Raw genomic sequence first — 115,343 nt, 5'->3', positions numbered from 1 at the left:
AAAGTGTATAGTGGAAACGGTCGTGTACAATATGATGTACGGAACCCTTATAACGGGGATTTAGTAGGGAAGGTTGACTTTGCGACAGAGGAGGATTTACGTTTAGCGATAGAAACAGCCGAGATCGTTTTTAATGAGACCATGAATAAAATGCCTGCGCATCAACGATCTCTGATTTTGCGGAAATCTGCAGACTTGCTTGAAAGCCGTGGAGAAGAATTTGCCCAGCTTCTTTGTATGGAAGCAGGAAAACCGATTTGTGATGCTCGAGGAGAAGTGGACCGAGCGGTTCAGGTTCTTCGTTTTGCCAGTGAGGAAGCGAAGCGGAATGATGGAGAATTAATTAAGATGGATTCCGCGGTTGGAGGAGAAGGACGGATCGGGTTTGCTAAACGCGTCCCGGTTGGCGTGATTGCTGCGATTACCCCGTTTAACTTCCCCCTCAACCTTGTATTGCATAAGTTAGCTCCCGCAATTGCTGCCGGATGTACTGTTGTCCTTAAACCGGCTGAAAAAACCCCTTTATCGGCGATGAAGCTGGTTACACTTATGGAGGAAGCCGGCCTTCCTGCTGGAGCGGTGAATGTGGTAAATGGTTTAGGTTTGGATCTCGTGCCTCTGTTGGTTACTCATCCTTTTGTTAAAAAAGTTACCTTTACCGGAAGTGGTTCGGTAGGCTATAAAATTAAGGAGATGGCTGGAAATCGGAAAGTAACACTTGAGTTAGGATCTAATTCTCCGAATATCGTTTTCCCGGATGGCGATTTGGATGCGGCTGTTGCAGGTATGGTCAAAGGGGGATTTGCTTTTGCAGGTCAAGCTTGTATATCGGTTCAGAGAATTTATGTTCATCGTGAAGTCTTTGGTTCATTTTTGGATAAATTCATTCCGTTGGTTGAAAAGTTGCAAGTAGGAGATCCAGTTTTAGAAACAACGGATGTTGGACCGATGATTACTGAAGATGCTGCCATACGTGCTGAGGCGTGGATACAGGAAGCGGTCAGCCAAGGGGCAAAGGTGTTGGCAGGTGGTCAGCGACAGGGAACGTTACTCCAACCAACGGTTTTGGTGGATGTGACCCCTTCTATGAAGGTAGTCTGCCAGGAGGTCTTTGCTCCTTTAGTTACGGTAATTCCATTTGATACAGAAGAAGAGGTAATTGCTGCTGTCAATGATTCTGATTATGGACTACAGGCAGGCGTGTTTACCTCTGATATCAACCGGGCTTTTCGTTTTTTTGAAGGCATAGAGACAGGCGGAGTTTGGATTAACGAAATCTCGACAGTTCGCCAAGACAATTACCCATATGGAGGTGTAAAGTTAAGCGGCATCGGCCGCGAAGGAGTTGCCTCAGCAGTAAAAGAAATGACAGAAGTGAAGTTTATGGGGATTAAATTGGGATAGATTTTGTTAATCCATATTAAAAGATATCCAGCCCGCAATCAATCGCGGGCTGGTTTACCATCAACCTAACAGCATCTCGACACTTTCCCGTCTTTTCCGTTGTAGCGGGCTTCTTGGGCTTCGCAGAAAAATTCTCTCCGTGTTTTAACCGGTTCGTTCGGATGATGGGACTGCATATGTTCCACGTATTTTTCGTAGCTTGGAACCCCAACAAGCAAACTAAGGAATTGCTTGCGATACTTCATGGCCTCTTTTAGCTTATCCAGCATACGTCTTTACATCTCCTTTGTTGCGGGGTACATATGGTGATTCGTGCAAAGGCAGTTTGTGATTGGTTAAAACTTTATACCAAATAGTGAGTGCTGAAATAAAGACGACAATCACAACCAGCATAAAAATTGCCGTTAATGCTGCATCGACATAGTCATTGACGAGCACTTGCTTCATCTGGGCAAGATTTTTTGCCGGTGCCAGTATCTTACCCTCAGCATATGCAGCATTGAAAACTTTGCCATGTGCCAAAAAGCCAACTTTTGGATTAGCATCGAACAATTTTTGCCAACCGGCCGCCATTGTAACGATCAATAGCCAGGTTGTCGGGATGAGCGTCACCCATGTGTATGCTTTTTTGCCCATTTTGAACAAAATCGTTGTACCGAGCAGCAAGGCAATGCCGGCGAGCATCTGGTTGGCAATTCCAAATAGCGGCCACAATGTGTTAATACCGCCAAGCGGGTCGACAACCCCTTGGTATAAAAAGTAGCCCCAGCCGAGAACACATAAAGCGGTTGCAATAATATTCGGAATGAGCGATTCCGTTTTGGCAAATGGTTTGTAGGCGACCCCAATTAGGTCTTGGATCATGAATCGGCCAACACGTGTTCCCGCATCAATCGTTGTCAAAATAAACAATGCTTCAAAAAGAATGGCAAAATGGTACCAGAATGCCATTAGCGCTTTTCCGCCAATGACATTTGAGAAAATCGTCGCCATTCCGATCGCGAGCGTCGGCGCCCCGCCTGTACGGGAAAGTATCGATTGCTCGCCAACATGTGTGGCAATCGTTTTCAATTCATCCGGTGTTACCGTAAAGCCCCAGCTTGAAACCGTTTGGGCAACTTGGGCAACATCTGTGCCAATGACCGCAGGTGGGCTGTTGATCGCAAAATAAACGCCTGGCGTCAGAACAGCGGCCGCGATCATCGCCATCACTGCTACGAAAGATTCCGTTAACATTGCTCCATAACCGATTGGACGGGCATGGGATTCGATCTCGATCATCTTTGGTGTCGTACCGGAAGAAACAAGGGCATGGAATCCGGACACAGAGCCGCAGGCAATCGTAATAAATAAGAATGGGAATAAATTTCCGGCAAACACAGGTCCAGTGCCATCAATGAATTTTGTAATCCCAGGCATTTGCAAATCAGGGGCAACAATGACAATCCCCAAAGCGAGTGCCAAAATGGTTCCCACTTTTAAAAATGTACTTAAATAATCGCGTGGTGCAAGCAACAGCCAAACAGGTAAAACAGAGGCAATAAAACCGTAAAAAATCATCATAATAGCAATGGTTTCACCTTTAAACGTAAACATGCTGGCCAATGTCGGATCCTGTGCAACATGTTGTCCATAAAATAGTGAAGCAAGCAATAACACAATTCCAATGATAGAGGCTTCACCGACACGTCCCGGCCGGATAAACCGCATATACACACCCATTAAAATGGCAATCGGAATCGTTGCTGCAATCGTAAACATTCCCCAAGGGCTTCCTGCGAGCGCCTTGACAACAACTAACGCTAAAACCGCTAATAAAATAATCATAATTCCTAAAATACCAACCATCGAAATAAAGCCGGTAACAGGCCCCATTTCTTCTTTAATCATTTCGCCAAGCGATTTCCCATTGCGGCGCATGGATCCGAATAAAATAATAAAGTCCTGGACAGCACCTGCCAAAACAACCCCAATGACAATCCAAAGCGTTCCCGGCAAGTATCCCATTTGCGCTGCAAGGATGGGGCCTACAAGCGGACCTGCTCCGGCAATTGCGGCAAAATGGTGCCCAAACAATACCCATTTGTTTGTTGGGACATAATCCTTCCCGTCATTGTTAATTTCTGCGGGCGTCTTACGTGTGTCATCCAACTGAAACACTTTGTTGGCAATAAATTTACTGTAAAACCGATAGGCAATGGCGTAAACACTGACAGCAGCCGTTAACAGCCAAATGGCGTTGATCGTTTCGCCGTTGTTTAACGCCATCACGGCAAAACCAGCAGCACCAAGAGCAGAGATGACTCCCCAGATGACGATGGATTTTAGCGCTTTCAAAATAGTCCCCCACCTTTCTTATATCTTCACCTTATTATATTTTATAATTTAGAATTTTTAAATAAATATTTTAAAAATTATTTTGCGAAAATATAAACTTTTGTGTATTTGCGTTTAAGTTTTTGTATGTTCATTGCTTCAAGCCTTTGTTTTGGATACACTTGTGAGGAGAAAATTGTTTGTGGAGAGAGATTATGGAGAATGCAACTGTTGAAACTTATAAAATACTGGAGGTCTGCCTGCTTGCCGGGAAAATCATGCTTCAATCGGGGGCTGAAACGTATCGGGTTGAGGATACAATGGTGCGAATGGCTGCCTCTTTCGGAATACTAGAAACGCATAGCTATGTAACCCCGACAGGGATTATTTTTTCAGCAGATGGGGAAGAACCGACGAAAACAAAATTGATCCGAATTTCAGAGCGTTCGACTGATTTAAAGAAAGTTGCCATGGTCAATAGTATTTCAAGGCAGATTTCTAGCGGGGATGTCCAACTACATGATGCGCTTGTGGAGTTGAAACAAATCGATTCGGCGAACATTACGTTTCCGAACTGGAGCCAGATTGCGGCTGCTTCACTGGCAAGCGGCTGTTTTTTAATCATGTACCGCGGCGGTTGGAACGACTTTCTTCCAGCGATGGCCGCTGGTGGGCTTGGCTATCTTGGTTTCGTGAAATTTCATCGCTTTGTTTCGATAAAGTTTTTTTCAGAATTCCTTGCTTCCTTTATTATCGGACTGCTCTCCTTGCTGTTTGTAAAAATCGGCTGGGGGCATGAGTTGGATAAAATCATTATTGGCTCCTTGATGACCTTAGTACCCGGGCTGCTGATTACCAATGCGGTTCGCGATTTAATGGCTGGCCACCTGGTTTCCGGTCTGTCAAAAGGAGCAGAAGCCTTTTTGACTGCCTTTGCAATCGGCCTTGGAATTGCTGTCGTCATTACTTTTTTTAAAGTGGGAATATAAGTTTGGAGGGAAGAGTATGGCGATTTTGGCACAGCTTGTTACCAGTTTTTTTGCAACAGGAGCGTTTGGCATTCTTTTCAACGCGCCGAAGCAGTCTTTGATCAAATGCGGATTAATCGGCATGGGCGGCTGGCTCATCTACTATGTTTTGGAGGATCATTACCATGATGCTGTGATGGCAACCTTGGCAGCCGCGCTGTTTGTTGGTGCCGTCAGCCATATCCTGGCAAAAATTTACAAAACACCTGTTATTATCTTTAGTGTATCAGGGATCATTCCCCTTGTACCCGGCGGGCTCGCCTATGACGCCATGCGGAATTTTGTCGAAAATGATTACAGTCTCGCGCTTAGTATGGCGGCAAAAGCGTTCATGCTATCAGGATCAATCGCTTTCGGCCTTGTGTTATCCGAGGTCATCAACCAAGTGATTCGCAAACTGACGGTGGAAAGAAGACGGGCGTAGACAAAAATTTGAACATCCTCCCATTTATTTGGAGGGTGTTTTTTGCCTTTTTTAAGGAAAATTTAAGCGGTATTTGATAGACTATTAAAAGATAGACTAATAATTTCATAGGGAGGTTGGGAACAATCCAATATGTAAAGAAACGAGTAATCTTGTTGGCCGCTTTGTTGTTCCTTTATTGGGGAACGGAGAAAATTTTTGCTGATACGAGCTTTTTTGATAAAACTGCACCGAAGAAGTTACCCTCTGCTACTTTCATTCCGCGTCAGACCGCACTGCAAGAAAAACAACCAATCCTTGCAAGCAGTCGAATTTTGGATGTGCCCCTTTTGAATCAACTATCAGCTCCCCGGTTGTATAATGGCTGTGAGGTTACGAGCTTGGCAATGCTGTTAAACTATTACGGCCACGGTGTAACCAAAAATGAGTTAGCAAATAAAATTAAGAGAGTTCCTTTAGATTTGCCGGGCAATAAAAAGGGAAACCCCAATGTTGGTTTTGTTGGGGATATGGAAGACGGTCCAGGACTGGCTGTATACAATGGCCCTATTTTTGACCTTGCACAGCAATATGCTGGCGATCAAGTAGTCAATCTAACGGGTTCGACTTTCGATGATCTTTTGAAAAAAGTAAATCAAGGTGAACCGGTATGGATTATAACAACGACTACTTTTGCACCGGTGTCTGTTTTTGAAAAGTGGGACACACCACAGGGGACGATTGAAGTCACGTTCAATGAACACAGCGTCGTGATTACAGGGTATGATGACGATTCTATTTACATAAATGATCCATATGGTTACAAAAATAGAAAAGTGGATCGCGAGCCTTTTGTCAAAGCATGGGAACAGATGGGTAGTCAGGCTGTAACAATCGATGCCTGATCTGAAAGAAGCAGGATTTCGAATAGAGGGAATTTTTGGAGAGGCCGTTTTGGAAAGCTCGAAATAGGATTTGAGAGAGGAAAACGGTCAATAAGGAAGGTTCTTATTACCCGAAATGGCTAAAGATCCGGCAGAACGGTCACTATGAAGGGTTCATAAAGCCCGTAAAGGGGCAACAGGCGCAAAATCGGTCAGTTTGCAAGCTTTCTAAAGCCCAAAAATACGAAATAGGAATAAAAACGGTCACTATGAACGGCGGCAGTTGTCAACTGCGATAAAATCTCCATCTTTCCTTTTTTGCTAATAGCTTTCTCTTGAATTTCACGATAGGTGAGTAATTTTTTCAAGATAGGGTATATAAAAACTAAGCTTGATCTTTTTACTACCAAAAGGAGGAAGATAGAATGGACAAGCGAGTTGTAGGAGTGTATGACAATGGTGATGCTGCGTTAGCTGCAATTGAGGATTTAATTAGGCAGGGATATGACCGAAATGATATCTCTGTTGTGTCAAAAAATCACGACGATGTAGATGAAATCATCCGTGAAACGGATACAAAAACGGAAGAAGGGCTTGCAACTGGAGCGGCTGCAGGCGGGATCATTGGCGGCTTGGCAGGATTCCTGGCAGGGGCGAGTGCCCTTGCGATTCCAGGGATTGGTCCACTGATCGCAGCAGGTCCGCTGGTTGGAGCGTTATCGGGCGCTGCCCTCGGAGCTGGTACAGGCGGGTTAGCCGGAGCCCTTGTAGGAATGGGGATTCCCGAATTGGAAGCGGAACAGTATGAGCGGGAAGTGAAGAGTGGAAAAATTCTCGTTTTATTGAACTCTGATGCCAAACGTCATTCCCAAGACAATGACACTTTGGCTGACCCCATAAGAACCGATATGGGGCTGGAAAATAACACTTTGACAAATGACACGATCGGGATTAACGGTTCCACACTTGGAATCCCTGAGGAACATCGAACCGATATAGCTCCGAACAGCAACAATAAACCGTATTAAAATAGTCGAAGGCAGGAGAACATACAGTTCTTCTGCCTTCATTTTATTCGCCTCATTCTTAAGAACGCGGGTAACTTGTGTTTCGTTGTATTTTCATTTGCATCGCAAGGTAAAAAGTAGTTTGTAATGGTTGTTGATGACAACCAAATTGCCGCGGTCGTTATTCCACTTGATGGTTAGTAACCTAAACGACGCAAGCCCTACCTCTCTTACGTCCTTACGGCTCCGAAGCCGATCCAGTGTGAATAAGTGTCATCTTGTACTTTCAAGTAGAATGCCAGAACATTTCTACTTTGCGCTTTTCTTTTTCCAAGTTACATTCATTTGAAGCACAATAATTAACTATACACTACTTCTGGTTATTTGTCAAATACTAGAGGATTTCCGATTTTGGGCTAGAATGTTGCCTCAAATTCCCCCGAGAAATAGTTTACACATAGCGGTTTTCTTAGTTGTTTTGTTGCTTACTTCTTTAAGTAGTTCCCGGTAGGGTATACTACCGAAAGAAATAGTAAAAAGCGATTCTTTACTTTTAATTTTTTACTGCTTTTCATTTATTGATGTATTTTCATTTGTTAACTTTCAATCTCTTTGATGCAGTATCGACAAACAGCAAATGATTTAAAAAAATGTTTAACTGCAGAAATAGCTTCATAAACAAAATAACCTGAAAAACTAATTAATACTATACCAGCAATAATTGAACTTACTTTTATCATTGAACGGTTCATTACCTTCCTCGAAGTCGAAACACATGTCAATAATCCAATATCATGTAGCAAAATTCCAGTTAATATCCCAACTCCAATAATAATAAATCTAATCGGATTTGAGATATCATAAGAGCCTGTGAGAACCGACCCGAAAACACTCAGCCAAAATACTATGTTTCCTGGAGATATAGCAACAAGAAAACCGTTTCCGTATGAAGAAAACCAAGATTTTGTAGGTCTTTCATCGGGCAATGTGATGTCATGATCTGCATTTTTAATAGAATCATAACCAATTATCATCAAAAATACTGCACCAATTATCCACATTGGAATTTGAATAAAAGGTTGCTTCAAAATGGAGGCTAATCCGAGATAAAATGCTACGATCAAAATGATGTCAATTGTCATGCCTCCCAAACCAACAGCCCAACCATGTAAAAAGCCATTTTTGAGACCTTGCTTGATCATTTCTACGGAAATCGATCCAATTGGAACGGCAATAGAAATACCTACGATAACATAAGTAAGATACAGCGCCATAAAACCATATACACCTTTACTAACATAGTAAGTAAAACTTCTATGATGTACAAATTAGTAATTCTTACTCTTGAAATTTAGAATGAAATGGACATATCCCTTTTCTTGGATTATTGCCATCAGTTATTATATACTGTTTCCATTCTCTGTTACTTTCGTCTCCATATTTTCCTAGATCCGGATGAATTGGGAGATTTTCTATCAACTCTACTTTTGATCGAATTAAATCAGTAGCCTTTTGAGTAATATCAGAAAATATTCTTCTAGGTTGAAAGATTAGTATAAGGCTTTTTCCCATGTTTCTAGTAATTCTATGCATATATGCTGGCATATTAACTGATACAAAAATAGGTTCTCCATCAAAACAAAATTCCCATAGTGGATCATCTGGATCAGTTGGAATGTTTGCATTCCATTCTTTTTCATCATTCTGATGTAGGTATTTTAAAATGTTCCAAAAGTATTTTTCAAAGTAATCGAATGGCTGTTCCAGAACTTCCGGTTGCACAAAAAGAACCAAAGCATGTTTATTATACTCATTTTCTCTTGATAATTCCATAAATTCTCTTACTACTTTTGGTAAAGGGCTTAAATCATGATTTTCTAAAAAAAAATATCTTAAATCACTTTTTTTCTCAGCAGCAGTTCCAAAATGTCAAGGAAAATTCTTATCAGAAACGACTTTTTCCCAATGGGAATATTCGTTTTTTAGCCATTCTGGTAAATGATCCCCATCGTGTAGATCTAATTTGGTTAACATCGAAACAGTTCGTGCAACACTTTTCCACTCAACTTTTACTCAATTCCTTATCAATATTTTTCATTTATTTTACATTTCAACCAATGAAAGTATTATTTTTGATGATCATTTTTTTCTGCTTTTTGGTTTTTCAGCGGCAGGCCTGTTTTTTCATCAAGAAGCAGCTTCTCGTTGCGTGGACCATTTTTAAAGTCAAACATCGTTTCAATGCTGCCGGCTTGAGCATCAAGTGATGTACCGCCAATGCGTCCCAAATTCCAGTTATCTTCAATAAATTTAAGGATGGAAGATTGGTCTGTTAATGTATGGTCAACAAAATTCTTTTTGGCATATGGTGAGATGACAAGAAGCGGAAGTCTCGGTCCATAGCCAGCTTTGCCTGATTCAACAGTTTGTCCGTTGCTAGGAGCGTAGGCATGATCATACCAGCCATCGGAATCATCATAGGAAATGATCACGGCTGTATCTTTCCATTCAGGTGATTTTTGCAGCCGGTTAATGGTATTCACAATGAACTGCTGCTCATCCAACGGATCCGAATATCCGGCATGTCCATCCTGATACATTGGTGCTTTTAGATAACTTACACTCGGCATATTTCCGTTATCAACAGCCGTCCAGAAATCCTTCATATCGTATTGATGGTTGGCTTGATCCGACTTGCCGATCATGGCTGGGGAACTTGGTGCTTTATGTTCAGGATTTGCTGTTGACTTATAATATTGGAACGGTTCATGGTGCGGGCTGTAGTCAGGAATGGCTGCACCGCCGATATTTTTGTGCTTGACTGTTGGGTCGCTAAAGCCGCCCTGGAACCAGCCCCATGTGATTTTTTTGGCATTCAGCAAATCGCCGACGTTTTTATTCGTATCGTCCATTGCAACGGTTGCGCCAGTTGATGCTTTATCAAAGTAAGGATTTGGGTCACCGGTAACCGTTCTGTTTTCGTACTCGTTTAGGATGTCCCCTGTTTGTTTTTGGCCATTTTTGTCATACAATGTAGCTCCGTGGGTTTCACCGGAAATTAGGTTTAATGCTCCAGGGGTAGAAGGCCCGTAAGTCGTCCCGAAGGAATTGTCACTCATGGCAAAATTTTGGGCGTAATTCCATAATGCTGTGACCGTGTTGCCATCGTAGTAATCCATTACGATTTTCGGATTTGCGCCTTTTCCGGTTGTTTCAATCACCTTGTCCATTTTTCCGCCATTTGTAGCAGCGATTTCATTATGATAGCTGTGATCCATATCGGCAGTCATGGCTTGGGAACGGTCCAAACGAACAGGGTTAGCGGAATTCGGATTATCGGTAATAAGGTTGGTTTTGCCAATATCCGGCTGAGTTTTGTTGTAGTCCTTTGGCGTTAACAGATTGTTAACCTCAGGGGTATTCGGTTTTGGGAAAAATTGCGGTTCTCCTTTTACATTTAAGGCATAAGGGTATGTTCCGAAATAGTGGTCAAAGGAAATATTTTCTCCAAAAATAACAACCACGTGTTTAATCGGTGTCTTTGTTTGGATTTTTGTATTCTTTTCCTCGGCATGTGCGGCAGGAGATACAGCCAATAATGTACCTAGAGCAGCTGCGCTCAAAACGTTAATGACTTTCGTTAGTGTTTTCCCTTTCATATCATCGCCTCCAATTGATCTTTTCGTTAGTTAACTCTACTCTTGTATTGTTAATGTAGTGTTACTTGAAGATTAAGAAATTTTAAAGTCCTGTAGAAAAGAATCACGAGAAAATGGTTTATCAAAGAAACGGAGTAAGTGGATGAATTTCTTGTAATTTGAACCGTTGGAAAATAAATAAATGGGTTACTGGAATACGGATAAAAGGAAAAAGTCCGCGGATAAAAGGGAAATTCCTGCGGATAAAAAGGGAAAGTCCGCGGATAAATGACCAAAATCCGCGGATACGAGTCCGCGTGAAATCGAAATACGGATAAAAGGAAAAAATCCGCGGATAAACGGAGAATTCCCGCGGATAAAAAGGGAAAATCCGCGGACAAAAAGAAAAAACCCGCGGATAAATGACCAAAATCCGCGGATACGAGTCCGCGTGAAATCGAAATACGGATAAAAGGAAAAAATCCGCGGATAAACGGAGAATTCCCGCGGATAAAAGGAAATAATCCACGGATAAATGACCAAAATCCGCGGATACGAGTCCGTGTGAAAACGAAATACGGATAAAAGGAAAAAGTCCGCGGATAAACGGAGAATTCCCGCGGATAAAAAGGGAAAATCCGCGGACAAAAAGAAAAAACCCGCGGATAAATGGCCAAAATCCACGGATACGAGTCCGCGTGAAATCGAAATACGGATAAAAGGAAAAAGTCCGCGGATAAACGGAGAATTCCCGCGGATAAAAAGGGAAAATCCGCGGACAAAAAGAAAAAACCCGCGGATAAATGGCCAAAATCCACGGATACGAGTCCGCGTGAAATCGAAATACGGATAAAAGGAAAAAGTCCGCGGATAAACGGAGAATTCCCGCGGATAAAAGGAAATAATCCGCGGATAAATGACCAAAATCCGCGGATAAATGACCAAAACCCGCGGATAAATGACCAAAATCCGCGGATACGAGTTCGCGTGAAAACGAAATACGGATAAACAAAGCAGGTCCGCGGATAAACCATTTCAAGATAAGAAAATAGTTAGTCGATTTAGCGATTTTCCCGCAATCTTCCTGTTCCTCCTGACAGCAAGTGGGATTTAAAGATTATCCAGTAACTGAGGAAAATCATTCCGATGAAAGCGAGACTAATGAGTACACCCATTCTTTGGGTCGCATGCAGCAAACCGCCCGAAACAGCTACGAGGATAAATCCGATTCCCAAATAGGATGTAAGAGGATAGCCAATCATTTTAAACGTAGCTTTTTGCTGATAGTGCGGACGCAATTTGATTTGCGAAGAAAGAATGATTGTCCAATTGAGAATCAGCATCACCCCTGCAGCTGTTGTGATCGATTCATAAATGGAACCTGGCAAAATAAAGGCAAACACAAGGAAAACGGCTAATGCGATTCCTGTCAAAAAGAGTGATTTGACCGGCACCCCTTTGCTATTTTTACCTGCTAGCGTTTTTGGAGCAGCCCCATCTTCAGCCAAGGAAATCAGGATATTGGTAACAGAGAAGAGGGCGCCAACCATGGTGGAGAAAGCAGCACTGATAATAATGATGTTAAAAATTGAATCGAGATAAGGGATATTGAACGTTCTTAACGCAGTGACAAAGGGACTTTTCGAAACATCAATTTGTCGCCAGGAAACCATGTACAAAGCAAAGAAAATCGAAAGGATATAGACCGATGTGAGGGCGATTAGCATGCCAATGCCTGCTTTTGGAACTTCTTGCTTATTTTTTAATTCAGAAGAGGCAATTCCGACAACCTCGATCCCTCCGTAGGAAAAAAAGACAAAAATTAAGGCAGCCCACATTCCTGTTAAACCAGTGGGGATAAAATTACTGAAAACATTTTTTTCATTTAACGAAACAGCATGCGGCGAAATGACATGGGTAAAGAGAAGAACGCCGAATACAATAAAGACAATTAACGTGGAAAGCTTGACAACGGCAAACAGGGATTCAATTTTACCGAAGTTTTTCACACCCAATAAATTGATTCCAAAAGCAATGACGGTATAGATGACCGTGAAAATCCACAATGGAACGTGGGGAAACCAAAAACGGGTGAAGGTTGCCAAAGCAACAACCTCGCTTGACATAATTAACACGCCTGCGAGCCAATACATCCAGCCGGAGGCAAATCCCATTGCATTTCCAAATGCCATTTTCGCATAAGTACGAAAGGAACCGGATGCAGGTTGCGTAACCGTCATTTCCGCTAATGCACTAAAGACAAAAAATGCAGTAATTCCGCCAATTAAATAATTCACCAATATGGCAGGGCCGGCAATTTGAATCGAAAGGCTTGTTCCGAGGAAGAATCCGGCTCCGATAATCGAACCGATTCCGATCAGGGAGAGCTGCCACCAGTACAGCCCTGCTGCCTTTCCTCTTTGTTCGTTCTCCATTTTTTTATGTTGTACCTTTTGTTTCACGACATGATCGTTTTTCATATGGAAAATCTCCCTTCAAAAAATGCATTTTCTCTTATAGCATTCTCCGTTTTCCTTGTTGCCATGAAAATTTTTAGGCCAATCATTTGAATCCTTATTTTAAGAAAAATAAAATAGAGACGATGCACATGATTGGAGGGATTTAAGATGATCGGTTTTATTGGTTTAGGAATTATGGGAGGCAGCATGGCTGAAAACTTGGTAGAAAAAGGGTTCGAGCTTGTTGTCCACAATCGGACAAAAGACAAGGCGGAAGCGCTAATGAAAAAGGGTGCAAAGTGGGCTGATTCACCGAAAAATGTGGCTGAACAAGCAGAAGTCGTTTTTACAATGCTAGCGAATCCGCAAGTTGTTGAAGAGGTGGCTTTGGGTGAAAACGGATTTTTAAACCATTTAGCAGAAGGGAATTTATGGGTGGATTGCAGTACCGTTGATCCAAGTTTTTCTCGGAAAATGGCAGCGGAAGCAGCGAAAAGGGGTGTTCGCTTTATCGATGCTCCGGTAACCGGTTCAAGAGTGCCGGCGAAGCAAGCTGAACTTGTCTTCTTAGTGGGTGGCGACCTAGAGGATTTAAGTGAAGTGAAGCCAATGCTTCAGGCAATGGGAAAAGAGATTTCGTACCAGGGGGAAGTTGGTAAAGGAACGACGATGAAAGTGATTATCAATTTGATGCTAGCCCAATCGATGGCTGCATTTGCGGAGGCCGTCAGCTTAGGGGAGGCGCTTGGACTAGAGAAAGAAACAGTTGTCAATACGTTGTTGAACGGGCCGACAACCGCGCCCTTTTTAAAAGGAAAGAAAGACAAGGTGATGACCGGAGACTTTTCTGCCGACTTCCCGCTTGAACATATGCAAAAAGACCTCCAGCTTGTTGCACAGGCTGCGTTTGAGCACAACATCGCTTTACCGATTGCCAATGTAACAAAAGAAGCCTACATGCAAGCGAAGCAAAAAGGATTGGGCAAACAAGATTTTTCTTCTATTTACAAATTGTTTTCTGAAAAAAATAATTGAGATAGCAGCCCATAAATTAAGTAGTTCGCTTTTGGAAGACAAATATTAGAAAAACATATTGAAAGGTATGCCAATTCGTAAGATTTTGGGATACCTTTTTTGTTGGTATAGCAGGGTTTATAATCGTTTTTTTCTCAATTCGTATAGTGAATCGGATAAAATTAGCAAGACTGAAATTTTGAATAGATGTAAATATTCGAACTGATTTGTGATGCGATATTTGGAGCCAAAAGGAATAAGTGCCAAAAAGGTTAACTGAGAAATCTCTGAGCGAACAAGGGAAATTACAAAGCAACACGCTAAATATGCCGAAAAAAATACTGACTGATATGCAATTGCAATTTATTGTTTACTAAGTTCCCAATGAAACACTGTCTCTGTTTCATCAACTTTTTGTAAATGTAACTTTTCTAATACACGGATAGAACCGTAATTTTCTTTTAGCGTTTCTGCTTTAACTTTTTCTATTTTAGATTCGCTAAAAGCCCATTGTATTAGTGCACCTACTGCTTCAGTTGCATAACCATTATTCCAATAATCTTCAAGAAACCCATAGCCAATTTCAACTGTTTTATTTACATCAGGCTTTCCTTTAAAGCCCAAATCCCCAATGATAACACCATCGGATTTACGCATTACAATCCAACTACCCCAATAAAACAAAGACGGGTCTTCCATTAGGTGCTTTAAATGATTGTATATTTCTGGTCCATTATCATAGTTTTGATTTATAGCAATCTGAACAGTTTCCTTCGTACAAGGTATAATTTTTAATCTACTGCTTTCCAATTCCATTATTATTACTCCTCGTATAAAAAATCACCCCAAATTATTTGATGCGATTTACAAAACATAGAACTATCCTCTTCTAAATCTGCCGTATTGAATAACTTTCTTTATTGAGTATACCACGATTATCAAAACAATCTTTTAATTAACAAATACCTCAATAGAATCTTACGAATTAACGTGCAATTTTTACTGCGAAAATATAATAAAAAAGTAGCTCAATTTAGGAGAACGTTTTTACATTTTGTACTCCTAAACTGATCTACTTACCCACTAATAGGGCTACTTTTATCTTTCAGTAAATCATCATAATGATTAGTCTGTAAATGGCACGGGAGAACTAGATATAGAGTTTTTATTCGAGCGTTTTCCCCACCATGTAGCTAAAATCGGGCCAGAAATATTGTGCCAAACGCTAAAGATCGCACTTGGAACAGCTGCTAAAGGTGAGAAGTGGGCCAGAGCCAAAGCCGCGCCTAGACCTGAATTTTGCATACCAACTTCGATTGAAATCGCTTTTTGCGAACTAAAATCAAGTTTCAGTAATTTTGCAGCAAGAAAGCCGAAAAGCAATCCTAAAACATTATGTAATGCAACCACACCAAGAATCAATAGACCGGTTTCAGCAATTTTGCCAGCGTTTACCGCGACGACAGCAGAAGCGACTGCAACAATCCCAACAACAGATATTAACGGAAGGGCAGAGACGCTTTTTGCAACCTGATTTTTAAATAAAAGCTTAACGATAATTCCAAGTACTATAGGAACTAAAACGATTTGTGCAATTGAGACAAACATAGAGCTAGCAGAAACCGGAAGCCATTTGCTGGCTAATAATAAGGTTAATGTAGGGGTTAAAATAGGTGCTAGCAATGTTGAAATGGATGTAACGGCGACGGATAGTGCAGTATTTCCTTTTGCCAAAAAGGTCATTACGTTGGACGCTGTACCCCCTGGGCAACATCCTACCAATATAACACCTACTGCAATTTCTGGTTCAAGTTGAAACAGATTGGCCAATCCAAATGCCAGAAGCGGCATAATAATGAATTGAGCTAAAACTCCTATTAAAACACTTCTTGGTGCTTTAAAAACCGCTTTGAAGTCACTCGGTGAAAGGGTCAAGCCCATGCCGAACATAATGATACCAAGCAGCAGAGTAATATGTGGGGCAATCCATGTAAAGCCACTGGGATAGAAAAAACTTAATGCCCCAAAGAAAATTACCCAAAGTGCAAAGGTGTCTCCTGTAAATTTACTTATTCTTTCAATTGTTTTCACTTTACTTCCCCCTTTACCACTTAATTATAGGGAATATTTTAAATATTTCAATATAATTTAAATATTCGTTACCAGATGTTTGCGGGATAAGATTTTTGTAAATTAACACAATAGACATAAACAAGCTTTTTAAACAAGAAATTAATTGTTTTATTTTTCAAAAAACGTTGCAATCTTAAAAAATTTGTTATATTATGTCGATATGTTTCGAATTTGATCATATTTGTCAGAATGTTTGGAATAAATGTTTTGCAATTTAGGAGGCACATCATGAATTTATTTAGAAAAAAATCCATTACGGATCTTATAAAAGAGACCGGGCAAAAGAATGCGGCTCTAAAGAAAGAATTAGGGGCATTTGATTTATCCATGCTTGGTATCGGGGCAATTATCGGTACTGGGATATTCGTTTTGACGGGGGTAGCAGCTGCAGAACATGCGGGACCTGCGTTGATTCTGTCCTTTATTTTATCTGGGCTGGCCTGTGTGTTTGCGGCCCTTTGTTACGCGGAGTTTGCGTCGACTGTTCCAGTATCAGGGAGTGCGTATACGTATAGTTATGCAACCTTTGGCGAACTGATTGCCTGGATTTTAGGATGGGACTTAATTTTGGAATATGGGCTGGCTTCTTCTGCTGTTGCCAGCGGTTGGTCAGGTTATTTTCAAGGCTTGCTTGCAGGATTTGGTATTCATTTTCCAAAAGCGTTAACGAGCGCGTATGATCCGGCCAATGGTACATTTGTGGATGTTCCGGCGATTTTAATTGTGCTGCTCATTACCTTTTTACTAACTCAAGGTGTTAAAAAATCAGCAAAATTTAATTCGATCATTGTTATTGTAAAATTAGCGGTTATCTTGCTTTTTATTGCAGTTGGAGCATGGTATGTGAAACCGACAAACTGGACACCGTTTATGCCGTTTGGTTTCTCAGGGGTTGCCACCGGGGCGGCGACAGTATTTTTTGCCTATATTGGATTTGATGCCGTTTCAACTGCTGCCGAAGAAGTGCGAAACCCGCAGCGGAATATGCCAATTGGAATTATTGCTTCATTATTAGTTAGTACGATTTTGTACATTATTGTCTCAGGAATTCTGACCGGAATAGTTCCTTACCAAAATCTTGATGTGAAAAATCCGGTCGCTTTTGCGTTGAATTATATCCACCAAGATTGGGTGGCGGGATTTATTTCCGTTGGAGCGATTGCCGGAATTACAACGGTGCTGCTTGTGATGATTTATGGTCAAACGCGCCTATTCTATGCAATCAGCCGTGATGGCCTGTTGCCGAAGATTTTCTCTAAAATTGACAAAAAGAAACAGACACCAATTGTTAATTCGTGGATTACAGCATTCCTTGTTTCCATTTTTGCCGGATTTGTTCCATTAAGTAAGTTGGCTGAACTAACCAATATTGGCACACTGTTTGCATTCATGACGGTGTCTGTTGGAATTTTGTACTTGCGGAAAACAAAGGATGCGCCCAAAACAGGTTTCAAGGTCCCATTTGTTCCGTGGATTCCAATTCTCTCGTTTTTATTCAGCGGTTACCTGGTCTTGCAACTGCCAGCCTTAACATGGATTAGCTTCTTTACTTGGCTTGTCATTGGTTTGTTTGTCTACTTTGGCTATGGACGCAAGCATTCCACCTTGAATCAGCCGCTCCAGCAAATACGCAAAATCGGATAATAGAAAAAGCTTGGCCATGAATGCCAAGCTTGAACATTGAAAAACCAGGCACTGGCTGCCTGGTTTTTTAGCTACACCAGAATTTATATGGATAAATTCTGAACGGACGATGGACAGGACGTCTTAGTCAGGCGAGTGCCACAGGATGTGGCAGGTATACGAGCGTGGTCAATTCAACTACGACTCTGTCTTCGTCCAAAGAACTCGCCAGTCGGCGAGTTTTCATTTACAATTTAAAGGAGCTTTTTAAGGAAACGATTCGATTGAAAACAAGTTGGTCGGCTGTTGTGTCTTTCGGATCGACGTTGAAATAGCCGTGACGGAAAAATTGGAATTTGTCCTGAGGCTCGACATCCTTCATATTTGGTTCCACGAATCCATTTAATACCTCGAGGGAGTTTGGATTGACCCGTTCGAGGAACGATTTATCTTCGCCCTCTTCATTTTCTTCCTGTTCATCCAAAATAAGCGGTTCGTATAAGCGGAATTCTGCCGGGATGGCGTTTGTCGCTTCCACCCAGTGGATCGTTCCTTTTACTTTACGGCCAGTGAAACCGGTGCCGCTTTTCGTTTCTGGATCGTACGTACAGCGAAGCTCGACAATTTCTCCATTTTCATCTTGAATAAATTCCTCGCATTTGATGAAGTAAGCATGTTTGAGGCGTACTTCATTGCCTGGGAACAAACGGAAATATTTCTTAGGCGGATTTTCCATGAAATCGTCTTGTTCAATATAAATTTCACGCGAGAATGGAATTTTCCGCATCCCCATTTCCGGATTTTCCGGATTGTTTTCCGCATCAAGCCATTCGACTTGTCCTTCAGGATAATTCGTAATCACTACTTTAAGCGGCTTGAGTACACCCATGGTTCGTGGAGCTTTCAACTTTAAATCTTCACGGACAAAATGCTCAAGCATTTGCGAATCGACTGCACCGGAGCCTTTCGATACCCCTGTTTCACGGACGAAAGCGCGGATTGCTTCAGGTGTATAGCCTCTGCGGCGCATTCCGGAAATAGTCGGCATCCTAGGGTCATCCCAGCCGTCTACATAGCCTTCTTCAACTAGTTGCTTTAATTTGCGCTTGCTCATCACCGTGTTGGTTACGTTCAAACGGCCGAATTCAATTTGCTGTGGCTTGTTTTCCATTTCACATTGTTCGACAACCCAGTTGTAAAGAGGTCGCTGATCCTCAAACTCAATTGTACAGATCGAATGGGTAACCCCTTCAATGGCATCCTCAATTGGGTGGGCAAAAGCATACATTGGATAGATGCACCATTTATCGCCGGTGTTGTGATGGGTTGCGTGAGAAATGCGATACAGTACAGGGTCGCGCAAGTTAATATTGGGCGAACTCATATCAATTTTGGCGCGAAGCACCTTTTCGCCATTGCCGAATTCCCCTTTGCGCATCCTTTCAAACAGGTCAAGATTTTCCTCAATAGAGCGGTTGCGGTACGGGCTTTCTTTTCCAGGCTCGGTTAATGTGCCGCGGTACTGGCGAATTTCGTCGGCGGATAAGTCATCGACATAGGCAAGTCCTTTTTTGATTAAAAGCACGGCACGGTTGTACATTTCTTCAAAATAATCCGAAGCAAAAAATAACCCGTCCCATTCAAATCCCAGCCAGTTCACATCTTCTTTAATCGAATTGACAAATTCAATATCTTCTTTTAATGGGTTGGTGTCATCGAAGCGCAAATTCGTTTTGCCGTTAAAATCATCTGCAAGACCGAAATTGAGAATAATCGATTTAGCATGTCCGATATGTAAATACCCGTTCGGCTCCGGAGGAAAGCGGGTCACAACGGATTTGCGTTTTCCGGATTCCAGGTCGCTAATCATAATATCCTTAATAAAATTAGACGAAGTATTGTCCACTTTTTTTCAACCTCTTTCATTATATGTACTACTTATATAACATAAATAATGATATTTTTCCATTCTTCGCAAGATTTCTTGCAGTGAAAAATGTTCATTTTCATGCGAAAAAGGTAAAATAAAGTGAAAAGCAAGAACAGGAAGGAGAAGTATAAATGATAAACTTCGGAACAGTTGGTACGGGGTGGATTACCTCCTCTTTTATTGAAGCGGCACAGCTTAGCCATGAATTTACATTAACGGCAGTCTACTCCCGCAATGAAGAGAATGCGAAAATCCTCGCCGATACATATGGCGCATCGATGATTTTTACCGATCTTGAAGAAATGGCAAAAAGTGATGTGATCGAAGCGGTCTATATTGCTTCACCCAATTCACTTCATTTTGAGCAAGCGATGATATTTCTAAAAAATAAGAAGCATGTCATTTGTGAAAAACCGATTTTTTCAAACACAAAGGAATTGCTGACAGCCTATCAAGCAGCGGAGGAAAATGGTGTTTACCTGTTTGAAGCCATCCGCAATCTTCATACGCCTAATTTTAAAATTTTAAAGGAAAACGTGCACTTAGCTGGAAAGGTTCGAAGTGCAATTTTGCCGTATATTCAATATTCGTCGCGTTATGACTTGTTTTTACAGGGAGAAGTGCCGAATATTTTCAATGCTAAATTTTCTGGAGGGGCACTTGTGGATCTTGGCGTTTATCCGCTTTATTTGGCAGTTGGACTTTTCGGAGCGCCAAAAAAGTCAACGTATCATCCGGTTGTTTTGCGTAGCGGGGTAGACGGCAGCGGAACACTTGTGTTGGAGTATGATGAGTTTATTTGTACGATTCTTTGTTCAAAAGTATCGCATTCCACCATTGTTTGTGAAATCCATGGCGAGATGGGGACGTTTGTTATGGAAGACGCCGCCCCGATTTCACAAATCGAGTTTGTCGACAGCCACTCAAAGGAGAGCCGGTTGTTAAGTGTGCCGCAGGAAGAAAAAGACATGGTGTACGAATGCCGCGAAATTGCCGCTATCCTGAAGACCGGTGATCAAACGAAATATGAAGAACTGAAGGAACTAAGCAAAATCGTTTTGGGGATCACAGAAGAAGCAAGAAGGCAAAACAAGATTGTTTTCGATTCGGAGAAATAAGGTTGATAAAAAGCAGGACGAATAAAAAAGGGGCTCCAAAAAATTCGTTTTTGGACAGCCCCTTCTCAATTACGATGCTTCTTTCATATCAGCGGTTTCCGCAGCAGGCTGTTTGCGCAGCCAGTCAAGCGCAAGCCCGGCCACACCGCCGACAAGAGCCGGAACGACCCACCCAAGGCCAACGGAAGCGAAGGGAAGGGCATCCATCAGCGGCTGAACGGCTTGTAATTTTAATCCGAACATTTTTAAGCCGTCGTTTAAGCTGACAAGACCGGTCAACAACATCGCACCTGCATACACTTTGCTTGAACCGCGATAAAAACGGTGGAAAAACGAAGATGTGACGAGTACGATCGTTAACGGGTAGGCCATGACAAGGAATGGAACCGAGATATTGATAATTTGGTTTAGGCCAAGATTGGCGATTAAAAAGCTCACGACTGTGATCATTGTGACAACAAACTTATAGCTGACTTTTGGGGCGATTTTGGCAAAATATTGTCCGCACGCAATCGTCAATCCGACACAAGTAGTAAACGTTGCAAGAGTGAAAATGAAGCCGAGAAGAATTTTTCCTCCTGTTCCCAGCAACATAGTGGAAGCCGCTGACAACAGTTCCGATCCGTTTGCATACGTGCCATATGGGCTCATTTTTGCCCCAAGCAGGCCGATCGCAACATAAACGAGAGCAAGGGCGGTGCCAGCAATCAAACCGGCTTTTACTGTATAGGCTGTTAATTGATTTTTCTCTTTGATCCCTTTTTGCTTCAGCGTTGTTAACACGACAATGCCAAATGCCAGAGCGGCAAGAGCGTCCATTGTCGAATAACCATCAATAAACCCTTTAACCAATGAGGCGCTTTGGTAATTTTCCGTTGGCGCTTTGAATGGCTGATTTAATTTGACAAAACCTGTCACCGATAGAACAACAATCGAGAGCAGCAATGTCGGGGTAATCAATCGGCCCATATAGTCGACAACTTTTGATGGATTCAAACTTAAGAGATAGACGAGCAAAAAGAATACAGCGGTAAATCCAAATAAAAACAGGGTGGTGCTGGATGACGCTGCTCCGAAAAACGGTTTAAACCCCATTTCAAACGCAACGTTCGCATTTCTCGGAATCCCGAAAAATGGACCGATTGATAAGTAAACGACAATCGTAAAAATAAGTCCAAACCATGGATGCACCCGGCTGCCGAGGGTGTTGACGCCGTCTTTTACAAGTGCAATTGCGATCAGAACAAGCAAAGGCAAGCCAACTGCAGTTAAAATAAACCCAATAATTGCCGGCCAAAAGGCAGTTCCGGCGCCCATTCCGAGAAATGGCGGGAAAATCAAGTTTCCGGCACCGAAAAACATTGAAAATAGCATTAATCCAACGAATAAAGTCTCTTTCTTCTTCATGTGTGATCTCTCCCTTTTTACCAAAATAAAAAGCCCGCCCCTAATCTAGGGACGAGCGTGCTCGCGTTACCACCCTACTTCCGCAATATAAAATCTGCGGCTCTCGATCAACGTACCATCATACGCGGCCCATTGTAACGGCGGACAGTTCCGGCGAAGGCTTACTGGATGTTCGGCCTTGCATCTCAGAGATGATGTTCACAGGCAGCTTGATTCCGGCTTGCACCAACCGCCGGCTCTCTATTGATCAAGTGAATGCTTGCTACTGTTCTCGTCATCGATTTTAAAACAACTTTTTCAAAAAAATCAGAATCAATATATTGATAGTATGATTATATAATTTTTTGAACATTTTGCAAGAAGTTTTTTTAAAAAAATAATTTGAAAAAGGAACCAGCTCGTTTGGCTATAGGCACCTATCCCGCTTTTTTTCATATACATATCAAAAAGCGATATGGGGGACTTACGAATGTTTAAAAGAAAGCGAAAAATGGATCCTTCCCCCGGACACGATCAGAAACCAGCAGTGGAACAACCTATGGAACAGGATGCAGGAACAAACGGGAGAGCACGGTCCGTTTATCTCTATCCTGCCGCCATCAAAGCGATTGGCGGGGATAAGTGGGGCTATATCAACTCAAAAGGGAAGTGGATCCTTTCTCCGCTCTATGAACATGCAGGAGATTTCCAAGACAATGAACTGGCGATCGTCCGCTACCTGGATCTTGCCGGAATCATTGATTTGAATGGATATTTAATCGTAAAGCCAAAGTATGAGACGATCAATCCTTTTTCCGAAGGCCGGGCAACGGTGATTGACCATGAAGGCTTTAAAGTGATTGACGAAAGCGGCAAGGTAATTACGGAACGGGCTTATTCCTTTATCGGTGATTATAAAGGCGGTAGAGCCCTGATTGCAGGAACAGCAACTGGCCGTTATTTGTATGGGTACTTGAATAAATGGGGCAAAGAAGTCCTTCCGCTTTCCTATGAAACAGCTTCCGATTTTGTTGAAAAAAAAGCGGTTGTGAAGATCACGAGTGGCCGATTTGCGTTGATCGGATTGACAGGGAAAGTCCTCCATGAATATTCCTATCCCTATGTTGGGGAGTATGGCGATGGTTTGCTCGTCTTCAAAAACCGGGAAAACGGCAAATTCGGCTATCTGGATGAGGCAGGGAATGTTAGGATCCAGCCGCAATTTACAGGGGCGGAGGCATTCCGGAATGGGCGTGCAATTGTTCAACTAGGAAATGGTGGGAAAACTCTCTACGGACTCATCAACCAAAACGGCCAGTTTATTTTTAAACCGCAATATAGTGATCTTCAAGACCTTGGGGAAGGGAGAGTTGCGCTTGGCAAAGCGATTGATTCGGAAAAGCCATATATTGGATCGACCTTTGCTGTTGGCGATTATGATGGTCACATGTTGACAGGGTTTATTTACAACCGGATTTCGAAATACGAAAATGGCTTTGCGTCTGCAAGTGATGGGCAAACGATTTTTTTTATCGATAAAAATGGCAAAAAAGTAAAGCATCTCCCTATTGTTAGCGGCAGCGGCGAGCTGAGGTTTGACCAATCGCTGATTAAAGGGGAAATTGATTACCGGCTTATGTATTTTGATAAAAAAGGTGAGCGCGTCTGGGAGCAAAATCGGATCATTGAGCTTGGAAGCGGTTTAAGCGTTCAGGAGGAGAAGTACAAACCGAATAAAGACTTTCTTGTCTATTACCCTCGCATTCGCGGTCTTGGAGCAAAGGAGACCATCGTGAATCAAACCATAAAGGACTTATCGGGAATTAAAGAAACGCCGCCGCACTTGCAGCTTGAATCAAATTATTTTGGGGATTACGAGCTGCCTTTTTACAAAGGGCATTTGCTGGAAATTGAAATTACGGGTTACGATTACCCATTTGGAGCAGCCCATGGCATGCCTGTTAAAAAATATGCGCATTTGGATCTTCGAAGCGGGGTCTTTTATCAGCTGAAAGATTTATTCAAGCCCGGAAGCCAGTATGTAAAAGTAATCAGTGCCATCATTGGCAAACAAATCATCAATGACCCCGAGTATTCGTACGTCTTTCCCGGAAGTTTTAAAGGAATTCAGGCCGAGCAGCCGTTTTTTATTAAAAGCGACTCGATTTCGATTTACTTTCTGCCCTATGAAATCGCCCCGTACGCAGCAGGCTTCCCGACGTTTACAATTCCATTTGCCGACATCGACGAAATCCTCGATAAAAAAGGCGCATTCTGGCGAGCATTTCATTAAAGTGGAAAAAGAAGCGATCCCGATTCACAGGTTTCTCAAGGTTTGACGGTCATTAGGGGCATTCCAAATGCCCGATTCTCGGGTTTAACAGGACCGAACGGTCATTAGAGGCATTCCTAATACCCTCCATTTATCAGCCAAACTAAAAAGGACCGGGCGGTTTTTGCCCGGTTTTACTTATAAATGGCGTTTTCGAAAGACAAACCAGTATCCGGTGAAAACGACAAGAAAGAAGAAGATGACGCCCCCGGGCAAAATGTAGGCAGATATGGCAGGGTAAACTGTTTTTTTCAGTTGCTTTGGGGTTTCTTGTGATGCAAGATCTATTTTATGGAAGAGACCCGAAATTGTTTCTCTTGATTGAAATGAGGTAATACCGGCATTGGACTGGGCAAACGCTTGGGCACCCGCAAGAAGAACCAAAAGAGCTGCGAGAAGCGAGATCTTCTTAAACATTGTATTCAACTCCGATATGTTGTTATCTTTGCTTCATTTTATCATTGAAAGCATAACAATATCGCAGTTGAGCGATAATGTTCACAATACTTTCACAATCTTACACCATATGCAAAAATTTCATTGACCCTCATAGCGTATCTTGATGCAGATCAATTTTTTTAGAAAAAGAAAAAGGTAGAATAAATCCAAAAGATCCTGAAGGGAGAAACAGCTATGGGCAATGCGATACAAGCAGATGGAAAAATTGCGATCTTGGATATGCGTGAAAGAATTCTTAAAGGAGAGCACCCAAGGAAGGAAATTATCGATTTTGTCAAAACCGTGCCGATCGGAACCATTATTGAAATCCATATTCCCCATTATGGACAGCCGCTGATCGCGGGACTGGAATCCTTGGGGATGAACGTTATTGTGAATGAAATCGAGCCTGGGCATTTTCGCCTGATGACTGTAAAATTGAATCCTTTGTAAGCTTCTCGTGGCGATCCGCGTTGCCGGAAGCGAATTAGCTGTCTTCGCCCCCGGCAACTTGCTTTAACCGCACCAATTCAAGGATTTTAATCAATCGCTGTCCGTGAAGTTCAATTATCTTTTGCGATGCAAACGATAAGAGCTTGCGGCTGACGGTTTCGGGAGACGTTCCAATAAAACTCGCCAGATCTTTTTTGGAAATGGGCAACGAAAACGCGTTAGAACCCGCATTCATTTTTTTATGAAAAAGCAGCAGCGCCCGGGCAAGCCGTTTTTCTACATCCATTAGGCTTAAATATCCAACTGATTCATCCGCTTCGTACAAGCGGTCATTCAAGGCAACAACAAACCGGAAGGACATTTCTGCATTCTTTGTCATCGTTTGTAAAAAATCATTCTTACTTGATATAGGTCAATTTTATTTGCACCTACTTTTAGTAAAATGGAGAAAAACAAGAGGTGAATCCAATGTCTGCAACTTGCTTAATTGTCTTTTCAAGTATGACGGGCAACACAAAAGAAATCGCCGAGGAAATTGGGAAAGGAATGGTGGAAGCGGGAGCCGCTGTGGAGATAAAAGATATTTTGCTGGCGGATGTCGCAGACTGTTTCGCCTATGATGGCATTTTACTTGGCGCGCATACATGGGGAGATGGAGAATTGCCGGATGAATTCCTTGATTTTTATGAAGAAATGGACGGGATCCGATTAGATGGGAAGGCTGCCGCTGCCTTTGGTTCTTGTGATTCTTCGTATGACCAACGTGGCAGGGCGGTTGACCTATTAGAAGCCAAATTGGCAGAAAGAGGAGCCAAAATCATTGCAAAAGGTTTGAAAATTGAGCTTGCGCCAACCAAGGCGGAAAAACAGCAATGCATCCAATTTGGCAAAGAGTTTGTAAAAAAACTAATCGAAAAGGCAGGGAAACAAAATGACGAAAATTCAATTACCTGTAAATGATATGGCGTGTTCAGGATGCATTCGAAAAATCAAAAAAAGGATCAAGCAGATTCCTGGTGTTGAGGGTGTCCAAATCATTGCAGGTCAGGGACACTTACATGTACTGTTTAATAAGCAAATGGTCCAACAGGATGAAATTGTCCGTTCTTTAAACCATTTTACGCTTCGCGCTTTTGATTGAGTTTTTTTATAAAATTTCTTCCCTGCTTCATACTAAGAAAAAAGGGGAGGAATTTTTTTGCTTATTCAAGATAATCATTTTGAGGAATCCTTTCTGCCGGTCACTTCGATTGCCAGCGGCACCGGTGTGGCTGTGCTGCCAGATGTCTATTGCTATACTGATCAGATTGTCAATCTTTGCTTGATCGGAAGCCCTGAAGAAACAAAGGAGTTCGTCTTAATTGACGCTGGAATGCCAAAGTCGGCAGAAGAAATAAAGAAACTGGTTACTGAGCGATTTGGGGAAGGAATCCGGCCAAGTGGAATCCTTCTTACGCACGGACATTTCGATCATGTGGGGTCATTGGCAGATCTTTTAGAAGAGTGGACTGTTCCCGTCTATGCCCATGAACTTGAAATTCCGTATTTAACTGGCAAACAAGATTATCCGGCGGGAGATCCGACCGTTGATGGCGGGCTTGTTTCTGAGATGTCGCCACTGTTTCCGAATCATGGGATTGATCTTTCCACACAGATCCAACCTTTGCCTGCCAATGGTACAGTCCCGGTTCTTGCGGACTGGAAGTGGATTCATACGCCAGGCCATACGCCCGGACACGTCTCCTTTTTTCGCGAATGTGACCGTATGCTGATTGCCGGTGACGCATTTGTTACCGTCAGACAGGAATCGCTCTACAATGTCATTACTCAGCATAAGGAAATAAGCGGGCCGCCGAAATACTTTACAACCGATTGGAACGCTGCCCATGCTTCTGTCAAAAAACTTGAAGCGCTAAAGCCGGCGATGGCTATTACCGGCCACGGTCAGCCCATGTCCGGAGAGGAAGGGTAACTCCGGATCAAAACGAGATCGAGCAGGCAACAATGAAAGACAAGAACGGACGTGAAATACCTGTTGTTCATATGAATCTGGTGATGGAACAGCCGATTGATTATAGGCTTTACCAATATCTCCAAACAAGGTGAGAGGAATCAATCTACAGTAAACAAAACCAGTCTCTTCAGCGGAAGGGGACTGGTTTTTCACGTATTAATCGCTCAACGGCTGGAATATCTGCTGGAGCCCATTTTAGGGAGGCTAGATTTTCTCTTTTAAGCCAAATAAGTTTGGAATGTTCCTTTGCTGCGGGTGTTCCCTCAGTAATCCTGCACTTAATGGTAATTAAATTAATCGTGAAGGTATCATATTCATGAGTGTGTTCATTGCAGATACTCTCCGCTTTAATCTTGCAGCCAAGCTCTTCAACTATTTCTCTTTCCAAGGCAGAGAAAAGACTTTCGTTCTTCTCCACTTTTCCGCCAGGGAATTCCCACATATTCGGGATTGTCATTTGTGGAGATCTTAAGGCGCAAAGTATTTCTTCCTTGTTATTTTCAATAATTGCCGCCACAACTTTTACTGTTTTTTTCATTAGACCCTCCTGTGAAACTTGTTTGTTGATTAATGATAACATGAGGACAGAAAAAAAGTTAAGGGCATGCACTAGGGATTTTAATCGCTTGATTTCCTGTATATACACTTAAACGAACCTTCGAATATCCATCTTGTTTAAGATGTTCGATACCAGTTTCTATCAATTGTTTTGAAATTCCATTTCCCCTAAATTCCTCTAACACAAACAATTCATAAATAAATGCATATATCTTTTCGGTAAATTGTTCTTTACTTTTTCCTATAAGAATTGAACCCATTAGATTATTACCTTCAGTTGCTATCAAATGATAGCTACCTTTCTGCAATAATGGTTCAATTAGTTGTTTGACTTTCTCATCTGACGGTTTTGCAGCGTCTAATGTACCATCGAATAATGCTTGTGGTGAAAGTGATAAAACCTTTTTATGCTCCAAATCGTTTGGTTTTCTAATTTCCATAAATCGAGTTCTCCTCTCCCAATATTTTTAAACCAATTGCCCGTTAATGACCTTTTAAGCGCTGAACCTAGATAGACGGAAACTATCATAAGTTTCTGCCATTTCAAATACAAATGATGTAGGCAGAAGCTCTTTTATAGTATGGAGAACTTGTCGATGTATTTTAAAGGTTACTTGAACGCTGTCCATCATTAACGATACGGAACATTTGTTCTAATTGCAATTATAGCAAGAACTGGGTTGGGTTTCAAATATTAACATTGTTCATTAACAGAGCTATTTTAATAAAAAAATATGCAATTCTTTGGAATGGTGAAATCTATCTTTTAAAAAGATGGCTAAGTGTAATTTATTGGAAAAAGCTTACGAAGACAAGAGGGCTGTCTGATTTGACTGGACACCCACCCGCAATTCGGTTAGTATCAGTACGAATGGAAAATCGTTAAGCTACGAATGATAACGAGAGAGACTGAAAAACAAGGAGATTTCAATGTACCCTACGTTCAAACCTTTTTTACAAAAAGCTTGGGAAAAATCAGGCTTTCAAACGCCCACGTCAATTCAAACGAGTGCTGTTCCGGTTATTTTGGAAGGCAGGGATTTGATGGCTGAATCCCCAACTGGAACGGGAAAAACACTGGCCTATTTGCTGCCGGTTCTTGATAAAATCAACCCGGAAAGCGGGAATGTCCAGGCGGTTGTTTTGGCATCGTCTCAGGAGCTCGTGATGCAAGTATATGGGGAATTCCAAAAATGGTCGGAAGCAAGTGGCATTCGCGGCGCTTCTTTTATCGGCGGAGCCAATCTGAAACGGCAATTGGAAAAAATCAAAAAACGTCCGCAGGTGATTTTCGGAACTCCGGGGCGGCTATTGGAACTGGTCAAACAAAAAAAGCTGAAGATGCATGAAGTGAAAACGATTGTTCTCGATGAAGCCGATCAGCTGCTCACCCGCGAACATGGCGGTTCAGTTCGCGAGATTATCAAGTCTACCCTCCGTGACAGGCAAGTTATTTTATTTTCCGCAACCCTTAAACCGGAAATTGAAGCGGCAGCAAAGGAATTTATGAAAGATCCTGAAGTGATTCGGATCAAAAAAGATGAAACGGTTGCCGCAGGAACGGTGGAACATCTTTATTTTGTCAGTGAAAAAAGGGACAAAATGAAACTGCTCGAAAAAATTGCCCGTCTCGAAGGGATTAAAGCGCTTGCTTTTATCAATGATATTGCCGAAGTTTCAGTCGCCGCCGCAAAGTTAAACTACAAAGAACTTTCAGTTGGACTGCTGCACAGCGAATTACCGAAAATGGAGCGCGAGAAAGCATTAAAAGCATTCCGAGATGGAAAAATCAAAATGCTGATCACAACAGATGTTGCTGCACGCGGCCTTGATATTCAAGGGGTTACCCATGTGGTTCATTTGGATTTTCCAAAAGACATCACCCAGTATGTCCACCGTTCCGGCCGAACAGGGAGGATGGGGGCAAACGGAATCGTTATTTCCCTCGTAACCGATCGCGAAGAACGAGAATTGAAGCGCTTTGCCCGCGAGTTGAATAGTTCCGTAAGCAAACGAATTTTTTACAAAGGGCAAATGACCGATCCGAACGAAAGATAGCTAGTCGTGCTGACTGGCTATTTCGTTTTTAGAGGATTCTTTTGCCTGGTTATCGAATGAGTAATAGAGTCTTTGTTAGGGGGAAATGAAAAATGGAAAGTCCAAAGCTGAAAAAATGGGGTGAACAGTGGCTTGAAGAAGCTACTATTGCGCAAATGCAACAAGCGATGGAGAGCGGGAAACTGACATCGAAGGATCTCGTCTTGATGTACCTAAACCGCATCGCTTTGTACGATCATCAAGTAAAATCGGTCTTGGAAATCAATCCCGATGCTTTACATAGTGCTGCTGCCCTTGATGCGGAGCGTCAGGCTTCCGGCTCGCGGGGCCCGCTTCATGGTATACCGGTATTGATCAAAGACAATATCGACACGTCTGATAAAATGCATACAAGTGCCGGGTCGCTTGCTTTAAAGGATTCTTTTGCGCAAAAGGATTCGTTTGTCGCTGAAAAATTGCGGGCTGCCGGAGCGGTGATTCTTGGGAAAACCAATATGACGGAGTGGGCCAATTTTATGACCGAAGGAATGCCAAGCGGCTACAGTTCAAGAGGCGGACAAACATTAAATCCGTATGGGCCGGGGAAATTTGATGTCGGCGGTTCAAGTGCGGGTTCAGGAGCGGCTGTTGCGGCCAATTTTGCTGCTGCAGCCGTTGGGACGGAAACATCTGGTTCGATTTTAAATCCGTCCGTCCAAAATTCGCTCGTCGGTATCAAGCCGACAGTCGGGTTGATCAGCCGCAGGGGGATCATTCCGATTGCCCACACCCAGGATACGGCCGGTCCGATGGCACGCACCGTAGCAGATGCGGCCAGTCTTTTAACCGCGTTAACAGGCAAGGATGCCAGCGACCCGGTCACCTTAACCAACCCGTTAAGCGAAACCGATTTTACGGTTTTTTTAAAAAAAGAAGGTTTGGAAGGAAAACGAATCGGTCTCGCCTGGGATGGCTTTTTTGAAAAAGTGGACAAAGAAAAGCGAGCGGTGTTGGAAGAGGTCTTGCCGATTTTAAAAAATTCCGGAGCGGAATGGGTTGGAAAGGTGGAAATTCCTTCGGCCGAAATCGACTGGAAATATGATGTGCTGACTTACGAATTTAAGCCGGATTTAAATGCATACTTAAGTCAACTGGCTCCTTCCGTTGCCATTCGCTCGTTGCAAGATTTGATCGAGTTTAATCATGAAAATGCTGAAGAAATGTTAAAATATGGACAAATTCAGTTGATCCGTTCCGAAGAAACGAGCGGTTCTTTAAAGGAACCGGCCTATATCGAGACGTTGGAATTTGATTTTTACCATGCGGCAGAGCAGGGAATTGATTTTGCTTTAGAAAAAGATCAATTGGATGTGCTTGTTTTTCCAAGCGATGAGGGATCGCACATTAGCGCAAAAGCGGGCTATCCATCAATTGCTGTTCCGGTTGGCTATACGAGTAACGGGAAACCGGTCGGAGTGACGTTTGCGGGCACGGCGTACAGCGAGCCCGTACTGATTGAAATTGCCTACGCGTTTGAACAGATAACGAAAGCCCGCAAAGCACCAAAGCTTGGTTCTGTGTGAAGCATAACGGGGCATGCTTTCATCCATACTATTTTTGAAAGGAGATGGTATGGATGGGAAGAACGAAATTAGGAAACCAAAATGCCCAGCGAAACAACAATGCGAAAAAAGGGAAAACAAGCTCTGAATTAGTTGAGTTTACGACAGGCGAAGACTACAAACGCAACCGCCCGCTTGATAAATAAGTGAAAAAGCCTCCCGGTTTGGGGGCTTTTTCACTTTTTAAGTTGGAATATCTCCGATCCTATCCGCGAAAATCCAAGGGATATCCGCGAAAAAGTTCGGTTTATCCGCGGAAATTTGAAATTTATCCGTGGAAAAATCCCGTTTATCCGCGAAAAAACCCCGTTTATCCGTATTTCGATCATTGGCCCCATCCAAAGAGGAGCCCGCGGCGGGTTATCCGCGAAAATCGAGGGAATATCCGCGAAAAAGTTCGGTTTATCCGTGGGAATTTGAAATTTATCCGTGGAAAAATCCCGTTTATCCGCGGAAAACCCTCATTTATCCGTATTTCGATCATTGGCCCCATCCAAAGAGGAGCCCGTGGCGGGTTATCCGCGAAAAAGTTCGGTTTATCCGCGGAAATTTGAAATTTATCCGTGAAAAAATCCCGTTTATCCGCGGAAAAACCCCATTTATCCGTATTTCGATCATTGCCTCATCCAAAGAGGAGCTCGCGGCGGGTTATCCGCGAAAATCGAGGGAATATCCGCGAAAAAGTTCGGTTTATCCGCGGAAATTTGAAATTTATCCGCGAAAAAACCCCGTTTAGCCGTATTTCGATCATTGCCTCATCCAAAGAGGAGCCCGCGGCGGGTTATCCGCGAAAATCGAGGGAATATCCGTGAAAAAGTTCGGTTTATCCGCGGAAATTTGAAATTTATCCGTGAAAAAATCCCGTTTATCCGCGGAAAAACCCCATTTATCCGTATTTCGATCATTGCCTCATCCAAAGAGGAGCCCGCGGCGGGTTATCCGCGAAAATCGAGGGAATATCCGCGAAAAAGTTCGGTTTATCCGCGGAAATTTGAAATTTATCCGTGAAAAAATCCCGTTTATCCGCGGAAAAACCCCATTTATCCGTATTTCGATCATTGCCTCATCCAAAGAGGAGCCCGCGGCGGGTTATCCGCGAAAATCGAGGGAATATCCGCGAAAAAGTTCGGTTTATCCGCGAAAATTTGAAATTTATCCGCGAAAAAATCCCGTTTATCCGTGGAAAAACCCCGTTTATCCGTATTTCGATCATTGGCCCCATCCAAAGAGGAACCCGCCACAGGTATCCGCGAATCCGCATGTTTTACCCGTATTTCCATTTTGATGAAAAAATCTTATTTCTAATCTATCTTGATCTGTTTCAATGGTTTTTTTGTCGGGCCTTCGATCACCTCACCCAAATAGGAATAGCGCGAACCGTGGCAAGGGCAGTCCCATGTTTTCTCAGCGTGGTTCCATTCCGTTTCACAGCCGAGATGGGTACAAGTGGTGTCCACAAGAAAAAGCTTGCCCGTTTCATCCTTGTAAGCGCCGGCCCGAAGACCTTGATACATCACAACCGAACCTTCCCCATTTTCGAGATCGTTAGGATCTTTCGGAACAAATTCTAGTTTTCCTTTTAGCAAATGGGCAGCCACATCCGCGTTGGTAGTAAGCAGATTTCGCAGACTTGGATCGGCATTGAAGCGCGATGGAGAATAAAGCTCCCGATAAGGATTTTCCCTTTCAAGGATCGTATCCGCCAGCAAATGGGCGGCCACCGTGCTTGTCGTCATACCCCATTTTTTAAAACCGGTTGCCAGCAAAATGTTCGGTTTGTTCTCGGTAATCGATCCGATGTATGGCAATTTGTCGAGCGTAACCAAGTCTTGAGCAGACCAGCGGTACGCATACTCCGAAATGCCAAAAACTTTTTCAGCAAAATCCTCCAATTCTTCATAATGCTTAATTGTATCCATGCCTTGGCCGGTCTTGTGATTTTCCCCGCCAATAATCAGCAAATTCCCATCCTCCATAGGGGTAGAGCGGATCGATCGAGTCGGACTGTCCGCGCTAATGTACATTCCACCCGGATAATCCTTCACGGTTTTGATGCCGATTGCATACGACCTTTCCGCGTACATCCGGGCAAAATACAAACCGGGAACATCATAGAATGGGAAGTGGGAGGCAATCACAACATGCCGACAAGTTACTTTGTGTCCGCTTCGTGTCACCACTTTTGGCAAACCATCAGCATCCTCAATATCTGCTGCAGTCGTATTTTCATAAACAGCACAGCCGGACGTTACTGCTTCATCGAGCAAATGCTTTAAATACTTTAATGGATGGAACCTTGCTTGATTTTCCATCACGATTGCTTTTTTATGTCAATTGCAAATGGAAGGTTGGCTGCAAGTCTTCCCTTTATTCCAAGCTTCTGATAGGCTTGCCATTCCGTATCGATTTTCCCCTTATCGTTATTCGTAACCGCGTATACATAAGCATCCTCATGAGCAAAATCGCAATCAATTTGGTGTTCAGCAACAAGTTTTTCAATAAACTTCAGCGCCACTATATGTGATTGGTAATAGAGCCTGGCCTTTTCTTCACCAAAATGCTGGATCAATTCATCATAAATCAAACCATGTTGGGCAGTGATTTTGGCCGTTGTGTGACCGGTCGTTCCATTTAAAACGCTTCCTGCCTCCAAAATGGCAACTTTTACTCCTTGTTTGGCTAAAAGATAGGCAGCGGTGATTCCGGTCATGCCAGCTCCGACGATGGCGACGTCCACTGTCAAATCTTTCTCCAACTTTTGAAACGAAGGCAATTCAATTTCCCGCCAGTAGGGTTTCGGAAACTGGGGAATTTTCCCTAAAGGGCTCACACACATTCCTCCTTGCAAAGATCATAGTTTATCTATACCCTATTTCTTTTTTCTATTTCCGCATAGTAATCCACTTTCTTAAGGTTTACGCCGACAAATGTTTCAAGGATCGACTGGCCACCGGCGATTGAGAGAATGAAGATCAAAACCAAAGCGATCTTTGGAAAAAGCAAGTACAAAAAGGCAAGAAAAATCGCGCTCCAAACGCCGGCACACCAATAGCATTTCAGCAGATAGCCAAACAGCGATTTGGGCACTTCTTTAGTTTTTGTTCCAGACGACGTTTCCACGTTGATTTTTTTCACAAAAGGCTTCCGGATAAATTCGGTTATTTTATCAAAAACGATCAAATGGGTGAGGCGGTAGCTTGCCAGAATGAACATCAGGTAGGTCAGCCACGTTATATCTTTCATTTCGTTTCTCCATTCTGAAAAATTATTTCTGTATCTCGTATATTTTGAACGATTTAGCAAAAATATATAGTCGGAGGAGGCGACAAAATGAAAAAAACTTTATTCATTTTTGTACTATTTGTTTTATCAATGGTTAGTATTCCAAAGGCTTCGTTTGCCCAGCAAATTTATACAGTCCAGCCGGGCGATTCGCTTTGGAAAATTGCTGTGCGCTATCAAGTGGGCATTTCGGAAATCATTCAAGCCAACCCGCAATTTAAAAATCCGAACTTAATTTATCCGGGTGAAAAAGTCAACATTCCAAACTATGACGCAATTAAAACGGTTGAAAATCAGGTAATCCAAATTGTCAATCAGGAGCGGGCGAAAAATGGGTTGCCAGCGCTTGCGGCGAATTGGGAGCTATCCCGAGTGGCCCGCTATAAGGCAAACGATATGCGCGATAAGAATTATTTTTCCCATACAAGCCCAACGTATGGCGATCCATTCACGATGATTAAAAACTTCGGAATTGCTTACCGGGCCGCCGGTGAAAACATTGCTGCCGGACAAACTTCTGCGCAAGAAGTCATGCGTGCGTGGATGAACAGTTCGGGCCACCGCGCCAATATTTTAAGCCGCAACTATACGCAAATCGGCGTTGGTTACTCAAAGGGCGGCACACAAAGATATTACTGGGTACAAATGTTTATTTCAAAATAACAGCGCATGGGAAAGGTCAGTCTCACAATGAGGCTGACCTTTTCTACGCCTTAAGACCGATCTGAAAATCAAGCTCTGGCTCGTTATGAACGACAAGAATTACAGGTAAGATGATACCAAGATAACGAAAGGAGGAAACAGAAATGAAAAAATTCGGTTTACTGGCTGCAGGAAGCATCGCCGCACTCGTCCTATTGGCAACGCTTGGCCCAATGATTGCTCTTACCGTTAGCTTGGTGATCCTTTACTTCATTGTTAAACAATTTTTAAAAGCAAAAACCGTGAAAGCGAGAATCGGTTATGGCATTCTCGGTTTCATTGTCCTTGTGGCATCGTTCCATAATGTTCCAGCCGTTTTCGGTGCCGCAGCAGCATATGTTCTTTACCTTGTTTATAAAAAATGGAATCGGAACAGCCGTGTGAAAAGCGAAAAGCACGATCCGTTTGTGAATTTTGAAAAACAATGGAACGATTTGAAAAATAGTTAATTTTAAAGGAGAGATAGAAAATGACGAAGTTGTTGACTAGAATGAAAAATGCAATTATGGCTGATTTGCACGAGGTTTTGGATCAAAAAGAAAGCAAAAATCCGATTGCACTGCTGAATCAATATTTGCGCGAATCGGAACTGGAAACTGAAAAAGTTGGCAAGCTATTGCAACGCCAATACACGTTAAAGGACGAATTTACCCGCGAATACCGTTCTGCCTTGGAATTGGCAGAGAAAAGACAGCATCAAGCAGAAATTGCCCAAAAGGCCGGGGAAATGGCGCTTTATGAATTCGCTGCTGCCGAGCAACGCCAATACGCTGAACGAGCTGAACGCTTAAACCAGGCAATTGAGCAAATGAACGGACAGCTGGCCGATTTGGAAAGAAAATATGAAGAAATGAAGCATAAGTTGAAAGATATGCAGATTCGCCGCTTGGAATTAATGGGGCGCGAAAATATTGCAAGGGTCAACAACCGGATCAATCAAGTGCTCGAATCGGCTGCTATTTCAGGAAAACCGTTTTCACGATTTAACGAAATTGAAACGTATCTTGATCGTTTAGAGGAAAAAGTAAATCAATCTTATTTGCGCAGTACGATCGACGGACGAATTGCCCAGCTTGAAAAAGAAATGCAATTTGACGAAAAAAGCAAGTCCATATCTTAGGTGAAACATGGTATTCTAATAAAGGGCGTAGTTTTCTACGCCTTTTAAATGGATGAAACGAGGGAGGGAAGAGCCGATGTTTAAAAATCTAAAGCACGATTATATGAGCTGGCTGATTTTGCTTGGCAGCATGGTGCTTTTACTCGATGTGTTTTTTTTCAACAAAGGTCTGATCTTCTCTCTCTTTCTTTCAGCAGGAATGATTTATTTAGGAAAACGAAAAGCGCGAAAAAAGAAGGGCAAACTCCTCTTTTGGGGCGGGATTTTTTTCTTCTTCGCCAGCCTCTTCAATATGTTGACTTTTAAATTTTTCTTAGTTGCCGTCATGATACATTTTATTATTCAGTATGGCAACTCAAAGAAAAAGCCACATACAATTACACCTATCCTGGTTGAACCGCAATCACAATCGGAAACAATTATCACGAGTAAGCCGCTGTTTGAAAATGTTCTCATTGGCCAGCTGAAAACCCCAAACCATGTATATGAATGGAATGATGTCAATATTTTGGCTTTTATTGGCGATACGATGATTGACTTAAGCTACACGGTATTTCCTAAAGGGGAAACAGTTATTTTTATCCGCAATCTAATTGGAAACATCCGAATCCTTATTCCTTATGAAATGGAAGTCAGTTTGAATCATTCCGTTATGGTCGGCTCCACCGATTTATTTGATTTTCATGATGTAAAAAAATTCAATCAAGTTTATCATGCGAAAACGCCTGGTTATGATCAAGCAGATCAAAAGGTTAAGATTCTCACCTCGCTGATTGTTGGAAATATTGAGGTGAGCCGAATATGAATACGATTCAGCGGCAAATTGTCTGGGGGGCAAGCTTTGCCTTTTTGCTTATCATCCTTTTTACAGCCGTTTTTTTCATTGTTTTCCCATTATCAAATTGGGCTGATTTATGGGATCGTCAATTTTGGGATATTCCGTTTGCCATATTTATTGTGGCCGCGAGCCTTGCCGTTGGAAGTATGGCAGGTGCTATTTCGGGCTATTTTTGGAAAAGGCAGCTCTCTTTTGTTGAACAAACTCTTAGAGAGCTGGAAGAAGGTACCCAAATCGACTTGAAAGAGGCGTCTCCCTTACAAGAAGTCCAAGCAATTGCCAATCGAATGGAAAAAATCAGCAGGCAAATGGCCGAACAGGCAAAACGATCCCAGCGCCTGGCGACAGAGAAAGTGCAGGATCAGGAGGCCAGAATTCAAGAAGTCATTTCACAGGAACGAAACCGCCTGGCCAGGGAGTTGCATGATTCCGTGAGCCAGCAGCTTTTTGCGGCATCAATGATGATGTCGGCGATTAATGAAACCCCGCTAAATCCTGATGAACCGCTTGCCAAGCAATTAAAAATGGTCGAAGCCATGATTCACCAGTCACAGCTTGAAATGCGTGCTTTGCTGCTACACCTTAGGCCGATTGCCTTGAAAAATAAATCGCTTCAGGAAGGTATTGACGAGCTGTTACGTGAGTTAGCAGCAAAGGTTTCGATGAACATCTCGTGGAAAGTGGAGGATTTTTCGCTTGATAAGGGAGTTGAAGACCATTTATTCCGAATTTTGCAGGAGTCTGTGTCCAATACGTTGAGACATTCGAAGGCCGCAAAGCTAGAGGTGCTTTTAATTAAACGAAACGACCTCGTCATTTTGCGGGTGGCAGATGATGGCGTTGGCTTCGAGCCAGAAGAAACGAAAGCGGGCGCCTACGGATTGCAAAATATGCATGAACGAGCGTTTGAAATTGGCGGTACGCTGAAAATCATTAGTGTGAAAAACAAAGGAACCCGTATGGAAGTAAAGGTTCCGCTCGTTAAGAATGGGGATGGTGCAAAATGATTCGTGTCGTATTGGTTGATGATCATGAAATGGTAAGAATCGGTGTTTCTGCTTATTTATCGGCCCAGCCCGACATTGAAGTGGCTGGTGAAGCAAGCGATGGGGCAAAAGGAGTGGAATTGACCCTTGAACTCCGTCCCGATATTGTTTTAATGGATCTGGTTATGGACGGAATGGATGGGATTGAAGCGACGAAGAGGATCATTGACGCGTGGCCTGAGGCGAAAATTATTATTGTCACAAGCTTTTTAGATGATGAAAAAGTGTATCCGGCGCTTGAAGCTGGCGCAACAAGCTATATTTTGAAGACATCTAAGGCAAGTGAAATTGCCGAAGCGATCCGCGCTACATACAAGGGTCAATCTGTCCTTGAGCCAGAAGTGACCGGAAAAATGATGCGGAAAATGCGCCAGCAAACACAGCACCTTCCCCACGACGAACTGACGAGCCGCGAATTGGAGATATTGCTGTTAATGGCAGAAGGCAAATCCAATCAGGACATCGCCGATGAGCTATTCATCGCCTTAAAAACGGTGAAAACCCATGTGAGCAATATTTTAAGCAAACTCCAGGTCCAGGATCGAACCCAGGCAGTCATCTATGCATTTAAACATTCTTTAATCAAATAGCAACACAGCAGCCTTTTGATAGGGGGCTGCTTTTTAATAGTGTAAGACGTCGAATCCGCGGTGAAGTACGTCAAATTGTTAAGAAAAGACGTCGAATCCGAGGTGAAGTGCGTCGAATTGTTATGAAAAGACGTCGAATCCGCAGTGAAATGCGTCGAATTGTTGCGAAAAGACGTCGAATCCGAGGTAAAGTACGTCGAATTGTTGTGAAAAGACGTCGAATCCGAGGTGAAGTACGTCGAATTGTTGCGAAAAGACGTCGAATCCGCAGCTGAACACCTCGAATTTGCAGCCAAACACCTCGAATCCGTGGCTAAACACGTTGAATTTCTAGATCTGCACCGATTCTTGCGATCTTGAGAAGTGAAAATTTCCCTACTAATTGATGGACTTGTCTCATACCTTTATAAAGTAAGCTTTAGTCAAAGGAGATTTGGTCCAATTGGCAATCTTTTACCGAGGTGTGTTATATCTAGCCATTTCCGCATTTATAGGGGAGAGTATTGAGTTTTTCGTAAATATGATTCTGGCAAGGGAATTGGGGAAGCATGGGCTCGGTCTGTATATGTCGATTCTTCCATCGGTATTTTTGATTATCTTGCTCTCAAGTTTTGAATTGCATGTTTCGATTTCAAAGCTGATTGCCGAAAAAGACAACAAGTTCCATCGCACGATTTTACACCATGCCATTGTGATCGCGATTGTCTTTACATCACTGCTTTTGTTGCTCGCAACCGCCATTCTGCCGTTTGTGCCCGTTTTTGATTCGTATCATCCCTATACAAGATGGGTGGTCATCATTCTCATCCCGGTTATGACCTTTACGTCTGTCGCCAGGGGATACTTTATGGGCAAGCATCAAATGGGGAGAATTGCTTTTTCAACTTTTTTGCGAAAAACGTTTCAGCTGTCGGTTCTGTTCCTGCTTTTTCGCTTTTTCAACCTTCAAACGGAAGCCGCAGTATTTGTTTCCATTAGTACATTGATTGGCAGCGAACTCGTTGTGTTTCTTTATCTTGTCTATTCCTTTTTTATTCAATATCAGCAAATGAAACGGCTGCCTTTTTCCAATTTGAATCGAACCGTTGTCCGGAAAAATCTAATTGCCGTTTCCGCCCCAACGACCGGGTTGCGGTTGTTTTCAGCCGTTGCCAATGCCATTCAACCGTTCTTAATCAAAGCGGCGCTTGTTCGTTCTGGGCTTACACCAACGTTGGCAACCGAACAATTCGGCATGCTTACAGGTGTTGCGGTAACGATTGGCCTTTTTCCGGCATTTATTGCCCATTCGATGATGACCGTGCTGATTCCGGCTGTATCGAAAACATTTGCAACAAAAGATTACGCCGGCCTGCAAAAAATGCTCTCCCAAGTGATCAAAGTTACGTTTCTGTATGGTGTACCAGCGGTCGTTGTCTTCTATTTTTTCGCTCAGCCTTTTAGCTCGTTGTTTTTCCATTCATCGTCTGCTGCTTCCTATATCCAAATGCTTTGGCCGTTTTTTTTGTTTTACTTCTTCATCATTCCAATGCAGGCATTTTTTATTGGACTGGGCCTGTTAAAAGATTTGTTTATCCAAACCATCTGGTCGATTGTGATTTCGTATTCCATTATTTTATTGGCCGGTTCCATGCCGGAATGGGGGATGGATGGTGTCATTATTGGAATGAATACGGAAGCGGTTTTGCTCGCTTTTATGCATTATGTTACCGTTTGTAAAAAAATCGGCATATCGGTTTTTCTTAAGCCACCAGTGCATAAGCCAACCGATCGGTAGCAGCCATTTTTAGAGGGGGTTTAGTACAGCGGCTTCCGCCTCTTTTTCTTTTGCTGCTTGCAATTCCGCTTTAAATTTCTTGTGAATAAGCGGCTTGTTTCCGTACACGATCAAAAGGTCACCAGCTTGCAGCTCGGTACTCTGTCTTTTTTGGCGAATCTGAATATCGCCGTGTTTAATAAATAGGATATTCAGATCCATTTCGCCTTCAAATAGATCCGATAGGGTTTTACCGATGAGGAAAGACGATGGATGAATGGAGATTTCTGCGAAACAATCCTCTTCTTCGTTTAGAAAGACATCGCGAATCGGCAGATCTTTTAAATCGTAGGCCTTTTTGATTTCCCCCTCGAACCGGGAAGCGAGTTTTTTTTGCAAGGAGGGGAGCTTTAAAATTAGCATGAGTACAATAAGAATTCCGGCAATAGAAGCGATTTCTTTTGTAAACAGATTTTTTGAAAGCATATTGCTGATAGACGAAATAATGACGGCAAGCGAAAAAGCGCCAAACAAGATCAGAAAGGCACCAAGCTTTCTCCTGATCGGATGTTGAATAATGAGCTCCGATTCCCCGGTTGTAAAGCCGGTACCGGTTAGCATCGAGATCACTTGAAATCGGGAAATACGGTGGTCAAGGCCGGTTAAGGTAAATAGGACGACATTGATTTCAATCACTGCCAAAATGATGACGATATAAAGAATGATAAATCTCATTGGTTCACCACCGCTTCTTTTGTTTAAGAAAAAATGTCGAAAACAAAACCTAAAGGAATAGCTCCTTTAGGTTATTGCTTTGTTTTATTGTAGTACTGTACGCCATACAGAGAGCCTTCACTTACCATTTTATTGTCTTCGATATCCATCGGGTCGGGATGTCCAGCTTTTTTAATTGGCAAGCCTTTATTGTCAGAAGAAGTGAATTTATTTTTTATCATCTGGTAGTAATCCTTTACGCTTGACCGGCCGGATTTCGTTACCATCCAAAGGACGGATCCCACACCCACTCCCGCCAAAACATATGAAGTCACTGAACGAGGATATTTCATTTCTCGCCGCCTCCTTCTTGGGTTTGAAAGAAGTTTACCCTTAAAAGGACAAGCTTAAACATTTTGGACTCTTGATGGGCGAAAGCGAAAAAAGGAACAAGCCGCATCATGAAAGGGGATTTTTATCAATAAAAAAAGCAGCCGTTTTCACCCGGCTGCCATTTATCAGTCTTTGCTAGAAAGGATTCCAAAAATCCGCAGCAAATCCAAGAACAGATTAATAAAATTCAAATACAAACTTAAGGCCATCAAAGGTACTTCTTCAGGACGAACGCCGTGACGCTTCATCCGGTTGAAATCAAAGAGAACATAACCGCTGAATACCATGACGCCGATAAAAGAATAGGCAAGCATTCCGGTCGTGCTTAACGGCCAGAAAATATTAAAAATGGAAATCGCCACAAGTGCGAGTAGGGCAGCCATCAAGAAACCGCCTAAAAATGTTAAGTCCCGCTTTGTCTTTGAAGCGTAAATGGCAAGGCCGGCAAAAACGGTTGTCGTTGTTGCAAAGGCAAGCAATACTGTGTTGGCGCCTGTGGTTGCCAGATAATAAGCGACAACTGGATAAATCGTAATCCCGGAAATAAATGTGAAAATATACAAAAACGAATAAGAAACTGCTTTTCTTCGTCTGAAAAATGTAGCAGATAAAAGCATGATCAATTCCAGAATAGCGAGCGGCATAAAGAGTGCCGGCGGAACATATACACCTGCCATTGTTCCAAGAAAGGCAAAGGCAAGGGAGAAAGCAAATGTTCTTAAAACGGATGGCATATACCGATTAGCAGTTTGTGTATACAATTTTTTCACCTCGTTAAATGTTTCTATCACTATTATATACGAAAAAGTGGTCAAGAAGTTTCATTTTTTCTGTTTTCTTGTTTTAATAAATCGCGGATTTCTGCTAACAGCTCCTCCGTCCGATCCATCTTCGCCTTTTCTTCTTCTTTCGATTTAAAGTGATTGATTCCTTTTACAAAAAGAAAAATCGAAAACGAAATGATAAAGAAATCGACAACCGATTGAATAAAAAGCCCGTATTGCAACTGTTCGTCGCCAACTTTAAAGGCAAGTTTGGTGAAATCAATTCCGCCCATTAACAGGCCAATCAGCGGCATCAAGACATCTTTGACAAGGGAAGAAACAATTTTGCCAAAAGCACCGCCGATAATGACCCCGACAGCAAGGTCAATCACATTTCCTTTTATCGCAAATTTCTTAAATTCATTCCACATTTAAAACAACCTCCAGCAACTCATTATGTACCATAAATGGACATTTTAACCTTTACCCCAGCTGTTTTCAATCAATCCGTAAAGGAAATGATTTTCAACGCGTTTTTTTCCCTTTATGGACAAATTAAGAATGACCCCAATAGCGCAACTCAATGAACTGCTCAGTCAATTTGGGGATTCGTTGAATGAATAAAAATTTATCGAAGATATAGATGATTCCCTTGTTTTGCTTTTTATACAGCACAAGGGTTCAATGGGTCAATTGATGAATGAATTGGCCAAAATAGGTGTCATTGATAGGATGGCTTTTTTAGCCTTTTTATGATGATCGCGCGGGAAATAAAAAAAGCAGGGATCCCCTGCTTTTTTCTTAGCTAATCAGAATTTATATGGATAAATTCTGAACGGACGATGGACAGGACGTCCTAGTCAGGCGAGTGCCAGGATGTGGCAGGTATGCGAGCGTGGTAAATTCAACTACGCCTCTGTCTTCGTCCAAAGGACTCGCCAGTCGGCGAGTTTTCTTTATAATATCAGAATTTATATGTTGCCCTTTTTAACGATTGCCTGAAGAGTAAGACAGGGATTCCAATATTCTGAAACGAATCTTTTTGACCAAAATCATGAATCTGTGACATGTAAAGTATACATGTAAGGAATTTATTCTATACGGCCAAACTAAAAAGGGACGGGCGGCGGCTTTTGCCCGGTTTTTCTTGTAATTTTTTAGGGTAAACCGGTCATTACTAGCTTCTCTAATGCCCAATGTTCCTATTTTTCAGGTCTAATCGGTCATTACTAGCTCCCGTAAAGCCCGATTCTCCGATTTTCCAGGCCAAACCGGTCATTACTAGCTCCCGTAAAGCCCGATTCTCCGATTTTCCAGGCCAAACCGGTCATTACTAGCTCCCGTAATGCCCGATCCTCCGATTTTCCAGGCCAAACCGGTCATTACTAGCTCCCGTAATGCCCGATTCTCCGATTTTCCAGGCCAAACCGGTCATTACTAGCTCCCGTAATGCCCGATCCTCCTATTTTTTAGGCCAAACCGGTCATTACTAGCTTCTGTAATGCCCGATTCTCCGATTTTTCAGGCCAAACCGGTCACTACTGGCTTCACCGGAACGCCCCCCGGAAAGCGAGTGCCTGGAGTGGAAATCAACAGACTCCGTTTATCCGTCAAACTAAAAAGGACCGGGCGGTTTTTGCCCGGTTTTTCTTAAAATGCCCAGTTACCGCTGCGGAAGACGGCTTCTGCTTTCCCATCCGCGGTAATGCCGTCGATATCCATTTCCGCCGAACCAATCATGAAATCAACATGGGTAATGCTTTGGTTCAAGCCGTTTGCTTTTAATTCATCTGAAGACATCGTCTTGCCGCCATCAATACAAAATGCATAGGCGCTGCCGATGGCAAGATGATTTGAAGCATTTTCATCAAATAGTGTATTAAAGAAGAGAATATTTGATTGGGAAATCGGCGAATTAAATGGAACAAGTGCCACTTCGCCAAGATAATGCGAACCTTCATCTGTTTCAACAAGCTGCTTTAGAATCTCTTCGCCTTCTTCAGCCTTCACACCAACAATTTTCCCATTTTCAAACGTAATGCTGAAGCGATCGATAATATTGCCGCCGTAACTTAAGGGCTTTGTGCTGGAGACCGTTCCGTTTACCCCCGTTTTCAAAGGGACAGTGAACACTTCTTCTGTTGGCATATTGGCCATAAACTCGATTCCTTTTTCATTCATGCTGCCGGCGCCAACCCAAAGATGGTTTTTCGGAAGTTCAATCGTCAAGTCCGTTCCAGGTGCTTTATAATGCAGTTTTGCATAATGCTTTTCATTTAAGTAATTTACTTTTTCATGCAAATTGGCATCATGCTGTTTCCACGCTTCGACTGGATTGTCGCTGTCAACGCGGGTTGCTTTAAAAATGGCCTCCCAAAGTTTTGCCACTTGGTTTTCCGCAGGCTCGTCCGGGAATACTTTCGCTGCCCAAGCAGGAGAGGCAGCAGCAATCACGGTCCAGCTGATTTTATCCGCCTGCACGGCTTGACGATATTTTTCAAGCGCTTTTCCGGCCGCCTTTTGGAAGTTGGAAATACGTTCCGATTTTACCCCTTTTAATAAATCTGGACTTGATGAGACAATCGACATGAATGCCGCACCTTGTTCGACGAGCGCTTCTCTTTCTTTTGCCTTCCACTCAGGGTATTCGCCAAAGGCTTCATCTGGTGCGAGATCGTATTTCAATCTTGAAACAGTATCATCATTCCAATCCACCATAACATTTTTCGCACCCGCTTCATAAGCTTGTTTCACCACAAGCCGGACAAACTCGGCTGCATCCAATGTGGCATACACAACCAATGTCTGTCCCTTTTGAACATTGACACCCACCTTTACTGCAAGCTCTGCATATTTTTCCAAACTCTTTTGAAAATTGTTCATTATTTCGTCTCCTTTTTTCAGTATCTACCATTATTTTAGCCAACTTGGTGGGAAAAAAGAAATGAAACGGTGTTGAAAAAAAGTGGTTGCTTCTTTTTGCATGGAAATCCGGACAGAAAAATGAAGAAAATTCGCGGATGAAAGGGAGAAGTTCATGGAAAAAATGAAAAAATTCTCCAATGAAATTAGAAATCAGCCGGATTAAGTACAATGGCTAAAAAAAGCAGCAGGAATTCACTCATTCCTACTGCAGCTTGCTTCCATATATTTTTAAATGTAAAAAAACCCCTATTGAAAATAACGAAATGAATGACACAATCTCTAGCCATGCCATCTTGTTCCACCGCCTTTTGTAATGGAAAGACTTTTCACTATGATTGTAATACTAAAAGGAGAAGATGTGAACGATGTCAATCGGCGAGTTTTCTTTATTTTTCAAAAAGCTTGAACATCTGCCAATACAGAACAGCGCTCAATAGAGCAAGGACAGCAAGGGTAAAAAATGTCCATCCGTAACCGATCCAGACGGTCATCGGAATAAAGATGGGGGCGATCGTCCGGCTGAACGTATACCTTAAGCTGGCCGCAGCAAAATACTGGCCGCGCATCTGCTCTGGAGCAATTTTGGAGACAAAGCTTTGCTGAAGTCCGGCTGACACCAGTTCCCCGAACGTATAAACCGCCATCGCAAAAATAAACCCCCATATCCAATGGGTTTGACTGAAAAGAACGACCGACAAAGCATACAGAACGGAGGAGAGGATAAACACATTCCGCTCATGGTACTTCGCCATCCACTTTGTTGTAAAAACGGTCAGTAAGGTAACAAGCAATCCATTTTCCGCCAGAACGATGCCAAAGGCCTGTTCACCTTTTACCGTGAAATTCCATCCGGCTGCCGTTACTAGATCTTGCCCCTCTGACATGACATCCTTCATATAGACGGGAATTAACAAATCGAGTTGCATGAATGTCTGCCCGGCTAAAACGCCCGCAAGGATAAACATAAGAAAAACCTGATCTTTAAAAATAAGGGAGTAGTCCTTCAGTTGGTCATACAAAATGGAATACCATTTGCCAGGATAGCTGTTCTGTGTATAACTCCGGAGTGGCGCCGTTTCTCTCGTCCATTTTAGTAAAATAAAACCCAACAAAACACAAACAATCCCGGCTGCAAGCAGAAGCTGAAAACGGTAGTTGACATAAAAAATCGCGCCGAGCAGCGGACCTATGACAACCGCAATATTAATCGAAGTATAAAAAATGGCAAACACATCACTGCGATTTTTTTCATCGACGACATCTGCGACCATCGCTTGGCTTGCAGGCCAATAGAAAGCACCAAATACACCAGCAACGGTAAAGGCAATAAACCCAAGCCCTGGGGAAACAAGCCATGGAGTGCTGCCGAATCCAAAAGCAATAAAGGACAATCCCTGTCCCATTGCAGACAGCACCATCATTCGTTTGCGGCCAAAGCGGTCTGCAAAATGGCCGCCCAGCAAATTGGCCATCACCGAAAAAATTTGTGAAAAAATCAATAAGAGTCCTGCACGGTCTTTTCCGAATGCATCCGCGAAATAAATCGTCAGGAACGGAAAGAACATCCAATAGGAGATATTCATTAAGGCTTCGCCAAACAAGCGAACTTTTAAATTTTGATCCCAATCACGTATTCTAATGGCGATACCCTCCTTTCTTAAGAATGGCTTAAAAAAGGCAAGCACGAAACAAAATGTGCTTACCTTTTTGAAAATCGTTTACTCTTGATCTTTCAAAGCTTGCTTCAGCAAATCGCCTAAACTTGTGCCGAAATCTTCTTTTTGTGTGTATTTTTGAACGAGCTTGCGTTCTTCGCGTTTATTGACTGCTTTCTTTTTTTCCTCCGCTTTTTCAACGATATTGCATTTGCGGCATTGGAAATAGAGACCGGCCTTTCCTTCATGCATCTCCATTTTTTTGTGGCATTGCGGACAGCGCTTGTTTGATAGCTTTGGATCTTTTCGCTTGCGGTACGAACATTCAAGATTGGCGCAAACAAGTATTTTGCCCTCTTTTGTGTTCCGCTCCTTTAAAAAGGAACCGCACTCCGGGCATTTCGATCCGGTCAAATTGTGAGCACGGTACGTTTTGTCGCTTGTTTTAATTTCCGAGACAAGCTGCTGTGTTTGCTTCCGGATTTTTTGTAAAAATGCTTTCGGATCGGCTTTGCCTTTTGCAATTCTTTCCAGCTCTTGCTCCCATTTTGCGGTCAGTTCCGGTGATTTTAATTCATCGTTGACCAGGTCAATGAGTTGTTTTCCTTTTTTCGTCGGATGGAAGCGTCCGTTTTGCCGCTCAACGACCTCTGTTTCCACCAGTCTTTCAATGATTTCTGCCCGTGTGGCAGGAGTTCCAAGACCGAATTTTTCCATTTGAGATAAGACGTCGGCTTCAGAATACCGCTGCGGCGGTTCCGTCCATTTTTGCGTAAGAGTTGGATTTTTAATGGGAAGTGTCCGCCCTTTTTCAAATGTGTGCAGGCTTTGGGAGACAAGCGGACTTTCTTCCTTGCCTGCCAGCTTTTTAAAACCAAGCTCGAGGACGGCTGTTTCGCGGGCCGTAAAGGTTTCCCCTTCAACATTGAAAACAGCCAGAATGCTTTCGTATTCATATGCCGGGTAAAATAAAGCCAAAAACCGCTTGGCGATTAAATCATAAATTTTTCTTTCATCGGAATCCAGATCGCTTAGGTGCAAGCGCTGTTCGGTTGGAATAATCGCATGGTGGTCAGTTACTTTTTCGTTATTGAACACACGCTTGGCCAGAACTTGATTTTTGCCCGCAACAATCGGCCGGATTTCTTCCTTGTATGTGGAAGCCATTCCTTGCAGCCGATCTGCCATCGTACTAGCCATATCCGTTGTCAAATACCGGGAATCGGTTCGCGGATAGGTCACCAGTTTGTATTGTTCATAGAGCCGCTGCAACACGTTTAATGTTTTTTTCGCAGAAAAGCCGTAGCGCTTATTGGCATCTCGCTGCAATTCGGTTAAATCGTAGGGCAGAGGCTGTTGTTCTGACTTCTTTTTGCGTTCGATTTTTTCAAGGACGGCTTTTGCACCTTGGATTTTTTGGACAATTTTATCGACCTCGTCTTTTGCAAAAATTCGTTTTTCGTTGTTGCACTCCCAATCAGCTGTCAGCGGGCCAATGTCTGCCTGCAATGTCCAGTATTCTTTCGGGACAAATTTTTGGATTTGCTGTTCGCGCTCAAGCACCATTGAAAGGGTTGGCGTCTGTACCCTTCCTGCAGAGAGCGGGTCTTTGTACTTGGTTGTCAGCGCTCTTGTGACATTTAGGCCAATCAGCCAATCCGCTTCCGCGCGGCAGACAGCGGACTGATACAGATCATCATATTGATGGCCCGGCTTTAGTTGCTTGAAGCCATCCTTGATCGCTTTGTCGGTCTGGGAGGAAATCCACAGCCGTTTGATCGGTTTGTTCCACTGAATTTTTTCCAAAATCCAGCGGGCGACGAGCTCGCCTTCGCGCCCGGCGTCGGTTGCAATAATACAGTCTTTTATATCTTTTCGTTTGGCTAAATTTTCGATCGCCCGGAATTGGTGATTTGTTTGCTTGATGACTTTCAGCCCCATTTTCGAGGGGATAATTGGCAAATCTTCGAGATTCCATGTTTTGTATTTGGTGTCGTAATGCTCGGGCATTTTTAATTCAATTAAATGGCCAAGCGCCCATGTGACAATATATTGGTTTCCTTCAAGGTAACTTTTATGTGTTTGGCTGCAGCCAAGGACGCGTGCAAGCTCCCGGGCCACGCTTGGTTTTTCAGCTAGTACAAGAGATTTCATAACTGCTCCTTTCGTTCGGGCAAAGTTCCCCTTGTTACAGTATAACGGAAACGGAAGAATTTTGGTAATGTCGATGCTCTCGGGAAAGGAAAATTGAGGATTCTTCGTTTTGCGAATGTTGCGGATCCAGTTCGTGGGAAAAATCCAGCTTCCGGACAAAGAGACCTCAAAATATGGATAAAATCGGAAATCCCGTGAATAAATCGAATCCGTCCGGGGGAAAAGGGTACCGCCGCGGGACAAGGAGATCCCCCGAAATACGGATAAACTCGGAAACTTCGCGGATAAAACGAAAAACTCCGCGGATAAACGGACCAACTCCGCGGATAAAAGACCAAACTCCGCGGATAAATCGAATTCGCCCGCTTAAAGGGTACCGCCGCGGGACAAGGATCCCCCGAAATACGGATAAACACGGAAAACCCGCGGATAAAACGAAAAACTCCACGGATAAACGGACCAACTTCGCGGATAAAAGACCAAACTCCGCGGATAAATCGAATTCGCCCGCGAAAAGGGTACCGCCGCGGGACAAGGATCCCCCGAAATACGGATAAACTCGGAAGCTTCGCGGATAAAACGAAAAACTCCGCGGATAAACGGACCAACTCCGCGGATAAAAGACCAAACTCCGCGGATAAATCGAATTCGCCCGCTTAAAGGGTACCGCCGCGGGACAAGGATCCCCCGAAATACGGATAAACACGGAAAACCCGCGGATAAAACGAAAAACTCCACGGATAAACGGACCAACTTCGCGGATAAATCGAATTCGCCCGCTTAAAGGGTACCGCCGCGGGACAAGGATCCCCCGAAATACGGATAAACACGGAAAACCCGCGGATAAAACGAAAAACTCCACGGATAAACGGACTAACTTCGCGGATAAACGTCTCAACTCCGCGGATAAACGTCTCAACTTCGCGGATAAAAGACCAAACTCCGCGGATAAATCGAATCCGCCCGCGAAAAGGGTACCGCCGCGGGCCAAGGAGATCTCCAAAATACGGGTAATTCCTGAAATCCCGCAAATTAAATTTCCTACATATAAATAAAAAGAGCGAGGAGTAATTTCCCCGCCACGAGCCATGTTTAGTCTTCTTCGATGCGATTTTTAAATGCTTCTTGGGTGACGATTAGTTCTTCGTCTTCAACGGCTTCTTTCGTATGTTTTTCTGTTAGGCTATTCTCTGGAAAATTGCCGGGATGATGCTTCTTTTTATGATTGAAATGCTCTCCTCGTGCCAATAAAAACACCCCTTTCATATACTGAAATTAGCATGTCCGACTTCAATGGGAAATATTACGGGCGTGCCACCCTTAAAGAATTATTATCAGCAGATGGAGGTTGCATGTCCGACTTCAATGGAAAATATTACGGGCCAGCCACCCAGCCTGTGCATATGTATATAGTGCAGCAAAACAAGAGGAGGAACCTGAATGACGAGCCATATCTATGCAAGTGATTTGGCGGCTGGACCATCTTTTTACGATGCAAGCCGAGACGATCCGGCGCCGCTTTTTACGGCAGATGCCATCACCGATGGACAAATTAAAAAAGTAAGTTTATCCGATTATGTCGGAAAATGGGTACTGCTTTTCTTTTACCCAAGTGATTTCACCTTCGTTTGACCGACAGAATTGGCGGCGGTCGCCGCTGTACATCAAGAATTGCAAACCATCAATACGGTTATATTGGCCATCAGCACGGACAGTGTTTTTTCTCATAAAGTTTTTCTTGAAACGTCGCCTTCTTTAAAAAATGTCCGATTTCCGATGGTAAGTGACCGCAATCAAGAAATCAGCCGGGCGTATCGGGTATTGGATGAGCGTTCGGGTGCGGCATTTAGAGCTTCTTTTTTCATCAATCCTGATCAAATCATCGCCGCAAAATTTATTTATCCGAAAGAAGTCGGCCGAAATCTTGCGGAACATGTCCGGCTGTTAAAGGGCATTCAATTTGCGAAACAGACGGGCAAGGGAGTACCTGCCAATTGGCAGCCGGGGGAACCCGGCATTATCCGGGATCCTAAAAAAATCGGACATATTTAAACTTTTAGCCTGTATAAACGATATAATAAGGAGACAATGCGGCAAGGAGGGATAAAGATCGAATTTTTTCAGATTGTCTCCGAAGATCGAATCAAAAAGGCCTACAACGATGGTGAATTCGACCGGCTTCCCGGGTTTGGAAAACCTCTCGAACTGGAGGATTTATCGAGCATACCTGAAGAATTGAGAATTGCCTATAAATTGTTGAAAAACGCCGGTTTTACGGATGAAGAAAACCGGTTAAGACAAGAGATGCTGTCGATTGAAGATTTGATCAAAAAGGTTGAAAATAATGATGAAAAAGAAAAGCTTCAAAAGCAATTAAATGAAAAGCTGCTTCGCTATAACCGGTTAATGTCCAATCGAAGAGTGAAAACAAACTCAGCCGGTTTTAAAAATTACCAGCAAAAGATCCACGAAAAACTAAAAATTGATTAAAAAGGCTTGGTTGTTCAACCAAGCCTTTTTAAAGTTCATAAAATAGATCTATTCACGGTGAAAGAGATCGTTTACAATGAAAGTATTAACAAAAGAGGAGGCAATTTACATGAAAAACACAATCGAAAAAATCAGACAAACATATAAGGGTGGAACGCTTTCGTAAATAGTTTGTGCCCCCCTTATATGTGGTTCGCAAACTAACACAAAAAAGGGGCAAAACATGCGTTATCCATTGAAAAAGTTTTTCTCATATTATAAACCGTATTTAAGATTGTTTCTATTTATATTGGCTATTGCTTTAATGGTTTCTTCCATTACATTGCTGTATCCGCTGCTTGTCCGATATATAACAAAAGAGGTGCTGGCGGGAGATTTGACCACGGCGCTCCAGAAAGTGTATTGGATTGGCGGATTGATGCTTGTCCTGGTTGGAATCCAGAATATTGGCAACTACTTTGTGGATTACAAAGGGCATGAAGTAGGGGCAAGGATGGAAAGTGATATGCGAAGCGAGCTGTTCGCACATATGCAAAAGCTTTCCTTCAGCTTCTATGATAAAGAAAAAACAGGCCAATTGATGTCAAGGATTACCAATGACCTGCTTTTGCTCTCGGAGCTGTACCATCATGGGCCGGAAGACTATATCAAATATCTCGTGCGCTTTATCGGAGCGTTTATTATTTTATTTACGATTAATGCGCCGTTAACCATTGCCGTATTTGGCTTTTTGCCGATCATGGGCGCTATAGCCTTTTATTCGAATAAAGCAATGAACAAAGTTTATCGGAAAACGAAAGAGCGAATTGGGGATGTAAATGCCCAGGTGGAAGACAGTTTGGCAGGGATTCGCGTTGTCAAATCGTTCGCGAATGAACAGATGGAAATTGAAAAATTCAACCGTGAAAATGCACGCTTTCTTGAAAGCCGCAAAAAAACATACAAGGCTGAAGCCCTGTTTTACAATACATTTGAAACCATCATTCAGCTGATTACGATTACGGTTATTATCTACGGCAGTGTCAATATCGTCCATGGGACTTTAGATTTGGCGGATTTGATTACTTTCTTGCTGTATACCAATTTTATGATTGAGCCTGTTCAGCGGCTGACTCATATGAGCACACAGCTGCAGGAAGGGATCACCGGCTTCCAGCGTTTTATGGAAATCATGAAGTTGAAGCCGGCGATAGAAAGTAAACCAAATGCGATCGTGCTTGATCCGGTAGTGGGCAGAATTGAATTTCGGCAAGTAACCTTTCGTTATGAAGAGCATTTGAAAAATGTACTCGAAAATCTTTCGCTCTGCATTGAGCCGGGAGAGTATATTGCCCTAGTGGGCCAATCTGGAGTCGGAAAAACAACATTGTGTTCACTCATTCCTCGTTTTTACGAGGCAACTGAAGGGGAAGTGCTCTTGGACGGAATCAACGTCCGCGATCATGACTTACAGTCGCTGAGAAAAAATATTGGAATGGTACAGCAGGATGTGTATCTATTTTCAGGAACCGTAATGGAGAACATTCGCTACGGAAAGCCGTCTGCAACAGAAGAGGAAGTGATAGCTGCCGCCAAGCATGCGAATGCCCATGAATTTATCATGAGTTTGCCGAATGGCTATCATTCCGAGATCGGGCAGAGAGGCGTTAAACTGTCCGGAGGTCAAAAACAGCGGCTGAGCATTGCTCGTGTTTTCTTGAAAAACCCGCCCATTCTATTGTTTGATGAGGCGACAAGCGCTCTAGATAATGAAAGTGAAAACTATGTCAAGCAGTCATTGGAAGTTTTGGCAAAAGGGCGCACAACGATTGTGATTGCCCATCGGCTATCGACGATACGCAATGCCGGAAGAATTATTGTTTTAACCAAAAACGGCATCGCAGAACAAGGAACACACGAATCGCTGCTTGCACGGGACGGAGTGTATGCTCAGCTATATTCCAAGCAGTTTGAATGCCAATTTTAAGGGCACACTTTAAAAAACAATGCCTCAGCCTTAGAAGTCCATTGAAAATGTAAGGAGAAATACAAAAATCGGCTCTTTCCTTTTTACGAGAGAGCCGATTTGTTTTATCCATTAATTTAAATGAAATGCAAACACAAGTGCATATCCCAAGGCCGATAAAAGCACGGATCCGGCTAATCCGGCCAAAAACGACTTGAATCCAAAGCGGCGAAAGGCTTGCAAGTTTACGTTTAAGCCAAGACCGGCCATAGCCATTGCAATTAGCAAGTAGGAGATGGTCACAATCGTTTGGGCAACGGATGATGGCACAATTCCAAGCGTATTGATGCCGCTGACAGCAAGAAAGCCAAAGATAAACCATGGAATGGGCAAGGAAGAGAACGATTTTTTGCGTTTTTCCGATTTTTCCTTTCCCCTTTCAGCGATGAAGCCGATGATAATCGCAACAGGCACCAATAAGGCAACCCTCGTTAATTTGACGATCACCGCTAAATCAACTGCTTCCGCGCCGCCGGGAGCTGCTGCCGCGATGACATGGGCAATTTCATGCAAGGTAGAACCTGTAAAGACGCCATATCCTTTTGCCGTTAAATTCAAGATCGGATACAAAAAAGTATAAACCAGGGTGAAAATGGTACCCAAAACGGCAACTGTTGCAGCGCCGATTGCTGTATCCTGTTCATTTGCTTTAATCTGCGGGGCAATGGCCACAACGGCGGCTGCGCCGCAAATCGCCGTTCCGCAGGCAGTCAAAATGCCAAGATTTTTTTCCACCCCAAACCATTTGCTGATGCTATATACGATAATCAATGTGAAGATGATATTAATAACCGCAATGAAAAACACTTTCGAGCCCGCGTGATAAATATCGGCTAAATTGAGCCGCATGCCTAAAAGAATAATGCCAAGCCGCAGCAATTTTTTATTTGAAAAAGCAATTCCTGCACTGTAGGAGACAGGATACGTAAATGCCGCACTGAAAATCATACCAAGCAAAATAGCAAGAACCAATTGCCCCATAATCGATAAAATCGGAAGTCCTGCCAAAGCCTTTGCCACAAGCGCAATGATAAGTGTCAGTAACATGCCTTTGATAAAAGGCAGTATATTGGATTGTGATTTGGCGAGTATTTGTTGTTGTTGTTCCACCATTTTTCCCCTCCATTTCTCTGTAAGTTAACTGTAGCGTATGATAGAGTATTAGTGAAATACATATTATTGATGTAAAATATTAATAATTTTAATGATAGGAGACAATTAAATGTATTATGATGCCTTACGGACGTTTGTCGCAGTCGTTGAGGAGGGAAATTTTACAAAAGCAGCGGAAAAACGGCTAATTTCCCAGCCAAGTGTCAGTGTTCACATTCAAAATTTGGAAAAGGAATTTGATACATCGCTTTTTGTCCGCTCCCCAAAGCAGCTTCAACTTACTTCCACTGGTGAATTGTTGTATGAACGAGCAAAGCAGATCCTGCAAATCTATGACACAGCCAAGGAAGAGATTGCCGACCATCACCACTCGATTGAACTTGAACTCAAGATCGGCGCAAGCTTTACGATCGGGGAATACGTTCTTCCTGGTCTTTTGGAAAAACTTTGCAAGCAATACCCAGGGATCAGGCTCGAAGTGATTATTGGAAATACGGATGAAATTATCGAACACGTAAAGCTGTTTCACGTCGATATTGGTTTAATTGAAGGGCAGTGCAATGAAAAAAGTCTAGCTGTATATCCGTTTATGAAAGATGAGTTGAAAATTGTTGCATCACACCATCATCCGCTTTCGCTAAAAGAAATGGCAGTTGAACAGCTCCAGGACCAAGTGTGGATTTCAAGGGAAAAAGGGTCGGGAACAAGGGTCTTTTTGGAACATGTTCTTCGTTCCCATGCGTTGAAGGCAAAGAACATGATTTCGATTAGCAGCACCCACGGGGTAAAGGAAGCTGTGATCCGAAATATGGGGCTGTCCCTGCTTTCGGAGTATGCCATTTCACGAGAAGTCGAAAATCATCATCTTTCGATCATTCCAATTAAAGACGAAGTATTTATCCGGAAATTTTCCTACATATTTTCATCCTTTGGGCGAAATAAAAAGGCAACCGAAACGTTTATTCAGCTTTTAAATGAAAACGCTCCTGCTGCTCGAGGCAACTCAGAATCTTAGGAGGATTTCCGATTGGCATAAAAGATCAACAACTTCCTCCTGCATCTTTAATGAAAATTCTTATAAGCTATTAAGATTCAGTGAATCTTGTCGAAATAAAGAGAAAGAGGATGTTTTTTTAAGAAAGAAAAATTCGAAGCGAATACGATCGATGCAGGTGAGAGATAAATGGATTTAACGACAATTATAGGTTTGATTATTGGCTTTGTGGCAATTGGCGTAGGAATGGTATTAAAAGGGGTCAGCTTGGTCGCCTTGGCGAACCCTGCGGCATTTCTGATTATCATTGCCGGAACCATTGCTTCGGTAACCATTGCTTTTCCAACAAGTGAAATTAAAAAAGTGCCAAAACTTTTTGGCGTTGTGTTTAAAGAACAAAAGGCGGTCAATCAAGCGGAATTGATCCGCCTGTTTTCCGATTGGGCCCAGCTAGCACGAAAAGAAGGACTGCTCGCCCTTGAAGCGAAAACGAGCGAAGTGGACGATCCTTTTTTAAAAAATGGGCTGTCGCTTGCAGTTGATGGGCAGAGCGCTGATTACATACGGGATGTGCTTTCTGAGGAAATTGAGGCGATGGAAGAGCGCCATCAATCCGGTGCCGCAATTTTCTCCCAAGCTGGAACCTATGCCCCGACACTCGGGGTATTGGGCGCCGTACTTGGGTTGATTGCCGCGCTCAGCAATATGAACGATACTGTTGAACTCGGACGTGCTATTTCGGCTGCATTTGTTGCTACATTACTCGGGATTTTCACTGGATATGTATTGTGGCATCCGTTTGCCAATAAATTAAAACGTAAATCAAAGCAGGAAGTAAAAGTAAAACAGATGATGATTGAAGGAATTTTATCCATTTTGGAAGGCGAGGCACCAAGGGTGATTGAGCAAAAGCTCGCATCGTATTTGCCAGCAGGAGAACGGAAGAAGATTCTGGAAGAAAGTGTTGTGGGTCGTGATGAGTAAACGTCGCAAGAAAAAGCATGAAGAGGAAGAAATGAGTGAAGCTTGGCTCTTGCCGTACTCAGATTTGTTAACACTGATCTTGGCATTATTCATTGTTCTCTTTGCCATGAGTTCCGTTGATGCGCAAAAATTCCAGCTTTTATCAAAAGCCTTTAACGAAATGTTCACTGGGGAAACAGGTTTATTGAATTATCAAACTACTATTCCGCAAGGCAGCTCGGACGCCCCGGATGTGCGAAAAAAAGATTTACAAAAAAATCAATATATGGCTGAAGATCCGCAAAAATTAAAACAAGAGCAGGAAAAGCAAAAAGCGATGCAAGAGGATCAAAAAGAACTGAAAGAGCTGCAAGTGAAAGTGAATCAGTACATCACAGCAAACCAGTTAGCAAATAAGCTGCAAACGTCGTTAACAAGTGAAGGTTTGCTTGTGACGATTCGCGATAATGTTCTGTTTGATTCTGGAAGTGCGGAAGTCCGCAGCATTGACCTGAAAACCGCTGGTGAAATTTCCAATTTGCTTGTGATGAATCCGCCAAGAAATATTATTATCAGTGGTCACACGGACAATGTACCAATTCGAAACTCCAAATTTGAGTCCAACTGGGAACTGAGTGTGATGCGCGCAGTGAACTTTATGAAGATCGTTTTGCATAATGACAAACTGGATCCGCGTTGGTTCAGCGCAAAAGGTTTTGGGGAGTACCAGCCGGTCGCATCCAATGACACGCCAGAGGGCAGGGCGAAAAATCGAAGGGTTGAAATTTTGATACTCCCAAGAACGTGAATTATTCTCGTAAAAAAAGAAAGTACTCGGCGACGAGTACTTTCTACCATTTCTGTTTGATCTTATGTAGTTGACGGATTCTTACAAATTGCTTCTCTTATATCATTCTGGTTCAGAAATTCACGAACAATTTCTTTTGAAATCCCCATTTTTTTTGCTTCGATCATTAGTGCCATCCAATCCCGGTCAATTTCTTCAGCAAGTTCCTTTGTTTTGATCACATTCTCCCCCCTAAAATACAAGTACCGATCGTATTCCAGGCAACCCGGCAATCATAGCAAATGAAATTTCCGCCTTAGACCCGCAGCTTTGCGTCCCTGTCTTTCAACAGGTTTGCCTTTTTCTGTATTTCCCCCAAAATTTGCTCTCTATTTTTAGGACTAATTTACTTTATTACACTCATAGGTAGATTATACCTAGTTCGTTCGAATCAGAGTGTTCTTTTTTGTCTATTTGGAATTTTTTTTTGCTACAAATTGCATCGATATTCAGCATATCTTGACAAAATGGAAGAGGTAAACGGATCGAAAATGTTGTTTAATGGAAAAATGGAACAAAAATACACTTTTTAGAAAAAACTACAATCGAAACGGATTTGCTTCTTAATTGTCGTTTTGCTGATTGATCCTCCACTTGTTAAATTCAAGAAATTCCTTGAATTGTTCTTTGGAAATACCAGAGTTCATTGCTTCTTTCACGAGATTCATCCAGTCGTTATCCAATTCTTCTTGATTTTCTTGCTCATGTATTAAATGGTCAACAGGTACATTGAGGACGCTTGCAATTTTTTCAAGAAATTGAATGGAAGGATTCCGTTGAAGATTTCGTTCAAGCGAACTTAAATACGACTTGGCCACTCCAGCTTGATCAGCTATATATATGGAACTAAACAATTTGGTTCTGTAACGATTTCCTAGATTAATGACAATATTCTACAAAATTTAAGCACAATATACCTGCAATCATCGGAGTTTGTCGAATATCGTTTTAGGCTATTTATTGCTCAATCCGATCCTGGCAATCTGGCTAAAGGTGTAATTGAGTCAATAGTTAAAGCTTAAGACATAGACGATTAACGATTTTCATAGGGTCTTTATTGATTTGTGTAATGAATGTCTGGACAGCCACTCTAATTTCTTCTACCGTTTTATAAAAAACATTATAAATAATTGATTTTTTTAACCATCCCCACAGTCCTTCAATTAGGTTTAACTCTGGGCTGTATGGTGGGAGAAAAACAAGTTGCAGATGATCTTTATGGGCTTCGAGAAAAGGTTGAATCAGTTTCGAGTGGTGGATTCTAGCATTATCCAGTATCATTACAATCTTCTCACCCTTGTATCTGACTACAACTTTTTCAAGAAAAGATAGGAAAACTTGAGCATCATAGTGTTCTTCTTCTGTGACAAACACTTCGCCTGTTTCGTAATCGAGGGTACCAATTAATTTAACCCCGTGATGTTTTCCATAAGTAGGTATCACTTTTTGTTGCCCTTTAGGAAACCATGTATTGGCTAAAGCTTGGTAGTCCCTGATCATGGATTCATCTTGAAACAGAATTCGATCAATTTCGTCATTCATCATTTTTTTTAATCGTTTCAAATTCTTGTTTGAACGCTTCCTGTTTCTCGGGGTCAGCCTTTGCTAGGGTATACGTTGGTTTTGTGTAACTAAATCCCAAACGAGTCAACAATCTCCTTACACCCCGGTCCGTATAAACAATGTCAAATGTTTGCTTAATCCAATCGCGAACAAGAAATGAAGTCCAATTCATTTCTGCGGGAAATCCAACAGCAGCTGGCTTTTTTTCAACAATTAACTGATAGAGTTCCTTTTCTTGTTCCTCTGTTAGTTGACAAGGGCGTCCGGGAGATTGTCCGGGAACTAATCCCTCCAAACCGTTAGTTTTATAGGCTCGAACATAGTTATATATAGTTTGCTCCGTACATTCTAAAAGGTCAGCGATTTCTACATAAGTCCGTCCTTTTAAATGCATGAGGATAGCCTGATAACGTTTAAACATCCGTAGATCCCTTAAACCATGCATACAAGCTTTAACTTCCTGAATTGAATCCATGTTTTCATTTTGAAGGATTTTCATTATGTGTCCGCCTTCCTAAAGGTTTTATTTACCTATAAGAATTGGACAAATTTTCTTAAAATCCTTTAATTCCATTTATATAGTTCTGATATAGACATTTTTTTTTCCAAACGAAGTTTTTTTACACGATCACCGATCATGGAGCTTCACACACCTATCTGTATAGATATAAAGTCATTTTATCAAAAGAATAGAGAAAGTTCCATGCAATTGCGTAATTCTTTCTGTTTACGGAACGAGCTTTGCAAACTGTTTTGATAAATTGATCAAATAGCGCTAATATAAAAGAGCGTATGAATGGATGCACTTTCAACGGAATATGCATAAATAGCGAAGAATTTATAGAGGTAGTGTCAAAAGTTCTATGAAAACTACCTAGCGATTTAATATTTCTTCCATTTACTGGGCGGGTATGCCCCCGCAACCGCTCTTGACAAACACGCCAATGGTTTGCGTTTACTTTACCAAGGGCGACGGGGACAAAAAGAAGGCATGCTAAATAGCCCTTGGTTTTTCCATTTTAAACCATTGGCTAGTTCGGTTTGTCAAGAGTTCGCTTCGCCGGATGCTAGTTTTATTCAAGGGCTCTGCTAAACAAAAAGTTAGGTAGACCGCTGCTGGATAATCCAGCGTTGAGCTAATTCCATTAACTTTGTCCATCGCGCGGGCATTGTAGGAAGCCCTGATAGTTCTGGATTCACTACCGGGACTTTGCCCTCTAAACTTGCATGTGGACGAAGGAAATTAAAGTACGCCACAAACAACGTGACAAAAGAAACTGAACCATGTTCCGACCCAAAGCCATGAGTGGAACGATAGTTGCCCTTAAAAGTGCGGTTAAGTCTCTCGATAATTTGCTTAAGAGGTCTGTATTCCGTCGAAACAGGATCGTCGTTTGTCAGCCCAATCACTTGCTTCACATCAAAGGAAATGCCGTGCTGTGCGAAGAAATGTTGGGCTAGCAGATAGATCGGATTTCCGTCTACCACAAAGGTTAAATCTTTTGGAATCTCTTTCATCTTCAATAAGACATCATCCATTGCACGAATAGCGGAAACCGTATCTCGATTCGGTGAGACCGGATAAGAAAGGATGATTTTCTTCACCGCATCGAAAAAGAAAAATAAGTAATGCCAGTGACCATTCACTCGAATATAGGTTTCATCGCCACAAAATTGATCGGAAAGCTCGTAAGGGTAATGATCAATATATGGCTTAAGCAAAAGAGCGACGCTGTTTTCGTAGTTCAAAATCGTTTGATGTGAAATGGATACACCATGGACATCCTGCATAATGGCAGCTGTTTTACGAGCTGAAAGGCCATAGTTGACATGGTAAGTTAGAATCAACCCCAATGTATGTGGAGATGCGTAAATCTTTGACAAATCCACTACTGGAAGTTCAGGTGATTCCTTGGAAAGAGGCTTAAAATCAAGGTGAAACCGGCGAAAAATGTATCGTAATTTAAATGCCTGCGGATCCTTTTTAAACCGTTTCTTTTCTTTGGAAGACATGCCGTTTAGTTTCTTTTGGTAATAGGGACAATCGTTATTTTTGCACTTGAACACGTCAAAATCTTGTCGCTCCTTAACTTTTTCAAGGGTTTTTGAACAATGAGGGCACTTAAGAATAGCCTCTTTCAAATAACGACTCTTATTGTTAAAAAGGCAGGAACATACCTTACATTGATACTGTCCTTTGCCTCCATTATTGGCATAAAGATAATCCGATGGAGCACCACACGCTGGACAGTTCATTGACTTAGGTACAATTGCTTTTGTATTTGAACGTCTTTGAACCGGTTTTAAGGGTTTACCGTTTTTCTCAAGATAATCGGTGAGGAGTTTTTGATAATCAAGTTTTTCAAAGGTTTCGATGATAGGAAGTTCATCGACTTGAAGTTTTCGATAAGGTTTATTAACAGGCGTTTCTTCAGGTTTTTCAAACATACCCTTTCCAACGAGAAGTGTAAGTAATGTTCGAATTACCTGATCTTGATGCTTGATAAATTCCATTAAATAAGTTAATAATTGAGGGTACAAACTTGTCACTTCCAATCTGGGATGTTGTGTGTGGGGTAACCTCAATTATCCTTAGATTTTAGGGGGTGGCAAGTTTTTTGCATTTTAAAGCCCACTAAATCAAGGATTTATTAACTTTTTAATATATAACTTTTGACAATACGTTTATAGAAAAGAGGAAGAAAACATGATTGTTTTAAAATCAGCCCGTGAAATTGAAGCAATGAAACAAGCCGGAAAAATTCTTGCTTCCTGCCATAAAGAAATTGCCAAACTCATCAAACCGGGCATTACAACTTGGGAAATCGAGGCGTTTGTTGAACAATTCTTGCAAAAGCATGGTGCAACCCCTGAACAAAAAGGTTATAAGGGCTACGAGTATGCAACTTGTGCGAGTGTAAATGATGAAATCTGCCACGGATTTCCGCGGAAAGAGCCACTAAATGAAGGGGACATTGTCACCATTGATATGGTTGTAAACTACAACGGTGCCCTGGCCGATTCGGCATGGAGCTACGCGGTCGGAAATGTTTCGGAGGAGACAGACCATTTGTTAAAGGTAACAAAAGAGGCGCTTTACAAAGGAATTGAACAAGCGCAAATTGGAAACCGGATTGGCGATATTGGCCATGCCATTCAGCAATACGTTGAAAGTGAAGGCTTGTCCGTTGTCCGCGATTTTATTGGCCACGGAATCGGCGCCGTGATTCACGAAAAGCCGGATGTCCCACATTACGGCTTGCCTGGAAAAGGGCCGCGCATAAAGGAAGGCATGGTCTTTACGATCGAACCAATGGTGAACATTGGCAAATACCAAACAAAAATGGATGCAAACGGCTGGACAGCCAGAACCATCGACGGCAACTATTCCGCCCAATTCGAGCACACCATCGCCATCACAAGCGAAGGCCCAATCATTTTAACCGAACAAGATGAAAAGTAAGGAAGTGAGCGCTTTTCATTGCAAATCTCTGCTATTAGTTTATACATCGTATATACTGATTAAGGGTTTCTCCTTTATGCTCTCGTCTCTTTTATTTGAAAAAGAGGCGGGAGTTTTTTTCTGGAGATGGAATAAATAAAATATAGAAACTGTACCAATATCGGAAATTAGTGATGGGTACAGTTTTTTTGATAAAAAAAGGGGAGAATGTAGATGGAAATTTTTGATTCACACCTGCATATCATTGATAAACGGTTTCCGTTAATACCTAATCAGGGATACCTTCCAAATTATTTTTCGTGCCAAGATTATCGAAAGAGTGCCGACAAGTTGAATGTAGTGGGCGGAGCGGTCGTTTCAGGTTCATTTCAAGGCTATGACCAATCCTATTTAATAGAAGCAATCCAAACACTTGGGGAAAACTTTGTTGGAGTTACCCAGCTGCCTTTTGACACACCTGATGAAGAAATCATCAGACTGGATCAATTAGGAGTTAAAGCACTTCGATTTAATGTAAATCGTGGGGGTTCTGAAGATATTTCTCGCCTGGACTATTTTGCAAGAAAAGTTTATGAAGTAGTTAATTGGCATACAGAAATATATATAAATTCTAAACAATTGCCGGAACTGGCAGCAATCATTGAAAAACTTCCTGCTGTTTCAGTAGACCATCTTGGTTTATCGAAGGGCGGATTTAAACATCTTTTCTCATTGGTCGATCAAGGCGTGAAAGTAAAAGCAAGCGGCTTTGGAAGGATTGATTTTGACCCAATCGAAGCAATAAAAAGCATTTATTCTTTAAATCCAGATGCACTCCTGTTTGGAACTGATTTACCATCAACCAGAGCCAAAAGACCTTTTCAACTTTCAGATGTTGAGTTGATTCTCAATAACTTCGAGGAAGAACAGGCAGCAAAAATTTTATACAAAAATGCAGTTAAATGGTATTTGAAGTAAGGGGCAATATCCTTAAAAAGCCATATTTTTGGTTTAAGTGCTTATAAGAAAGAAAAAGAGAGCGAATAAATTTGATGGAGGTAGAACATGATCGGGCGCTCTAAACAAGCATTCGAAATTCACAAAAAGGAAAGGATTAACAACAACCTTCCACTTTTAGATCTTTATTTTCTTTTTAACAATTAAAAAAGAACGGGAAGGATAGTGCAGGCCTGCGTCACTTAGTTTTTGTCAACATAGCATTAGTACCCGCACTTATCGAAAAAAATACAAATAGCCTTTCAAACATCCATCATTTTTCTGGGCAACAACCGCTTGTTATGCTTATAGTCTTTATCAAAGTGCCTGTTTTTATAAATAGCCAAGCACATAGTAGAGAATTTAAAGTTAATAACCTTGGAGTGAAAAAAATGAATTTATCTATTTTAAATGCTTTTACTGACGACCCCTTCAAAGGTAATCCCGCCGCGGTTTGTTTTTTAAGGGAGATAAAGGACAATGACTGGATGCAAACCGTTGCTAAAGAGCTGAATTTACCAACAACGGCATTTATCCGTTTTTTTAATAATGAATATTACCTGCGTTGGTTTACCCCAACTACTGAAATACCCATTTGTGGACATGGAACATTGGCAAGTGCCTATTTTTTATGGGAAAAAGGATTTGTTGAAAAAGAAAAATGTATTGCTTTTCACACAAAAAGTGGAACTCTTAAAGTACAGTTATTAGATGGCTGGATCCAATTACATTTTCCTGCAATTTGCTTGGAGACGGCGGATGCACCTGATTTATTAATAAATGCTTTAGGTGTCAAATCTATATATGTCGGAAAAAGTAAATTCGATTATTTTGTTGAAGTGGAATCTGAAGAGATTGTCAGAAGTTTAAATCCCAATATCGATTTAATTGCCCAATTGCCCGTCCGCGGTGTTATTGTTACCAGTAAATCCAGTAACAGTAAATTTGACTTTGTTTCGCGGTTCTTTTCTCCAACTCAAGGCATTGCTGAAGATTATGTGAATGGTTCGTCGTATTGTTGCTTAGGTCCCTATTGGAAAAATAAATTACATAAAACAGAATTTACAGCTTATCAAGCATCGGAAAGAGGAGGAATTTTAAGAGTCAAAGTTTTGGATGACGATGTTTTACTTTCCGGTAAGGCAGTAACCATTTTGGATGGAAAATTAACAGTTTAGTAATTGTTTTCCGTCTATAAATCACCATATTATGGTATACTTTGCTCAACTGCACAAATACAGGGGGAACTTATGGCGAAAAAGATGTATTAAAGTTTTCTCTTATATGAGGGGGAATAAATTGTGAAGGTACATATATGGCATACAGGGAGAGTATACATCGATCGGGCATTAGCATTTAGAGAAAAAGGATTGCATCCCATGCCGTACACAGGGTGGCTAAGGGGGAAAGCAAAGAAAATATGGGTTCCGGTATCTTCTTATCTAATAGAGCATCCAAAAGGTTTGATATTGGTTGACACTGGTTGGCACGAGGATATAAGAGTAAATCAGAAAAAACATTTAGGCAGTTTAGCATTTTCAATGTTTAAAGGTGATCTTCCATCAGGTGAATCAATTGCCGAGAAAATTAAGGCATTTGGTATTCAAAGCAATCAAATAGATGTTGTCTTACTCACACATCTTCATTCGGATCATGTCAGTGGTTTACAGCATGTAAAAAATGCGAAAAGAATTCTTACTAGCGAAATGGAATGGAAAGCTGCTCATAAAAAACTTGGTTACGTAAAATCAATGTGGGATGGCATTTCGATTGAAACATTTTCTTTAAAAGAGATACCGTTTGGCCCATTTAAATTAGGTTTTGATTTGTTTGGAGATGGTTCGCTATTTTTAGTTCATACTCCCGGACATACTGATGGAATGTTTTCTGTATTGGTTAAAATGGAAAAAGGGTGGTTGCTATTGGCTAGTGATGTTGGATATGCTACAAAATCATGGACTGACATAATTTTACCAGGAATTACAACGAATAAAAAAGATGCAAGATCATCGTTGGAATGGATACGAGGTTTTTCAGAAAGGAACGACTGCCTTCGAGTTATTGCAAATCATGATTCTGCAGTTGTTCCTGAACTTATTGATTGAAAAAGTTTTACAGTTTAAGAGAAGACTCATAAAAATAAGTTTTTAACCGAGAAATTTTAAGACAGGGTAATTGATTTCCTTGAGAGATACAAAGGGTAAAGCAAGGGAAAACACACGATATTTCACATGGAGAAACGCGTGTGTTTTTAGTCACGGATCAAAATTCATCCCTTAGGCAAAACGTCAATGAACATTGCTGTTTCGTCACATGAATGCAGTTTTGGGCAGTTTATGCAATCTTTCCACATTTTTTGAGGCAGTTCATTTTTATCCACCCGACTAAATCCTAATTTTGAAAAAAATTCAACTTGATACGTTAAGGATATTAGTTTCGTAATTTCCAAGTTTTCCGTTTCTTTTATTATTTGCTTCACCAGTGCTTTTCCGACTCCTTTTCCGACATAAGCAGGGCTGACGGCTAATGACCGTACCTCTGCTAAATTCCGGTCAAGGATCGTCAAACTGGAAATCCCAATCACCTCATTATCTAAAACAGCTACAATGAAACTTTGCAAATTTTCATAGATGGAAGGATAAGTTCTTGGTAAAAGTTTTCCTTCCTTGGCATACTCTGATATTAATTGATAAATACTTTCTGTATCGCTCATAACCGCTTTTCGAATTAGCATTTAAAATCCCCCTGGATAATATAAGAACTGACTTATGTAAAATTCAAACGATTTACTGTAGTTAGATAGTAATAAATATACATTATAAAGAATTATTATACAATAGTTACTTGCCCAATGATTTTCTTTTTTTAAAAATTTTAATCACTTAAAATGAATGTTAAGCCGTAGTGTGAAGTGATTCTAAAACAGGGATATTCGATGAAATCTTCTCGACCGAATTCCTTTGTTTTTGGTGAATAGGGGCTTTCGAGGAGCTTTCGGTCCTTAAAATAGATTCTTTAAGTTTTCACTATTCCTATCAGGGATTTAGGTTGTATGTTAAATTTGTTTTACTCGTACAAATTAACAATTCACATAATTAAATTAAGGAGTTGAGTAAAAGAAATGGGAAAAGTTACCCCGTTTTTAATGTTTCAAGGTAAGGCTGAAGAGGCGATGGATTATTACACTTCTCTGATTGAGGGATCCGAAATAACTAGCATTATTCGTTATGGTGCCAATCAAACAGGTGAAGAGGGAAGCGTCATGCAGGCAACTTTTTCATTAAAGGGACAGGAATTTATGTGTCTGGATAGTAATATTAAACACGAGTTTACGTTTACTCCATCCTTTTCACTATTCATCACCTGTGATTCTGAGGAGGAAATTGACAGCCTTTATGAGAACTTTATTCAAGGCGGACAAGCATTAATGGCGCTTGGTGATTATGGTTTCAGCAAAAAATTTGGTTGGATTGTCGATCGGTTTGGCGTTTCATGGCAGTTTAACCTGCCATTTTAATTAAAAGCAACAATTCAGGCGGCCAAATAAAGATGCTGATGAAAAAATTATGGAACAATTGCCCTTTTTCATAAAGAAAAAGAACGGTAAATAACCGTCCTGTAAGTAGTTCAACTATTCAAATATCGTTTCAAATCATGGTAGAAGTTCTCTCTTGGTCCCATCATAATCACTAGGATCAATTGGCCGTTTGCATCTTCTTTCATTGTATAACAAAGTTCATAATTTGTTCTCAGGTGGCTAATATCAATGCAGCTATATCCCTTTAAATCCCCTTTTTTGGGATCACCTATATTTGGGTCTTGGCGAATCGTTGTAATGGCATTATGAACCTTATCGTAAAGCACCCGATCTGTTTTTCGGATTTTTTTTAATTGCTTTGCTGCAAGCCCACTTAGTTTGAAGGGCAATAAACCATTACTATTCATTTTCCTCGTCATCCTCCAGCGAATCCAAGTAGTCATCCAAACTTCCTGTAATTACTGGATTTTCCATTGTCTCTTTCTTTAGCCGATCAAGAGCATTCGGTATTTCCGACTTTATGCGGCTAAACTGCTGTATTAATTCCTCGCCACTGTATCCCTGATGCACAAGATCTTTTAAAATATCTTCTGAAAAGTCAACTATTTCATATTCAGCAGGCCGAATGATAATTTCCTTTCCGGTAAATTCAACAAGAACTTCATCAGATAGGGTCAAGGCGTTATAGAAATCCTTTGGAATTGTAATTTGTCTCTGACTGGACACTTTCACACGACGACGAACAGGCTTGCCATTGATATCACTCATGGTTTCTCTTCCTTTCAATAAAGTAGCTGATACCATAAGTTATTCCCCCTTTTTAGAAAAAACACAACTTCTTTAAAAATTTAATTATTGTTTTCTTTATTATAAAGTTTCTTTAATCTGTTGCCAATGAAAAACTTAAAAGAACGGTACGCCATCCTGAAAGCGGTCTTCTTACAATTGAACAATTGATTGCTACATACGCTTTGCATGCAAACCATCATTTTGCACAGATTACAGCTTAAAAAAACAAAAAGGATGGTAAAATTTAAGAGGAGAGAATGGGCAATGTTCGTTGTCCTATAAATATTGTTTTACTTTTGCAGAGGGGGTAAAAAATTGATCATAAAAAAACTTGTAAGAATGGGATGATTCGTGTAATAAGAGTCGTTTTTTTACCGAAATTTGAAAAATACGCAATAATGCATATCCATTCCAGTTTAGGAATGGATGTGCATTTGTTTTGGGTATTTATGATTTTTTAAATACTTTGGCCAAAAGAAAGCTAATTGCTTGTAGCCCCGCCAAAAGCGGTTTGCGTTGATTAGAGGTGAGAGAAATTGAGAAAAAGAGTGGGATGCTTACACGCTCATTATTCGAACATAGAATATATTGAAAATGTGTTTTCTCCATTTGATGTTGAATTAATCCATTTTGTTGATCCCGGATTAATGTATCAAGTAATGCATAATGAAAACGTTAAAAAGGCAGATGCTCAAAGCAAAGTTAAAGAGCAAATAGAATGGATTGCCCAATGCCATGTTGAGGCTATCCTTATTACTTGTACAAACTATATTGTCATTTTGCAAGAAGTGCAACTCTCCATATCTGTACCGATTATAAAAATCGATGAACCTTTTTTTGAACAGATCTGCACTATCCAAAAACCTCAGATTATCCTGTTTTCAAACCCTGCAACGGTTGAAGGGACAATGGAACGCCTTTATCATTTTGCCAGGGACAACAACAAATCGTTAGATATAGAGATTATGATCTTAAACAACACATTTGAACTGATTATGCAGGGGCGAAAAAAAGAATACAATCAAGAAATTACTAAATTTTTAAATAATATTATAGAAAAGGAAGACAAAGTAATATCAGTTGCCCAATTATCGATGGTTGAAGCATCCCGGCAAGTAGAAAAAACGACATCCATGGCTATAATCAATCCGCTGCATACGTTAGTCTCTTCCATTGTTAATCGATTTGATTTGCAGAAGAAGAAGCAATGATAGGGATACATGTGGGTTCATCAAGTACATGGAGTTATTGTTCAATATGGACGATCATTTTACATTATTGGATAACCGAAGAAGCAACATTTCCTATTCAAAAAGTTGAAATGATGCTGTTATCCTTTTCTTTATTATTGGTTTGGATCTTATTGGCGTTTTATGGATCTATTTTGGGATGGTGCACTTAAAAAATCGAAAAACAACCTGACAAAAAAGGTTATTCAGCTTAATGGTCGAATTTTTCCTATTAAAGAAGATATGTAAAGGGAGAATGTTATGCTGAAAAAGGATAGGGGGAGTTCGTCTGATGAGTGAAATAAGGAATTGGAAGAATCAGGAGGGGCTGATTACAGAATCGGCTTGGCTATCGGAGGGAATTCGGATTTTTCGAAAACTAGTAAATGAGAATCCTGAGAACATAGAATACAAGACTGATTTGGCAAGGCTTTTGATTCGTAGTGGATCGGATGAAAAGCTAAGATATGTTCATTTAACAAATGCACAACGTTTATTTGAAGAGGTGTTAGAGCTTTTCCCACATGATGCAGAGGCATTATATCGCTTGGGCCATATCTGTTATGAAAAGGAGAAATTCGACAAGTGTATTGCTTATTTTTTGGAAGCTTTAGAACAGCCGTTGTCGGAAACGAGAAGATTTCGAGTGTATTCCACTGTTTCTAAAGCCTACTACCATATTTGCAAATATGATATGTCACATTCCTTTTTGCAAAAATCGATTGAAGCCGATAAAGAACGGAATTTTACCAATGAAATTGAAGAGATCAAACGGTTCATTACGGAAGATGGCCGAAGCAGAAAACTAGTACAGTTCGCCGACGGCGCAACCCTACTTATTACAACAGGGGAAGTCGAAAGTTTTAAGGTCGATGCTGAATCGGATCATGAAGCCGTATTGGATTTAAGCCATTTTTATCCGACGTTTTATGGTCCTAGCGATTGTAAACGTTTAGAACCGAAAGAAGCCGAAATTCTGCGGTGCTTGATTGAGCGGAAAAATCGTTTTGTTCGGAAGGAAGAATTGGTGAATTTATGGGAAGAGGGCGAACAACCCCAAATGGCCACCATCAAATCATATATTTCAAAGATCCGAACAAAGGTAAAGGCTTGCTTACTAGAGGAAAATAGCGAAATTATTTTAGGGAAGAGAGGGGGCGGCTATCAGTGGACGTGTTCCGTTCCAACAAATCTTATCAAACAATTATAAACTTGGAAAATGGAAGGTTGGGTCGATCCCAACCTTCTTGTTTTAATATTAGGGTAGTAAATGAAAGGAGTGAACAAGGATGATCAACGTATTTGTTTATGGAACTTTACGCAAAGGAGAATCAAATTCAGGATTTTTAAAAAACGCAGCCTGTATCGCGGAGCAATGCTGGACGGATGGATTGCTGTATGATAGCGGTTATGGTTATCCAGCAATGAAACAATCAAGGGGTTTTCGCACTTATGGTGAACTATATTCTGTCACAAAAGAGGAACTGAGGAGACTTGACCAATTAGAGGGCTTTACTCCTGGAGGAACAAACAACTTATATGAAAGAGTGACGCAAACTGTCTATACAGACAACGGCATGACAAATGCATATGTGTTTGTGGCGGGAAATGCTGATTTGTTCAAAAAGAAAATACGAAACGACGATTGGAAGGAATACAATCTCCAGTCTGGAAAAAATCATTCGGTGCTTTATTTTGCCTATGGAAGCTGCATGGATCACAAACGATTCACTGAGAAGGGATGCGCTCATTACTTTCAAAACATGGTAGGGGTGGGTGTGTTAGCGAACTATACCTTAAGGTTTACCAGGAAATCATCAGAAGATGGTATGGGTCGTGCAGATGTTGTGGAAGAAGGCGGAATCGTCGAAGGAAAAGTCTATGATCTACCTGTTGAAGCGTTAGATAACTATTTATACAAACGCGAAGGCGCACCAACTGCGTATCGGCCCACATTTGTAACGATTGAGGTGGACGGGAAGCAAGTCGAGGCATTAACCTTTGTTGTGAAAAATAAAGCAGAAGAAACGGCACCTCCCTTTTGGTATGAAGAAGAAATTCTTCGAGGTGCAGAAGGTTGGTTGACTGCAAGCTATATTTCCAACCTTAAAGATCACATAAACTTTTTAAGAAAATCGAAAAATGGAGGAATGTAAAATGGGTGCAAGTACTTGTCAAATCTTGGTCGGGAAAAAGCATTCTTATGATGGCGGAATCATCAATATTACTCATCAACTGTATTTGTCGGAAAATGATCGTCCTGCATGGGTTCTTACACCTGTTAGGACAGAAATGGAAAAGTCAACGCAACAAAAAATCGTTTGGATTCCAACTTTGAAAAATATGCTAGAAGATGCATTGGTTATGATTGGATTGTATGTTTTAAAAGATGAGCCGTTACGTACCTTGGCCAATCAATTTTTTCAGAATCCAAAAAAGCTTTTCATCGAATTGTACAAAGAGATTCCATCTGAAGACTTACAAAAACTGTATGAACAAGCGAGGAAAATAGAAAGCGCTCATAAGATTATTGTCTCTGTTTTCCACGGTTCATCCATATTGAGTCAACTACCCATTTTGAAAAATTATCAAAATGATGTGGAGGTATGCACATCCGTTTTTTCGAAGGAATTTTCGCTTTGGACCAGGAAGTTTGAAGAAATTGGTGATTTAGAGTGAATTCAAATTTAAAAGGTATAGTTCTGCACCGAAGAAGGAAAATAATGAATGGTGTTGGAAAACAACGTCATAACAGCAACATTCTTCCGTTTTTCAACACCCGAAGTTACTTATACGAGGTGGAGCACACATGACCAATCGCAATGACAATCGTAAACAGCCGCATACTGGCGGAAGCAAAGCTGCCGATACGGAATTCGCAGCAGAGTTTTCTCAAAGTAAAAAAGCCCGAAAAAAAGCGGCAAGAGAAAGCAAAAATCAGTAAACTGGAAAAAGGATAACCACCTGACTAGCTGGTTATCCTTTTTTATTATATTCGAACCTTCTGATGAACATAAAATAGCAGCGTGGCCTTTTTGATAAAATGAATGTGAAAAAGGATTTTATTCTTTTTTGACGAAATTAATCAATTAGTATCGTCCCACATATGTAAGAAGGTATTGCAAATGTATTTCAGAAGCAGGTAATTTTTTACCATTACAGAATGGCTCATAAAAAACCTTGAGCCATTCATTCTATTTTGGCAAATGCAATGGCTATTGCTTTCGCAAGTTTCCGAGTTCTTCGACAAGGGCTTGCATTTCGTTTGGACTGAAGGAATTTTTTTTCATGACCATTTCGTAAATTTCCTTCAATTCCTCGTACATTTCCTCATCGAAGTGGGATGGTTTGATCGCTCCCAAGTTTAATACTTTTAGTTTTTCCTTAATAGCTTCAATCATATATTCAACATTTTCAACGGTTTTTATCGATAAATCCATGCTTGTCATCCTCTCCGCTTTTTACTTTCATCTTTCCACGTTCCGTTCCAATTGTCAATCATCGAAAACAGCAGTGAAATCCCTGCATAGGTTGAACTGCATCGAAGAAAATGAAAAGAGAATCATTTTTGCAATTGTGACTGTGCAAGTTTTATACTGAATTTATGTTTGTCCCGCTCAGTTCGCGGGAAGAAAATCATACAGAACATGATAAGATTTTTATCTTGTTTAAGGAGAGGTATCCATGGCAAATTCAAACAAGTTCTGGAAAGGCATGTTAATTGGAGCATTGGCAGGCGGGGCATTAAGTTTATTGGACAAAGAAACGAGAGCGGCAATGAAAGAAAACTGGAAAAGGGCTGCACATGGGACAGCAGAGATGGTGAGAAATCCGAAACAAGTGACAAGCCAAATCAAGGAAACTGCCCAAAGAGTACGGACGACAGTCGAGCAAGTTGGGGAAGATTTGGCGTTCATCGCGGAAAAAGTGGAAGAGCTAAAGGAGACAACACCGCAAGTAACGAAGCTTCTCAAAGAAACAAAAGACACTTTTACAAAAAAGGAAGATGATCTGGATAACCAGCAAGTGATTTAAAACGAAAGAGGTGGAATAGTGGGGAAATTAGATGATCTGAATTCTTCATTGGTAAAAAAGCTGTGGCATCGAATTCAAGAGGATGATTTGCCAGGCATGTCAGCACAATTGGCCTACTATTTTCTTTTTTCGCTGTTCCCATTTCTTATTTTTTTATTTACATTGCTTCCCTACTTATCCATTTCCCAGCATTATATGCTTAGCCTGCTAAATGGATTTGCCCCAACAGAAGCGATGAATTTAATTGAAAAAAATTTAAACGATATTATGGATCATCGTCGCGGCGGGCTGCTTTCTTTCGGAATTATCGGAACGATTTGGTCAGCATCAAACGGGGTCAATGCCATTGTTCTCGCGTTTAATAAAGCGTACAATGTGAAGGAAACCCGCTCCTTTATCGTATCAAGAGGGATGGCGGTTTTATTAACGTTCGGCATGGTGTTTGTCCTGATTGCCGCCGTGCTTTTACCAGTATTCGGGAGACAGATCGGCGTTTTTCTGTTTTCACAATTTGGCTTTACAAACGAATTTCTTGTTGTCTGGAATATGCTGCGCTGGATCGTTAGTGCTGTCATCTTGTTCCTGATCTTCACCGTTTTGTACTGGATTGCGCCAAACGTGAAATTGCGCTGCAAAAGTGCTTTTCCGGGAGCTGCCTTTTCGACGGTCGGCTGGATCGTATCTTCTTGGGCGCTTTCCTTTTATGTTGGCAATTTTGCGCATTACTCAAACACATATGGCAGTATTGGAGCCATTATCGTGTTAATGACCTGGATGTATATGACCGCATTTATTATTATTTTAGGCGGGGAAATCAATGCGTTTTACAGTGAAAAAAATAAACAGAAATGCGACTAGCCTCCATAACTTTCCTTCATGAAATTGCGAAAGATGACGACACTAAAAAACGGGGAACCAAGCCAACTTTCATGGAGGTTGATGCAAAATGACAAAACATACGAAAAAAGATGGCGGTACAAAGCAAAAAGGCAAAAGCCGTCCAAAGCATAAAACATCCGGCTCAGCAAACGGATCCAATGGATATCATTAAAAAAGGACCGACTCAGTCGGTCCTTTTCATTTTCATCGCAAGCAGCACAGCGGCAGGATGTGGTGACAACGAGTGGTAACTTCCGTCAAAGGGACTCACCATTTATTTTAACAGCCGCAAGCTGTTCAAGATCACAAGAATGGTGCTTCCTTCATGGCCGATGACACCAAAAGGCAAATCGAGAGCTTGAATAAAATTGGATGAAATGAGCAGCGCGATTACGGTGATGGAAAAGATAACGTTTTGCTTAATAATCCGGTTCATCCGTTTCGACAGCTGGATGGCCTCGGCAATCCGTGGGAGATCATTTTTCATTAAAACAATATCCGCCGTTTCGAGCGCTACATCAGTGCCTTCACCCATGGCTATGCCTACATTTGCTAGAGCTAGAGCCGGAGCGTCATTGATCCCATCGCCGACCATGGCAACCGTTTGAAATCTTTTCTTTAATTCTTTTACTTGTTCGACCTTTTCCTCAGGCAAGCACTCGGCAAAAAACTCGTCAACATGGCTTTCGGCCGCAATCGCTTGGGCTGTTTTCTCGCTGTCGCCTGTCAGCATTACCGTATAAATGCCTGCCCTTTTCAAATCGTCAATCGCTGCTTTTGTTTCTTCTCTTACCGTATCTTTCAGGGCAAACATGCCGCAAACTTCTTCATTCACTTGCACAAAAACAAGGGTATTTCCGCGGCTGGCCCATTCTTCTGCTTTTCCTGCTGCAAAGGCTTCCGCAGCCTCTTTGCCGCCGACAAAATCCATTTTGCCAATTTTCCACTCTTCCTCACCGATTTTGGCCTTGACCCCTTTGCCTGGGAAATCTTGAAGGCTATCCGGGTGAAAAAGCTTGTTGCTGCTATTGCTTTTGGCGTATTTGACAATGGCCTGGGCAAGCGGATGGTTTGAGAAGTTTTCAATAGATGCCGCCTTTAAAATAAACTCCTCGCGATCAAGCCCTTCTTTTACAATCACTTCTGTTACTTCCGGTTTCCCTTTTGTCAAGGTGCCTGTTTTATCAAAAGCAATGGCTTCCAAGTGGCCTAAGTTTTCCAAATGGACGCCGCCTTTCACCAAAATGCCGTGCCGGGCGCCGCGTGAGATCGCGGACAAAGTTGCCGGCATGATTGACGCGACAAGGGCACATGGCGAGGCAACAACCAATAAAATCATCGCTCGGTAGAATGTTTCCGTCCAGCTCCAGCCTAGCAGAAAGTGGGGGAGAAACATCATCAAAACAACAACAGCAAGCACGGCTTTAACATAAGTTCCTTCAAAGCGTTCAATAAAAAGCTGTGATGGCGATTTTTCACTTTGCGCTGACTGGACGAGTTCGATAATTTTGCTAAACAACGTTTCAGTGCTTTTTTTCGTGACTTTTACGGTGATCGAGCCTGTTAAATTGACAGTGCCGGCAAATACTTCATCCTCATTTTCTTTTGAGACAGGCATTGACTCGCCTGTGATCGCTGCCTCATCAATATTCGTATGCCCTTTTACAATCGCCCCGTCTGCTGGAATCCGCTCGCCTGGTTTAACGAGAATCTGATCGCCGGCATCCAGCTCGGAAACCGGAACTTTTTTTTCAATCCCGTTGTTGATGAGCAGGGCTTCTTCGGGCTGAAGCTTCATCAAGGACGAAATATCTTTATGACTTTTGTTCATTGTATACGTTTCAAGGGCGCCGCTGAGCGAGAAAATAAAGATTAAAATCGCACCCTCCGCCCAGTAGCCAATAATCGCCGAACCAATGGCAGCAAAAATCATCAGCATTTCAACATTTAATTCTTTCGTTTCAATGGTTGTTTCAATACCTTCTTTTGCCTTTGCGAATCCGCCGATGACAAACGAAAGCAGAAACATTAGGACTGCGGCCGTGCTGAAATCCCCTTTCTCAAGCAACCAGCCAGCCGCGATCAGAACCCCGCTTGTAATTGCAGCAATTAATTCGGCAAGTGGTTTGATCTTTTCCGTAAACGTCGCCGGCTGCTCCTTTCTTTTTGTTAACCCCTCTGTATGACAACCCATAGTTATCCCCTCCGCTACATTTTGTTGAGAAAAAGAATCAACGTCATTACCCCTAAAAAAGACGAAAGCTGTCATCTAAAGAGATGACAGCAAAAAGTGACTTATTCGATTCTCATTTATCATATCATATTTTCGTTTGTAGAGGTTAGAAAAATGCTTTTTTGGTCTTTTAAATGAGTCACTTGAGGTACGTAACCCAGAAGGAAAAGCTTATTTTCTTAACTTTTCTTTGGGACCATTTCTTTTCGTCGCTTCATAATAAAAAGGGTAACAAGAATCGTTAATACGCTCGTTACTTGAGCACTGCGCAAGCCAAAAAAGATTAAGATACTATCGCCGCGGACGAATTCCAATGAAAAGCGGACAATCGAATAGAGAATGAGCATCCATAGAAATTTAAAACCTTCAGGCAACTTGTCTTTTTTTACGGCAAGCAAAAACCACATGATCAGTAAATCCCCTAATGCTTCATACAAAACGGCTGGAACAAGGGGGACAGGACCGTTTGCAATGTAGGCGTCTGTTCCCGGCTGTTGATAAACAAAACCAAACCTTTCGGAAACAATCCCATATTCACCACCGGACAAGAAATCACCGATACGGCCGATCGCCATCCCGAGAATAAGTCCTGGCGCAAGTATATCGGCAAGTTGCCAAACGGAAATATTTCGTTTCTTCGCAAACCAAATGCCAATGGCAATCCCGCCCAAAATCCCTCCTTGAATCGCCAGGCCACCTTCCCAAACAGCAAGGATTTTCGCCGGGTTGCTCGCATAATAGCCGATGTTCAGAATGACATACCATAAGCGTGCCCCCAAAACGCCGCCAATGATTGCATAAATCATGAAATCCAACACAATTTCAGAGTCAAAACCTTGCCGCTTCGCGAGCCGGACAGATAGCCACATCCCGACTAAAAACGCAACGGCAATTCCGACCCCGTGTGTTGCAATCTTAAAACCGCCAATACTAACTAAATCATTTCCAATCATGTCATTACCACCCCTTCTTTTTTGAATGTGACTAGGGGGATTGTAGCAAAAAAATGTGAAAAATTAATGAATTTTTTTCTGGGACATTTTTCTTTTTTCGCGTCCATCAAATCAAAAGCAATTTATTGGCTTCGGTTGGATAGAATAGAATAGAGCCCAATCAAACAAATTCCTGTAAAAGGTTGGTGGGAAAATCGTGGTAAATAAAGTGTTTATGTTAATGACTTTTATTGGTGTACCTTTGTCCGTGATGGGAACATGGCTGCACTGGTCAAATATTGTGTTGTTTAGTTTGTACTGTTTGACGATCATTGCTTTGGCCAGTTACATGGGAAGAGCAACGGAAAGCCTTGCAATTGTTTCCGGTCCGCGGATCGGCGGCCTTTTGAATGCAACGTTTGGAAACGCTGTCGAATTGATCATTTCAATTTTCGCCTTAAAAGAGGGGCTTGTGGCTGTTGTGTTAGCTTCATTGACGGGGTCTGTACTCGGCAATCTGCTCCTTGTTGCTGGTCTTTCGTTCTTTATCGGCGGACTGAAGTTTAAACGCCAGGAATTTAATATTTTTGATGCCCGGCATAATTCCGGCCTGTTAATGTTTGCGGTCATCGTCGCTTTTGTGATTCCGGAAGTTTTTTCATTGAATTTGAAAAACAGTGAAACCTTGTCCTTAAGCATTGGTATTTCAATTGTTCTCATCATTCTCTATCTGGCCGCTTTATTTTTTAAACTTGTGACCCATCGCGGTGTTTATCAGCATGAATCCGAAGAAGTGCAGCATGCTAGAGAAAAGCCTGAGTGGGGGAAATGGAAGGCCATGGCGATTTTAGCCGCGGCAACATTGGCAGTAGCCTATCTATCCGAACATCTTGTCAAAACCTTTGAATATGTTGCGGACACTTTTGGCTGGTCCGAATTGTTTATCGGTGTCATAATTGTAGCGATTGTTGGCAATGCGGCTGAGCATGCTTCCGCCGTTCTAATGGCTTTCAAAAATAAAATGGATATCGCCGTGGAGATCGCTATCGGATCAACGCTGCAAGTCGCAATGTTTGTCCTTCCCGTCCTTGTCCTGATCTCGCTCCTCTTTGAACAAACGATGCCGCTATTATTCAGCTGGCCGGAATTAATTTCCATGGCCTCGTCTGTATTGTTGATGGTGGTGATCTCCAATGATGGTGAATCCAATTGGTTCGAAGGATTAACCTTGATTGCCGCCTATTTTATTATGGGCCTCGGATTTTTTCTTCTATAAAAAACAAAGACTCTGTGCCAAAGTCAGCGCAGAGTCTTCTTTATTTTTTCACTAAGTATCTATACATGATTTATCATGGGAACAATCAATCGCTTTTGGGACCATCTATCACCGACCTTCATGTTTGACTTTCAAGCGAAAAACACGAATGCTGAATAAATCCCAACCTCCTTTAAATCCATCTCGAGCGAATTGATTTCATCCCCCCTCTGTAAAAGGTTAAGTTTATTATAGGAAAAAGTAAATTTAATGTAAAGGCATCCAATATTACAATTTGATTACGTTTTCATGCAGGAATTTCTTGCTTCGATGGATAATATCACTTAACTTCGAAAAAACTATTGACATGCCATATGCGAAAGGAGTCAACAACGTGAAAAAGCTTACTTCTATCCTGCTTGCGCTGTCATTGATGCTCTTATTTTTACCAGCGGCTTTAGCTGAAAAAGCAACGAAAAAAGTAGAACCGATGAAGTATCAAGTGCCTTCTTCCGTTCGCAATATCACAAAAGAAAATACGTACCCAAATCCAACGCAGGATTTGCCGTTGCTGCAGCCAAGCGATTTAACGAAAAGGTTAATCGAGACTTCAAAAATCAAAATTGAAAATCCTGATTTAATTCGCATGCTGAATGAAACGACAATTAATAGCACGCCATTTGCGCTTGGTTACCGGGCAATTATTTACCTTGGGCAATGGCCACTAAATTATGAGTCGCTTGAAACTTCGCCAAATTGGGAGTTTCAAAAAATCAATACCAATTATTTTGACAATCGCGGCGGAAAGGTACCGTATCAAATTCATTACGTTCAGGAAACACAGAAAATCATTCGTGGCGGTTTAACAGCCAAAATTTCAAATGCTGAAGATGTGAAAAAAATGATGCTTCTGAAAGCAACGCAAAAAACGAAATTGCCGCTTGCGTTTGAAACAGTCATTGGTGGCGGAACAAAGAACGACCACGTTTACAACATTCCAGCAAACCGGCTCGGGTATTTGTACGCCTATGCACCGGCTGTAAACGAAAAAGGCAAAGTAACTTACGGTGAAGTCTACTTGATGCTAAAAGGAAGCAAAAAGTTTATCGTGATTAAAAATGTTACCTCTCAAGGGATTGGCGCATGGATCCCGGTTCAAGATTATGTTTCGTTCGGCTTCTTAGCGACTGAACGGCCAAGATGAAAAAATACAGCTCCTGCTCAATTGAAGCCCCAACTCACAATGTTATTGGACATACGCATCAACAAAAAAACTCCTGCTCAATTGAAGCAGGAGTTTTTGTTTATTTTTCCGGCTAAGCGGGAAGTTATCCTATACAAGCTTGTAAAAACACGAAATGGAGGAGAATAACGGATGGCACAGCAGATGACGGAAAATGAGAAAAATAGCATGTTGATGAAAGGAATTGTGATTGGCGGGTTAATCGGGGGTGTTTTTTCCCTGATCGACGCCAAAACAAGAACCCAATTGAAAGAGACAGCGGTTGATTTGAAAACAACTTCGCAAAAAATGCTTAGCGGTGTCAAGGAAAATCCGAGTGAAATGAAAGAGCAGATGGTTTCGCAATTTAATCAGGTGACAAATGTTTTAAAAGAAGCACTCAGCGATGCCCAAAAGCTCTACGAACGGCTGAACGAAGACTTATTTAGCAAAATGGGCGATTTTAAAGCCGTCTCAAGCGACGCTTTGAGCACTGTCAAAGGAGCGAAAGACGACCTGAAGCAAATTGGCTCTAAAATTGTCGACGCCGGCAGTGAGTTAAAAGGGATTACCAACGTGCCTGGTGGGAATGAAGGAGAGAACTCTTCTTCCGGAAATTCGGTGGGAGGAAGTTCCCAAACAGATGAACACGCAAAATTAGATGCAGCCGCTGGTGAAAATAGCAATGAGAGTGAAAAATTAAAAACAGAAGCGGCCGGCAACAGCAGTGAGAAAATTGAAACGTTTGGTACCGAGAGCAGTTTCGGCATAAGCGATCAAAGTGGACAAGCCGGGGATGCCAATGCAAACGATCAGTCGGCGGGTGTCACGGAGTGCAAGAAACAAACATACAGCAGTCAAAAACACGAGGGTCAGTCAGCAGGTCTCAAGGACAACAATGAAACTTACGGCAGTCAAAAAAACAAGGGTCAGTCAGTAAGTCTCAATTCCGACACCGACAGCGGGAAACATACCTATGTCGGCCAGGAAACGCCAAACCAAAAGTAATGAGACATTTATTAAGAACTGCAGCGAAACGCTGTGGTTCTTTTTTTTCGCGGATGCCTTTTGTTCGGTTTTTCTTAGTAGTTATTATTCTGGGTAAAATAAAAGTAGGCATTGTCAACCTGACAAGATTTCGATAGGATGAATACGGGATTGGAAAGGAGAACAATATGGGCAAAGACATACACGACAAGAATAAACAAGTAGATTTTTTAAAACAGCGTTTGAATATGTTTCTCGAACTATTGGATGCGATTGATCCGGAGGCGGCTGAGTTGGAAGACGTTGACAGAATGATTTCCATTATTGACGAACTTGATTCCAAAATCCGCGAGTTCAAGCATCGCGACCTGTAAGAGCCAGACGAAATTGGCTCTTTTTTTCATGGGAATGGTTCCCCAAGATGCGATGCATTGCTTTTAGATCTGCGGATGAGGTGAAATCGTTTGCAAAATCTTTTAATCAACTTCGTATAGGAGTATAATTATAGCCGTAAATCGTTGTAAAATTTAGAAGATGGCAATTTGGACACAGGGGAGAGGGATACGAAAATGAATGTGGCAAAGTTTGAAGAAAGCATGTACAAGCTGATTGTGGATACGTCAACGAAACTTCCAAAAGATGTACGGCGCGCAGTAAAAGCCGCAAAGGAAAAGGAAAACGCCGGCACAAGAGCGGCGATGAGTCTGGCAACCATCACCAACAATATTAAAATGGCGGACGATAATGTTTCGCCGATCTGCCAAGACACCGGTATGCCTACTTTTAAAATTAAAACGCCTGTTGGCGTGAATCAATTGGAACTTAAAGAGGCAATCAAAAATGCGATCGTTCTGGCAACAAAAGAAGGCAAACTCCGTCCAAACTCCGTTGACTCGTTAACGGGCGAAAACAGCGGCAACAATTTGGGCGGCGGTACACCGATCATTAAATTTGACCAATGGGAGAAAGATTATATCGAAGTTCGCTTAATTTTAAAAGGCGGCGGTTGTGAAAATAAAAATATTCAGTACAGCCTTCCATGCGAACTTGAAGGCCTCGGTCGTGCCGGCCGCGACTTGGATGGAATCCGCAAGTGCCTTTTGCATTCAGTCTATCAGGCTCAAGGACAAGGCTGCAGCGCCGGCTTTATTGGTGTCGGCATTGGCGGCGACCGCACCGCCGGTTACGATTTAGCGAAAGAGCAGCTGTTCCGCTCCGTTGATGACGTGAATCCGAATGAAGATCTTCGCAAGTTGGAAGAATACATTATGGAAAAAGCAAATCAATTGGGAATTGGAACAATGGGCTTTGGCGGCGAAGCAACCCTTTTAGGTTGTAAAATTGGCGTGATGAACCGGATTCCTGCAAGCTTTTATGTTTCAGTTGCCTACAATTGCTGGGCATTCCGCCGCTTAGGTGTCCATATTGATGCCGCAACCGGCGAAATTAACGATTGGATGTACCAGGAAGGCGAGGACACTGACTTTTCCCAAACTGAGGCCGGTCAACAAGCCGCTACCGCTTCGACCGACGAGGTAATCACTCTTCAGGCCCCAATCAGCGAGGAACAAATTCGCTCGCTAAAAGTTGGCGATGTAGTGCAAATCAATGGAATGCTGTACACAGGACGGGATGCGATCCATAAATATTTAATGGATCACGATGCACCGGTTGATCTCAATGGCCAAATTGTCTACCACTGCGGTCCAGTTATGTTGAAGGATAAAGAGGGTAACTGGCATGTAAAAGCCGCCGGTCCGACAACTAGCATTCGCGAGGAGCCTTATCAAGGCGATATTATGAAAAAGTTCGGCATCCGCGCCGTTATCGGTAAAGGCGGCATGGGTCCGAAAACGCTCGCCGCTCTTCAGGAACACGGCGGCGTCTACTTAAACGCGATCGGCGGGGCAGCGCAATACTATGCCGACTGCATCAAATCGGTTGAAGGCGTTGACCTGATGAACTTCGGTATCCCAGAAGCCATGTGGCATCTGAAAGTAGAAGGCTTCACCGCTGTCGTCACAATGGATTCGCATGGCAACAGCCTGCACGCCGACGTCGACAAATCCTCCTTGGAAAAATTAGCCCAGTTCAACGAGCGGGTATTCTAAATAGGTATGTAAGGCCCCAATCGGATCATGGTTGGGGTCTTATTGCGGTTGAAGTCCTCTGCATTTGGGTGGAAAAAGTTGGGCGGATTCGACAAAAGCGTTGAATCCCGGGGCAAACGCGTCGAATTCGCTTGGAATTGCGTCGAATTCGTTCTCAAAGTGGTTGAATCCCAGCATGAATACGTCGAATAAATAATGCAGGCCAAAAAGTTCTCTGCATTAGGCTAAAAAAGAGAGGCGCATTCGACAAAAGCGTCGAATTCCGGGTCAAACACGTCGAATTCGCTTAGAGTTGCGTCGAATTCCAGGTCAAACGCGTCGAATTCGCACACAGTTGCGTCGAATTCGTTCTCAAAGTGGTCGAATCCCAGCATGAATACGTCGAATAAATAATGCAGGCCAAAAAGTTCTCTGCATTAGGCTAAAAAAGAGAGGCGCATTCGACAAAAGCGTCGAATTCCGGGTCAAACACGTCGAATTCGCTTAGAGTTGCCGTCGAATTCCGGGTCAAACACGTCGAATTCGTTCTCAAAGTGGTTGAATCCCAGTATGAATACGTCGAATAAATAATGCTGGCCAAAAAGTTCTCTGCATTAGGCTAAAAAAGAGAGGCGCATTCGACAAAAGCGTCGAATTCCGGGTCAAACACGTCGAATTCGCTTAGAGTTGCGTCGAATTCCAGGTCAAACGCGTCGAATTCGCACACAGTTGCGTCGAATTCGTTCTCAAAGTGGTTGAATCCCAGCATGAATACGTCGAATAAATAATGCAGGCCAAAAAGTTCTCTGCATTAGGCTAAAAAAGAGAGGCGCATTCGACAAAAGCGTCGAATTCCAGGTCAAACACGTCGAATTCGCTTAGAGTTGCGTCGAATTCCGGGTCAAACACGTCGAATTCGCTTAGAGTTGCCGTCGAATTCCGGGTCAAACACGTCGAATTCGTTCTCAAAGTGGTTGAATCCCAGTATGAATACGTCGAATAAATAATGCAGGCCAAAAAGTTCTCTGCATTAGGCTAAAAAAGCGAGACGTAATCGACAAAAGCGTCGAATTCCAATCCAAACATATCGAATTTCCATCCAAACGCGTCGACTCTGCCAATCATGTTGCCGAATAACAACCCAAAACGTGGCCGAGTCCTTTTTTTACCAAAAGTTTCTCCTTTCGATCGCCCCAGCAACAACCAGACTCCTTAAATTTGTTACAAAACCTTGAACTTCTAAAAAATTCAAGTAAAAAAGCAGGAATCAGGCATATTTTCGCGAACCTTATCATGACTAAAATTTAGGGAGGGATCCGTTTGATTGAAAAAGACTTGACAAAGCCCATTATTTTACTGCAGCACGAAGCGGCGCTGAGAAGATTACCTGCAAATCACCGGAAAAGGGAGGAAATCGAGCACAAAAGGGATACATTAAACGCGGGATACAAGGGGGAACAAAGAATCCAATACTTTTTAAGCTTGCTTCCTGAAAAGCGCTACCATATTTTCCACGATATCAGACTTCCGATCGGCAATTCCTTCTTCCAAATTGACGCCCTTCTTCTATCGCCAAATGCCAATTTCATTATAGAAGGAAAAAACAATGCAGGATCGTTATTTTTAGATAAAAATCAGCTCGCGCAAGAAATTAACAGTGAACATACCATTTACCAAAATCCGCTCACCCAAGTGAACCGTCACAAACTTCTTTTAAACTATCTGTTTGAAAAATACGAGCTGCCTTGGCCGGTTTTTGAACATTTGGTATGCATAAGCAATCAATCAGCAACCATTACGATCAGTCCAGGCTACCATGAAGCCGAAAAAAGGGTCTGCAAAGCAGATAACCTGTTAAAGAAAATCGATGAATATGAAAAATTTTACAAAAAAGATCAGCTCGATGAAAAATCGATTCATAAAATCAAGAGATTTCTGCTAAAGAAGCATACCCCAAATCAGATCAATTTTTTGGAAAAGTATGACTTAGGCAAGAGCGAAATCCTAACAGGGGTTCAATGTCCAAAATGTGATCGAATCGGCATGAATTACCAGCATGGTCATTGGATTTGCCCATTCTGTCACACGGTATCAAAAAATACCCATATCCAAGCTATTGAAGATTATTTCTTGCTGATCAAAACTTCAGGCAACAATGCGGAGCTGAGAGAATTTCTTCGTCTTCCATCTGCCAGAATCGCGACTTACCATCTTTCCCAACTTCATCTTTCCTCAACGGGTACAACAAAAGGAAAAGTATACCACCAGCCATTTTAAAAAAATCCACTATATTCCAAACATGTTTCTCTTCCTAAAACAAACACTAAACCTAAATGAGCTTAGGGGGGACATGGATGAAGAAATTTTTATACATTCTTCCATTGTTTTTTATACTTCTATCGCAAACTGCACAGGCTGCCCTATCCAATCAACCCATCCATTGGGGTTTCAAAAAAGGAACGAATGAGCAACAGGCCGAGGCCGGAGCCCAACTCGACAATCTTTTGCAAAAATACGGCGGTTTTTACAAAGGCGATTCCAATAAAAAAATAGTGTACCTTACTTTTGACAATGGCTATGAAAATGGGTACACCGAAAAAATCCTTGATGTTTTAAAAAAAGAAAAAGTGCCAGCAACCTTTTTCGTCACGGGACATTACTTAAACTCTGCTCCTGAGCTTGTCAAACGGATGGTCAAAGAAGGACATATTGTCGGCAATCACTCCTGGTTTCATCCCGACCTAACCACAAACAGCGATTCCGATATCCAGGAAGAGCTGGACAAAGTTCGAGACCGGACAAAAGAGCTGACAGGGCAAAAAGAGATGAAGTATTTACGTCCACCGAGAGGAATCCTGAGTGAGAGAACTTTAAAGGTGGCCAAAGATTTAGGCTATACGCATGTGATGTGGTCGCTTGCATTTGTCGATTGGAATGTAAACCAGCAAAAAGGTTGGCAATATTCATATGACAATATTATGAAACAAGTTCATCCGGGCGCCGTTATGCTGCTACACACGGTTTCCAAAGACAATGCCGATGCATTGGAGAAAGTCATCAAAGACTTAAAAAAGCGCGGATACAAATTCAAAAGCCTTGACCATTTAGCAAAAACCATCCAATAAACCGAATTCCCCGGAATTCGGTTTTTCCTATTTTCCTCAGGAACATGCTATAATACGAAAAAAGCAAAAAGGATGGGTCGCAAAAAGTGTGGAAAAAAAAGATCCAAATCGATGCACCATATAATTTTGACCGGGTACTTGAACGCCAAGCTCTCGACCCGCTTAACCAAATTGATAAAAAACACAGGGAAATCAAAGTGCCGATCATTGTGAATCGTGAAAAATACGTTGTCGAAGTGAGGGGAACCGGAACGACCGAGGCGCCTGCCTTTCTTTTATCCGGAAAAAAGGATGAAAACAAAGAAGAGCAAATCAAGCGAATAGCTGAAATTTTCCAATGGAATGTCCCGTTAAAACCTGTTTACGATCACTTTCAGCAAACGGATTTAACTGAACTTTTTAACGAACATTTCGGCACCCCGCTCGTACTTGATTTTGATCCATTCTCTTCGCTGTTAAAAAGCATCATCCACCAACAACTGAATTTATCGTTTGCCTTCACCTTAACAGAACGGTTTGTCAAAACATTTGGCTCACAACTTGAGGATGTCTGGTTTTATCCGGATGCTGAGAAAATTGCGGAATTAACCGTCGAGCAGCTCCGAGAATTGCAGTTCAGCGGCAGGAAAGCGGAATATGTGATTGGCATTGCGAGGAATGTGACAGGCGGGGAACTCGATTTTTCAGCCTTAAAACAGGAAGACGAAGAAGAAATTTTTAAAAACCTGATTAAAATTCGCGGCGTCGGGCCGTGGACGATTCAAAACTTTCTGCTGTTCGGGCTCGGTCGGCAAAATCTTTTTCCAACAGCAGACATTGGCATTCAAAATGCTTTAAAAAAACTATACAAGCTTGAGCAAAAACCAACCCAGGAAGAAATGGAACGCTTCAAACAGGGATGGGAACCGTACTTGAGCTATGCTTCTTTGTATTTGTGGAGAAGCATCGAGTAGATGGAGTGAACGAAATGAGCGAACAAGGTATAAAAATAAAAGAAAAACAAACCTTTCCCATAACCATAAAACGACTTGGAATTAATGGCGAAGGGGTCGGTTATTTTAAAAAGCAAGTCGTGTTTGTCCCTGGTGCTTTGCCTGGCGAGGAAGTAGTCGTGGAAGCGAACAAAATCCACCCGAAGTTTGCCGAAGCAAAGCTGAAAAAAATCCGCCGCCAATCCCCATACCGCGTCAAACCTCTTTGCCCGGTCTATGAGCAATGCGGCGGCTGCCAGCTTCAACATTTGCGTTATGACCAGCAGCTTAAGGAAAAACGTGATATCGTCATTCAAGCCCTGGAACGGCACACGAAGCTAAACATTGACAGTCTCGATATCCGCGAGACGATCGGAATGGACAACCCGTGGGAATACCGCAATAAAAGCAGCTTCCAGCTCGCAGAAAAAAACGGCAAGGTGCTCGCTGGTTTATATGGCCTAAATACACATCAGCTAATCGATATTGACCATTGTGCCGTTCAGCACGGGCAAACGAATGAAGCAACCGCCATGGTTAAAAGGATTTTGGAAGATTTGCACATTCCAATATATAATGAGCGGTCACGCAAAGGAATGGTTCGCACGATTGTCACCCGCGTCGGCGTGCAAACAGGCGAACTTCAAGTGGTGCTGATCACCACGCAAAGGGAGTTGCCGAAAAAAGACTTATTGATTCAGGAAATTCAAAAAAGGCTGCCAAACGTTCAGTCGATTGTGCAGAACATCAACGGTCAGAAAACATCGCTGATTTTTGGTGAAGAAACCGAAGCACTGGCCGGCAAAGAGTTCATTCAAGAGACATTGGGTGATTTGCAATTTGAATTATCCGCGCGCACTTTCTTTCAACTGAATCCGCTGCAAACCGTTACGCTTTACAATGAAGTCAAAAAAGCGGCCGGGTTGACTGGCAAGGAGAAAGTGGTGGATGCTTACTGCGGTGTCGGAACAATTGGCCTCTGGCTTGCCGATCAAGCCGGTGAAATCCGGGGGATGGACATCATCCCTGATTCGATCAAGGACGCCAAGAAAAATGCCAAACGGCACGGCTTCACCAACACAAAGTATGTCCCGGGAAAAGCGGAAGAAGTCCTGCCCAAATGGGTAAAAAAGGGCTGGCATCCCGACGTCATCATCGTCGACCCGCCGCGCACAGGCTGCGATCAACAGCTCCTGCAAACAATAGGAAAAGTCCAGCCGCAAAAGGTGATCTACGTATCGTGCAACCCATCCACCTTGGCAAAAGACATCCAAACCTTGAGCCCAAAATACGAAGTGAAATACATCCAGCCCGTGGATATGTTCCCGCAGACAAGCCACGTCGAGTGTGTTGTCTTGATGTCAAGGGTTGAGGAATAAGCTCTATTCAAAGTATTGATAAATAAAGGGTTTCCTGACATTGAACTTTGCTCACGGCTACTTTGCCGAGGATGTTAAAGTCGGGAAACCCTCATTTTTATTCTTTGAGGAAACATATCAACTACCCTGAAAACGATAGGGTCGAGTTGATAGATTAGATTTTTTATTGGGGTTGAGGAGACAGTATAGATGTATTATTTAATCTTCTCGTACAGCATCTGTATCGAAAATTCTATCCAGTTCCTCGTTTGATGTTATGCCACGAACTTTATTCCTAATCGTTGTTTTTCCCATATCTAGTCGATAGAAATGTTCACGACCATCTACACCTTTTTTAAGTCGAATGAGCTGAATCCTGCCAAATATATCCCAATGCTTCTCTGCGAATTTTGCTAAACCCACTGCCTTAGGATAATTGTCTTTTCGGCTAGGATCGTGTGGTTCTAAAATATCAAAAACATAACCTTGTGCATCAGATCTAACAATAACTAAATCCGGGAACATAGGAGTGGTGACACCGCTGACTTCGTAAGGGATTTCTAGTGACCACTTTTTGCGGTCAAGATTACGTAACCAGCATACAGCACCATTGTTAAGCTCTTCTGTAATAACTCCGCTTTCCCATGGATTCAGTGATGTTTCAAATGTGCCGTCCTCTAAACAATAAAGATGCTGCTCAAATTTACTGCTATTATCTGGTTTAGAAAAATCAATAGAATCTGGTAATATCCATGGTACAGATATCGGTTGTACAGAAGCATTAGTTAATCTTTCATAGACATTCTTTCGTGCCTCGCTAAGTCTAGCAATGGATCGCTTGTTGTTTTCGTACAGTGTTATGAATTCTTCTTCAGCATAGTCATTAATCCTTTCCATTGCATCAGTATCATGTGTAAGAATGATGATTTCTTTTTTTACATCAATATGGTCTCGGGTACTATGACGAATCCAATATTCCTTGTGTAAACCCTCTCCCAACAACCTTCCAGCTTGCTCAAAATGTCGGGAAATATCAAAATCGGACATGGTCATTGTCTGTGTTTCTTCATCAAAGGAGTAGGCATTGTCTCCGTATTCAAATATCAGTGTACCGAGAGCAAAACCAGTAATTGAAGCCCCTCGAGTGTCAAAGTCTCCACTTTCTTTTATCCGTGAAATCTCACCATCCATTTTTGATAAAACAGCATTTTTAACAGTTTTCTGCGCCCCTAAGTCAATACCATCCATCGTCAGTGCACGTGAAAGCTGTATTAATAATTTAAGTGGTGCCTGCTTTCGAGATGAATCTATCCGATAAGTTATGAGGTTATCCATTGCCTCAAATACATCGGAATAGGCAAGGTTTCGTCCAAGTGTAACAAGCTCTTTACTAGTGCCTGTTTCGGTAGGCATAGCAGCCTCACTGTCACGCAGGGCATTAACTACATTCTTCACTGTTTCTTCATCAAAGTATGGAAGAAATAGGCTGACACTATTAAGCTCAGCATCAGAAGAAATCCGTCTTGCCAAAGGTGTACGTATCATACGTCCTAGCAACTGAGCAATATAAGTATAGTCTTGGGCACTGCGGAATGACATCATCGTTTCAGCTCGCGGGCAGTCCCAACCTGTGGAAAGATTCATTTTGAAAAACACAATCAGCACATTTTCTTCTTCTTGAATTCGGGATGCTTCAATTTGCTGAATTTCAACATCACGTACTTTAAGTGTGCCATGGTCATTAAAAGTATGTACTGCTTCTCCAGGCTGTAACTTGCGTCCCAGCGATTCTTCTAGTAAATCGATGCAAGCCCCCAAATCGGTTTGGGTTGCTATACGATCATTCCCATCATCAACTTGAATAACAAGAATAGGGTTTATCATTTTTTCATCTTCGCGCTCACAGTAAGTCTTCCAATGAGTGCATTTTTTGCGCCAATTATCAATTGCCCCTTTAAACATGGTCATATCAGCATTAAATTGAATATCTGGATAGTGAATAATAATTCTATCTTTCAAAAGACCTGACTCACGAACCTGCTCAGGAGGGACGATGACTTTTTGAACCGTTGAAGTCGTTCCGGCAATTAAGTTATCAAATCTCTGAGGAGTTGCAGTCACACCTATAATTAAAGGCATGACGCAAAGACCGTCATCTTCACTACCCTTAATGAATTTTTGCATGATAGATTGCGCCTTATTTTCTGCTTGCACAGATGTATAAGTTCCCCTATGTGCTTCATCTATCACCACATAAAACTTTTTAGGAATCCGTTTAGCAGTATTAGTAAGGGTTTCCCATATGGAATACTGCCGCTTATCAGATGATGAAGTCAGTAGCTTATCAGAACCGAGTTTTTGTGTATTTAGAAAATAAACGTGACCACCTTCGAAATACTCAGCACTAAAGTTTGAATCAATAGTTACCAAGTCCCTAACAGGGATTTTATCTGATTTGCTTTCAATTTTTAAGCGTGTTTGCTCGTTAAGTTCTGGTGAATCGGAAAGCCAAACAAATACTGAATCTGGATCTCCAATGTTGTCCTCATTACCATAGAGTATTTCTTCAAAAAGAGTCGTCATAATAATAGTTTTTCCCGAACCAGTTGGTGCGGAAAACGAGATTATCTGAGGCTTATTTTCACGCCATACTGCATGAGCATCCTTAATTGCAGAATGCAGTTCACCAAGGGCTGTTTCCTGAAAAGGAAATAATATATCTCTCATTTATGAATCCCTCCTGCTTCCTAACACAAAGTTATCGATATAATCTCGATATAATTGATATGTGTTATTTACTTTTACTCCGGCAGCCATTTCCCGGAATGCTTCCTCGGAGTTAGTTACAAAATAGACCATTTGGATACCGTTCTCTTCAGAAAGCTTTTCGGCAAATTCTGCGAACCGTGTTTCATCGACTAAAATAGCAAAGCCATTTTGCGGAAGAATTAACATCTCTGGTTCTTCATTGTAATTTACTTCTGGTCGCTTTCCAATAGCTCCAGATTTGAGCCAAAGTAATGGTAGTATTTCGTGGAACTGTTGGCCCAATGAAACAAGATTTTTATCCAAGAATTCTAGCTTGAAGTATTCAGCATTTGCAGGAAAACCATCGCTCATTGGACGTTTAACTTGTGATGTTACAATAATGGGGCCTAGCAATTCTGAAACACGTGTCTTAATTGACTTGAATATGGCAGTCGATTTTGAGGCTATATAAAAGTCTGATATTTGATCCTGTTCTTCAATGGCAGATAACCACTCATCAACTGCATTTACATCAAAAAGAATTGATGCTGTATGTTTATTTGAAACAATGAATTTACAGTCTTTGGTTACTAATGATTGCGGCAATTGTGACTTTCCTTCCTTATTTCGAAGTAAAGAAACAATTTGCTTTTTTGCAGCTGCTGTTAATTCTGTAGGGTTATCGACAAAACTTAACTGATAGAATGAACGGTCTACTTCATCAGATACAGTCTGAGTAGTAAAGTACTCACCCGTTAAGACAGAGCTATCATCACGTCTTCCAAGGATACTATACTTTGTTCTAGGCCAAGTTATAGCACGACATATTCCATGTTTTTCCCATTCAATATCACCGGGCTTATAGCCATTTTTTTTCAAGGTTTTTGATTCATCATCTGAGACTTCGTTATTAGTTACTAAAATGCAGCGGCGGTTTCCGTTGTCCTCAGCATTAAGTAAATTTACTGCGTGTAATGTGGTACCACTTCCTGCAAAGAAGTCAACAATCAATGCGTCTTTCTTACCCGAAACTGCGAATGTTAGCGCTTCGCGGACTGCATAGAGTGATTTGGGATATGAGAAGCCACCACCAAGTATGGCCTTGATCATATCAGTACCGTGGGCTTCTGCATTACATAACGGATCTGTCCAGACAGTTTTAGGTGGTTCACTTTCCCTACGAAGAATTACTTCTATTCGGTCTCCTCGCCTTTCAACATACATTCGATCCCTAACAGTTTCTACAGTATCTCGTCCATATCTCCATTTCTTTTCTATGCCATTTTTATCAATAGGCCAGACATAAATGGTACCATCGTCATTGTGTTCTACTTGTGCTGATGGATGTAATTCCTTATCAAGTAAATCACCGAAACCGATAATGTTATAATTCGAGTCTAAAATTACGGGATAGAAACATGTTGCGCCTTCATAACGACCTGAGGTACTTCCCCAACGTCTTAGATTATAGACATCGCCACCAGTATGCTGTTTACGGTAAATAATACTATCAGCTGAATATGAAAATATTGCATATTCGTGAGTTACAGAGAATTTTTTACCCTGAGTTCCACCGGGATTATGCTGAATGGTTACGCAAGTATGAGTTAGGTTTGGAAAAATCTCATGAAGAAGAACCCATAGATGCGCATATTCATTATCATCTATTGTAGTAATCAAAACACCATCATCAGCAAGTATTCTTTTTGCAATCTTTAATCGCTTTTGCATCATTGAGAGCCACTTACTGTGTCGCCAGTTGTCACTAGAATCAACATAGTTATTATTGTATTTCCAATCCCGCGCACCGGTGTTGTATGGGGGGTCAATATAAATACAATCAACCTTCTTAGGGTAGAGATATTCCAGTAACTGAAGGGCATGATAATTGTCTGCTTCAATGATTGTATGCCATAAGTTACTATCAGGTGCATTTTTAACTGAATCAATAGGCTGGAGGGTGGGGAAAATTGGCTCGCCAAATTGAGCAACTGAAACTAGCTCCGTGATTGGTATGTTCTCAGTATTACCAGTTGCTTTGTTACGACAAAGGGCAGTATCTCCATCTAATTTCAGCACCGTATATACATTATTAATATGGCCTGTTTTTTGTGCAACAGTAGAGCCACGTTTGATAGAAACCTCATAAAGTGGAGTGCATTCAGGGATATGTTCCTCAAATACAAGTCCAAATTTTTTATTTTTTGAAATGCGGGCAAATTCCTCTTCCAAGCGGCTACGCAAGGAAGTGTCCGGAATTTGGCGCAATAAATCATCAATTGCAGCCATTTCTTTTGATCCTCCTATGTTAATAATCATTCGATTCGTATTTACTCCACGAACGACCAAATAATTCATTTCCGTCCGATAAGCGTAAGATTGCTGTCGATTCTAAAATTTTATGAGCCTTTGTAGTTGTAGAGTCAGCTTTATCAAATGCAATAAAAACCTGACGTCTACTAGCCTGATAACGCTCCAATATGCGTTCCAGATGAACATCCTCGATACGCTTTAAAATATTTGAATCATGGATAAGTGCAGGGATAGGCCGTAATTCAAGTATGCTTAAATCGTACACAACAAGGCTTTTGTATGCTGTTCCCTCACTTGTATTGCTAGGTGTTTCAAAGATGATTCCCTTTTGGGGAGTAATATACAAAAGAGGAGCGGTCTCCTCTCTCTCAGTTACTACGCCATTTATTATTTCCATGCGCAGATTTATGTCATCTTGTATTTCCTCCAACTTTTCTGTTTGTTGCAACAACAGTTGTTCAAGTATTTGTTCCGATTCAGCTCGTGTTTCTTGAAGTTCCTTTTGATGAATTAACTCAGCTGTTTCTTCTTCAAGTTTATCGATGCTTTTAGACACATTAACACACTGGGATAGTACCCTCTCAGACATCTCTTTTGCAAGACCAGATTCTTCAATTTTTCGATTAAGGCGCGTAATCTCTTTGTCATATTCACCGATTAGTGGTTGTAATCGCTCGATTTCCTCATCCATTTCTTCACTTAGAATTTCTCTGATTTTTTTATGAAAATATTCAATCTCTTCAAAAGCCTTTAAATTAGTGTTTGGGAAAAAATGTACCAAGGAATCAAATTCACTTGCGGTGTCGACTTTGTTATCAGCAATATTGTTCTTTATAGCATTTAGCTGTGATTGGAGGCGATTACGCTTGCGAACAAAGATATTCAACTCTTTTTGGATTGCTGAAATTCGTTCAAACGTTTGAGTGTCAAATCCGAACAATGCTAATTGAGCTTCTTCACTATTTTTCATTAGCTTTTGAAGTCTATTCCTCAACGACTCTATTGTTTTTTGGTTACTTTCAATTTTCTCTATATCCACTTTCTGGCGCTGACGTGACTTAAGTTGTGATGATTTAATTCCGAGTTCTTCCTCCATACTTTTTATAGAAGCAAGAATTCTGTAATGCCCAAATAGCTTTAATAGAAAATCTACAGCTTTTTCATCCTGCTCACGTGGTTTTACCAGCAACGGATACTTTTCAAGTGTATTTTCACGACCATAGATACGGAAAAAACGCTCGGTTATTTCTGAAAATGTAAGGGCAGGAAGCTCAATTTTATATTCCTGAAACAGAAATTTCCGAAAATCTTCTAGCGATAATTTTGTAATGAATCGGCCCTCTTCATCGCTTCGATATACATTTTTAGGATCATCCGTACTTCTATAGAAATAGTATGGCTGTTCATCAAACTCGAAAGTGAAATAGATGATATGCGAACCTATTTCCTTTTTTATATCATCAGTTAGGGAGTAATAGCTTTCACCGCCGAATACATAATCTATAATCCATAGAAATGTTGATTTTCCGATTGCGTTGCTACCGCCTGCGCTACCTAAAACTGTATTTAGGCCTGAATTAAACCGGATAACTCGATGATCCGGTGCAAATTTATCACACTGAATTTCCTTTAACATAGCGAAGCACCCTCCCTTCCTCAATTAATTCAATTTTACCTAATGCAAACAAGCAATTTAAAGCACTCAGGAAATCAGCCATGTCCTTTTTACGAAAAGTTGTTATTTCAAACAATTCTTTAGGGGACATGTCCTGTTGTGCCAATGCCTCTAAGATATCTGGGAACAGAGCAATAACGCTATTAGTATAAGGAATTACTTTATTTGGTAATCTCATCGAACACCTCACACCTTTGTACGAAGTAGGAGATTATAATCTCACACGCACCTCTATATTTGCGGCCTGTCTTTTCAAACAATGTTTCAACAAGCAGATAGTAAATTTCGCTTTGCGATATATGTGATTCACTTGCATCTTCATACATCCGCCTAACATTTCTAGCAAATTTATCAACGTTTAAACTGTTTTCTCCTGCAAGCCTATATAATGAATCGTTGACCCCTTCATATAACTGCCGAACATCTCCGAGCACCCGGTCTTTCAACCGTTTTTCGGTAATTTTATTTTCTACCTTAACAGGTTCGATTTTTAACTGTGTATCATCGGTTACATCCATTAAATCGACTTCCCGAAGTACTTGTTCAATTTGCTTCTCTATTACATATCGTGAAGTAGCATCTCTTGCCATCATAAGATTTTCCAAGTCACGCTTGTCCGAGAGTAAAGCCAATTTCTCTTCTTCGGAGGCACTTTGCATTTCACGTTCACAATTAACACATAGAACCACTTCATCAGTTTCTGAAAGGCGAACGACCTTAGCGTAGTTAATGTCGTTGCCTTCTTTTTTTATACCTAAAACTCTTCCGCACTTTTGGCATTTGCCCCCTGTTTCTGCAAGCAATACGAGGGAGTGGGCATCAATCGCAATTTCGTAAGCAGTCTTTGGAGTCAAATTACTATATGTATTAATAAGGCTTATGTCTAATCTTTTATCTTCAAAGGACTGTATGTATTCATTTGTTATCTCGCGAACACTACCCTCACAATTTCGATTTTCGACGTTAAGCACTGTATAAAGTAGGATGCCTGCAAGAAAGTCCTCTAATACAAAGGCATTACGCTTTATGATATCTTCCTTTGTCATGCTGTTTACTAATTCAACAACTGTATCAGGCTTGATAGAGTCATCAGATGCAATAATGTCCTTCAAGGCTAAAACGATTAGATTTCTCTTATTACTATCCAACATCTGGAGAATGTTTTGCTTAAAGTAATCTGAGATAGCATGAGGGTCTGCACCAGGAGCGGTATCGGTTACTATAGGGGATAGATTCTTTTTACCTAGTATTAAATCTGAAACGGTACCATCTTCTCCACTAATATCATAGGTAGGCGCAATAGAAAGCAGCATGGTACCACACAATCGTTTTTGTGAAATTCTTTTAGCCTTGCATCTCTTTAAAATTGTTGCAAAAGTACCAAAGCATAACTTTTTCATACATTGCGCCTCCTTCAATAGTTTTATTTCTTCGGAGTATCATCATCGATGTAGTCAACGATATCGCCTATGTTAACTTCAAGAGCTTTACATATTCTTCCTAACACATCCATGCTTACCGGTAAATCTTTCCCCATTTTTGCTAACGTTGTTGAAGTTAAATTTGTTTTTTCCATTAAATCCTTTTTCAACATCTTTTTATCAATTAAAAGTTTCCATAGTTTATTATAACTAAATGCCATTTTTAACGCCCTCCAAGCACTATTGGATGGTTTTTATTAATGCGTATTTACTATTATAGCAATTTACTAAGCGTGTTTCAATCAATAATCTAAAAATACTAAGCATTTCTTTACGAATGCTTAGTTTTTTTGTCGTGGTGAAAATGAAAAAGATTTGCGGAGTATCAGCGGAGTATCAGCAGAGTGTCAGCTGAGGATTTCAGATGTCCAAATTAATAAAATTTAAATAGATGGTAAGACAAGCTTACTTTTAGCAAAAAAGAAAAACTCGTTCGCTTACCAGCTATAAATATATCAAATGCCTGATTTGCAATAAGGGCAAAGGATACATATTGTTACGTTTCAGTCCGTTAAGGATTGTTATGCGTTGCAATAGAAGTACCTTACCTTGTTGCGCTCATTTTCAGGACAAAGGGTCTGTGTACTTCGAGGCACAGACCTATTTTTGTATCCTTTGCCGCCAATGCAGTCCGGCGGAAAGGATGCAAAATGAAAATTAGAATTATGTACGACAACAAACCTACCTATTTGGAGGTACCAGACGAGGACTTTACTTTAATGATTGATGCAGATTACGAGGACAGGCTATCCTGTGCCGAAGATAAGGAAACGGTAACTCGTCGTTCACCACAGGAGATTATGGACGAGCGTTTTAACAAGCCCGACTACAATAACTGGCACAAGTTTGATAGAAACAGAGGGATGCCAAAGAAGCCATTCCGTAAAGATGACCAAGCTGTAGATGAAACCGATCATATGGACTATTTCTCTGATAACACACATGAAGAGACTCGTGAGAAAAAAGAAGAATATGAGTATTGCTGTGAGATTATTCGTACCATTCTTAAGCCGAAACATTCAGAACCTTTTATTGCTGTATATCTTGATGGCATGTCAATGACCGACTATGCAAAAAGTGTGGGTGTAAGTAAAAGTGCTATTTCACACCGTTTAGATACAGCCAAGAAGAATTTCAAAAAAGTTTTTCCAGAATCCTCAACTTTTCCCTCTTGCCACGGCTAATAGATAGAGGGCAGTACATAAACGCTCTCGGAAAGAGGTGAAGAACATGAAACACAACTTGAAAATCAGTGTTTCAAAAACTCCACAGTCTGGCGGGATTGTCTCCTGTCGTAATGTCACTATAAGGGAGCGTTTCCTACGTTTCTTACTTGGTGATAAGCAGAAACTGACTATCCTTGTCCCGGGTGACACCGTAAAGGAACTCGCCATTAGTGAGATTAAGGAGGGAGGATTAAACCATGAGCAAAATCAAACTTCTTCTTGATGTGGTTTCTGATATGCGCTCTTTGGCAGACAGTATACAAGCGGTTGCTGATGCAATGGCGGGCAATGAACCTGTCGAAGCAAAAGAACCGACTACACCTGTAAAAAAACCTGCGCCAAAGAAAAAGGAAATCACTCTGGAGGAAGTCAGAGCAAAACTCGCTGAAAAGAGCCAAGCCGGTCTTACTGCCCAAGTAAGAGAAATCATCCAAAAATACGGTGGCTCTAAATTAAGCGAAGTTGACCCGAAACATTATGCAGACATGCTGAAAGATGCGGAGGTACTAGGCAATGAGTGATCACGCAGTACTTTCCGCATCGGGGTCCCATAGGTGGCTGAATTGCCTTCCATCTGCAAGATTGGAACTAGAATTTGAAAATAACGAATCCAATGCAGCTGCTGAAGGCACCGCCGCCCATGCTCTTTGTGAACACAAACTTAAAAAAGCACTTCACATGAGAAGTAAACGGCCAGTCTCGGTGTATAACTCTGATGAAATGGAAGAACACAGCGATGCCTATGTTGAATTTGTAATGGAGCAGTTTGAATTGGCAAAACAAAGCTGTACGGACCCGTTAATACTTATTGAACAACGTCTTGATTTTTCCTGCTATGTACCACAGGGGTTCGGAACTGGTGACTGCATCATCATTGGCGATAAAAAGCTTCATATTATCGATTTTAAGTACGGCATGGGTGTGTTAGTAGATGCAGCAGGAAACCCACAGATGAAATTGTACGCCCTTGGAGCTTTGGAAATCTACGATAGCTTGTATGACATCGAAGAGGTTTCCATGACCATCTTCCAACCTCGCAGGGAAAATGTCAGCACATGGACAATCCCGGTAAATGAATTAAAAGACTGGGCAGAAAACGAGCTTAGACCAAAGGCCAAAAAAGCTTATGAAGGCGAAGGTAACTACCTTCCAGGTGAATGGTGTACATTCTGTCGAGCGGCTGTTAAATGCCGTGCAAGAGCAGAAGAAAAGCTGAAATTAGCACAGATGGAATTTAAACTGCCTCCCCTGCTTACGGATTCCGAAATTGAGGAAGTTCTCTCTAAACTGTCCGACCTTACAAAGTGGGCAAATGAAATCATTGATTATGCGACGGATGCTGCCGTTAATCAAGGGAAAGAGTGGCACGGCTTTAAGGTAGTCGAGGGCAGGTCTATCCGTAAATATAAGGACGAAGAGGCCGTGGCTGAAGCAGCCAAGGCAAATGGCTATAATGATATCTATCGTCAGAGTCTTATTACCCTTACGGAAATGCAGAAGCTGATGGGTAAATCGAAATTTCAAGAAATCCTCGGTGGTCTCATACATAAACCACCAGGTAAGCCAACGCTGGTTCCACTTTCGGATAAGAGGCCAGCTATGAATATATCAAACGTAAAAAACGAATTTAATGAAATAACGGAGGAATTAGAATATGAATAATCAAAACAGAACGAAGGTTGTTACAAGCATCAACACACGTCTTAGCTATTTTCACGGTTGGGAACCCGTATCCATCAATGGCGGAGCGGAAAAGTACAGCGTATCCGTATTGATTCCCAAAACAGATAAGGAAACCATCAATGCTATCAATGCAGCAGTAGATGCAGCCATTGAAGAGGGCATTGCAAAGTTTGGTGGTAAAAAGCCGAATAAGGCGGCTATTAAACTGCCACTTCGAGATGGTGACGTAGAACGTGATGACGAGGCTTACAAAGGACATTACTTTGTAAATGCCAACAGCAAGACTCCACCCCAAATAGTAGATAAAGCAGTTAGACCTATCCTGGATCGCAACGAGGTTTACAGCGGTTGTTATGCAAGAGTATCCCTAAATTTCTATGCTTTTAACTCTAATGGCAATAAGGGTGTGGCCTGCGGACTTGGTAACATTCAGAAGATAAGGGATGGAGAGCCTTTAGGTGGAAGAACCAATGCTGCTGATGATTTCACAACCATTGAAGATGATGATTTTTTAGCATAAAGAATAAATACAGACGAGGTGGTGGAGGTTGTTCTTCTGCCACCTCGTTTGCATTGGAAAGGGCGGTAATACATGAATTCTATTTCTATTGATATTGAAACGTTTAGTAGCGCCAACCTTCAAAAGTCTGGTGTTTACCGTTATACCGAGAGTGATGATTTTGAAATTTTACTATTTGGCTATTCAGTGGATGGCGGTGAAGTACAGGTGGTTGACCTTGCTTGTGGAGAGGAAATCCCAGATGAAATTATAAACGCACTTATCGATAATTCCGTCACCAAGTGGGCTTTTAATGCAATGTTTGAGCGTGTGTGTCTATCAAAATGGCTTAACCTTACTGAATATCTTGACCCCGCATCCTGGAAATGTTCCATGATATGGTCGGCATATATGGGATTACCACTTTCTTTGGAGGGAGTCGGTGCAGTTTTGGGTTTGGAGAAACAAAAGCTAACAGAGGGTAAAGAACTCATCAAATATTTTTGTACACCCTGCTCCCCTACTAAATCAAATGGCGGTCGAGTTCGTAATCTGCCAGAACATGACGAGGATAAATGGGAACGTTTTAAAGCATATAACCTTCGTGATGTGGAAGCTGAAATAGCTATACAACAGAGATTATCTAAGTTTCCGATGCCGGAGACCATTTGGGAGGAGTATCATCTCGACCAGGAAATCAATGATCGTGGCATTGCCATTGACATGGCTTTCGTAAAACAGGCTGTTGTGATGGATGAACATTCCCGTGAAAAGCTAATGGCTACAATGCAAGAAATAACCAATTTAGAGAATCCAAACTCTGTACAACAAATGAAAGACTGGCTTGCTAACAATGGGCTAGAAACAGATACACTTGGTAAAAAAGCGGTTGCTGAGATGTTAAAGACGGCTCCTGAACCACTAGGCACTGTTTTGGAACTTCGGCAACAACTTGCAAAATCATCGGTGAAAAAATACACGGCAATGGAAAATGCGGTATGTAGTGACGGTCGTGCAAGAGGAATGTTTCAGTTTTATGGTGCAAACAGAACTGGTAGATTTTCAGGCAGGCTGATTCAGTTGCAAAATCTCCCCCAAAACCATATGCCTGATTTGGAACAGGCTCGTGCTTTAGTTCGTAGCGGAAACTTTGATGCTCTTACCTTACTTTATGATTCTATCCCGGAGGTACTGTCGGAACTTATCCGAACTGCTTTTATACCACAGGAGGGCATGAAGTTTATAGTTGCAGATTTTTCAGCGATTGAAGCTCGCGTTATCGCCTGGCTTGCGGGAGAAAAATGGAGAATAGATGTATTCCAAAACGGCGGTGACATCTACTGTGCCAGTGCCTCTCAGATGTTTAATGTACCTGTTGAAAAGCATGGTGTGAACGGTCACCTTCGTCAGAAAGGGAAAATAGCCGAACTTGCCCTCGGTTATGGTGGATCTGTTGGAGCATTAAAATCAATGGGTGCTTTGGAGATGGGAATTGAAGAAGAGGAACTTCAGCCCCTTGTAACGGCTTGGAGACAATCCAATCCCAATATCACAAAACTTTGGTGGGATGTTGACCGTGCAGTAAAAACTTGTGTTAAGCAAAAAACTCCTACAGAGATACACGGCATTAAATTTATCTATCAAAGTGGAATGCTCTTTATTGTCCTCCCCTCTGGTAGACGGCTTGCCTATGTGAAACCTCGTATGGGAGAGAATCTGTTTGGCGGTGAGTCGGTTACTTATGAAGGTGTCGGTGGAACGAAGAAATGGGAAAGAATCGAAAGCTACGGTCCCAAATTTGTAGAGAATATTGTTCAAGCAATCAGTCGTGATATTTTGTGTCATGCCATGCAGACATTAAAGAATTGTTCCATTGTGGCTCATGTGCACGATGAAATTATCATCGAGGCAGATATGGGAATGTCACTTTCTGCTATCTGTGAGCAGATGGCTAGGATACCAATCTGGGCAAATGGTCTGTTACTTAGTGCTGACGGCTATGAGTGTCAGTTTTATAAAAAAGATTAAGTTATATATAATTGGGTATTCGGATTAACTTGTGGAATGAGGTTAACAGACCTTCAAATGTTAAATAACGAAAATAGGATAGCACTTATTTTATAACTAGTAAGTGCTATCCTGTTTGTTCCACAATCGCCCGATAATGGAATATGCATTTTACTTAGGGATAACAGGAACCCAAAGTTCATGTCTTGGTTTATGCTTCGGACCATAATAACATTCGATACACGGTAAATTTGCAAGTTCATACTCAGATGTTGGAACCCACTCAGAATATAAACGTTTCCATGCATCTACTATATTTGGAAAAACTGCCCATGTACTTGCAGGAATAATAAGCGTTTCCATATCTGAAGGTGGAACCCCATCGTATCTTACCCCCATAAAGTAGGAAAACTCTTCATCTGTTATGGCAGCTTCCTTTCCACAAACCCCCAAAAGGCTTTCAAGCGTACATTTTGGATTTTCCCATGACATGTCCTTTAGTTCTTGCATAAACCCATCTTTTTTTGCAGTATTCAAGAGTGTAGGGATTGTTTTAAATGCTCTATTTGTTTTTACTGGCTTGCTTTTTCCTACAATTCTTATTTCAAAATCAAGGTCTTCAATTCTGTACTCCATCTCGGTATCTCCTTTAATAGAAATTTGAAAGGAAATTCTCGGAAAGGCTTTTAACTGTACCCCTTTATTACGAGCATTGGAGGGGCTTATTCCATGCATTTTTTGAAAAGCACGTGAAAAAGTATCAGAAGAAACATAACCGTATTTAATTGCCACATCAATGATTCGAATATCACTTTTTTGAATCTCAAATGCTGCGAGAGTTAATCGCCTTCTTCTAATATATTCTGAAAGCGATACCCCTGAAATTGAAGAAAACATTCTTGAAAAATGAAACTCGGAGCAATTAGCTGCTTTTGCAATCTCTTTGTAGTCTATTTCTTCATCTAGACTATTTTCAATGTAGTCCAATGCATTATTCATTCTTTCTAACCAATCCATGGTTTTCTCCCTTTCAATTCCTACTTTAATACAGATTAGATACTATTTACCCGACATTTCATGCCTAAAAAAGTAGGATCACTATTAAAATTTGACTCTCCACACAATAAATTGCACAATGCGTTATTCCAGATAATGGCCCGTTAGTTGAATTGACCACTATTATTGAATCAGTCTTTGATTCCATTTTAACATACACAAATTCCGCATGATAATCAGAATTCCAAATTAATTTTTTCAAAATCCTCAACATTCATTACCTCCTGTGGCTATTAGGTAGAGGGGTTTCCTCTCTGACTATATTGCAGGAGGTAATTCGTATGGACGAATTAGTAAAAATCAATTATGAAAATCAACGACCAACCGTACTCGGTCGTGATTTACATGAAGCCTTGGAAGTAAAGACCGCTTATAAAGACTGGTTTCCAAGAATGTGTGAGTACGGATTTGAGGAAGGGTCAGACTTTAGCTCATTTTTGAGCGAAAGTACTGGAGGCAGACCAAGCATAGACCATCAGTTAACAATTGACATGGCAAAAGAGCTATGCATGATACAGCGTACTCCAAAAAGGAAAGAGTGTCGCCAATACTTTCTTGAAATAGAAAGAAGATGGAATTCACCAGAGGCAATCATGGCAAGGGCATTACAGTTTGCCAATCAACAACTAACTCAAGTAAGGAATCAAAATAAAGTGCTTGAAGGTACGGTTGCTGTTCAGAATCAGCAAATTGCAGAAATGAAACCGAAAGTCTCTTATTACGATGTGGTTTTAAATTGCAAAGACCTCATTTCCACATCAGCAATTGCCAAAGATTATGGCAAATCAGCTATTTGGATGAACCGCTATCTTAATAAAAAGGGCGTCCAGTTTAAGCAAGGTGGTATCTGGCTTTTATATCAGAAGCATGCGGAAAAAGGATACACCAGTACTAAGACACATAGCTACCTTGGCAGTAACGGTGAACAGCATACAAAGGTCCATACATATTGGACTCAAAAAGGCAGACTCTTCATTTACGAACTTATGAAGGCGGACGGTATTTTGCCTCAGATAGAAATGGAGGGTGTGTAATGGGAATCAACAAATTTAACCATGAAGGATACCATGACCCAACTCCCCATGAAGCACTAACCAACATAATGAGAAAGGAAAAGGCAGAGAAAAAATCTGCCTTTAAGCCGCTTGTATATATCTGTTCTCCCTATTCCGGTGATGTAGAAGGAAACGTTAAAAAGGCTCGTAACTTTTGTAGATTTGCCTTGGAGAGTAATTGTATCCCAATTGCTCCCCACCTTATGTTTCCGCAGTTTATGGATGATGAAAATTCAGAGGAACGTGAACTTGCCATATTTATGGACATCGTTCTTATGGGCAAATGCTCCGAGGTTTGGGTGCTAGGCAATACCATCTCAAGCGGTATGGCGAGGGAAATTGAAGTAGCCAAGAAACGCAGACAAACGGTCAGGTATTTTAATCCGGAGCATGAGGAGGTTGAAAGCTTATGAAAATTGCAGTAGGCAATAGCCGGATGGATAGAAAATGGAAAAACAAAGATATCTCCTGGGAGTATTTTTGCTCCCGTGTAAAGACGACGCAACGCACTACGGAAACAGTAGAAGAATATCGGAAACTTAAAAAAGGGCAGCAAGATGATATCAAGGATGTGGGCGGCTTTGTCGGAGGACATTTAAAAGAAGGAAGGCGAAAGAAGGGCAATGTTCTATGTCGTTCTTTGCTTACCCTCGATATGGATTACGGTAGACCGAATATCTGGGAGCAAATCAGTCTGCTTTTCGATTTCAAATGTTGCGTTTACTCCACTCATAAGCACACACCAGAAAATCCAAGACTCAGACTTATCGTTCCCCTTGCTCGTGAGATCAGCGAAGAAGAATATGCAGCCGTTGGACGTATGGTGGCAAAAGAAATTGGTATTGATCTTTTCGATGATACGACATATGAAGCCCATCGCCTTATGTATTGGCCATCCACTTCCTCTAACGGTGAATTTGTCTACGAAGAGCAGGATGGAGCATTACTTGACCCGGATATTTATCTTGCAAAATATGAAAACTGGCGAGATACGTCAACTTGGCCAGTATCAAGCAGGCAGTCTGAGGTTATTAATCGCAGTCTTAGAGAACAAGCCGATCCGCTTTTAAAGGAAGGTGTGGTAGGAACTTTCTGTCGTGCCTATTCCGTTCGTGAAGCAATTGATAAATTTTTAGGTGCAGTTTATGCGCCATCTGCTATGGAAGGTCGATATGACTATATTCCAGCTGACAGTAGTGCGGGTGTGATTATCTATGATGATAAATTTGCATACAGCCACCATGCTACTGACCCAGCAAGCGGCCTGCTTCTTAATGCTTTTGATCTCGTTCGTATTCATAAATTCGGCTCTTTAGATGATAGAGCTTCCACTACAACGGCTCCTGGCAGGATGCCGTCTTTTGTGGCAATGTGCGAGTTTGCTATAAAAGATGAAGCGGTAAAAGCTGAGTTCGCAAAGGAGAGACAGGCTCAGGCTGAAGAGGAGTTTAGTGAAGAGGATTGGCAGACAGGTTTGGAACTGGATAAGCAAGGTCGGATAAAAGACACATTGGATAACATTGTCTTGATTATTCGGCATGACAAGGAATTACAGCATATCGCTTTCAACTGCCATCGTGATGGTATTGATGCCAAAGGTGGTCTGCCTTGGGAACAGATCAAGGCTGGTTGGAATGATTCGGATAACGCGCTTCTTAAGGTGTACTTAAGCAGTAAATACGGAGTCTATTCCCCTACCAAGACCAAAGATGCTGTGTTAGCTGTAGCGTCAGAACGAGCCTACCACCCTGTTAAGGAGTATCTCGACTCCCTGCCAAAATGGGATGGTATTAGTCGAGTGGAAAATCTACTCATTGATTATTTCGGTGCAACAGATAATTCCTACACAAAAGCGGTGATTCGCAAAACGATGGTTGCAGCGGTAGCCCGCATTTATAGACCCGGTACAAAGTTTGATAGTGTTCTAATCTTAAACGGGCCTCAAGGTATCGGTAAGTCAACCTTCTTTGCCAAACTTGCTGGAGACTGGTTTTCAGATAGTTTGACTATTACAGATATGAAGGATAAATCCGGGGCTGAGAAACTTCAGGGATATTGGTTACTGGAACTAGGAGAGCTTGCTGGAATGCGTAAGACGGATGTGGAGGTTGTAAAGTCCTTTATTTCAAGGGCGGATGATAAGTACCGTGCCAGTTATGGGGTCAACGTCGAAAGCCATCCCCGTCAATGCGTAATTGTAGGTTCTACCAATGCAGAAAGTGGATTTCTTCGAGATATCACGGGCAACCGCAGATTTTGGCCAGTCCGCATTAACGGTAACGGTAAAAAGAAAGCTTGGCAGATGACCAAAGAGGAAGTACAGCAGATTTGGGCAGAAGCACTAGTTCTTTATGAGAGGGGTGAAAAACTCTACCTTGAAGGTGATGATGTATCCATGGCAACGAGTGAACAGGCTGATGCGATGGAAACAGATGAACGAGAAGGACTAGTTCGTACCTATCTGGATACGCTCTTGCCGGATGATTGGGACACGATGTCTTTGTACGAGCGTAGAAATTTCCTCGGCGGTAGCGAATTTGGCGGCGGCACCCGTGTAGGAACAGTAAAAAGGACCCTTGTCTGCAATATGGAAATTTGGTGTGAGTGTTTCGGTAAAGAGGCATCCATGTTAAAACCATCGGATTCCTATGCCATCGGTGCCATTATGAGAAAGATCAGTGAGTGGAACAAGTACACCGGGAACAAGAATGGTGTTGTGACGTTTCCTGTCTACGGAAAGCAACGAGCTTATTCCCGAGTCGAGGAACAAAGCTAAGTTGTACCTTACCTTGTTCCTATACTTGTTCTTTCCCTAAAGCTAGTAAGGATAAGGAAAATCAACGGTTCGGAACAAGTGGAACAAGAAGTAACCTATTTATTTATAAATAATAAAAAGAAGTAATAGTAGCCTGTGCATACACGCATACACGCGCGTATAGGAAAATTGGGTCAAAGTTGTTTTCTTGTTCCGAGCCTTTTTACATGGGAGGTATTTATGCTTGAAAAATATATCGAAAAGAAACTGGTGACTGAGGTAAAAAAGATGGGAGGCATTGCGGCGAAGTTTGTTAGCCCAGGTTTAGATGGGATGCCAGACCGCCTAGTGCTTTTACCAAATGGAAAGATGGCATTTGTGGAATTAAAGGCTCCCGGAAAGAAACCTCGCCTGTTACAGATTAGAAGAATAAAGCAATTACAGAAGTTAGGCTTTGCCTGCTATGTCATTGATGATGTTAAGCAGATTGGAGGGATACTCGGTGAAATACAATCCTCATAAATATCAGACCTATGCAACGAACTTCATTCTAGAGCATCCCATCGCTGCGGTGTTTTTAGAAATGGGTCTTGGCAAAAGTGTCATTACTCTAACGGCTATATTTGACCTATGTCTTGATCGTTTTGAAATTGGAAAGGTTCTGGTCATTGCTCCACTTCGGGTGGCGAGGGATACTTGGCCAGCTGAGATAAATAAGTGGGAGCATTTAAAAGGACTGGAGTTTTCGGTAGCCATCGGAACAGAACAGGAGCGGTTGGCAGCTCTTAGGAAACCTGCAAGTGTCTATCTTATAAACAGAGAAAATGTTGACTGGTTAGTAAATAAAAGTGGCATCCCTTTTGATTATGACATGGTGGTCATCGATGAACTATCATCCTTTAAGTCCTATGGTGCCAAAAGATTTAAAAGTCTACTAAAAGTCAGACCAAGGGCAAAACGGATTGTGGGTCTTACGGGTACACCATCGAGTAATGGATTAATGGATTTGTGGGCAGAGTTTCGTATTCTTGACATGGGTAAAAGACTCGGCAGGTACATAACTCACTACCGCAATTCCTTCTTTACACCAGATAAACGTAATCAGCAAATCGTATTTTCATATAAACCATTGCCAGGTGCTGAAGATGCCATATATCAGCTCATTTCGGATATTACCATTTCCATGGAGTCGGTGGATTTTCTCAAAATGCCAGAGTGCATGATCAATGAAGTGCCTGTGTATCTAAATGACAAAGAACAATCCGTATATGATCGCTTTCGTGAAGAGATGGTTCTTGAATTTGCTGATGAGGAAATAGATGCCATGAATGCAGCAGTCCTTTCAGGAAAACTTCTGCAAATGGCAAACGGTGCGATCTATGATGATGATAAAAACACTCATATTATCCACGACCGCAAGTTAGATGCTCTTGAGGATTTAATTGAAGGTGCTAACGGAAAACCAGTGCTTATTGCCTATTGGTATAATCACGATTTAGAGCGTATTAAGGCAAAATTCAATGTCAGAGAAATTAAAACTTCCAAGGATATCAAGGATTGGAACAACGGCGATATTTCTGTAGCGGTTATTCATCCTGCATCAGCGGGACACGGTCTCAACTTACAAAGTGGAGGTTCAACGCTTATCTGGTTTGGACTTACTTGGAGTCTAGAACTCTATCAGCAAACAAATGCGAGACTTTGGAGACAAGGTCAAAATGAGACAGTGGTTATTCATCACATTATTACTAAAGGCACGATTGATGAAGATGTTATGAATACCTTGAGACGAAAGGAAAAGACACAATCCGATCTTATTAATGCGGTCAAAGCAAATCTTGGGAAAGCGAGGGATGCTGTTTGATGGACGCTTTTGAAAAACTAGCAAATGCCATTATTCTACAGGCGGTCAAGGATTATCGTTTTGCACTGAAAAGATTAGCAAAGCACCCTCGCAATGATTCTGCTTTATATACGAAACGTGAGGTAGAGTGCTTCTTTCATTCTGGATTGTTCAATGTCCTCACTTCTCTAAACCCTGACATGTTAATTCAACAGCTACAAGAGGAGGTGGTGCGATGATGACAGCTAAGGAATTCTTAAAGCAGGCTTATCGCTTGAATGAATTGATTAATTCCGACCTTGAAGAGTTACAAAACTTAAGGGAACTATCAAGAAGTGTTTCATCCCCCGTTCTTGAGGAAAAAGTCAGTAGAACCAAGAGTACTGACCCACCCTTTGAAAAATATGTGATTAGAATAGTAGACTTGGAGCAACAGATACAACAAGAGGTTGAGCGATTAATAAAGCTGAAATCAGATATCCGTGAAGCGATTAACCAGATGGAAAACGTGGATGAGAAGCTGCTTCTTCGCTACCGATACATTAACTTTCTTAACTGGGAAGAAATCTGTGTTAACCTTAATGTTTCTATGAGAACCGTGCATAGACTCCATTCATCCGCTTTGCAACATTTAAAGGTTCCAAAATAAAAAGGAGTAACCGGAAAATAGTGCAGGAAGAGGGTTAAAAGGCCCTCTTCACCATTACCTTAGTCATTGTATGAAAATTACAGTGATTTAAATAATTAGTTTCTCCTTTTTAATGATTATTAAATTAAAATGAGCTGTCAAAACAACAACTCATTGCTTACCCACTTTGAATACCGACCTAATGCATGATCTCAGTATAAACTTTTACAGTTTTCTGGTAGTTTGAAAGGATTTTCTTTATTGATACGCTCATAAAACATAATTCCATTTAGGTGATCTATTTCATGTTGAATAACAATAGAGGAATAGCCATTGAGTTTTAATATTATTTCTTCTCCTTCTAAATTAAACCCTTTCACTTTAATTCTCTCATATCTTGGTACGAACCCATTTATATCTCGATCAACAGATAGGCACCCTTCACTTGGTGTATGGTGCTACAAGAAGTCAAGACAGTTTTTTTGAAAAATTAAGGTGTATACAAGATTAATTACTTAGATATTTCTATAATACAAAGGTCTTGATCTCCTCTTCCTGTATGGAAATTGAGGGGAATAGCGCCAATTAGACATTGTCCACAGGTGGAGGACATAGTATAAGCGAAGGCGTGGGAGAAATGGTTTCCTCCTACACCCAAGATCACCCCAAAGCGCTGAAATGTTGGTAAAATTTCATCCTCTTCATAAAAGATTGGTTCGTTAGAACGAATCTTTTATGAAGAGGGCAGCAAGCGAAGCGCGGTAGGATTTTTTAAGTTTAGATATAAATATAAGACAACTTTCTTGACGAACACCGCTACTGTTATTCACATGTGGATAACAGTACAACATCCCGGTTATACACAGCAGCTGGTGTATGGTTATCCAATGACTGGTGTGGTAAGTAGTGGTTGTGTAGATGGATATAGCGTTCCACACCTTGCCTCGTTTCTCGCGGGCTAGTATAGTCGTTGATATAAATCTCATTGTACTTCAGGCTACGCCAGAACCGTTCTATAACGATGTTGTCCTTTGCACGGCCTTTGCCATCCATGCTGATGCGGATTTCGTTCTCCTTTAGCAAATCTGTGTACTGTGGGCTGGTAAAGTGGCTCCCTTGATCACTGTTAATAATGGCGGGTTTGCGTTTGGCTAGCGCCCTTCTCATAGTCTCTAATACGAACCCGATTTCAAGGCTTTGATCCAATTGCCAATCCACAATGAAGCGAGAATACCAATCCATGATGGCGTAGAGGTACATCCAGCCTTGCTTCATCCGGATATACGTGATATCCACACTCCAAACCTGGTCGGGCTGAGTAATGTTTAGCCCTCGAAGTAGGTAGGGGTAGATCCGGTGCTGGAGATCCCGTTTGCTAAGGTTCGGAACGGGATAGATAGCCATAATACCCATCTCTCGCATGTACTTTCTTACTGTATTTTCGTGAATAAGATCCCCTTCTCGATTCATAATGGCAGCTATCTTTCGATAGCCCAGAAAAGAATGCTTTGTGTATAGCTCATCAATCCGGTGCTTGAGGCGAATTTCCTCCGGAGAGGGAGGGACCGGCTTATAGTAAAGACTGGTGCGGTTTAGATTAAGTAAATCCGCTTGTACGAGGATGGAGTGTTCGGAGCAATCCCATTCTATGAGATCAATACGCTCTTCACGAGTAAAGTTAGAGGCCAGATTTTTTTTTAAGCCACGACAATTGGGTGGTTAACTTACCAACCTCGGCGTAGAGTTCATTGATTTGTTGTTCATATTCTTTTTTCATTTTGGTGATACCTTTACGATCATCAACAAACAGCTGTGAGAGGTTTTGTACCACCTCGGATTTCCACCGGTTGAGGACATTGGTATGGATCCCATGCTCAGAAGCGAGCTGTGAAACTGACTTTTCTTCCTTTAGGATTTCCAGTACAATTTGCGCTTTTTCTTCTGGGTTAAACTTTCTTCGAGTGGTTGACATACAACTAAGAAACTCCTTTTTTATTGTCTAGTTTATATGTAGCATTATAGAATGACCTACTGGAACCTTGTAACACAGGATGCATCAGCATGGGCATCAGTAGATGAAGCAACACGTGAATTACATGTTTCAATAACAGATGGCGGTCCACATCCCAATGCAGTTCAGATTAACCAAAAAGGGATAGACCTCGTAAAAGGAAATGATTACGAAGCAACTTTTATAGCAAGATCAAATGAACCAAGAACGATTCAAGTGGATTTTAGGAGTCAGGACGGTACAACTAGCTATTCTGGTCCACAAACCGTCGAATTGACTCCAAAAATGGATGAAAAAACAGTTACCTTTACAATGCCGGAAACGGTGACGGACGTGAATGGGCAATTTGTTTTTGACCTTGGAGGACAAAACGGGGATGTTTTCATTGATAATGTTGTCCTAAAAGTGAAAGGCATGCAGCCGCCTGCACAGGAAACCTCTACGGCTGGAATTGATAATGGAACCTTTGACCAAGGGACCGATCACTGGTCTTCGTGGTGGGGGGATCAATGGAGCGGTTATGCTGGCGGAACCTACACTGTAGAAAACGGTCAGTTAAAGGTAGAAATCTCGCAAGTCGGAGGAGCCACTTACTCTCCTCAAGTTTATCAAAAGGACTTGTTGTTTGAAAAAGGTGCGAGTTATACGGTTGAGTTTGATGCAAAAGCAGATATAGCAAGAAAAGTTAACGTCAATATTGGGAAAGAACTCTCATCTGACCCATGGTTTACGGCATATGCACCGACTCAAACCTTTGATTTAACAAGTGAGATGAAAAGATTCAGTTTTACTTTTACTATGATGGAAGAAACCTTCTCAGATGGAAAAATTGTATTTGAATTAGGAAACATTTCAGGCGGTAATGCTGCAACTGCTGTGTACCTGGATAATGTAAGAGTAACAAAAAATTAATTCGTGTTATTGGGGCAGATTGGCGTTTTTTCTGTCCCTTTATACTGGTGTTGGCTATAAAAGAATTATAACCAGGCTGTTTGTGTTTTTTTTCCTTCTGTTTCTGTTTTAGCTGTCCTAGGTATAATGTAGTGTGTGGTGAATGCCATTTAAAGTCGCTGTCGGAAAAGGATTTCAGGTAATGGGAACCCGTAATGTAATGTGGGTTAACATATAAATTCTGGTGTTATAAAAAAGTACCCGTCGCCACCCTAATTTGTCAAATTTAATCGACTTTATTCGGGAGTAAAGGTACTTTTTTATTCAAAGAAGAAATGTGGCATCCGTTCCCAATGCTTCTAAATAAATATTCGATCCAGGTCTAATTTAAAATCGGGAAAAAGATTAACGGTAACTGTATCACCTTTTGTAAAGACTCCTTGAAACTTGTATTGAGCATCGTTTAAAAGATGTATTTCTACAGAATGGTTAACCGGGTCAACAAGCCAGTATTCTTTTACACCTGCTTTTTCGTACAGCTGATATTTCTTCCAACGATCTAACTTAACAGATGAAGGTGAAAGGATTTCGACAATCATATCCGGAGCACCTTTACACCCCTTTTCATCAAGCTTTTCTTTATCGCATACAATCAATAAATCGGGTTGAACAACATTAATTATATCAACGTCCTGTTTGTTATCTGCCAAAAGCCTTACGTCGAAAGGTGCAAAAAAAACTTCACATTCCTTTTCTCTTAGGAAAACGGAAAAAGCTGTAGTTAATTCTCTAAGAACCTGTTGATGCCTGGGTGAAGGGGCAGGGGACATATTGAAAATTTCCCCATCAATTAATTCAAGCCTTTCCCCTTCATTCCATGTTAGATAATCAGCATATGAATATTTCTCTTTTTCGTTCGGAATGGCCATTAAATCATTCCTTTCAACTTATACTTAACCATATTTTATCATAATCGAAAGTATCACACATCTTTTGTCACTATCACTTGGAGTTAAAATGCAAGCCGTGCGCCTTAAACCGTTGCTCGTTACGGAAGAAGGAATGTATCTTTCATTGGGTCTAACGAAGCGGATGGCAATGAAATGGTTCGAATTTGAAGAAATGAGAGGTTAATGGAATTTTTGAAAAGGTATTTAGAGCCCACCTACTGAATGATTAGCGTTGCCCTATAAAGAAAAATATTTTTTAACATACGAGTACATATGATGGAAAAAAGAATTTTATAGATTTATATGATTCTTTTTTTGACTTTAAGAACTTCAGAATCTGTAGATGCTCGAATTATTGGTTATTGACAAATTTGGTCGTTCATGAAATGATATAGACAACCTCATATTGCTTCTGTTGTTATACATCTTTTTAAACCTCTTATTCACAAAAAATCCATGAAAAAATAAATAAATCTAGTATTTTTAAACTACTTCTGATTGAATCTTCATGTTATTCTATTTTGAAAACCCTTTTTCTCCCAAACTGTGTTTATGAAATTTTTTTAAATAAAAAAACAAACCTGAAAGAAGGTGAAGGTAATCAATTAAATGATTTTCTATACTTAAAAATAGCTATGTAAACTTTTTTGCTTCGCAAATCTACTTTTTAAGGAGGATCATTTTTATGGGGCACGATATTTCAGGATACAATAAAAAAGGTGAAGAAATTGCTTATGCCCGTTTCAGCATGGGGAATCGTAATGCGATTATTCTGTACAATTTACTTGAATCAGTTACATCCTATGCAGGAGTTAGCGGTTCAGGCCGCAGTTCCACTTTTTCAAAACAACAAATGGAAAAGTCTTTGCAAGCTTGCAAACAATTTTTCAACAAGAATGCTGCTTCCTTCTCAGGCAATGAATTCTTGGAGTGGGATCAAAAGCAAATCCAAACTTTTATACAAGGCTGTTTAGAAACAGCTCAAAAAGAAGGGGTTGTCAGAGTGTATTTTGGCTAATCTTTTTAAAATCTTTTACTGAAACCTCGATACTGAATGATTAACAAATCCCGCTGCAGAGACTCCTCCAAGAATAAAACCATTCAGAGTACTTCCCGTTTTTTATAAAAATGCACTGACAAACCACATACGGCTTGTGGGGAGCAGTATACAGAAGAGTAATAGCTGCCTCTCCCTGGCCGCATTAAATCTGTTAAAATAGAATGATAAACGCAAGTTATCATTGAATCGGAGGCTTATTTGAAAATGGCCAGAAATACCGACCATTTTCCAGAATGCTGTAAAATAGATCTTGATTCAAAAAACTTCGAGTTTTGTCAATATGATGATTATCATCGACTAGGGATGTACAAGATTGAATCAAAAGGGAAAAAGCGGAATCCTTTGAAAAGATCCGCTTCACCGGATTTCCATTTTTTAATACTATCTATCATAAAAAGGAGAGGGAAAATACTGTCCTGTCTGATAAGGAACTGACCTCAACCAAGGAATATAACTAACCGGGTTCACGGTGATCGCATATTTGAACATATTGTTCATTGTGGAGTCCATACCCATAAAAGACATTGACATCACCATATACATTGCTTTTATTGTGTTAAATTGACTAAATTCTGTTACATAGACAATACGGTTCGCCATTTCACCGATTTGTCCTTCAGTCCATAAAATTCGATCTGCCATAAAGCCAATTTGATTCTCTGTATATAAT

The 115,343-nt window shown here is 41.5% G+C and carries 110 protein-coding genes, 3 pseudogenes, 1 riboswitch and 1 other annotated feature (2 of these 115 cut by a window edge); of the genes and pseudogenes, 66 read left to right on the top strand and 47 right to left on the bottom strand.

Translation table 11 applies throughout. The features are described from left to right. Nucleotides 1–1,404: the 3' portion of an aldehyde dehydrogenase family protein gene (locus tag ACQYAD_RS02050; protein WP_430235199.1), read on the top strand. Its footprint begins 30 nt before the window's first position; 1,404 of the gene's 1,434 nt are visible here — the last part of the coding sequence; its start codon lies beyond the left edge, outside the window; its stop codon occupies nucleotides 1,402–1,404. A gap of 65 nt (nucleotides 1,405–1,469) precedes the next feature. Here the strand turns inward: ACQYAD_RS02050 and ACQYAD_RS02045 are convergent, their stop codons facing one another. Further along, nucleotides 1,470–1,673: a YbdD/YjiX family protein gene (locus ACQYAD_RS02045; protein WP_430235001.1), complete on the bottom strand. Its 204-nt coding sequence runs from the start codon at nucleotides 1,671–1,673 to the stop codon at nucleotides 1,470–1,472. Then, on the bottom strand, nucleotides 1,663–3,741 hold the full coding sequence (locus ACQYAD_RS02040) for a carbon starvation CstA family protein (RefSeq protein ID WP_430234999.1): 2,079 nt from the start codon (nucleotides 3,739–3,741) through the stop codon (nucleotides 1,663–1,665). The genes ACQYAD_RS02045 and ACQYAD_RS02040 overlap by 11 nt, the downstream gene beginning before the upstream one ends. Before the next feature lie 194 nt (nucleotides 3,742–3,935). On the opposite strand from ACQYAD_RS02040, the gene ACQYAD_RS02035 reads away from it, so the two are divergent. From ACQYAD_RS02035 to ACQYAD_RS02020, 4 genes are all read left to right on the top strand, one after another. Continuing rightward, nucleotides 3,936–4,709, top strand: a complete 774-nt coding sequence (locus tag ACQYAD_RS02035; RefSeq protein ID WP_430235197.1) for a threonine/serine exporter family protein — start codon at nucleotides 3,936–3,938, stop codon at nucleotides 4,707–4,709. Nucleotides 4,710–4,725: 16 nt separating this feature from the next. Then, nucleotides 4,726–5,172, top strand: coding sequence for a threonine/serine exporter family protein (locus ACQYAD_RS02030; protein WP_430234997.1), 447 nt, complete (start codon nucleotides 4,726–4,728; stop codon nucleotides 5,170–5,172). A 125-nt stretch (nucleotides 5,173–5,297) separates the two neighbouring features. Beyond that, nucleotides 5,298–6,056 carry a C39 family peptidase gene (locus ACQYAD_RS02025; protein WP_430235195.1) on the top strand — a complete coding sequence of 253 codons (759 nt, stop codon included), beginning with the start codon at nucleotides 5,298–5,300 and terminating at the stop codon, nucleotides 6,054–6,056. Between the two features lie 404 nt (nucleotides 6,057–6,460). Further along, on the top strand, nucleotides 6,461–7,063 hold the full coding sequence (locus ACQYAD_RS02020; RefSeq protein WP_430234995.1) for a general stress protein: 603 nt from the start codon (nucleotides 6,461–6,463) through the stop codon (nucleotides 7,061–7,063). 575 nt (nucleotides 7,064–7,638) lie between these two features. Here ACQYAD_RS02020 and ACQYAD_RS02015 read toward each other — a convergent pair. The 4 genes and pseudogenes from ACQYAD_RS02015 to ACQYAD_RS02000 form a co-directional block, all read right to left on the bottom strand. Beyond that, nucleotides 7,639–8,316: a LysE family translocator gene (locus tag ACQYAD_RS02015; RefSeq protein WP_430234993.1), complete on the bottom strand. Its 678-nt coding sequence runs from the start codon at nucleotides 8,314–8,316 to the stop codon at nucleotides 7,639–7,641. A 64-nt stretch (nucleotides 8,317–8,380) separates the two neighbouring features. Beyond that, nucleotides 8,381–8,956, bottom strand: a pseudogene (locus ACQYAD_RS02010) (YqcI/YcgG family protein); the annotation flags it as partial. A gap of 212 nt (nucleotides 8,957–9,168) precedes the next feature. After that, nucleotides 9,169–10,701 (bottom strand): phospholipase C, encoded by a 1,533-nt coding sequence (locus ACQYAD_RS02005; RefSeq protein WP_430234991.1) that lies wholly within the window; start codon nucleotides 10,699–10,701, stop codon nucleotides 9,169–9,171. A gap of 1,040 nt (nucleotides 10,702–11,741) precedes the next feature. Continuing rightward, the gene (locus ACQYAD_RS02000) at nucleotides 11,742–13,160 is read right to left on the bottom strand and encodes an amino acid permease (protein WP_430234989.1); all 1,419 of its coding nucleotides are present in this window, start codon (nucleotides 13,158–13,160) and stop codon (nucleotides 11,742–11,744) included. Nucleotides 13,161–13,307: 147 nt separating this feature from the next. On the opposite strand from ACQYAD_RS02000, the gene ACQYAD_RS01995 reads away from it, so the two are divergent. Beyond that, nucleotides 13,308–14,174: an NAD(P)-dependent oxidoreductase gene (locus tag ACQYAD_RS01995; protein WP_430234987.1), complete on the top strand. Its 867-nt coding sequence runs from the start codon at nucleotides 13,308–13,310 to the stop codon at nucleotides 14,172–14,174. A gap of 342 nt (nucleotides 14,175–14,516) precedes the next feature. On the opposite strand, the gene ACQYAD_RS01990 is transcribed toward ACQYAD_RS01995, so the two are convergent. Together ACQYAD_RS01990 and ACQYAD_RS01985 are read right to left on the bottom strand one after the other, a co-directional pair. Beyond that, nucleotides 14,517–14,969 (bottom strand): GNAT family N-acetyltransferase, encoded by a 453-nt coding sequence (locus tag ACQYAD_RS01990; protein ID WP_430234985.1) that lies wholly within the window; start codon nucleotides 14,967–14,969, stop codon nucleotides 14,517–14,519. 309 nt (nucleotides 14,970–15,278) lie between these two features. Then, nucleotides 15,279–16,244, bottom strand: a complete 966-nt coding sequence (locus tag ACQYAD_RS01985; RefSeq protein WP_430234983.1) for a bile acid:sodium symporter family protein — start codon at nucleotides 16,242–16,244, stop codon at nucleotides 15,279–15,281. 270 nt (nucleotides 16,245–16,514) lie between these two features. On the opposite strand from ACQYAD_RS01985, the gene ACQYAD_RS01980 reads away from it, so the two are divergent. Then, nucleotides 16,515–17,930, top strand: a complete 1,416-nt coding sequence (locus ACQYAD_RS01980; RefSeq protein WP_430234981.1) for an amino acid permease — start codon at nucleotides 16,515–16,517, stop codon at nucleotides 17,928–17,930. Nucleotides 17,931–18,156: 226 nt separating this feature from the next. On the opposite strand, the gene ACQYAD_RS01975 is transcribed toward ACQYAD_RS01980, so the two are convergent. Beyond that, nucleotides 18,157–19,815, bottom strand: a complete 1,659-nt coding sequence (locus tag ACQYAD_RS01975; protein ID WP_430234979.1) for a glutamine--tRNA ligase/YqeY domain fusion protein — start codon at nucleotides 19,813–19,815, stop codon at nucleotides 18,157–18,159. Between the two features lie 158 nt (nucleotides 19,816–19,973). Between ACQYAD_RS01975 and ACQYAD_RS01970 the strand changes: the two genes are divergently transcribed. After that, nucleotides 19,974–20,957, top strand: coding sequence for a Gfo/Idh/MocA family protein (locus ACQYAD_RS01970; RefSeq protein WP_430235193.1), 984 nt, complete (start codon nucleotides 19,974–19,976; stop codon nucleotides 20,955–20,957). A 69-nt stretch (nucleotides 20,958–21,026) separates the two neighbouring features. Here the strand turns inward: ACQYAD_RS01970 and brnQ are convergent, their stop codons facing one another. Then, nucleotides 21,027–22,364: a branched-chain amino acid transport system II carrier protein gene (gene brnQ, locus ACQYAD_RS01965; protein ID WP_430234977.1), complete on the bottom strand. Its 1,338-nt coding sequence runs from the start codon at nucleotides 22,362–22,364 to the stop codon at nucleotides 21,027–21,029. Nucleotides 22,365–22,408: 44 nt separating this feature from the next. Then, nucleotides 22,409–22,651, bottom strand: a binding site (T-box leader). A gap of 182 nt (nucleotides 22,652–22,833) precedes the next feature. On the opposite strand from brnQ, the gene ACQYAD_RS01960 reads away from it, so the two are divergent. Further along, entirely contained in the window at nucleotides 22,834–24,636 is a 1,803-nt protein-coding gene (locus tag ACQYAD_RS01960; RefSeq protein WP_430234975.1) for a WG repeat-containing protein, read from the top strand. 177 nt (nucleotides 24,637–24,813) lie between these two features. On the opposite strand, the gene ACQYAD_RS01955 is transcribed toward ACQYAD_RS01960, so the two are convergent. Continuing rightward, entirely contained in the window at nucleotides 24,814–25,092 is a 279-nt protein-coding gene (locus ACQYAD_RS01955) for a hypothetical protein (protein ID WP_430234973.1), read from the bottom strand. Between the two features lie 216 nt (nucleotides 25,093–25,308). Here ACQYAD_RS01955 and ACQYAD_RS01950 point away from each other — a divergent pair, with 216 nt between their 5' ends. Beyond that, complete coding sequence (locus ACQYAD_RS01950; protein WP_430234972.1) at nucleotides 25,309–25,566, top strand: amino acid decarboxylase; 258 nt, start codon at nucleotides 25,309–25,311, stop codon at nucleotides 25,564–25,566. A gap of 34 nt (nucleotides 25,567–25,600) precedes the next feature. On the opposite strand, the gene ACQYAD_RS01945 is transcribed toward ACQYAD_RS01950, so the two are convergent. Beyond that, nucleotides 25,601–25,945, bottom strand: a complete 345-nt coding sequence (locus ACQYAD_RS01945; protein ID WP_430234970.1) for a Crp/Fnr family transcriptional regulator — start codon at nucleotides 25,943–25,945, stop codon at nucleotides 25,601–25,603. An 89-nt stretch (nucleotides 25,946–26,034) separates the two neighbouring features. On the opposite strand from ACQYAD_RS01945, the gene ACQYAD_RS01940 reads away from it, so the two are divergent. The 4 genes from ACQYAD_RS01940 to ACQYAD_RS01925 are packed head-to-tail and all read left to right on the top strand — an operon-like array spanning nucleotide 26,035 to nucleotide 27,672. Further along, nucleotides 26,035–26,526 carry a flavodoxin gene (locus tag ACQYAD_RS01940; protein WP_430234968.1) on the top strand — a complete coding sequence of 164 codons (492 nt, stop codon included), beginning with the start codon at nucleotides 26,035–26,037 and terminating at the stop codon, nucleotides 26,524–26,526. Further along, nucleotides 26,498–26,707 carry a heavy-metal-associated domain-containing protein gene (locus ACQYAD_RS01935; protein WP_430234966.1) on the top strand — a complete coding sequence of 70 codons (210 nt, stop codon included), beginning with the start codon at nucleotides 26,498–26,500 and terminating at the stop codon, nucleotides 26,705–26,707. Before ACQYAD_RS01940 ends, ACQYAD_RS01935 begins: the two co-directional genes overlap by 29 nt. A gap of 57 nt (nucleotides 26,708–26,764) precedes the next feature. Further along, nucleotides 26,765–27,538: an MBL fold metallo-hydrolase gene (locus ACQYAD_RS01930; RefSeq protein ID WP_430234964.1), complete on the top strand. Its 774-nt coding sequence runs from the start codon at nucleotides 26,765–26,767 to the stop codon at nucleotides 27,536–27,538. A gap of 32 nt (nucleotides 27,539–27,570) precedes the next feature. Next, entirely contained in the window at nucleotides 27,571–27,672 is a 102-nt protein-coding gene (locus ACQYAD_RS01925; RefSeq protein WP_430234962.1) for a hypothetical protein, read from the top strand. Between the two features lie 35 nt (nucleotides 27,673–27,707). Here ACQYAD_RS01925 and ACQYAD_RS01920 read toward each other — a convergent pair whose 3' ends face one another. Together ACQYAD_RS01920 and ACQYAD_RS01915 are read right to left on the bottom strand one after the other, a co-directional pair. After that, entirely contained in the window at nucleotides 27,708–28,118 is a 411-nt protein-coding gene (locus ACQYAD_RS01920; RefSeq protein WP_430234960.1) for a (deoxy)nucleoside triphosphate pyrophosphohydrolase, read from the bottom strand. A gap of 58 nt (nucleotides 28,119–28,176) precedes the next feature. After that, a complete protein-coding gene (locus tag ACQYAD_RS01915) occupies nucleotides 28,177–28,578 on the bottom strand; it encodes a GNAT family N-acetyltransferase (RefSeq protein ID WP_430234958.1) in 402 nt (133 codons plus the stop codon). 490 nt (nucleotides 28,579–29,068) lie between these two features. On the opposite strand from ACQYAD_RS01915, the gene ACQYAD_RS01910 reads away from it, so the two are divergent. The 4 genes from ACQYAD_RS01910 to ACQYAD_RS01895 all read left to right on the top strand — a co-directional run bounded on the left by ACQYAD_RS01910 (nucleotide 29,069) and on the right by ACQYAD_RS01895 (nucleotide 32,533). After that, nucleotides 29,069–30,196 carry a DEAD/DEAH box helicase gene (locus ACQYAD_RS01910; RefSeq protein WP_430234956.1) on the top strand — a complete coding sequence of 376 codons (1,128 nt, stop codon included), beginning with the start codon at nucleotides 29,069–29,071 and terminating at the stop codon, nucleotides 30,194–30,196. Nucleotides 30,197–30,288: 92 nt separating this feature from the next. Further along, complete coding sequence (locus tag ACQYAD_RS01905; protein WP_430234954.1) at nucleotides 30,289–31,758, top strand: amidase family protein; 1,470 nt, start codon at nucleotides 30,289–30,291, stop codon at nucleotides 31,756–31,758. 53 nt (nucleotides 31,759–31,811) lie between these two features. Next, complete coding sequence (locus ACQYAD_RS01900; protein WP_430234952.1) at nucleotides 31,812–31,943, top strand: hypothetical protein; 132 nt, start codon at nucleotides 31,812–31,814, stop codon at nucleotides 31,941–31,943. A 128-nt stretch (nucleotides 31,944–32,071) separates the two neighbouring features. Continuing rightward, nucleotides 32,072–32,533: a hypothetical protein gene (locus ACQYAD_RS01895; protein ID WP_430234950.1), complete on the top strand. Its 462-nt coding sequence runs from the start codon at nucleotides 32,072–32,074 to the stop codon at nucleotides 32,531–32,533. 565 nt (nucleotides 32,534–33,098) lie between these two features. Here the strand turns inward: ACQYAD_RS01895 and ACQYAD_RS01890 are convergent. Then, a pseudogene (locus tag ACQYAD_RS01890) lies at nucleotides 33,099–34,633 on the bottom strand (FAD-dependent oxidoreductase). A gap of 26 nt (nucleotides 34,634–34,659) precedes the next feature. Further along, nucleotides 34,660–35,040 carry a DUF1360 domain-containing protein gene (locus ACQYAD_RS01885; RefSeq protein ID WP_430234948.1) on the bottom strand — a complete coding sequence of 127 codons (381 nt, stop codon included), beginning with the start codon at nucleotides 35,038–35,040 and terminating at the stop codon, nucleotides 34,660–34,662. A gap of 87 nt (nucleotides 35,041–35,127) precedes the next feature. On the opposite strand from ACQYAD_RS01885, the gene safA reads away from it, so the two are divergent. The 7 genes from safA (at nucleotide 35,128) to ACQYAD_RS01850 (ending at nucleotide 41,152) form a co-directional block, all read left to right on the top strand. After that, on the top strand, nucleotides 35,128–35,742 hold the full coding sequence (safA, locus tag ACQYAD_RS01880; protein WP_430234946.1) for a SafA/ExsA family spore coat assembly protein: 615 nt from the start codon (nucleotides 35,128–35,130) through the stop codon (nucleotides 35,740–35,742). 143 nt (nucleotides 35,743–35,885) lie between these two features. Then, on the top strand, nucleotides 35,886–36,230 hold the full coding sequence (locus tag ACQYAD_RS01875) for a flagellar basal body rod protein (protein WP_430234944.1): 345 nt from the start codon (nucleotides 35,886–35,888) through the stop codon (nucleotides 36,228–36,230). Nucleotides 36,231–36,250: 20 nt separating this feature from the next. Beyond that, the gene (locus ACQYAD_RS01870; protein ID WP_430234942.1) at nucleotides 36,251–36,901 is read left to right on the top strand and encodes a PspA/IM30 family protein; all 651 of its coding nucleotides are present in this window, start codon (nucleotides 36,251–36,253) and stop codon (nucleotides 36,899–36,901) included. A 76-nt stretch (nucleotides 36,902–36,977) separates the two neighbouring features. After that, nucleotides 36,978–37,706, top strand: coding sequence for a cell wall-active antibiotics response protein LiaF (gene liaF / locus ACQYAD_RS01865; protein WP_430234940.1), 729 nt, complete (start codon nucleotides 36,978–36,980; stop codon nucleotides 37,704–37,706). Continuing rightward, nucleotides 37,703–38,746, top strand: coding sequence for a sensor histidine kinase (locus tag ACQYAD_RS01860; protein ID WP_430234938.1), 1,044 nt, complete (start codon nucleotides 37,703–37,705; stop codon nucleotides 38,744–38,746). Before liaF ends, ACQYAD_RS01860 begins: the two co-directional genes overlap by 4 nt. Continuing rightward, nucleotides 38,743–39,375, top strand: a complete 633-nt coding sequence (locus ACQYAD_RS01855; protein ID WP_430234936.1) for a response regulator — start codon at nucleotides 38,743–38,745, stop codon at nucleotides 39,373–39,375. The genes ACQYAD_RS01860 and ACQYAD_RS01855 overlap by 4 nt, the downstream gene beginning before the upstream one ends. 442 nt (nucleotides 39,376–39,817) lie before the next feature. Continuing rightward, nucleotides 39,818–41,152, top strand: a complete 1,335-nt coding sequence (locus ACQYAD_RS01850) for an oligosaccharide flippase family protein (RefSeq protein ID WP_430234934.1) — start codon at nucleotides 39,818–39,820, stop codon at nucleotides 41,150–41,152. 9 nt (nucleotides 41,153–41,161) lie between these two features. On the opposite strand, the gene ACQYAD_RS01845 is transcribed toward ACQYAD_RS01850, so the two are convergent. From ACQYAD_RS01845 to ACQYAD_RS01805, 9 genes are all read right to left on the bottom strand, one after another. Next, nucleotides 41,162–41,866, bottom strand: coding sequence for a TrkA C-terminal domain-containing protein (locus ACQYAD_RS01845; protein WP_430234932.1), 705 nt, complete (start codon nucleotides 41,864–41,866; stop codon nucleotides 41,162–41,164). A 71-nt stretch (nucleotides 41,867–41,937) separates the two neighbouring features. Beyond that, nucleotides 41,938–42,198 carry a hypothetical protein gene (locus ACQYAD_RS01840; RefSeq protein ID WP_430234930.1) on the bottom strand — a complete coding sequence of 87 codons (261 nt, stop codon included), beginning with the start codon at nucleotides 42,196–42,198 and terminating at the stop codon, nucleotides 41,938–41,940. A gap of 165 nt (nucleotides 42,199–42,363) precedes the next feature. Next, nucleotides 42,364–42,972: a Bax inhibitor-1/YccA family protein gene (locus ACQYAD_RS01835; RefSeq protein ID WP_430235191.1), complete on the bottom strand. Its 609-nt coding sequence runs from the start codon at nucleotides 42,970–42,972 to the stop codon at nucleotides 42,364–42,366. A gap of 77 nt (nucleotides 42,973–43,049) precedes the next feature. Beyond that, entirely contained in the window at nucleotides 43,050–43,433 is a 384-nt protein-coding gene (gene mscL / locus ACQYAD_RS01830) for a large conductance mechanosensitive channel protein MscL (RefSeq protein ID WP_430234928.1), read from the bottom strand. Between the two features lie 1,219 nt (nucleotides 43,434–44,652). Continuing rightward, nucleotides 44,653–45,885 carry an aminopeptidase gene (locus ACQYAD_RS01825; protein WP_430234926.1) on the bottom strand — a complete coding sequence of 411 codons (1,233 nt, stop codon included), beginning with the start codon at nucleotides 45,883–45,885 and terminating at the stop codon, nucleotides 44,653–44,655. A 428-nt stretch (nucleotides 45,886–46,313) separates the two neighbouring features. Beyond that, a complete protein-coding gene (locus ACQYAD_RS01820) occupies nucleotides 46,314–47,567 on the bottom strand; it encodes an MDR family MFS transporter (protein WP_430235189.1) in 1,254 nt (417 codons plus the stop codon). A gap of 78 nt (nucleotides 47,568–47,645) precedes the next feature. Next, on the bottom strand, nucleotides 47,646–49,736 hold the full coding sequence (locus ACQYAD_RS01815; protein ID WP_430234924.1) for a DNA topoisomerase 3: 2,091 nt from the start codon (nucleotides 49,734–49,736) through the stop codon (nucleotides 47,646–47,648). Between the two features lie 656 nt (nucleotides 49,737–50,392). Beyond that, the gene (locus ACQYAD_RS01810; protein ID WP_430234922.1) at nucleotides 50,393–50,767 is read right to left on the bottom strand and encodes a hypothetical protein; all 375 of its coding nucleotides are present in this window, start codon (nucleotides 50,765–50,767) and stop codon (nucleotides 50,393–50,395) included. A gap of 61 nt (nucleotides 50,768–50,828) precedes the next feature. Continuing rightward, nucleotides 50,829–50,984: a hypothetical protein gene (locus tag ACQYAD_RS01805; RefSeq protein ID WP_430235213.1), complete on the bottom strand. Its 156-nt coding sequence runs from the start codon at nucleotides 50,982–50,984 to the stop codon at nucleotides 50,829–50,831. 192 nt (nucleotides 50,985–51,176) lie between these two features. On the opposite strand from ACQYAD_RS01805, the gene ACQYAD_RS01800 reads away from it, so the two are divergent. The 3 genes from ACQYAD_RS01800 to ACQYAD_RS01790 all read left to right on the top strand — a co-directional run bounded on the left by ACQYAD_RS01800 (nucleotide 51,177) and on the right by ACQYAD_RS01790 (nucleotide 54,192). Beyond that, a complete protein-coding gene (locus ACQYAD_RS01800) occupies nucleotides 51,177–51,788 on the top strand; it encodes a peroxiredoxin (RefSeq protein WP_430234920.1) in 612 nt (203 codons plus the stop codon). Between the two features lie 36 nt (nucleotides 51,789–51,824). Next, nucleotides 51,825–52,226: a DnaJ family domain-containing protein gene (locus ACQYAD_RS01795; RefSeq protein ID WP_430234918.1), complete on the top strand. Its 402-nt coding sequence runs from the start codon at nucleotides 51,825–51,827 to the stop codon at nucleotides 52,224–52,226. 223 nt (nucleotides 52,227–52,449) lie between these two features. Continuing rightward, nucleotides 52,450–54,192 carry an ABC transporter ATP-binding protein gene (locus ACQYAD_RS01790; protein WP_430234916.1) on the top strand — a complete coding sequence of 581 codons (1,743 nt, stop codon included), beginning with the start codon at nucleotides 52,450–52,452 and terminating at the stop codon, nucleotides 54,190–54,192. 111 nt (nucleotides 54,193–54,303) lie between these two features. On the opposite strand, the gene ACQYAD_RS01785 is transcribed toward ACQYAD_RS01790, so the two are convergent. Then, nucleotides 54,304–55,344, bottom strand: a complete 1,041-nt coding sequence (locus tag ACQYAD_RS01785; RefSeq protein WP_430234914.1) for a YeiH family protein — start codon at nucleotides 55,342–55,344, stop codon at nucleotides 54,304–54,306. A gap of 109 nt (nucleotides 55,345–55,453) precedes the next feature. Here ACQYAD_RS01785 and ACQYAD_RS01780 point away from each other — a divergent pair, with 109 nt between their 5' ends. From ACQYAD_RS01780 to motB, 3 genes are all read left to right on the top strand, one after another. Beyond that, entirely contained in the window at nucleotides 55,454–56,359 is a 906-nt protein-coding gene (locus tag ACQYAD_RS01780; protein ID WP_430234912.1) for a LysR substrate-binding domain-containing protein, read from the top strand. Between the two features lie 168 nt (nucleotides 56,360–56,527). After that, nucleotides 56,528–57,322: a flagellar motor stator protein MotA gene (gene motA, locus ACQYAD_RS01775; RefSeq protein ID WP_430234910.1), complete on the top strand. Its 795-nt coding sequence runs from the start codon at nucleotides 56,528–56,530 to the stop codon at nucleotides 57,320–57,322. Then, nucleotides 57,315–58,109 carry a flagellar motor protein MotB gene (motB, locus tag ACQYAD_RS01770; protein WP_430234908.1) on the top strand — a complete coding sequence of 265 codons (795 nt, stop codon included), beginning with the start codon at nucleotides 57,315–57,317 and terminating at the stop codon, nucleotides 58,107–58,109. Before motA ends, motB begins: the two co-directional genes overlap by 8 nt. A 62-nt stretch (nucleotides 58,110–58,171) precedes the next feature. Here motB and ACQYAD_RS01765 read toward each other — a convergent pair whose 3' ends face one another. The 4 genes from ACQYAD_RS01765 to ACQYAD_RS01750 form a co-directional block, all read right to left on the bottom strand. Next, on the bottom strand, nucleotides 58,172–58,330 hold the full coding sequence (locus ACQYAD_RS01765; RefSeq protein WP_430234906.1) for an anti-repressor SinI family protein: 159 nt from the start codon (nucleotides 58,328–58,330) through the stop codon (nucleotides 58,172–58,174). A 35-nt stretch (nucleotides 58,331–58,365) separates the two neighbouring features. Further along, nucleotides 58,366–58,457, bottom strand: a riboswitch (cyclic di-GMP riboswitch). A 254-nt stretch (nucleotides 58,458–58,711) separates the two neighbouring features. Next, nucleotides 58,712–59,038 carry a helix-turn-helix domain-containing protein gene (locus ACQYAD_RS01760; protein ID WP_430235187.1) on the bottom strand — a complete coding sequence of 109 codons (327 nt, stop codon included), beginning with the start codon at nucleotides 59,036–59,038 and terminating at the stop codon, nucleotides 58,712–58,714. Nucleotides 59,039–59,159: 121 nt separating this feature from the next. After that, nucleotides 59,160–60,186, bottom strand: a protein-coding gene (locus ACQYAD_RS01755; protein WP_430235185.1) for an IS630 family transposase whose coding sequence is annotated in 2 segments (ribosomal slippage) — nucleotides 59,160–59,715 and nucleotides 59,714–60,186 — 1,029 coding nt in all. Because the reading frame shifts where the segments join, the coding sequence is not laid out codon by codon here. A gap of 626 nt (nucleotides 60,187–60,812) precedes the next feature. Continuing rightward, nucleotides 60,813–62,252: an IS6 family transposase gene (locus ACQYAD_RS01750; RefSeq protein WP_430234386.1), complete on the bottom strand. Its 1,440-nt coding sequence runs from the start codon at nucleotides 62,250–62,252 to the stop codon at nucleotides 60,813–60,815. 166 nt (nucleotides 62,253–62,418) lie between these two features. Here ACQYAD_RS01750 and map point away from each other — a divergent pair, with 166 nt between their 5' ends. From map to ACQYAD_RS01730, 4 genes are all read left to right on the top strand, one after another. Further along, nucleotides 62,419–63,174 carry a type I methionyl aminopeptidase gene (gene map, locus ACQYAD_RS01745; RefSeq protein ID WP_430234904.1) on the top strand — a complete coding sequence of 252 codons (756 nt, stop codon included), beginning with the start codon at nucleotides 62,419–62,421 and terminating at the stop codon, nucleotides 63,172–63,174. Nucleotides 63,175–63,387: 213 nt separating this feature from the next. Further along, entirely contained in the window at nucleotides 63,388–64,131 is a 744-nt protein-coding gene (locus ACQYAD_RS01740) for an amidohydrolase family protein (protein WP_430234902.1), read from the top strand. Nucleotides 64,132–64,541: 410 nt separating this feature from the next. Further along, nucleotides 64,542–65,327, top strand: coding sequence for a PhzF family phenazine biosynthesis protein (locus ACQYAD_RS01735; protein WP_430234900.1), 786 nt, complete (start codon nucleotides 64,542–64,544; stop codon nucleotides 65,325–65,327). A 123-nt stretch (nucleotides 65,328–65,450) separates the two neighbouring features. Continuing rightward, the gene (locus ACQYAD_RS01730) at nucleotides 65,451–66,254 is read left to right on the top strand and encodes an N-acyl homoserine lactonase family protein (RefSeq protein WP_430234898.1); all 804 of its coding nucleotides are present in this window, start codon (nucleotides 65,451–65,453) and stop codon (nucleotides 66,252–66,254) included. 164 nt (nucleotides 66,255–66,418) lie between these two features. On the opposite strand, the gene ACQYAD_RS01725 is transcribed toward ACQYAD_RS01730, so the two are convergent. Beyond that, nucleotides 66,419–66,883, bottom strand: a complete 465-nt coding sequence (locus ACQYAD_RS01725) for an N-acetyltransferase (RefSeq protein WP_430234896.1) — start codon at nucleotides 66,881–66,883, stop codon at nucleotides 66,419–66,421. A 387-nt stretch (nucleotides 66,884–67,270) separates the two neighbouring features. Between ACQYAD_RS01725 and ACQYAD_RS01720 the strand changes: the two genes are divergently transcribed. Continuing rightward, nucleotides 67,271–67,666, top strand: coding sequence for a VOC family protein (locus ACQYAD_RS01720; RefSeq protein WP_430234894.1), 396 nt, complete (start codon nucleotides 67,271–67,273; stop codon nucleotides 67,664–67,666). 110 nt (nucleotides 67,667–67,776) lie between these two features. Here the strand turns inward: ACQYAD_RS01720 and ACQYAD_RS01715 are convergent, their stop codons facing one another. Next, nucleotides 67,777–68,094, bottom strand: coding sequence for a type II toxin-antitoxin system RelE/ParE family toxin (locus tag ACQYAD_RS01715; RefSeq protein WP_430234892.1), 318 nt, complete (start codon nucleotides 68,092–68,094; stop codon nucleotides 67,777–67,779). Further along, nucleotides 68,087–68,491 carry an AbrB/MazE/SpoVT family DNA-binding domain-containing protein gene (locus ACQYAD_RS01710; RefSeq protein WP_430234890.1) on the bottom strand — a complete coding sequence of 135 codons (405 nt, stop codon included), beginning with the start codon at nucleotides 68,489–68,491 and terminating at the stop codon, nucleotides 68,087–68,089. Before ACQYAD_RS01710 ends, ACQYAD_RS01715 begins: the two co-directional genes overlap by 8 nt. A 521-nt stretch (nucleotides 68,492–69,012) precedes the next feature. On the opposite strand from ACQYAD_RS01710, the gene ACQYAD_RS01705 reads away from it, so the two are divergent. The 5 genes from ACQYAD_RS01705 to ACQYAD_RS01685 all read left to right on the top strand — a co-directional run bounded on the left by ACQYAD_RS01705 (nucleotide 69,013) and on the right by ACQYAD_RS01685 (nucleotide 72,649). After that, nucleotides 69,013–69,687 carry a hypothetical protein gene (locus ACQYAD_RS01705; RefSeq protein ID WP_430234888.1) on the top strand — a complete coding sequence of 225 codons (675 nt, stop codon included), beginning with the start codon at nucleotides 69,013–69,015 and terminating at the stop codon, nucleotides 69,685–69,687. 310 nt (nucleotides 69,688–69,997) lie between these two features. Continuing rightward, the gene (locus ACQYAD_RS01700) at nucleotides 69,998–70,915 is read left to right on the top strand and encodes a winged helix-turn-helix domain-containing protein (RefSeq protein WP_430234886.1); all 918 of its coding nucleotides are present in this window, start codon (nucleotides 69,998–70,000) and stop codon (nucleotides 70,913–70,915) included. A 79-nt stretch (nucleotides 70,916–70,994) separates the two neighbouring features. After that, on the top strand, nucleotides 70,995–71,861 hold the full coding sequence (locus ACQYAD_RS01695; RefSeq protein ID WP_430234884.1) for a gamma-glutamylcyclotransferase: 867 nt from the start codon (nucleotides 70,995–70,997) through the stop codon (nucleotides 71,859–71,861). A gap of 1 nt (nucleotide 71,862) precedes the next feature. Further along, nucleotides 71,863–72,384 carry a hypothetical protein gene (locus ACQYAD_RS01690; protein ID WP_430234882.1) on the top strand — a complete coding sequence of 174 codons (522 nt, stop codon included), beginning with the start codon at nucleotides 71,863–71,865 and terminating at the stop codon, nucleotides 72,382–72,384. Nucleotides 72,385–72,514: 130 nt separating this feature from the next. Beyond that, nucleotides 72,515–72,649: a hypothetical protein gene (locus ACQYAD_RS01685; RefSeq protein ID WP_430234880.1), complete on the top strand. Its 135-nt coding sequence runs from the start codon at nucleotides 72,515–72,517 to the stop codon at nucleotides 72,647–72,649. A gap of 271 nt (nucleotides 72,650–72,920) precedes the next feature. Here the strand turns inward: ACQYAD_RS01685 and ACQYAD_RS01680 are convergent, their stop codons facing one another. Then, nucleotides 72,921–73,145, bottom strand: a complete 225-nt coding sequence (locus tag ACQYAD_RS01680; RefSeq protein WP_430234878.1) for a DUF1128 domain-containing protein — start codon at nucleotides 73,143–73,145, stop codon at nucleotides 72,921–72,923. Nucleotides 73,146–73,389: 244 nt separating this feature from the next. On the opposite strand from ACQYAD_RS01680, the gene ACQYAD_RS01675 reads away from it, so the two are divergent. After that, nucleotides 73,390–73,740, top strand: a complete 351-nt coding sequence (locus ACQYAD_RS01675) for a YtxH domain-containing protein (RefSeq protein WP_430234876.1) — start codon at nucleotides 73,390–73,392, stop codon at nucleotides 73,738–73,740. Nucleotides 73,741–73,758: 18 nt separating this feature from the next. Next, nucleotides 73,759–74,598, top strand: a complete 840-nt coding sequence (locus tag ACQYAD_RS01670) for a YihY/virulence factor BrkB family protein (RefSeq protein WP_430234874.1) — start codon at nucleotides 73,759–73,761, stop codon at nucleotides 74,596–74,598. Nucleotides 74,599–74,893: 295 nt separating this feature from the next. Here the strand turns inward: ACQYAD_RS01670 and ACQYAD_RS01665 are convergent, their stop codons facing one another. Further along, nucleotides 74,894–76,813 (bottom strand): heavy metal translocating P-type ATPase, encoded by a 1,920-nt coding sequence (locus ACQYAD_RS01665; RefSeq protein WP_430234872.1) that lies wholly within the window; start codon nucleotides 76,811–76,813, stop codon nucleotides 74,894–74,896. Between the two features lie 218 nt (nucleotides 76,814–77,031). Then, nucleotides 77,032–77,805, bottom strand: coding sequence for a prolipoprotein diacylglyceryl transferase (gene lgt, locus ACQYAD_RS01660; RefSeq protein WP_430234870.1), 774 nt, complete (start codon nucleotides 77,803–77,805; stop codon nucleotides 77,032–77,034). Nucleotides 77,806–78,019: 214 nt separating this feature from the next. On the opposite strand from lgt, the gene cax reads away from it, so the two are divergent. The 9 genes from cax to rlmD all read left to right on the top strand — a co-directional run bounded on the left by cax (nucleotide 78,020) and on the right by rlmD (nucleotide 88,813). Next, nucleotides 78,020–79,060: a calcium/proton exchanger gene (gene cax / locus ACQYAD_RS01655; protein WP_430235183.1), complete on the top strand. Its 1,041-nt coding sequence runs from the start codon at nucleotides 78,020–78,022 to the stop codon at nucleotides 79,058–79,060. Nucleotides 79,061–79,433: 373 nt separating this feature from the next. Then, entirely contained in the window at nucleotides 79,434–80,243 is an 810-nt protein-coding gene (locus ACQYAD_RS01650) for a YfkD family protein (protein ID WP_430234869.1), read from the top strand. A gap of 171 nt (nucleotides 80,244–80,414) precedes the next feature. Beyond that, entirely contained in the window at nucleotides 80,415–81,269 is an 855-nt protein-coding gene (locus ACQYAD_RS01645; protein ID WP_430234867.1) for a hypothetical protein, read from the top strand. A gap of 167 nt (nucleotides 81,270–81,436) precedes the next feature. After that, entirely contained in the window at nucleotides 81,437–81,622 is a 186-nt protein-coding gene (locus ACQYAD_RS01640) for an SE1561 family protein (protein WP_430234865.1), read from the top strand. Nucleotides 81,623–81,817: 195 nt separating this feature from the next. Further along, nucleotides 81,818–83,359: a fumarate hydratase gene (locus ACQYAD_RS01635; protein WP_430234863.1), complete on the top strand. Its 1,542-nt coding sequence runs from the start codon at nucleotides 81,818–81,820 to the stop codon at nucleotides 83,357–83,359. Between the two features lie 1,299 nt (nucleotides 83,360–84,658). Continuing rightward, nucleotides 84,659–85,615 (top strand): nuclease-related domain-containing protein, encoded by a 957-nt coding sequence (locus ACQYAD_RS01630; protein ID WP_430234861.1) that lies wholly within the window; start codon nucleotides 84,659–84,661, stop codon nucleotides 85,613–85,615. Between the two features lie 77 nt (nucleotides 85,616–85,692). Next, a complete protein-coding gene (pdaA, locus tag ACQYAD_RS01625; protein ID WP_430234859.1) occupies nucleotides 85,693–86,463 on the top strand; it encodes a delta-lactam-biosynthetic de-N-acetylase in 771 nt (256 codons plus the stop codon). 86 nt (nucleotides 86,464–86,549) lie between these two features. Further along, nucleotides 86,550–87,416 (top strand): DNA-3-methyladenine glycosylase family protein, encoded by an 867-nt coding sequence (locus ACQYAD_RS01620; protein ID WP_430234857.1) that lies wholly within the window; start codon nucleotides 86,550–86,552, stop codon nucleotides 87,414–87,416. A 14-nt stretch (nucleotides 87,417–87,430) separates the two neighbouring features. Beyond that, nucleotides 87,431–88,813: a 23S rRNA (uracil(1939)-C(5))-methyltransferase RlmD gene (gene rlmD, locus ACQYAD_RS01615; RefSeq protein WP_430234855.1), complete on the top strand. Its 1,383-nt coding sequence runs from the start codon at nucleotides 87,431–87,433 to the stop codon at nucleotides 88,811–88,813. Between the two features lie 198 nt (nucleotides 88,814–89,011). Here rlmD and ACQYAD_RS01610 read toward each other — a convergent pair whose 3' ends face one another. Genes ACQYAD_RS01610 through ACQYAD_RS01585 form a run of 6 tightly spaced genes read right to left on the bottom strand, consistent with a single transcriptional unit; the run spans nucleotide 89,012 to nucleotide 97,170 of the window. Further along, on the bottom strand, nucleotides 89,012–91,519 hold the full coding sequence (locus ACQYAD_RS01610) for a DEAD/DEAH box helicase (RefSeq protein ID WP_188497532.1): 2,508 nt from the start codon (nucleotides 91,517–91,519) through the stop codon (nucleotides 89,012–89,014). After that, nucleotides 91,520–93,829 carry a site-specific DNA-methyltransferase gene (locus ACQYAD_RS01605; RefSeq protein WP_040303644.1) on the bottom strand — a complete coding sequence of 770 codons (2,310 nt, stop codon included), beginning with the start codon at nucleotides 93,827–93,829 and terminating at the stop codon, nucleotides 91,520–91,522. Between the two features lie 19 nt (nucleotides 93,830–93,848). Continuing rightward, the gene (locus ACQYAD_RS01600; protein WP_156991233.1) at nucleotides 93,849–95,489 is read right to left on the bottom strand and encodes a DUF2326 domain-containing protein; all 1,641 of its coding nucleotides are present in this window, start codon (nucleotides 95,487–95,489) and stop codon (nucleotides 93,849–93,851) included. Beyond that, a complete protein-coding gene (locus ACQYAD_RS01595) occupies nucleotides 95,467–95,706 on the bottom strand; it encodes an ABC-three component system middle component 7 (RefSeq protein WP_021623133.1) in 240 nt (79 codons plus the stop codon). Before ACQYAD_RS01595 ends, ACQYAD_RS01600 begins: the two co-directional genes overlap by 23 nt. Then, the gene (locus ACQYAD_RS01590) at nucleotides 95,690–96,928 is read right to left on the bottom strand and encodes an ABC-three component system protein (protein ID WP_430234851.1); all 1,239 of its coding nucleotides are present in this window, start codon (nucleotides 96,926–96,928) and stop codon (nucleotides 95,690–95,692) included. Before ACQYAD_RS01590 ends, ACQYAD_RS01595 begins: the two co-directional genes overlap by 17 nt. 23 nt (nucleotides 96,929–96,951) lie before the next feature. Further along, a complete protein-coding gene (locus ACQYAD_RS01585) occupies nucleotides 96,952–97,170 on the bottom strand; it encodes a helix-turn-helix domain-containing protein (RefSeq protein WP_188497529.1) in 219 nt (72 codons plus the stop codon). A gap of 489 nt (nucleotides 97,171–97,659) precedes the next feature. Between ACQYAD_RS01585 and ACQYAD_RS01580 the strand changes: the two genes are divergently transcribed. The 5 genes from ACQYAD_RS01580 (at nucleotide 97,660) to ACQYAD_RS01560 (ending at nucleotide 102,445) form a co-directional block, all read left to right on the top strand. Beyond that, a complete protein-coding gene (locus ACQYAD_RS01580) occupies nucleotides 97,660–98,193 on the top strand; it encodes a hypothetical protein (RefSeq protein WP_229745553.1) in 534 nt (177 codons plus the stop codon). 239 nt (nucleotides 98,194–98,432) lie between these two features. Then, nucleotides 98,433–98,756 (top strand): rRNA biogenesis protein rrp5, encoded by a 324-nt coding sequence (locus ACQYAD_RS01575; RefSeq protein WP_144515346.1) that lies wholly within the window; start codon nucleotides 98,433–98,435, stop codon nucleotides 98,754–98,756. Continuing rightward, on the top strand, nucleotides 98,749–99,897 hold the full coding sequence (locus ACQYAD_RS01570; protein ID WP_430234848.1) for a DUF2800 domain-containing protein: 1,149 nt from the start codon (nucleotides 98,749–98,751) through the stop codon (nucleotides 99,895–99,897). Before ACQYAD_RS01575 ends, ACQYAD_RS01570 begins: the two co-directional genes overlap by 8 nt. Further along, nucleotides 99,890–100,438 (top strand): DUF2815 family protein, encoded by a 549-nt coding sequence (locus ACQYAD_RS01565; RefSeq protein WP_144515344.1) that lies wholly within the window; start codon nucleotides 99,890–99,892, stop codon nucleotides 100,436–100,438. The genes ACQYAD_RS01570 and ACQYAD_RS01565 overlap by 8 nt, the downstream gene beginning before the upstream one ends. 72 nt (nucleotides 100,439–100,510) lie before the next feature. After that, complete coding sequence (locus tag ACQYAD_RS01560) at nucleotides 100,511–102,445, top strand: DNA polymerase (RefSeq protein ID WP_430234846.1); 1,935 nt, start codon at nucleotides 100,511–100,513, stop codon at nucleotides 102,443–102,445. Nucleotides 102,446–102,595: 150 nt separating this feature from the next. Here ACQYAD_RS01560 and ACQYAD_RS01555 read toward each other — a convergent pair whose 3' ends face one another. After that, entirely contained in the window at nucleotides 102,596–103,441 is an 846-nt protein-coding gene (locus ACQYAD_RS01555; RefSeq protein ID WP_430234844.1) for an AraC family transcriptional regulator, read from the bottom strand. A gap of 320 nt (nucleotides 103,442–103,761) precedes the next feature. Here ACQYAD_RS01555 and ACQYAD_RS01550 point away from each other — a divergent pair, with 320 nt between their 5' ends. The 7 genes from ACQYAD_RS01550 (at nucleotide 103,762) to ACQYAD_RS01520 (ending at nucleotide 109,782) form a co-directional block, all read left to right on the top strand. Continuing rightward, complete coding sequence (locus tag ACQYAD_RS01550; protein ID WP_430234842.1) at nucleotides 103,762–104,514, top strand: phage antirepressor KilAC domain-containing protein; 753 nt, start codon at nucleotides 103,762–103,764, stop codon at nucleotides 104,512–104,514. After that, on the top strand, nucleotides 104,514–104,948 hold the full coding sequence (locus tag ACQYAD_RS01545) for a DUF4406 domain-containing protein (protein ID WP_430234840.1): 435 nt from the start codon (nucleotides 104,514–104,516) through the stop codon (nucleotides 104,946–104,948). The genes ACQYAD_RS01550 and ACQYAD_RS01545 overlap by 1 nt, the downstream gene beginning before the upstream one ends. Then, a complete protein-coding gene (locus ACQYAD_RS01540) occupies nucleotides 104,945–107,311 on the top strand; it encodes a VapE domain-containing protein (protein ID WP_430234838.1) in 2,367 nt (788 codons plus the stop codon). The genes ACQYAD_RS01545 and ACQYAD_RS01540 overlap by 4 nt, the downstream gene beginning before the upstream one ends. Before the next feature lie 219 nt (nucleotides 107,312–107,530). Continuing rightward, on the top strand, nucleotides 107,531–107,812 hold the full coding sequence (locus ACQYAD_RS01535) for a VRR-NUC domain-containing protein (protein ID WP_430234836.1): 282 nt from the start codon (nucleotides 107,531–107,533) through the stop codon (nucleotides 107,810–107,812). After that, complete coding sequence (locus tag ACQYAD_RS01530) at nucleotides 107,793–109,154, top strand: DEAD/DEAH box helicase (protein ID WP_262447326.1); 1,362 nt, start codon at nucleotides 107,793–107,795, stop codon at nucleotides 109,152–109,154. Before ACQYAD_RS01535 ends, ACQYAD_RS01530 begins: the two co-directional genes overlap by 20 nt. Continuing rightward, nucleotides 109,154–109,372, top strand: coding sequence for a hypothetical protein (locus ACQYAD_RS01525; protein ID WP_019155136.1), 219 nt, complete (start codon nucleotides 109,154–109,156; stop codon nucleotides 109,370–109,372). The genes ACQYAD_RS01530 and ACQYAD_RS01525 overlap by 1 nt, the downstream gene beginning before the upstream one ends. Next, entirely contained in the window at nucleotides 109,369–109,782 is a 414-nt protein-coding gene (locus tag ACQYAD_RS01520; protein WP_320074564.1) for a DUF1492 domain-containing protein, read from the top strand. The genes ACQYAD_RS01525 and ACQYAD_RS01520 overlap by 4 nt, the downstream gene beginning before the upstream one ends. Nucleotides 109,783–109,973: 191 nt before the next feature. Here the strand turns inward: ACQYAD_RS01520 and ACQYAD_RS01515 are convergent. Together ACQYAD_RS01515 and ACQYAD_RS01510 are read right to left on the bottom strand one after the other, a co-directional pair. Next, a pseudogene (locus ACQYAD_RS01515) lies at nucleotides 109,974–110,204 on the bottom strand (peptide deformylase); the annotation flags it as partial. 379 nt (nucleotides 110,205–110,583) lie between these two features. Beyond that, nucleotides 110,584–111,733, bottom strand: a protein-coding gene (locus ACQYAD_RS01510; RefSeq protein ID WP_430234833.1) for an IS3 family transposase whose coding sequence is annotated in 2 segments (ribosomal slippage) — nucleotides 110,584–111,460 and nucleotides 111,459–111,733 — 1,152 coding nt in all. Because the reading frame shifts where the segments join, the coding sequence is not laid out codon by codon here. 51 nt (nucleotides 111,734–111,784) lie between these two features. Between ACQYAD_RS01510 and ACQYAD_RS01505 the strand changes: the two genes are divergently transcribed. Further along, nucleotides 111,785–112,684, top strand: a complete 900-nt coding sequence (locus ACQYAD_RS01505; protein WP_430234831.1) for a carbohydrate binding domain-containing protein — start codon at nucleotides 111,785–111,787, stop codon at nucleotides 112,682–112,684. 338 nt (nucleotides 112,685–113,022) lie between these two features. Here ACQYAD_RS01505 and ACQYAD_RS01500 read toward each other — a convergent pair whose 3' ends face one another. Next, a complete protein-coding gene (locus ACQYAD_RS01500; RefSeq protein WP_430234829.1) occupies nucleotides 113,023–113,592 on the bottom strand; it encodes a Uma2 family endonuclease in 570 nt (189 codons plus the stop codon). A 706-nt stretch (nucleotides 113,593–114,298) separates the two neighbouring features. Between ACQYAD_RS01500 and ACQYAD_RS01495 the strand changes: the two genes are divergently transcribed. Further along, complete coding sequence (locus ACQYAD_RS01495; RefSeq protein WP_430234827.1) at nucleotides 114,299–114,631, top strand: hypothetical protein; 333 nt, start codon at nucleotides 114,299–114,301, stop codon at nucleotides 114,629–114,631. 423 nt (nucleotides 114,632–115,054) lie between these two features. Here the strand turns inward: ACQYAD_RS01495 and ACQYAD_RS01490 are convergent, their stop codons facing one another. After that, nucleotides 115,055–115,343, bottom strand: the 3' portion of a protein-coding gene (locus tag ACQYAD_RS01490) for a hypothetical protein (protein ID WP_430234825.1). Its footprint extends 74 nt past the window's final position; the window shows 289 of its 363 coding nt (coding positions 75–363); its start codon lies off the right edge, out of view; it ends in the stop codon at nucleotides 115,055–115,057.

This window comes from Neobacillus sp. SM06 (assembly GCF_050496765.1).
Classification (GTDB): Bacteria; Bacillota; Bacilli; order Bacillales; family Cytobacillaceae; genus JAEVLT01.
Note: the sequence above shows the minus strand (reverse complement) of the source record. Positions and strands in the feature narration are given on the sequence as shown.

Excerpts from the sequence above, each read along its gene's own strand:
- ACQYAD_RS02045 (WP_430235001.1), bottom strand. The coding sequence starts at position 1,673 with ATGCTGGATAAGCTAAAAGAGGCCATGAAGTATCGCAAGCAATTCCTT.
- ACQYAD_RS02035 (WP_430235197.1), top strand. The coding sequence starts at position 3,936 with ATGGAGAATGCAACTGTTGAAACTTATAAAATACTGGAGGTCTGCCTG.
- ACQYAD_RS02030 (WP_430234997.1), top strand. The coding sequence starts at position 4,726 with ATGGCGATTTTGGCACAGCTTGTTACCAGTTTTTTTGCAACAGGAGCG.
- ACQYAD_RS02020 (WP_430234995.1), top strand. The coding sequence starts at position 6,461 with ATGGACAAGCGAGTTGTAGGAGTGTATGACAATGGTGATGCTGCGTTA.
- ACQYAD_RS02015 (WP_430234993.1), bottom strand. The coding sequence starts at position 8,316 with ATGGCGCTGTATCTTACTTATGTTATCGTAGGTATTTCTATTGCCGTT.
- ACQYAD_RS02005 (WP_430234991.1), bottom strand. The coding sequence starts at position 10,701 with ATGAAAGGGAAAACACTAACGAAAGTCATTAACGTTTTGAGCGCAGCT.
- ACQYAD_RS02000 (WP_430234989.1), bottom strand. The coding sequence starts at position 13,160 with ATGAAAAACGATCATGTCGTGAAACAAAAGGTACAACATAAAAAAATG.
- ACQYAD_RS01995 (WP_430234987.1), top strand. The coding sequence starts at position 13,308 with ATGATCGGTTTTATTGGTTTAGGAATTATGGGAGGCAGCATGGCTGAA.
- ACQYAD_RS01990 (WP_430234985.1), bottom strand. The coding sequence starts at position 14,969 with ATGGAATTGGAAAGCAGTAGATTAAAAATTATACCTTGTACGAAGGAA.
- ACQYAD_RS01980 (WP_430234981.1), top strand. The coding sequence starts at position 16,515 with ATGAATTTATTTAGAAAAAAATCCATTACGGATCTTATAAAAGAGACC.
- brnQ (WP_430234977.1), bottom strand. The coding sequence starts at position 22,364 with ATGAAGAAGAAAGAGACTTTATTCGTTGGATTAATGCTATTTTCAATG.
- ACQYAD_RS01960 (WP_430234975.1), top strand. The coding sequence starts at position 22,834 with ATGTTTAAAAGAAAGCGAAAAATGGATCCTTCCCCCGGACACGATCAG.
- ACQYAD_RS01955 (WP_430234973.1), bottom strand. The coding sequence starts at position 25,092 with ATGTTTAAGAAGATCTCGCTTCTCGCAGCTCTTTTGGTTCTTCTTGCG.
- ACQYAD_RS01950 (WP_430234972.1), top strand. The coding sequence starts at position 25,309 with ATGGGCAATGCGATACAAGCAGATGGAAAAATTGCGATCTTGGATATG.
- ACQYAD_RS01945 (WP_430234970.1), bottom strand. The coding sequence starts at position 25,945 with ATGACAAAGAATGCAGAAATGTCCTTCCGGTTTGTTGTTGCCTTGAAT.
- ACQYAD_RS01940 (WP_430234968.1), top strand. The coding sequence starts at position 26,035 with ATGTCTGCAACTTGCTTAATTGTCTTTTCAAGTATGACGGGCAACACA.
- ACQYAD_RS01935 (WP_430234966.1), top strand. The coding sequence starts at position 26,498 with ATGACGAAAATTCAATTACCTGTAAATGATATGGCGTGTTCAGGATGC.
- ACQYAD_RS01925 (WP_430234962.1), top strand. The coding sequence starts at position 27,571 with ATGAAAGACAAGAACGGACGTGAAATACCTGTTGTTCATATGAATCTG.
- ACQYAD_RS01920 (WP_430234960.1), bottom strand. The coding sequence starts at position 28,118 with ATGAAAAAAACAGTAAAAGTTGTGGCGGCAATTATTGAAAATAACAAG.
- ACQYAD_RS01915 (WP_430234958.1), bottom strand. The coding sequence starts at position 28,578 with ATGGAAATTAGAAAACCAAACGATTTGGAGCATAAAAAGGTTTTATCA.
- ACQYAD_RS01910 (WP_430234956.1), top strand. The coding sequence starts at position 29,069 with ATGTACCCTACGTTCAAACCTTTTTTACAAAAAGCTTGGGAAAAATCA.
- ACQYAD_RS01905 (WP_430234954.1), top strand. The coding sequence starts at position 30,289 with ATGGAAAGTCCAAAGCTGAAAAAATGGGGTGAACAGTGGCTTGAAGAA.
- ACQYAD_RS01900 (WP_430234952.1), top strand. The coding sequence starts at position 31,812 with ATGGGAAGAACGAAATTAGGAAACCAAAATGCCCAGCGAAACAACAAT.
- ACQYAD_RS01885 (WP_430234948.1), bottom strand. The coding sequence starts at position 35,040 with ATGAAAGATATAACGTGGCTGACCTACCTGATGTTCATTCTGGCAAGC.
- safA (WP_430234946.1), top strand. The coding sequence starts at position 35,128 with ATGAAAAAAACTTTATTCATTTTTGTACTATTTGTTTTATCAATGGTT.
- ACQYAD_RS01875 (WP_430234944.1), top strand. The coding sequence starts at position 35,886 with ATGAAAAAATTCGGTTTACTGGCTGCAGGAAGCATCGCCGCACTCGTC.
- ACQYAD_RS01870 (WP_430234942.1), top strand. The coding sequence starts at position 36,251 with ATGACGAAGTTGTTGACTAGAATGAAAAATGCAATTATGGCTGATTTG.
- liaF (WP_430234940.1), top strand. The coding sequence starts at position 36,978 with ATGTTTAAAAATCTAAAGCACGATTATATGAGCTGGCTGATTTTGCTT.
- ACQYAD_RS01860 (WP_430234938.1), top strand. The coding sequence starts at position 37,703 with ATGAATACGATTCAGCGGCAAATTGTCTGGGGGGCAAGCTTTGCCTTT.
- ACQYAD_RS01855 (WP_430234936.1), top strand. The coding sequence starts at position 38,743 with ATGATTCGTGTCGTATTGGTTGATGATCATGAAATGGTAAGAATCGGT.
- ACQYAD_RS01845 (WP_430234932.1), bottom strand. The coding sequence starts at position 41,866 with ATGAGATTTATCATTCTTTATATCGTCATCATTTTGGCAGTGATTGAA.
- ACQYAD_RS01840 (WP_430234930.1), bottom strand. The coding sequence starts at position 42,198 with ATGAAATATCCTCGTTCAGTGACTTCATATGTTTTGGCGGGAGTGGGT.
- ACQYAD_RS01835 (WP_430235191.1), bottom strand. The coding sequence starts at position 42,972 with ATGCCATCCGTTTTAAGAACATTTGCTTTCTCCCTTGCCTTTGCCTTT.
- mscL (WP_430234928.1), bottom strand. The coding sequence starts at position 43,433 with ATGTGGAATGAATTTAAGAAATTTGCGATAAAAGGAAATGTGATTGAC.
- ACQYAD_RS01825 (WP_430234926.1), bottom strand. The coding sequence starts at position 45,885 with ATGAACAATTTTCAAAAGAGTTTGGAAAAATATGCAGAGCTTGCAGTA.
- ACQYAD_RS01815 (WP_430234924.1), bottom strand. The coding sequence starts at position 49,736 with ATGAAATCTCTTGTACTAGCTGAAAAACCAAGCGTGGCCCGGGAGCTT.
- ACQYAD_RS01795 (WP_430234918.1), top strand. The coding sequence starts at position 51,825 with ATGCGGCAAGGAGGGATAAAGATCGAATTTTTTCAGATTGTCTCCGAA.
- ACQYAD_RS01790 (WP_430234916.1), top strand. The coding sequence starts at position 52,450 with ATGCGTTATCCATTGAAAAAGTTTTTCTCATATTATAAACCGTATTTA.
- ACQYAD_RS01785 (WP_430234914.1), bottom strand. The coding sequence starts at position 55,344 with ATGGTGGAACAACAACAACAAATACTCGCCAAATCACAATCCAATATA.
- ACQYAD_RS01780 (WP_430234912.1), top strand. The coding sequence starts at position 55,454 with ATGTATTATGATGCCTTACGGACGTTTGTCGCAGTCGTTGAGGAGGGA.
- motA (WP_430234910.1), top strand. The coding sequence starts at position 56,528 with ATGGATTTAACGACAATTATAGGTTTGATTATTGGCTTTGTGGCAATT.
- motB (WP_430234908.1), top strand. The coding sequence starts at position 57,315 with ATGAGTAAACGTCGCAAGAAAAAGCATGAAGAGGAAGAAATGAGTGAA.
- map (WP_430234904.1), top strand. The coding sequence starts at position 62,419 with ATGATTGTTTTAAAATCAGCCCGTGAAATTGAAGCAATGAAACAAGCC.
- ACQYAD_RS01740 (WP_430234902.1), top strand. The coding sequence starts at position 63,388 with ATGGAAATTTTTGATTCACACCTGCATATCATTGATAAACGGTTTCCG.
- ACQYAD_RS01735 (WP_430234900.1), top strand. The coding sequence starts at position 64,542 with ATGAATTTATCTATTTTAAATGCTTTTACTGACGACCCCTTCAAAGGT.
- ACQYAD_RS01725 (WP_430234896.1), bottom strand. The coding sequence starts at position 66,883 with ATGCTAATTCGAAAAGCGGTTATGAGCGATACAGAAAGTATTTATCAA.
- ACQYAD_RS01720 (WP_430234894.1), top strand. The coding sequence starts at position 67,271 with ATGGGAAAAGTTACCCCGTTTTTAATGTTTCAAGGTAAGGCTGAAGAG.
- ACQYAD_RS01715 (WP_430234892.1), bottom strand. The coding sequence starts at position 68,094 with ATGAATAGTAATGGTTTATTGCCCTTCAAACTAAGTGGGCTTGCAGCA.
- ACQYAD_RS01710 (WP_430234890.1), bottom strand. The coding sequence starts at position 68,491 with ATGGTATCAGCTACTTTATTGAAAGGAAGAGAAACCATGAGTGATATC.
- ACQYAD_RS01700 (WP_430234886.1), top strand. The coding sequence starts at position 69,998 with ATGAGTGAAATAAGGAATTGGAAGAATCAGGAGGGGCTGATTACAGAA.
- ACQYAD_RS01695 (WP_430234884.1), top strand. The coding sequence starts at position 70,995 with ATGATCAACGTATTTGTTTATGGAACTTTACGCAAAGGAGAATCAAAT.
- ACQYAD_RS01690 (WP_430234882.1), top strand. The coding sequence starts at position 71,863 with ATGGGTGCAAGTACTTGTCAAATCTTGGTCGGGAAAAAGCATTCTTAT.
- ACQYAD_RS01685 (WP_430234880.1), top strand. The coding sequence starts at position 72,515 with ATGACCAATCGCAATGACAATCGTAAACAGCCGCATACTGGCGGAAGC.
- ACQYAD_RS01680 (WP_430234878.1), bottom strand. The coding sequence starts at position 73,145 with ATGGATTTATCGATAAAAACCGTTGAAAATGTTGAATATATGATTGAA.
- ACQYAD_RS01675 (WP_430234876.1), top strand. The coding sequence starts at position 73,390 with ATGGCAAATTCAAACAAGTTCTGGAAAGGCATGTTAATTGGAGCATTG.
- ACQYAD_RS01665 (WP_430234872.1), bottom strand. The coding sequence starts at position 76,813 with ATGGGTTGTCATACAGAGGGGTTAACAAAAAGAAAGGAGCAGCCGGCG.
- lgt (WP_430234870.1), bottom strand. The coding sequence starts at position 77,805 with ATGATTGGAAATGATTTAGTTAGTATTGGCGGTTTTAAGATTGCAACA.
- cax (WP_430235183.1), top strand. The coding sequence starts at position 78,020 with ATGTTAATGACTTTTATTGGTGTACCTTTGTCCGTGATGGGAACATGG.
- ACQYAD_RS01645 (WP_430234867.1), top strand. The coding sequence starts at position 80,415 with ATGGCACAGCAGATGACGGAAAATGAGAAAAATAGCATGTTGATGAAA.
- ACQYAD_RS01640 (WP_430234865.1), top strand. The coding sequence starts at position 81,437 with ATGGGCAAAGACATACACGACAAGAATAAACAAGTAGATTTTTTAAAA.
- ACQYAD_RS01635 (WP_430234863.1), top strand. The coding sequence starts at position 81,818 with ATGAATGTGGCAAAGTTTGAAGAAAGCATGTACAAGCTGATTGTGGAT.
- pdaA (WP_430234859.1), top strand. The coding sequence starts at position 85,693 with ATGAAGAAATTTTTATACATTCTTCCATTGTTTTTTATACTTCTATCG.
- rlmD (WP_430234855.1), top strand. The coding sequence starts at position 87,431 with ATGAGCGAACAAGGTATAAAAATAAAAGAAAAACAAACCTTTCCCATA.
- ACQYAD_RS01610 (WP_188497532.1), bottom strand. The coding sequence starts at position 91,519 with ATGAGAGATATATTATTTCCTTTTCAGGAAACAGCCCTTGGTGAACTG.
- ACQYAD_RS01605 (WP_040303644.1), bottom strand. The coding sequence starts at position 93,829 with ATGGCTGCAATTGATGATTTATTGCGCCAAATTCCGGACACTTCCTTG.
- ACQYAD_RS01600 (WP_156991233.1), bottom strand. The coding sequence starts at position 95,489 with ATGTTAAAGGAAATTCAGTGTGATAAATTTGCACCGGATCATCGAGTT.
- ACQYAD_RS01595 (WP_021623133.1), bottom strand. The coding sequence starts at position 95,706 with ATGAGATTACCAAATAAAGTAATTCCTTATACTAATAGCGTTATTGCT.
- ACQYAD_RS01590 (WP_430234851.1), bottom strand. The coding sequence starts at position 96,928 with ATGAAAAAGTTATGCTTTGGTACTTTTGCAACAATTTTAAAGAGATGC.
- ACQYAD_RS01585 (WP_188497529.1), bottom strand. The coding sequence starts at position 97,170 with ATGGCATTTAGTTATAATAAACTATGGAAACTTTTAATTGATAAAAAG.
- ACQYAD_RS01580 (WP_229745553.1), top strand. The coding sequence starts at position 97,660 with ATGAAAATTAGAATTATGTACGACAACAAACCTACCTATTTGGAGGTA.
- ACQYAD_RS01575 (WP_144515346.1), top strand. The coding sequence starts at position 98,433 with ATGAGCAAAATCAAACTTCTTCTTGATGTGGTTTCTGATATGCGCTCT.
- ACQYAD_RS01570 (WP_430234848.1), top strand. The coding sequence starts at position 98,749 with ATGAGTGATCACGCAGTACTTTCCGCATCGGGGTCCCATAGGTGGCTG.
- ACQYAD_RS01565 (WP_144515344.1), top strand. The coding sequence starts at position 99,890 with ATGAATAATCAAAACAGAACGAAGGTTGTTACAAGCATCAACACACGT.
- ACQYAD_RS01560 (WP_430234846.1), top strand. The coding sequence starts at position 100,511 with ATGAATTCTATTTCTATTGATATTGAAACGTTTAGTAGCGCCAACCTT.
- ACQYAD_RS01555 (WP_430234844.1), bottom strand. The coding sequence starts at position 103,441 with ATGGATTGGTTAGAAAGAATGAATAATGCATTGGACTACATTGAAAAT.
- ACQYAD_RS01550 (WP_430234842.1), top strand. The coding sequence starts at position 103,762 with ATGGACGAATTAGTAAAAATCAATTATGAAAATCAACGACCAACCGTA.
- ACQYAD_RS01545 (WP_430234840.1), top strand. The coding sequence starts at position 104,514 with ATGGGAATCAACAAATTTAACCATGAAGGATACCATGACCCAACTCCC.
- ACQYAD_RS01540 (WP_430234838.1), top strand. The coding sequence starts at position 104,945 with ATGAAAATTGCAGTAGGCAATAGCCGGATGGATAGAAAATGGAAAAAC.
- ACQYAD_RS01535 (WP_430234836.1), top strand. The coding sequence starts at position 107,531 with ATGCTTGAAAAATATATCGAAAAGAAACTGGTGACTGAGGTAAAAAAG.
- ACQYAD_RS01525 (WP_019155136.1), top strand. The coding sequence starts at position 109,154 with ATGGACGCTTTTGAAAAACTAGCAAATGCCATTATTCTACAGGCGGTC.
- ACQYAD_RS01520 (WP_320074564.1), top strand. The coding sequence starts at position 109,369 with ATGATGACAGCTAAGGAATTCTTAAAGCAGGCTTATCGCTTGAATGAA.
- ACQYAD_RS01505 (WP_430234831.1), top strand. The coding sequence starts at position 111,785 with ATGACCTACTGGAACCTTGTAACACAGGATGCATCAGCATGGGCATCA.
- ACQYAD_RS01500 (WP_430234829.1), bottom strand. The coding sequence starts at position 113,592 with ATGGCCATTCCGAACGAAAAAGAGAAATATTCATATGCTGATTATCTA.
- ACQYAD_RS01495 (WP_430234827.1), top strand. The coding sequence starts at position 114,299 with ATGGGGCACGATATTTCAGGATACAATAAAAAAGGTGAAGAAATTGCT.